Here is a 115,343-nt window from a genome sequence, read left to right as displayed (position 1 = left end):
AAGCCTATCTCAGCATCTTCGGACCGGAGGAAGACGGAGGCGACCGGGCAGCCGGATTGAATGATCGGCAGCAGCACACCATCATGCAGAGAGGGACGCTTCAGGGTGAGGAGCTGACCATGGGGAATGGGACGATTCTGGAGTGGGATGCCGTACCCATTATGGATCACGAAAGGGACAAGGGCTATCTGTGGATCTATCGGGATGTCACGGAGACGAAGCGGGTGGAGCAGAGCTTACGAGATGCCAACCGGCAGCTCCAAAAGCTGTCCATGATGGACGGACTGACGGGCATCGCGAACCGCCGGTGCTTCGATGAAGCCTTGCTTGAGGAGTGGGTGCGTGAATCGGAGCGGGAGGGGAATATCTCCTTGCTGATGCTGGATATCGATCATTTCAAGACCTTCAATGATCTGTACGGGCACCAGGCCGGGGATGAATGCATGCGTCAGATCGGCCGGGTGCTGATGAGTCTGCCGTGGGGGCCCCGAGATGTGGCTGCCCGATATGGAGGAGAGGAATTCGTTGTGCTTCTGCCAGGCCGCTCTGCGGAGGATGCGTTAAGGTTAGCGTCCGCCATCAATCAATCGGTGTCCGGCCTGGGCATTCCACACAAAGGGGCATCCTGTGCAGAGTTTCTCACGGTCAGCATTGGAGTGTCGACCAAGATGGCCACCAAGCTGACCCCTGCCTCTTCCCTCGTCATGGAGGCCGATAAGGCTCTTTATGAAGCGAAGCGGACAGGCAGGAATCAATGCCGGGTGTATAAGCTGCGTTGACCGGGTCTTACTTACGCACCTGGCTCAGATCGAGCGGATTAAGAAGACGATAGGACGATAAGAAACCGCCCGTCCGGCATGGGGATGCCGAACGGGCGGTTTCTTGTGAGCAGGAACTTATTCGATGCCTTTCAACGTGAACCGGTAAGAGTAGGTGCGGTTCGCGTAGAGGGTGAAATCGGGATGGGTCTTGGCCTGCCAGCTGTCATCGCCGCCGACGCCCATCTGCCGGTCCAGGATGCGGACCACGGTCTTGCTGACGGGCGGCAGCTTATACGGATGGTCGTTCGCCTCCAGCTCCTCCGGGGTATACGGCAGCACTCCCGCTTCCACCACCGGATCGCCGGCGAAGAGCAGGCCGCGTCCTTCGGCGTCCGTCACCTTGATCCAGCGGACGTCGGTCTTGTTGCCGCACTCCTGCGGCTTCAGATACGGGGTCAGCTGGTCCGCGACGGCGCCGGCAAAGACGCCGAGCTTGGCGCCGACGGAACGGTCCCAGTAGTTCTCGTGGGGCCCGCGGCCGTACCACTCGATCCGGTCGAAGGCGGCATCCATGGCCAGCTGCGTCCCGACCACCGGCAGCTCGGGGAGTCCGGAGGCAGGAGACAGCACTAGGGATACGGATACGGTGCCGTCGGCTTGGAAGGCGTACTTCACAGTGCAGACGGAGTCGCCCGCTGACGGGAGCACATACTCCGCCGCCACCTCCAGCACGCCGCCGGCCTGGTGCTTCGACAGCTTCCGGAGCGTCCGCTCCGCATTGGCCGTGCGCCATACGGCACAGCGGTTCTGCAGCTTGTTGCCCAGATCGTTGTCCGTGACGGCCCGCCAGAAGGTGGGCGTCAGACCCTGCTGCAGCAGCTCGCGTCCGGCGAGGCGATAGGAGACCAGTGCGCCGGTGGCCGTATCGACGGCGGCTTCGTAACGGCTTCCCGCCACGCGCCATACCCCGTTCGCTTCCATAAGCGTCACGGTGCCGTCATCGGCGGATGGTACGGCCGAGCGGACGGCCGGCATCGCATACACCGGCAGCTGGGCGAAGGCCACCTCGTGGCCCTGCTCCGCCCAGAGCGCGGCTTCCTTGAGCCGCAGGCTGACCTGGAGCAGAAGCTCTGCGCCTTCGGCCGCCTTATATTCCGGCAGCGGCAGCACGATCTCCGCCGAGGTCAGCGGCTCCACCGGGAAGCTGCCGTTGGACGCTGCACCAACGGGGCGGCCATCCGCCAGAATCTGCCAGGTCCATTCGAACTCATCCAGCCGGGTGAACAGATACTTGTTGGTTACCGTAACGGCGCCGGTGGCCGGATTCCAGCCGCTGAAGCCCACATTCTGGTAGCAGGCCTTGATCTCATGCAGCTTCGGCGTGACGGTCCGGTCCGCGAAGAGCAGTCCGTTGCCGCTGAAGTTGCCGTCATGGGGAGATTCCCCGAAGTCGCCGCCGTAGGCCAAGTACTCCACGCCCTCCGGGGTCTTGGTCCGGATCGCCTGGTCCACCCAGTCCCAGATGAAGCCGCCCTGGATGACGGGGTACTTATCGAAGAGCTCCGTATACTTATACAGGTTGCCGCAGGAATTGCCCATGGCATGGCTGTATTCGCACAGGATGAAGGGCTTCTTGGGATTGGACAGGGCGTATTTCTCCACACCCTCCGGCGGTGTATACATATGGCTCTCCACATCGGACACGTCCTCGAACGGACGGTGATGGAAGATGCCCTCGTAGTGGACGATCCGGGTCGGATCGTTCTCCTTCAGGAAACGGTACATATGGCGGAAGTTCTCACCGCCGAAGGACTCGTTGCCCAGGGACCACATGATGATGGAGGGATGGTTCTTGTCGCGCTCCATCATGGAGCGGCAGCGGTCCACCACATTGTCCTTCCATTCCGGCTTACTGGCGGGGACGGTGTCCTCCTCCTCGGTCTGGCCGTAGCGCCAGGAGCCGTGGGTCTCCAGGTTCGTCTCGTCGATGACGTAAAGGCCGTATTCGTCGCACAGGTCGTACCAGGCTGGATGGTTCGGGTAGTGGGAGGTCCGGACGGCATTGATGTTGTAGGCCTTCATCAGCTGAACGTCCTTGACCATGTCCGCTTGCTTCAACGCACGCCCTGTATCGCAGGAGAACTCGTGGCGGTTGGTGCCCTTGAAGACAATTCGCTTGCCGTTGATGAGCATGACGTTGTCGCGAATCTCGAACTTGCGGAAGCCGACCCGGCTGCTCACCGTCTCCAGCACCTTGCCGGTTGCGTCCTTCAGGGTCAGCACCAGCGTGTACAGATTCGGATGCTCCGCGCTCCACTTCAGCGGATTCTTCACGCAGACGCGGAGCTCCGTATCGGTGAAGCCCCCTTCCAGGACCGCTGCGGAAGCGGTGAAAGCATCCGTCTCCACAGGTTGGCCGGCGGCATCCAGCAGCGTGCCCGACACCTGCAGGTTGCCCTCGGCAGCACCGAAATACCGGAGCAGCTTCACCTTCACCTGGAGCTCGGCGTCGGCATAGTCGGCGTCCAGCTCCGTGCGGACCCGGAAATCGTAGATGTGGACCGGATTGGGGGAGATCAGGAGCACCTCCCGGAAGATGCCGGACAGGCGCCAGAAGTCCTGGTCCTCGAGCCAGCTGGCGTCGCACCAGCGGTAGACCTCTACCGCCAGCTTGTTCGTTCCCGGCTGGAGATAGGGGGTCAGATCGAATTCCGCGGGGGTGAAGGTGTCCTCGCTATAGCCGACCAGCTCTCCGTTCAGCCATACGTAGAAAGCGGATTCCACGCCGCGGAAGTGAAGATAAACCGGGCGTCCCGTCCAGTCCTCGGGAAGCTCGAAGGTGCGGACATAGGAGCCGACCGGATTGTACTTGGTTGGAGCGAAGGGAGCCTTGATGTCCTCCTTGTCGATCCAGGGGTAGCGGATGTTCGTATAATGGGGATAATCGTAGCCATGGAACTGCCATTGGGCAGGAACCGGAATCTCGTCCCACTGGGATACGTCATAATCGCTCTTATAAAAATCTGCCGGCCGCACAGCCGGATTCTCGGCGAAATGGAACTTCCAGGCGCCATTCAACGAGAGGGTATGACGGGAGTCCTCCGAAGCATTCCGCACCGCTTCCTCGAAGGTATCGTAGGGGGTGAAGGCCGCCCGGGCGTCCATTCGGTTCAGCTGGAAGATGTCCGGATTGTTGTTCCATTCCGGATAACCATTGGCAGGTGGTTGGTAATGTAATTTTTTGAACATGGAATCGCACCGTCCTTTATAGCGTATCACTTACGTACATGAATATTGTATGGGATTCCGGCTCGGAAATAAATAAAACAATATTCTAAGAATAGTACAATATGAATACCGGGTCTGGAAATACCTCGGAGCATGGCGGGAGCCCGTCCGCTCCATGTATAATAGAATCAGAAAAAAATTGCCACCCGGAGTGAAGCCCACGTGAAAAAAACATTGCCAAGCAGCGCCTTGGCCCGCATCCGCGCCTTGTCCGGCGGCTTATCCCCCAAGCTGCAGGGCATTGCCGCCCATCTGACAGATCATCCGCAGGATGTGGTGCATCTGTCGATCAGCGAGCTGGCCGATGTCACCCACAGCTCGGAGGCGACCATTTTCCGGCTGTGCCGGCAGCTGGGCTATAAGGGGTATCAGGACCTGAAGATCGCCCTGGCCGGGGAGCTGGTGGAGGAGCCGACCCGCAACATCCATGAGGATGTGCTGCCGGAGGACGGGATGATGACTGTAGCCCACAAAATCTTCCATGCCAACATCCTGGGCATTACGGACACCCTCCAGGTGCTGGACGAGGCGGCGCTGGAGGAGGCCGTCCGGCTTCTGAACGGAGCGAAGCGGGTATGCATCTACGCCATCGGAGGCTCTGCGGTGGTGGCGGACGATGCGTACCACAAGTTCATGAGGACCGGGGTGCAGTGCGTCGCTCATTCGGACTCCCACCTGCAGGCCATGACGGCCGCCTTGCTGGACCGGGAGTGCGTAGCCTTCGGCATCTCCCATTCCGGCAGCAACAAGGATGTGCTGGAGGCGTTCAAGATCGCCAAGGCGGCGGGAGCCAAGACCATCGCCCTTACCAGCTACCGCAAATCCCCGTTGGCCCAGCAAGCCGACGTGAACCTGTACACCAGCACCCGGGAGACCTCCTTCCGGACGGAGGCCATTGCCGCAAGGATCGCCCAGCTCTGCATCGTCGACGCTTTGTACGTCGGTCTGGCGCTGGCCCGAAGGGAAGAGACGCTGCGCAATCTGCAGAAGGTTCGGGAGGTTATCTCGGCCAAGCGAATATGAACGGAAGGGACCTTCTACCACGAGCCGACTGTCGGCTCCGGGAGAAGGTCCCTTGTTTGTTCAGAGAGGTATTTTGCGGGCGATGTAGAGGTTGTGCAGGCCGGTGCCCAGGAAGTGGGGATTCCGGTTGGTCACGTATAGACACTCGAGCCACTGAGCGAATTGCTCGGCATTCAAGGCATTCACCGTGTTCTGCATCAAGGCGCTGATGCCGTCCGTTGTCGCGTGCTCCAGCTTCTCCATAGGGAAGCGGGCCATGAGCTCCTCCGCTTCCTCGGGGGTGATGCTGGCGAAGCATCCTTCCTCCCACTCGATCTTGCGGGTCAGGATCTCCGTCGGCGGCTCCAGCACCAGCGTCTTCGGATTCAACATCAGCTTGTAGAGATAATTGCCGGCCAGATTCACATAAGCGGCGGCGAGGAGACCGCCGGGCTTCAAGACCCGCAGGCACTCCCGCATACAAGCCTCCCTCTCGGCCCCATCCTTCATATGATAGAGGGGACCCATGCAGAGGACCGCGTCGAAAGTTCCGTCGGCGTAGGCGCTCAAATCCATAGCGTTGCCCGTGACGGCATCCACCAGGTGCCCGAGTCCGGTTCCGTCAGCCTTGCCGCGGATGAGCTCTACATGCTTGGGAGTCAGATCCAGCGCGGTGACCCGGTGGCCCAAAGCCGCATAATGCAAGGAATAGCGTCCCGTTCCCGCACCGGCATCCAGGATCTGCGCACCGGCAGGAAGATAAGGCTCCAACAGCTTCACCGTGATGGCGAATTCCGCCCGGTGATAGTTATCGCGCTCCAGTCTGCCGTCCTCGTCATAGCGATCGTAATACTTCAAGACTTCCAGCATCCGGTATCCCTCCTTGATCGTTGTATCCTAGAGTTTACCAGAGATGTGGAAACGCGGAAGTGGAGGTTGTGTGACAACCGGTCCTGCTGAAGCCGGCCGCAGATCAGGTTTTTTCGCCGAACCGGCGGATGTTGCGGGCCTTCGCCCGTTGAATCTCCATCTCCCGGTTGCGGGGCTCCGCTTGGGTTACCAGGTTGTCCATCAGCTTGCGCGCGGCGGCTGCAACTTCCTCAACAGCCTGCTGGAAGACTGCCTCATTGGCTTTGGAAGGGGCGTTGAAGCCCGACAGCTTCCGGACGAATTGAAGAGAGGCTGCACGGACTTCATCGTCGGTGGCGGGGGGATCGAAGTTGAACAGGGTCTTGATATTGCGGCACATGGCGGCCTAACACCTCGCGATCTTGGCTTTTACCTGCATCTTACACGAAACGCCGCACCGGTTCCAGCAGGGTCGGTCACAAAGTGTACACAGCATATTGGTGTTAGTATGAAAAAAGTTTTTATTTTATTCATTGAAAATAAAAAATAATTTTCTATACTATAAGAAAAGAGGTTAGGGCCATTAGCGGGAGGAATGAAACATGGGAAACCGGATGAATGAAGTGACACCGTTCAGCAGAGCGATTATGAAGGCTCACCTGTGCTCGTGCGGGGTGAACTATGCCAGCCTGGATAAGCCGGTCATCGCCGTAGCCAATTCATGGAATGAGATCGTACCGGGCCATGTGCATCTGCGGCAGGTGGCGGACCGCGTGAAGCGGGGAATCGAGCAGGCCGACGGGGTGGCGCTAGAATTCAATACGATAGCCGTCTGCGACGGAATCGCTCAGGGTCATAAGGGCATGAAGTACTCTCTGCCAAGCCGGGAGACCATTGCGGACAGTGTGGAGATCATGGTGGAGGCTCACGGCATCTTCGACGGTCTGGTCGTTCTGAGCTCCTGTGACAAAATCGTCCCCGGCATGCTGATGGCCGCCGCCCGGCTGAATCTGCCCGGACTGGCCGTCCTGGGCGGAGTGATGCCGAACCATATCAAGCCCAAGGAGTCCAAGGCCGCGCGGCGGGCGTTCCTCGACGGGAAGCTGGACGAGAAGGGGCTGGTGGAGATCACCAACCAATATTATCCGGGACCGGGAGCCTGTCCGTTCCTGGGCACGGCCAATACGATGCAGGGCATGACGGAGGCCTTGGGGATGGCGCTGCCCAACACCTCGTGGATGCAGGCCTTGTCCGAGGAGCAGCTGGATGCGGCGGAGGCGGCCGGACGTCAGGCGGTGGAGCTGGTGCGCCAAGGGATCAAGCCGCGGGATATTATGACGCGGGAGGCCTTCGAGAACGCCATCTCCGTCCTGCTCGCCATGGGCGGCTCCCTGAACGCCTGCCTGCACCTTCCGGCCATCGCCCATGAAGCCGGAATCGAGCTGCCGATGGAGCTGTTCGACACGATCAGCCGCCGGGTTCCGTTCCTGGCCGGGGTCACGCCCAACAATCAGGAGTATACGACGAACGATCTGCAGCGTGCAGGCGGCATGTCCGCGCTGATGCAGGAGCTGCGGCCGTTGATCCGCACCGGCGCCCTGACGGTGACCGGGCGATCCGTCGGCGAGAATATCGAGGGCGCGGAGGTTCTCGACCGGGACGTGATCCGGGAGCTGTCGAAGCCGCTGGATGCGGAGGGCGGCATCGCCGTGCTGAAGGGGAACCTGGCGGCGGACGGGGCGCTGGTCAAGCAATCCGCCGTGCCGGAGGAGCTTCGGACCTTCGCCGGGCCGGCCAAGGTGTTCCAATCCGAGGAGGAGTTCGAGGAAGCTTACGAGGCGGGCCGCATCAGTGAAGGCGATGCCGTCATCATCCGCTACGAAGGGCCGAAGGGCGGTCCCGGCATGCGGGAGCTGCACCGCTGCACGGAAATTCTGGGCAAGTTCAAGCGGGTGGCCCTGGTAACGGACGGACGGTTCTCCGGCGCCAGCGCCGGCTTGTCCATCGGCTACGCCAGCCCGGAGGCGGCGGAAGGCGGAACCCTGGCGCTGGTGGAGGACGGCGATCTCGTGGAGATCGACATCGCCGCTCGCTCGCTGAACGTCCGCGTGTCGGAAGCGGAGCTCGCCGCCCGTGCGGAACGCCTCGAGGTGCTGAAGAAGGAAGCGGCCCGCTTCCTGCGGCTGTATGCCGGTCAAACGACCTCCGCCGCATCCGGTGCCGTTCGGAGATAGATCCGGCGGCAACGTAGCGGCGCGGAGGCGGGACGGGTGCGGGGTTATCCGCATCTCGGAACCGCTGGCGCGTACAGGACGTGGCGTGCAGGTTGCCCCGTAGAAGAGAGAAGAGCGTTTCCGGCTGGGGCCGGAGGCGCTCTTCTCTCTTCTTATGTTGTAGATATCGGACATAAGCAAGTTCCTGCAAATAAAAGTGGTCCGTTCCTGATTTGGGACTATAATCAAGAGAGACGATGGAATCGGGAGGATGCTGACATGAATTTTCGTTCGCCGTACGTGCTGCTCGTGCTGGCTGCCTGCATCTGGGGTGGCAATTTCGTTGCGGGCAAGGCGCTGGTCGCCGATATGCCGCCGGTGCTCTTGGCCGCGCTGCGGTGGGGGATTGCGTTTCTTGGGCTGCTGCCGGTATACGGCCGGCAGGTGTGGTCCAACCGGATGGCGTACCTCAGGGCGTGGAAGATGACGCTGTTCCTCTCTTTGACCGGAGTGGCGGGGTTCAATACGCTGACGTATATCGCCGTCCAGCATACGGGCTCCATCAATGCATCCCTGATGAATTCGGCTACGCCCATGCTGGTGGTGCTGTTGACCTGGCTGGTGATGAGAGAGAGGATCGTGTGGGGCGCGGTGCCCGGTATTTTTGTGTCCATGGCAGGGGTAATCTGGATCATCGGCAGGGGAAGCCTGGAGGAGTTGGCGAAGCTGTCTTTCAATCAAGGGGATTTAATCATGCTGTTGGCCATTCTCTGCTGGTCGTTCTATTCGGTGGGGATGAAAAGGATGGCGGGACGGTTCCCGCCTAGTGCCTATCTGCTGGTCCAAGTGGCGTTCGCCTTGCCCGTAGTCGGGCTATTGGCGGCCGGAGAGCGGCTGGTCTCAGGGGCGTCGGTCCATTGGAGTCCGGGGCTGCTGTTCGGCCTCGCGTATGTGGGACTCTTCGCCTCCATCATCGCTTTCCTATCCTGGAACGTGGCCATCTCCCTGATCGGCCCCCAGCGGTGCGCCGGCTTCCTGAACCTGATCCCGCTGTTCAGCGCGCTGTTCGCCACGCTCTTCACCGGGGAGCGGATCCGCTTGTACCACCTGGCGGGGGCTTTGTTGATCGTGGGAGGAGTATATGCAACGAACCGGGCATCGGTCCGGAAAGCCGCGAAGGCCGCGACAGTCCGGTAATGCCGCTTCATAACGCCCGGCGCTTGCGGAAGAGGCGTTCCCAGAATGTGGGAGGCCGTTTCAAGTGGCGTTCCGATCGGGTCACGAACCGGTAGATCGGCACGTCGGCAGCCTCCGCCAGTGTCAGCTGGACGGAGGGGGAGATAGCGGAGGCGGGAGCGGCGGAACCATCGGCATTCGCTGCCACACCGGAGGCTTCAGGAAAGCCGGTTCCGACCGATTCGGCACGGTGGGTTAGGACCATTGCGGCCAGCTCCTCCACACTGGAGAGGGGCTCCGCACCGCCCTTCATCCTCAAGACCTCTTTCTCCGATTCTTCTCCGGACTGCAAACCGGAGTTGGGCCGGTTTCCATTCACAGCGGGTGCCCGTTCAGTCACAAGCCGCAGGGGCTCGGTCCTCGGGCGGGATTCCCTTACGGGCAACGGGGCATCCGACGTCTGAGCCGATTCTTCAATCGTTTGGTCCGCCGGGAACTTCTTCGCCTCTGCCTCGACTTCTTGCGCCGGTAAAGCGTGCTTCTGCGACTCTTCCCCGTCCGCACGGACCGGAAAAGCTAGCGTCACCGCTTCCTCCCCGGCCCGGATCACCAACGCCGCGGCGGCGGCCGCCGCTTCCGGCACCATCCGGTCGAGCTCGTCCAGCCTCTGCTCCAGCTCGTCCACCCGAACCTTCAGCTCCGCCAAGCGGATGGTTAATTGCTCCATCATCGTATATAGCATCTTCATAGTCAACTTCTGTGGGGCGGTGCCCAACGGGGGCTTCACCGGGGCCGACGGCAAGGGTCTCGCGGCAGCTTTCATGGACTGGTTCATGATACATGCCTCCCATCCATCCGAATCTATCGGATTGTTATGATTTCTATCATAACGCAAGAGGAATGGGCAAGCTGTCGAAGCCCGTTGTCAATCGATGCCGTCTTTGGGGCGGGGTACGCGAAGGATGCATCGGATCGGGAGCCCCAAAAGGAAGAAGGGCAGTTCCAACGGCCATTGCCGCAGGACTGCCCTTCGTTCATTCCTTGAAGTATTGGGGATAATCCCGGGCTAGCTGCGGCAGCTGGGTGTCCAGCTTGTTGAAGTGCACCTCCAGCAGACCCGGAAGGCGGGTGTCCTCCCGGGCCTCCAAGGCAGCCAACAGCGTCCGGTGCTCCTCTACCAGCGGCGCCATGTGATGGTACCGGCTCAGGGCCAGATACCGGACCCGGTTCAGATGCCCGCGCATGGCGTTGACCGTGGCGAGCAGCGTCCGGTTCCCGGTTGATGCGAGAATCACCCGGTGGAATTCCTCATCCAGATCCAGGAACCGGATGCTGTCATCCGCTTCTGCGGCTTCCTGCTGCTCCCGGAGGAGCCGGTCCAGCTCCGAGCGGACGCTTCGGAAGGCATCGGGCTCGAAGTGCCGGGCGGCGAACCGGAAGGCTCCGGTTTCCAGCTGCTCCCGGATGAAGCGGGTCTCGGCCACTTTTTGCAGGGAGATCAGGGTGACCCTGGTCCCCCTCTGGGGAAGCACCTCGAGAAGCTCTTCGCTGACCAAGAGGCGGATGGCCTCCCGGACCGGTGTCCTGCTGACCCCCAGCCCGGCTGCCAACTCGTTCTCGTAGATCATCTGGCCCGGTGCCAGTCTCAGGGAGACGATGCTCCCGCGGAGGGATTCATATACCTGCTCTCCCAGGGAGACCCGTTTGGGGTGGACCAGTGGATCCAATGGCTGCATCACGTTCGATCACTCCATTCCTAGTGCTTCCACTATAGGACGGGGGCGCCATTCCGTCAATAACCGCCGGCAAGCACCGCCTCGCCCCATCCAGCTCATCTAACGGCAGAAGCGTAAAGAAGCTCCGCTTCCGCGGAGCTTCGCTGTCATCAGATGGCGATATGATCGAGCGCATGGTCGTTGTGGCAGGGCTGGCCGGACCACATCTTCACGGTAATCCAATCGCGGGGAATGTCGGTCCAGAATTCGTCGGTATCCGGAAGACCCAAGGCCAGGAATACCGTGGAGCACAGGTACAAGCTGCCGGTGGAGATGTACATCTCCCCGACATGGAGCTGGCTGCCGGTGAAGCCGATCTTCAGCCACCCGTTCTCGTCGAAGGTGTTCGGCACGGAGAGGGTCCGGCGGATGACGGCCGTCAGGGCGCAGCGCACTTGGGACGGATAGACATCCTGGGCCAGGTTGTGCTGAAGGGCCATCTGGGAGAGGTGCTGCATGCAGCCGAAGCGGTACGCCAGGGAGCGGCCCACCGGCGGATAGGTTCCGTCCGGGGCGATGAAGCGTTCCAGCACTTCGCCGTAACGGCGGGCCCTCTTCACGATATTGGTCTTCAGCGCCTCCCATTCCGGGTAGGTGGAGCCTACGGTCTGGATGATATCCACCAGCATTGGCTGGATTACGAAGCTGTTGTAATAGTCATAATGGTATTCCGGGCCGTCCGCGTAAGCGCCGTCGCCCAAGTACCATTGCTCATGCTGGCGCAGCGCATAGTCCACCCGCATGTGGTCCCATTCCTCGCCCATGAAGGAAAGAGCCGTTTCGATCATGGCGGCGAACAGCAGCCAGTTGTTGAAATGGGGCTTGCGCGAGCGCGTGGCCTTCAAGGCGTCGGCCAGATTCTTTTTGACCCGGTCATCAAGCTTGTGCCACAGCTCGTTCGGCGCCCTCAGAATGGCATGAGAGAGGAAGGCGGCATCCACGATAGGCTGGAAGCTGAAGCTCCAGTTCACGTAGTCCGGCGATTCCGGGTCGGTCGAAGCATCGATGCTTCTGCGGGACAGCTCGGCGAATTCAGCCCGCAGCTTCTCCTCCTCCGGATCGGAGGTCTTGGTCTCCAGCCAGGGGGCCACACCTACCAGAGTGCGTGCGATCGCCTCCAGGTGGGAGAAGTATTTGCGGTCATACCGCTCATCTCCGATTCCTTCCACCGGCATGGTGGCCTTCAGCTTCCGTTCGGCCATGTTTCTCAGTACGGGTCCGGCAATGGTCACCAATTGCTCCACCCAATATTTGCGGTCCTGCAGCCCTTCGCTCATCTCGTTCATCCTCCCGAATCGTTTCTGTCCCCATCATATATGTATACTTGTATACAAGTCAACGGATTTTTTGCAAAGAGTCGTTTCAACCAAATTCTGGGATCTATCGTCTATTCTATGCTGCTGACAAAAAGGAGGAGCCGCACTGCGCAATCGCAGATGGGCTGTTCCTGCAGCGCTGCTGGCGGTCAGACGGGAGTTATTGTTTACCTTGCCGGCCCATCTTTATGCAGAGGTTGCGGAGACAGCCGAATCGCAGGTCTTTAGGAACGAATTTATGATTTTATGGTAAAATAATGTATCCACACTTGGTTTGGAGGGCTGCCCATGACGGCGGAATCCAGTGAAGACATTGAGGGCTTGAAGGAAATCGGAAAAATTGTCGCGGTAACGATCCGAGAAATGAAGCGTCACGCCCGTTCGGGAATGACCACGAAGGAGCTGGACGAGTACGGGGGCCAGCTACTGGCTTCGTTCGGAGCGGTATCCGCACCGAAGGTCACGTACCAATTTCCGGGCTATACCTGCATCAGCGTGAACCGCGAGGTGGCCCACGGCATACCGGGAGAGCGGGTACTGAAGCCGGGGGATCTGGTGAACATCGATGTTTCCGCCATGAAGGGGGGTTACTACGCCGATTCCGGCCACTCTTATGTGCTGGAGTCCTCCAACCCGGCCCTGAAGCGCTTGTGCGACCATACCCATTACACCATGATGAAGGTGATCCGGTCCCTGCGCCCCGGCATGAAGCTTAACGAGATCGGACGGATTATCCAGGCCGAAGCCCGGAGGGGCGGCTACATGGTGATCCAGAACCTATGCAGCCATGGCATCGGCAAAGCCCTGCATGAGCCGCCGGAGGAGATCCTGCCGGTCTATGACAAGAGCGAGAAGCGTGTGCTGAAGGAAGGCCAGGTGATCACCATCGAGCCGTTTCTGTCCACGGGGGCGGAATATGTCGTTGGCATGCCGGACGGCTGGACGCTGAAGACGCCGGACCGCAGCTATGCGGCCCAGCATGAGCATACGGTCATCGTCACGAAGGAACGCCCCATCATCGTGACGGTGGCGTAAGAATGACGCTGTAAACCCAAAGACGCTTTCGTTCCACCGGTTCGGTGGAGAGAAAGCGTCTTTTTCTTGTGGGTTACTTTATAGAGAAGCCAGATTCCGGTCAATGAGCTCGATGCGCTGCTGCACGCAAGCATAGGAGCGGAGCGGATCCTCCGGCGTATTCGTGACGTAATCCACCAGCTGAGCCACCGTGGTGGTCACCACATGGCAGCGGGTGTCGGAGGAGGCGTAGTACAGATAAACTTCACCGTTATCTCTGGCAATGACACCGTTGGTGAACACCACGTTGGACACGTCGCCCACCCGTTCTTCGCCTTCGGGGGCGATCAGGTGGCCGGCCGGCGCGTGGGTCAGCTTGGAGGGCTCCTTCAGGTCCGTCATGAAGGCATAGATGACATAACGCAGGCCCGCGGCGGTATTCCGCACCCCATGGGCGATATGGAGCCAGCCCTTGCCGGTCTTGATCGGGGCGGGGCCCTGGCCGTTCTTCACTTCCTTGATGGTGTGGTAGTACCGGCGGTCGATGATGGTCTCATCTTCGATGACGGCCGGATTCATGCTCTCGGATAAGCCCCAGCCGATGCCTCCGCCGGATCCGGCGTCGATGAAGCCGTCCTGCGGCCTGGTATAGAAGGCGTACTTGCCGCCGACGAACTCGGGGTGAAGGACCACATTCCGCTGCTGGGCGGAGCGGGTCTTCAGGTCCGGCAGCCGCTCCCAGGTCTTCAGATCCTTCGTCCGGGCCAGACCGGCCTGTGCGACGGCGCTGGACAGATCGCCGGGCGCTGCGTCCGGATCCTTGCGCTCCGTGCAGAAGATGCCGTAGATCCAGCCGTCCTCATGCTTCACGAGGCGCATATCATAGACGTTGGTGTCCGGTTCCTCGGTCTCGGGCATAACCACGGGGTGGTCCCAGAAACAGAAGCCGTCCACACCGCTCGTGCTCTCCGCCACCGCGAAGAAGGACTTGCGGTCGTTGCCCTCCACTCGCACTACCAGATAGAACTTGCCGTCCAGCTCGATGGCACCGGGGTTGAAGGCGGCGTTGACACCGATCCGCTCCATGAGGAACGGATTCGTCTCGGGATTATAGTCGTACCGCCACAGAAGTGGGGCATGGGCTGCGGTGATCACCGGGTTGGCATAGCGAGTATAGATGCCGTTTTCGGAAAACAGAGGCTCATTCCTGCGGGTGATGAGCGCTTCGTGCCGCTGCTCGAGGATGGCCTTGCGCTGTTCGAATAAGGTAGACATGAGGACACGTCCTTTCGTAGGAAGAGAATGGGATGAGCAGTTATAAGCGTTCGATGATCTCGAAGCAAGCCCGTGCGTTGTGGTAAGGGCACTTCCACATGTTGACGAGTCCCTCCGCGTGGGAGGGACGGCCGCTGCGGTCCGTCTTCCAATACCACTCGCCGCTCGGGGTGATCAGATGGCTCCGGATGAACCGCCAGCAGCCGATGGCGGCATCCCAAAACCGGGCTTCCCCGGACATCTGCCAAGCATTGACGAAGCCTACCACCGCCTCGGCCTGGACCCACCAGTGCTTGTCGGAGTCCAGGATGCCCTCCATGTTGCCGTCCCACATCATGGCGCCGTCGGAGTCCACTCCCCGGACCAGGGAAGCGTCTGCCATCCGGAGAGCCGCCTGGGCCGCCCGGTCCTTCAGCTCCGCGTCGCCCAATACATGAGCAGCTTCCATCAGAAGCCAGCTGCCTTCGATGTCATGGCCGTAGGAAATCAGATTCGACTTCACGTGCCAATCCTCATCGAAGAATAGAGAGAAGTGTCCGGTGGCGGGATCGATGATGCGCTCCAGCATATCTGTCAGAATGCGGCGGAGCCTCTCCGCAAGCACCGGGGTCGGACGGACCCGATAGTATTGGGTGTAGGCCTCCAGGACGTGGAGATGGGTGTTCATCGATTTCTTGTCGTTCGGGTCTTGGTCGCCCAGCCGCAGATCCCCTTCCTCCGTCCAATTGCGGGCGAAGGCCTCCACGTATCCGCTGCGGATCGGATCGAAGCTCCGCTCCACCAGAGCGAACAGCTCCTCGGTCAGCGGCAGCAGCTCCGTCCGGCCCGAGGCCAGGATGTATTCGGCGGCGCCGTAGAGATAAAAAGCGTGCCCGTAGGTCATCTTCTTCGACTGGATGGGGCTTCCGTCAGGAGCAACGAGCCAATAGTAGCCGCCGTATTCCGGATCGCGGAATACCCGCTCGATATACGCCAGAGCACGCTCCGCCATCTCCAAGTAGCGGGGCTGGGGGTCGTTCCGGTAGGCACGGGAGAAGGTCCACAGGATCCGGGCGTTCAGCACCAGACCCTTGGGTGCCGAAGGATCGGTCGTCAGGTCGCACTCCACTCTGCCGTGGAAGCCGCCATGGACGGGATCCACCGTATGGTTCATCCAGAAGTGGAGGATACGGTCAAGCTCCGCGGACATCTCCTGCTTCAGTTCAGCAGGTTTCATAAGCTCACCTCGCTATTTGTTAGCTAACAACACCCATTCTATGCTAACAAAACTAAGGTGTCAATCCTGATTTCAGGCTAACAAACGCTTGTAAACCTAACGGAATTCCGATAGTATACCATTCATAGACCGTGAAGGAGCCCCAGTCGATGACGAACAAAAAAGTAAGCATGCAGCAGATCGCAGATGCCGTCGGCGTTTCGAAATATGCGGTGTCCAAGGCTCTGGCGGGCAAAGAGGGAGTCAGCCCCCAGACTCGGGAGAAAATCATCGAGATGGCCACCCGCTTCGGGTACTTCAAGCAGCTGAAGGCGGTTAAGCCCCGGAGTTCGCAACCATCGGGGCAGCCGGTCCGATTCACGGCAGAGGAGGACGAGATCCCTGCTCATGACAAGCAGGCGGTTGCCGTTCTCATGCCGAATGTCAGGCTGCAGACGCTGGATTCGGCCTTCTGGAGCATGGTTGTCCAGGGCATCGGCATGGCGCTGTCCCGCCGGGGATTAGGGATGCTGATCTTTACGGAGATCAATCCGGAGCAGTTCGCCAAGGTGATGAGACCCGACAGTTTGCTCGGGCTGATCGGGGTCGGGGAGGTCTCCACCTCCATGCTCCTGGAGGTCCGGCGGCTGGGACTTCCGTTCGTGCTGACGGACCATGAAGATCCGCTGGTTCCCTCGGACAGCATCTTCGCCGCCAACATCGACAGCATGTCGCTGATGACGGGCCATCTGCTGGCGCTGGGCCACCGCCGCTTCTGGTTCCTGGGCGATACGAGCTTCTCCCGCAGCTTCACGGACCGCTTCACCGGCTTCCGGCTGGCCTTGGAGAAGCATGGGATTCCGGTGGACCCGGACCATATGCTGCTCCCGTTATCCGGCTCGGACCGGGAGGGGAATCTCCGGCTGCTGGAGAATCGGCTGGACCGGGCCAGGGAGTCGGGGGAAACGCTGCCGGGCGCATGGGTTTGCGCCAATGACGAGATTGCTCTGGCGGCTCTGGAGCTGCTGGGCGGGCGGGACATTCAAGTGCCGTCGGCCGTCTCGGTAACCGGCTTCGACAATATCGAAGAGAGCCAGCGCGCGGCTGTTCCGCTGACCACCGTCCACGTGATGAAGGAGAAGCTGGGCGAGCGGGCCGTGGCCGCGCTGCTCGACCGGATCCGGGAGCCGGACCGGCCCGTGGAGAAGATCAGCCAATCCTGCAGCCTGGTGCAGCGGGCATCCAGCGGGGCTCCGGCAGTATGGTAGCCCGTGTTCGGTAAGCATACAGAGCGCCCCGGTCCCATGCGGACCGGGGCGCTCTGTATTGTTCCTTAGAGGAGCTTGGTCATGATCCAATCGGTTTGTTCTTCATCCCCCAGAAAGAACGAGTGTGAACCTGTCCGGACAAACCCCAGCTTGTTGTAAAAAGCAATCGCACGCTCGTTATGTTCCCACACACCCAGCCAGACTCTCCTCTTATTCTGCTCCTTCGCCATGTCGATCGCTTGATCGATCAGACGTTTTCCCAACCCTTGCTGATGATGCTTTTGCTTAATATAGATCCTCTCGATTTCCAACGCATCGTGGCCCATCTGTTCGGACTGGGCGTCAAGGACGTTCACCTTAAGATACCCGGCTGCTTCCTCACCGGAGTAAATCAAGTGAAATTGCGAGGACGGATTGCCATGTTCCTTCTCCAATTGTTCGAGGTTGAATGCTTGTTCCAGGTAGGCGGCCATGGACTCCGGCGAATTCTGGCTCTGGAACGTCTCCTTGAAGGTGTCCACACTCAGGTCTTGAAGCAATCGGAGATCTTGAAGGGTACATGTTCTGATGCGGATGTTCATGGAATAAGTCCTCCTCTTAATCGGTCAATAGATCCTCTTGTTCCCTTTTTTGACGAACTCCCAGTCTTTCTCCACATTTTTTCGGACTCGCTGCAGCAGGTTCAGGAGGGTTTGCGCTTCCTGCTCCGTGAATCCGGTCATAGCGACCTGATTGGAATAATCGTGCTCTCTTCGGATGAAGGGGTATAGGGCTGTTCCTTTTCCGGTTGGGAAAAGCCTCTTGATTTTCCGGTTGTCCGGATCGTCCTGCTTATCAATCAACCCTTGTTTCTCGAGCTTCTGTATCGCACGGGCAGCCGTTGTGCGGTCCACCTTGATCATCTCGGACAGCTTCTCTTGGATGATGCCCGGATTCTCGCATATTCGAACGAGATAGAGATATTGCCCCTTGGTAAGCTCAGCTTGCTTGAACTCGATATTGCTGATCGAATCCAGCGCCCTCGCAATCATCCCAACCTCTCGCAAAATGTCCTCCATGATCAGCACCTCCATGCAGAAAGTGTAAACCATTTTTATTGCATTTGCAACAAAAATGGCGAGCCCAAATGCAACCTGCGGCAGTTTCACTTGAATGACACGGTTTGTTCGCTTGACGGACAAAGCCGGATTTTAGTATAGTAGAAAATCATTTAGTACTAAAACATTAACTAGTAAAGGGGGTGTCCGGATGCAATTGAACGAACGCTTGCTGGAACTGACCACTCTGTTCAAAAGCGTGATCAAGCGGTTCCGGCAGGAGTGGGCGGAGCGGATGGAATCGGACATCTCGATCACCCAATTCCGCATGCTGCGCCAGCTGGGACTGAATGGGGAGCAGCGGGTAGTGGATCTGGCCGACTTCCTGTCCGTTACGCCGGGTGCGGTGACGGGCATGGCGGACCGGCTCATCGAGAAGGGGCTTATCGTCCGAACGCGCAGCGAGGAAGACCGCCGGGTCGTGCGGCTCGGCATCACCCCGGCCGGAGAGAAGGCTGTGGAATCCATGCTGGCCATCCAGATTGAAACGGTGGCCTCCATGTTCGGGAATCTCCCCGAAGAGGATCTGGAGCAAATGCAGCGGATCTTTCGCCAGCTGATGGCGAATCTTGACAAGAAGGAGCAATAGCAATGGAGCATCTGTCTCATAAACGCAAAGTGACGATCATGATCGCCATCGTCGCCGCCATGTTTTTCGCGGCCATCAACCAAACCATCGTCAGCACCGCCATGCCCCGCATCATCGCCACACTGGGCGGCATGGATCTGTATACCTGGGTCATCACCATCTACATGCTGACCTCCACCATCGCCACCGCCCTGGTCGGCAAGCTGTCCGACATATACGGGCGGAAGCCTTTTATGCTGGCGGGAATTGTGCTGTTCATCATCGGGGCTGCTCTCTGCGGCTTCTCGCAGGATATTCGGCATCTGATCACCTACCGCGGCATCCAAGGCGTCGGAGCAGGTGTCATCATGTCCTCCTCCTTCGCGGCGGTAGGCGACCTCTTCGCTCCCCGGGAGCGGGGGAAGTGGACCGGCGTCATGATGGCCGCCTTCGGCTTCTCCAGCGTGCTCGGTCCGACCTTGGGCGGCTGGATCGTCGACCATATGAGCTGGAAGTGGGTCTTCTGGATCTTCCTCCCCATCGGGGTGGTGGCCTTCGGCATGATCCTGTCCATGTTCCCCAAGGTGGAGCGCCGTCCGGCCGAGAGCATCGACTATTCAGGCTCACTGTTCCTCGCTTTGACTATCGTCCCGCTGCTGATCGGCTTCACTTGGGCCGGCACCAAGTATGCCTGGGGTTCGGAGCGGATCATCGGCTTGTTCAGCGCGGCGGTGGTGATGGCGGCGGTCTTCGTCTGGGTGGAGCTGCGGGCCAAGAGTCCGGTGCTTCCCATGTATCTGTTCAAGAATCCGATCGTCACCCTCTCGAATCTCATCGGCTTCCTGATGAACGCGGGGATGATGGGGGCTTTGATCTATCTGCCGTTCTACATTCAAGGGGTCGAGGGAGTGGCTCCGACCTATTCCGGTTACATTACCATGCCCATGTCCCTGAGCATGGTGGTGGTCAGCTCGCTGACGGGCCGGATGATTACCAAGACAGGCAAATATAAACGGTATGCTCTGGCGGGACTGGCGGTCATGGTTGCCGGCATGCTGGTTATGGCGTATATGAATACCATCTGGATCGCCGTGGCGGCCATGATCATATTCGGCGTCGGTCTCGGACTCGGGATGCCGGTCTTCTCCCTGACGGTGCAGAATGCCGTGAAGCCGGCGGATCTGGGTGTGGCGACCGCCTCCTCCCAGCTGTTCCGGAACATGGGCGGCACGATCGGCATCGCGGTAATGGGCACCATTATGGCCACCAGTCTGAAGGATCAGCTGAAGCAGCTCATCGCTTCGGGACACGGGGCGGACTTGAGCAAGGTGGACCCGGCTGTAGCCAAGCAGCTGGCGGCCTTCCAGAATCCGCAGATTCTGCTGGACCAGCCGAAGCTGGAGCAGCTTCACAAATCGCTGCCGGATGCGGTACAGCCCCTGTTCGCCAAGCTGGTCGAGATGCTGCGCGACGCCTTGGCCGCCTCCTTGACCACCGTATTCCTCTGGGGCACGGGACTCTTGCTGGTGGCGCTGCTCTTGACCTTCTTCCTGAAGGAGATTCCGCTTCGGACCTCCAACCGCGCACAGACGCCCGCAGGGCCGGAAGCGTCCAAGGAGCAGCAGGTGGCGGCTCTGCAGGAATAGGACGCGCCTCTTGGATGCGGAAACGGATCGGTTCATGGTAAACTGGGGGTGGTTTACACAAGATTCCTTCCGATACGAAAGGGGCGATGATCATGCCGCTGATTCGCAATTCCTTCGTCCTGGTGTCGCCGGATTGCCCGGTTGAGCACAGCGTGGAGCCGGTCGTGAAGAAGGACGCCAAGCCTTCCGTCCATGCGCTCCAGTATGAGCTCCTGTCCTCCAAACCGTACCGGTACACGCTGGATGACCTGATCTACGAGGTGCATATCCGGCACAAGGAGATTCCCGCCGAGCTTGTGGAAGCGGAAGGGGAGCGCATCCGGGAGGAGCTTCTGAGCAAGAGCCATCCCTGCATGCGGGCCTCGATGCTTCCCAAGAAGTACGGGTGGGGAGTTCACTACGACGAAGAAGGCAAGCTGGCGCTGGTCGCCATGGAGTCGCCTGAATACCAGACCTTCGCCGAAGGAAAAGACGGAGGCGGGGTCAAGGTAGAGCCGGCCATGCGCAATAAGCGAAAATAAAGAAGAGGCTTCCGGGTTATATCCGGAGGCCTCTTCTTTATTTTTCTTCTATTGAAGCGTTTTCCGTTGTCTGACAATTTGACGGAATTATAGGCGGGCGATTTGACGATCTGTCTAATGCATCGGCCGGACCTAGGGTGTAACATGTCATTAAACATAACACAACAGAGGCCAAACGGACGAAAATCAGTTTAGAAGTGATGAAACATTACATTAACATAACAAAAGTGAGGTGGCCACGATGACCCTCCCTGCACAGACGGCCGATCCGAAGGTGCCCGAGATTGAGCTGGACCGGGTCAGCATGTGTTATGCGACCGATACCTCCGACGTCCTGGCCTTGGAGCAGGTCAGCCTCCGGATCGGCAAGGGGGAGTTCGTCTCCCTTCTGGGTCCCTCCGGCTGCGGCAAGACGACGCTGCTCCGGATCATGGCCGACCTGATCCAACCCTCCGGCGGCTCGCTGAAGGTGGCGGGCAAGAGTGCCAAGGAGGCCCGTCTGGCCCGGAAGTATGGCATCGTGTTCCAGCATCCCGGCCTGTTCGACTGGCGCAAGGTGAAGGACAACATCACGTTGCCGCTGGAGCTCATGAAGGTGAAGAAGCGGGAACGGGACGAGAAGGCGGCGGAGCTTCTGGAGCTGGTCGGTCTGCAGGGCTTTGGGGACAAATACCCGTGGCAGCTGTCCGGAGGCATGCAGCAGCGTGTGGCCATCGCCCGGGCGCTGTCCATGGAGCCGGAAATCCTGCTCATGGATGAGCCGTTCTCCGCCCTGGACGAATTCTCCCGGGAGCGACTCAACGAGGAGCTTCTGTCCATCTGGAGCAAGGTAGGCAATACCGTGGTCTTCGTGACCCACAGTATCCCCGAGGCCGTGTTCCTCTCCGACCGCGTCTTCGTCCTATCGCCCCACCCCGGCCGGTTGTCTGCCGTCGTGCCGATTCCTCTCGGGCGGCCCCGTACGAAGGAGATGCGCAACAGCCGGCCCTTCTTCCAGCTGATCGCAGACATCCGCGACAGCTTCGAGGGGGTGTAACGGGATGGACGGACAACTGATCCGAAGCCGTCTCTTGCCCATCCTGGTCTGGGTGTCGGCCGCCCTCCTGCTCTGGGAAGGATTGTCCTGGTACTTGACCCGCGTGGCGGAGACGCCGCTGGCCCAATCGAAGCTGCCTTACCTGCATGAGATCGCCCGAACCTTCGCGGATTATGGCGCCACGCTGTGGAAGGAGGGGGCCGTCACCTTCGGGAACGCCGCCATGGGCTTCGTCATCGGCGGAGCCGCAGGCGCCTTGCTGGCCGTTCTGATGAGCTTCTCCCGCAGGGTGGAGCAGCTGACCTTTCCCTACGCCGTTGCCTCGCAGATGATCCCCATCCTGGGGCTGGCCCCCATCGTCTACGGCATCGTCCGTGATGAGGATGCGGCCCGGGTTCTGATCTCCGGCTACATCACCTTCTTCCCGGTCGCGTTGAATATGCTCCACGGACTGCGCAGCGTCCAGCCCGCAACGCTTGAGCTGATGTACTCTTATGCGGCGAAGCCTTGGGAGATCTACTGGAAGCTCCGGCTTCCCGCATCGCTGCCCGGTCTCTTCAGCGGGCTGAAGATCGCCGCCCCCATGGCGGTGACCGGAGCCATCCTGGTGGAGCTCATGGGAGCCCGCCATGGCATCGGCGTCATCATGCTGAAGAATCTGTACTACGGTCCTTCCCATGTCTATATGTTCTGGTCCACCGTAATCGTAGGCGCGCTGCTTGGGATGGCCGGCTACCTACTGATGGGGCTGGCGGAGAGAGGACTCTCGCCCTGGCAGCCGGAATTCCGGATCAAAGGGGGCGGGAGGTGATGGAAATGGCGGAACGTACAACAGCGCCGGAACGAGCTGAACCGGCTGAACCCGGCTCCAGAGCCGGAACGGCAGCCTTGATCGCAGCTGTGACGCCTGTTGGAGCCGTGGTCCGGGTCACGAGGCGTAAGAAGAACGGAAGCGGGTGGCTCCTGCCCTTGGCGGCCGGCCTGCTGGTGCTGATCCTGTGGCAGCTGAAGGTGTTTCACAGCCTGCTCCAGCTGAAGACCTTCCAGCTTCCTCTCCCTTCAGCCATCGCCCAAGCGATTGCGGATAACGGGACGCTTCTGTTCTCGTATACCCGCTATACGGTGACGGAGGCGCTGGCCGGCATGCTGGCCGGTTCGGTTCTGGGCTTCCTGCTGGCCCTTCTGGCCACGGCCTGGCCCCGGTGGGGCGCCGGCGGCGTATGGCTGGCAGCCTCGCTGAACGCAGTGCCCATCGTAGCCTTGGCGCCGATCATGAACCTATGGTTCGGCGACGGCATTGGCTCCCGGGCCGCCATCGTCACGGTTGCCGCCATGGCGGCCATGGCCATTAATGCCCATAAGGGCATGAGCATGATCGAGCCTCTGGCGCTGGACCTGATGCACTCCTATGCCGCCGGCAAGGGTCAGGTGTTCCGGTACGTCCGGATGGCCAACAGCCTGCCGTTCGTCTTCACTGCCCTGAAGATCAACACCACGTCGGGGATGATCGGAGCCATCGTGGGGGAGTTTTTTTACTCGTCCAGGGGCTTGGGGTACCTGTTGTCCAACTCCATCAAGGTGGCGAAGATGCCTCTTGGCTGGGCGTGCATTACCGTAGCCGCGTTGGCGGGGGTGCTCCTGTACCTGATCGTCGAGCGTCTGGAGAAGCTCTTCATCCGGTGGCACCCGTCCGAACGGACGTGATGATCCGGTCTTCCGAACCGCAACCCTAACGGGGGATAAAAGTTTACGCGTCAAACCAAAGAGAGAAGCAAGGCGATTCCAATTCAAGAGGGAGTGCGATGGGATGAGAAGTGGAAAGCGGAAAGTTCGCGGGGTGTTGGCGTTGGCGGCCGTTACGGCGCTGACGGCGGTGTTGGCCGCTTGCGGCGGGGATAAGGAGACCTCTTCCTCCAAAGGGGACGCTGCCGTCAAGCTGCAGCTCAAGTGGGTGCCGCAGGCCCAGTTTGCGGGCTACTATGTGGCCTTGGAGAAAGGATACTACAAGGATGAGGGGCTGGCGGTGGAGATCGTCCCGGGCGGTCCCGACATCGTGCCGGAGCAGCAGGTGGCCAACGGGGCGGCGGACATCGGCGTGGACTGGGTGGCGAGCCTGCTGGCGCATCAGGAGCAGGGGCTTCCGCTGGTGGAGATCGCCCAGATCTACCAGAACAGCGGTCTGGTGCTGGTGTCGAAGAAGAGTGCGGGCATCAACGGTCCGGCGGACATGAAGGGCAAGAAGATCGGCAACTGGATGGGCGGCAACGAGTTCGAGCTGCTGGCTCTCTTCGACAAATACAAGCTGGATCCCAACAAGGATCTGCAATTCGTCAAACAGGGCTTCACCATGGACCAGTTCCTGAAGGGGGAGATCGATGCCGCTTCGGCCATGACCTACAATGAGTACCAGGTGGTGCTGGAGCAGGGGATTCCCGCCTCCGGCCTGAACGTGATCGACATGAACAAGGAAGGCACCGCCATGCTGGAGGATAACCTGTTCGCCAACAAGGACTGGCTGGCCAAGAACAAGGAGACGGCCGCCAAGTTCGTCAAGGCTTCGCTTAAGGGGTGGAAGGAAGCGGTGGAGAAGCCGGACGCCGCTGTGGACATCGTCATGAAGCAGGTGGAAAAAGGAAGCACCTCCAAGGACCATCAAATGAAGATGATGACGGAGGTGGCGAAGCTGGTGGCCCCGCAGGGCTTTGACCTGGCAAAGCTGGGCTATGTGGATGACGCCAAGTTCAAGCAGACCGCAGACATCGCCCTTCAATTCGGCGTCATCAAGAAGGCGGCGGACCTGAAGAAGGCTTATACCAATGAGATTGTCGAGATGGCGAACAAGTAAGGAGGAGGCGTACCATCCATGGATACGGTCAAAATCGGTCTCATACAAGCGTCCCATGATCTCGACGGCGGCGAGCCGGTGGAAAAGCACAAGGAGGCGGCAGTGGAAAAGCATGTCCGGCTGGTCCGGGAAGCAGCCGCCCAAGGGGCTCAGATCATCGGGCTGCAGGAAATTTTCTTCGGACCGTACTTCTGCGCCGAGCAGACGGCGAAATGGTACGCCGCCGCCGAGGAGGTGCCGGGCGGGCCCACGGTCCGATTGTTTCAAGAGCTGGCCAAGGAGCTGGCCGTGGTGATCATTCTCCCGGTGTATGAGCGGGAGGGAATCGCCACTTACTACAACACGGCCGCCGTCATCGACGCGGACGGCTCCTACCTGGGCAAGTACCGGAAGCACCACATCCCCCACGTGGGGGCCGGCGGCAACGGGTGCGGGTTCTGGGAGAAGTATTACTTCAAGCCGGGGAACCTGGGCTATCGGGTATTCGATACCGCCTATGCCAAGGTCGGCGTGTACATCTGCTATGACCGCCACTTTCCCGAAGGGGCGCGGATGCTGGGGCTTGGCGGGGCGGAGATCGTCTTCAACCCGTCGGCTACCGTGGCCGGCACCTCGGAGTATCTGTGGAAGCTGGAGCAGCCGGCTCATGCGGTGGCCAACGGCTACTATATGGCGGCCATCAACCGGGTGGGCGTCGAAGCGCCCTGGAACATGGGCGAGTTCTACGGCCAGTCGTACCTGGCGGACCCGAGGGGCACCATCGTGGCCATCGGCAGCCGGAACCAAGATGAGGTGGTGGTGGGCGAGATGAACAAGCGGCTGATCCGGGAGGTCCGGGAGAGCTGGCAGTTCTACCGGGACCGCCGCCCCGAAACCTACGGGGAGCTGGCCGGCTTGTAAGGGAAGGGCTCCGGACATCATCGAAAGGATGTGGAAGCGTGGCTGATCAAGATCCGAAGCCGATACCGAAGCTTCGCAACTATATCGGGGGAGGCTGGACGGAATCCGTCGGAGGACGATTCGAACCGGTTCCCGATCCGGCCACGGGCGAGATCATCGCCTACGTGCCTCTCTCCTCGCGGAACGATCTGGACCGGGCGGTGTCAACGGCCCGGGAGGCGTTCCGGGAGTGGAGCAGGGTGCCGGTTCCCCGGCGGGCCCGGCTGTTCTTCCGCTACCAGCAGCTCCTGACGGAGCGCTGGGAGGAGCTGGCCGCCTTGATCACCCGGGAGAACGGCAAGAGCTACGAGGAAGCTTACGGTGAGGTTCAGCGGGGAATCGAATGTGTGGAATTTGCGGCTGGCGCTCCGACCCTCATGATGGGGACCCAACTGCCCGATATCGCCACAGGGATGGAATCCGGCATGTACCGGTACCCGATCGGGGTGGTGGGCGGCATCGCCCCCTTCAACTTCCCCATGATGGTGCCCTGCTGGATGTTCCCGCTGGCCATCGCCTGCGGCAATACCTTCGTGCTGAAGCCCTCGGAGCGGACGCCGCTCCTGGTGAACCGCCTGGCGGAGCTCTTCTCGGAGGCGGGCTTCCCGCCCGGGGTGCTGAACGTGGTCCATGGTGCCCGAGAGGTGGTGAACGGGATGCTGGAGCATCCGGACATCGCCGCCGTCTCCTTCGTGGGCTCCCAGCCGGTGGCGGAGCACGTCTACAGGACGGCCGCCGCCCACGGCAAGCGGGTCCAGGCGCTGGCAGGCGCCAAGAACCATTCCATTGTTCTGCCGGACGCGGACTTGGAGCTGGCCGTGAAGAACATCGTCTCGGCCGCCTTCGGCTCTGCCGGCGAGCGGTGTATGGCCTGCGCGGTCGTAGTGGCGGTAGGTGCGGTTGGCGATGAGCTGGTGTCCCGTCTTCGGGAGGAGGCGGACCGTCTGCGCATCGGCAGCGGCATGGAGGAGGGCGTGTTCCTGGGGCCCGTCATCCGGGCCTCCCACAAGGAGCGCACCCTGGGCTACATCGAATCCGGCGTGGCCGAAGGGGCGGAGCTGGTTCGGGACGGTAGACGGGATGAAGCGGTATCGGGCTGCGGCTACTTCGTGGGCCCGACCATCTTCGACCGGGTGGAGCCCGGCATGAAGCTGTGGACCGACGAGCTGTTCGCCCCGGTGCTCTCCGTGGTCCGGGTGAACGATCTGTCCGAGGCCATCGCGGTGGCCAACCGGTCGGAGTTCGCCAACGGCGCCTGCCTCTATACGGACAGCGCCTCCGCCATCCGGCAGTTCCGCGACGAGATCGATGCAGGCATGCTCGGCATCAATGTGGGAGTTCCGGCTCCGATGGCCTTCTTCCCGTTCTCCGGCTATAAGAAGTCGTTCTACGGGGATCTGCATGCCAACGGGCGGGACGGAGTGGAGTTCTATACCCGCAAAAAAATGCTCACGGCCCGCTATGCCGGCCGAACGGGAGGTTGACGCCCATGGCGATGCAAGTGGACAGCGACCGGAACGATCCGGTGGCGAAGGACCGGAAGTACTTATGGCACAACATCACGCCCTACAACGAACACGAACCGCCCATGGTGGTCACGAGCGCACAGGGGTCATGGATTACGGATCACCAGGGCAGGCGGTACCTGGACGGCATGTCCGGCCTGTGGTGCGTGAACGTAGGCTACGGGAGGCAGGAGCTGGCGGAGGCCGCCTACAAGCAGCTGCTGGAGCTGCCCTACTATCCGCTGACCCAGAGCCATCTGCCGGCGATCCGGCTGGCGGAGAAGCTGAACGAGTGGCTGGAGGGAGAGTATGTGGTGTTCTTCTCCAACAGCGGCTCCGAAGCCAATGAAGCGGCCTTCAAAATCGTACGCCAATACCACCAGCAGCTTGGCCATCCCAACCGGTATAAGTTCATCTCCCGCTACCGGGCCTACCACGGCAGCTCGCTGGGCGCCTTGTCCGCCACGGGCCAGGCCCAGCGCAAGTATAAGTATGAGCCGCTGTCCGCAGGCTTCCTGCACGTGGCGCCTCCGGACAGCTACAGGCGGCCTTCCGGGATGTCCGAGGAGGCGTTCAATCTTCAATGCGCCCAGGCCATCGAGAACACCATCGTCTGGGAGGGCGTGGAGAGCGTAGCCGGGGTCATCATGGAGCCGGTTATCACGGGCGGCGGGGTCATCGTCCCACATCCCGTTTATCTGGAGAAGGTCCAGGAGATCTGCCGCAGGCACGGCGTGCTCTTGATCATCGACGAGGTGATCTGCGGGTTCGGCCGTTCGGGCCGCAGGTTCGGCCACCAGAATTTCGGCTTGAAGCCGGATATCGTCACCATGGCCAAGGGGCTGACCAGCGCCTATCTGCCGCTGTCCTCCACAGCGGTCCGCCGGGACATCTACGAAGCCTTCATGGGGCAGGAGGCGTACAGCCACTTCCGGCACGTGAACACCTTCGGGGGCAACCCCGCCGCCTGCGCCCTGGCCTTGAAGAATCTGGAGCTGATGGAGCGGGAGGGGCTGGTGAAGCGGGCGGAGCTCCTGGGCCGGAGGCTGCGGGAAGGGATGGAGGAGCTGCGGGATCATCCGCTGGTAGGAGACATTCGGAGCTTCGGCCTGATCCTCGGTATGGAGCTGGTGGCCGACAAGGCGACCAAGGAGCCGGCTTCGCCGGAAGCCGTCAAGCGGATCCTCTCCGGCTGCAAGGCCAAGGGCTTGATCATCGGCAAGAACGGGGATACGGTGGCGGGCTTCAACAACGTGCTGACCTTCGCTCCTCCGCTGGCCTCGACGGACGAGGATCTGGCCTTTATCCTGAGCGTCTTCAAGGAGGTCATGGAACAGCAGCTGCCGTGACGAGGTGGAGCCATCAGGCGCCGCCTTTGGAGCCGGAAGGGCCGGTGCCCGGAGCCGGCGGCTGCACAGTGCCATTGGTTCCGGCGACGCCGAGGCATTCCCGGTACCGGTCCGGATGAAGCAGCCGGAACGCCCGGAGCGCCACCTGGATGGAGATCCGGTGTTCGGGAGACAGGACGTCCACACCCAGCAGCTCCTTGATTTTCTCCAGGCGGTAATAGAGGGACTGCCGGACGATGAACAGCTTCTGGGCGGCGATCTGCTTGGAGCCGTCATGGTCCAGGTACACCTTGAGCGTGGCGAGAAGCTCGCTGCCCTTGGTCCGGTCGTGCTCCAAAAGAGGGCCAAGGCAATCCTGGATGAACGGGTCCAGGGTGGAGCCGCCGCCCAGCTGCAGCAGGAGACGGTAGATGCCCAGCTCCTCGTAGAGCACGGCGGGCGTGCCCATAATTTCCTGCATGGAGAGGGCCTGCATGGCCTCCCGGTAGGAAACGGGCGCATCCCGGAGATGGGTGCAGGCGTTGCCGCAGCCGACAGTTAACCGGTAGCCCTGCAAGGGCTTTTGGTCCGAGGTCTCAGCGGTTAAAGCGTCCAGGATCCGGCGGAAGCGGTCCTTGGCTTTGATCCGGGATTTCTGGTCTACGGCAATGACGGTGAGCCGTTCGTTGCGGACGGTGATGAAGGGGCGGTAGCCATGCTTTTCGAAGACGGAGCGAAGGTGGAGGGACAGGTGGTAGCGGATGGATTCCCGTTCATGCTCCTGGGAGGGCTGGTCCGCATCGGGGGATTGGCCGATCTCGATCAGGCATACCCGGAGATGGAGGTCTTGGATTCTCCCCAGATGGGGGCCGGCCAAAGCCAGCAGTTGTTTGTCGTCCTCCAGTTGACCGTTCAGAAGCTCCTCCACCCACCGGTTCTCCGCGAACAGCTTGCGCTCCTCCATATACCGGGTCCGGAGAAGCTCCTGCGCAATGGATAGGGAAGCGGAGTCCAACAGCAGGTAGTCCGTCTCCCGGGGCTGGCGTTCACAGATCATGGCCAGATACGCCCAAGTCTGACTCTGGGCCCCGATGGGCTTGACGATGGCGGTCTTGTCTTGGAAGGGGCGGATGTAAGGGGCCGCGTTGGGCTTGGATTCGTCCAGCTCCTGCCGGCAGTCGGCCAAAAACTGCAGAAGCTTTTCCTGATCGCCGGGCGGCGGTGCGGGGTGGAAGGTTGGGCTGCCGGGAAGCGGGAGGTAGACGAGTCGGGTCCGGGTGCTGCGGTGGAGAAGCTTCAGCACGTTGCCCGTCCCCTGGGAGGTTAGGGTCAGGCGATGGAACTCCCGGGAGACCACCTCCAGCTCCCGCAGCGTGTTGTGGTGACGGCTTAGAATCAGGGTGTGAAGATCTTGGGTGATGTCTACGAACCGCACGGTACGGTGGAACAGAATCAATGGGAAACGGTGCTCCTCCGCCAATCGGATCCAGCTGTCCGGCACGGAGGGGAAATAGGGCCCCAGCTCGACGCATAAGCAGGAGGCGCCTTGGTCGATGAGCTTCTCCATGAACGTGACGGAGCGGTCCGGGTCGGGGTGGAAGCCGACTCCAGTAGCCAGGATCATCTCTTCTCCATAGAGAAGCTTCTCGAAGGAGGAGATCTCCAGGACGTGAACCCAGCGCACCGGGCGGTCCAAGCCGGCAGAGCCCGCCGTCACCTGGGCGTCGGCGAATACCGGTCTTGCGATGGCTTCCTGTACGGTCAACGGCTGCTCCCAATCCAAGATGAACACCACCTTTACCGAGAGAATGTTAATGAATATAACATAACATAGTGAAAAGGGTTAGGGAATGCGAAGTAATGGATCGAAGAAGAGCTCTTTTATGGGGCGTTACGAGCTTTTGTGTTATAAAATCTAACGTGCGGGAGAGGGGGGTGCCGGATGTCCCAATTCACGATCCGGGCGGACCGTGTGGAGCGGCGGATCAGCCGGCTGGCGGAGATCGGGAGGATCAGCGACACCGGGGTATGCCGTCTGGCGCTGTCGCCGGAGGACCGGCAGGCGGCCGAGGTGGTTAAGGGTTGGATGGAGGAGGCGGGGCTTACGGCCCGCATCGATGCCTTCGGCAATCTGATCGGAAGGCTGGAGGGCCGCGATCCGGATGCGCCTGCGTTGATGATGGGCTCCCATATCGACACCCAGCCCTATGCGGGACGCTTCGACGGCATCATCGGCGTCATCGGCGCCATCGAGGCGGTCCAGACGCTGAGGGAGCAGGGGATCGTGCCGCAAATGCCGCTGGAGGTAGCCGCGTTCTGCGATGAGGAGGGCTGCCGTTTCAACAAAGGGCTGTTCGGTGTTCGGGGTCTGCTGGGCCGCTTGGAGGAGGGCGAGCTGGAGCGGACGGACAAGAACGGGGTGACCCGGAGGCAGGCGCTGCTGGAGTTCGGCGGAGACCCGGACCGGTTCGGGGCGGATCAGTATCCGCCGGGCCGCGTGGGTGCTTATCTGGAGCTCCACATCGAGCAGGGCCCTGTATTGGAAGCGATGGACCGGGCCGTAGGCCTGGTCACCGGCATCTCGGGCCCCATCTGGTGGACCGTGGATCTGTTCGGCTTCGCCGGTCATGCAGGCTCGGTTCCGATGCATATGCGCAAGGACGCCCTCGTGGGGGCGGCGCAGATCATCGCGGGACTCCGGGAGCTGGCCTCTCGGGAGCCCGGAGCCCCTACCGTGGGCACGGTCGGTTCCTTAAGGGTGTTCCCGGACTCGCGGAACATCATCCCGGAGCACGTGCAGTTCACAGTGGATCTCCGCGACATCGATCTGGAACGGCGCAACCGGCTGGAGGCGGAGCTGCGGGAGATGGTTGCCCGGACCGCCGCCGCCCATGGACTGCGCTATGAGATCCGGGAGGATACGGTCAGCGATCCCCGATACTGCGCGGACCATCTGAAGGATCGGATCCGGGAGGCGGCGGGGGAGATGGGAATCCCTCTGCCGGAGCTGATGAGCGGCCCGTTCCACGATGCTTTGGCCATGTCCTATTCCTGCGACTATGGGATGATTTTCGTCCGGTGCAAGGATGGGGTGAGCCACAATCCGAAGGAATATTCGTCGATGGAGGACATCGCCCTGGGTACGGAGCTCCTGTACCGGACGGCGCTCAAGCTATGTACAGCCGGGCAGTCCGTCCAGGCAGGCGTGGACTGAGCAAGACCATATATCACGACGGGGAGGCTGGCGGATGGAGAAGAGAGGTTTGCCGGGCATGCTGCCGATGGAGCAGTATGCCGCCAATTTTGCGGAGGCGGAGGCGGGACTTACGCCTAAAGCGGCGGCGGAGGAATCCAACCGCTGCTTGTATTGCTACGATGCCCCCTGCATCCAAGCCTGCCCGACGGGCATCAATATCCCTTCGTTCATTAAGCGGATCGCCACGGGCAATCCCGAGGGGGCTGCAGTTGCCATCATGGACGCCAATCCGGTAGGAGCCAGCTGCTCCCGGGTTTGTCCGACGGAGGTGCTGTGCGAGGGCGCGTGCGTCCTGAATGGGCCGTCCCAGCCGATCCGCATCGGACTGCTTCAGCGTTATGCCACGGACTGGGCCATGCGGGCCGGGAAGCCGCTGTTCCGTGCGGGAGCTCCGAACGGACTGAAGGTGGCCGTCATCGGCGGAGGGCCCGCCGGGCTGTCCGCTGCGCGGGAGCTGGCCCGGGAGGGCTTCGAGACCGTGGTGTACGAGGCGAAGCCGCTGGCCGGCGGGCTGAACACCCACGGCATCGTCTCCTTCCGCCTCCCGCAGGAGGTGGCGCTGTGGGAGGTGGAGCAGGTGCGGCAGCTGGGCGTGGACATCCGGACCGGAGTCCGGATCGGTACGGACGTGCCGGCCGCGAAGCTGCTGGAGGAGTACGACGCGGTGGTGCTGGCCGCCGGTATGGGAGAGGTCCCCCCTCTGGGGATTGAAGGGGAGGAGCTGGAGGGCGTCTACGACGCCATCCGTCTGGTCGAGGAGACGAAGAAGCCGGGCTATCCGCCCGTCCCCTTGTTGGGAGCCCGGGTGGCCGTCATCGGCGCCGGCAATACGGCCATCGATGCCGCCACCTGCTCGGTCCGGCTGGGCGCGGAGAAGGTGAAGATCGTCTACCGCCGCACCCGCAAGGAGATGACGGCCTACGACTTCGAATTCGAGTTCGCCAAGCAGGAGGGGGTGGAATTCAGCTGGCTCACCGCACCTAAGCGGATCGTTGGCGATGAGTACGGCCGGGTGACCCATCTGGAATGCCTCCGGTTGCGCCTCTTGGATCTGCCGGGCAAGGACGGGCGGCCCGTGCCGGAGCCGGTGGAGGGCAGTGAGTTCCTCCTGCCCGTGGACGCCGTCATCCTAGCGGTGGGCCAAACCCGCCACACCGGCCTGATCGCCCAGCTGGGGCTGAAACACGAGAAGGGGGTCGTCACCGTGGATGCGGACACCCACCGAACCTCGCACCCGAAGGTATACGCCGCCGGCGATGTCGTGTTCGGCTCAGGGGGCGGAGAGGCCATGGTGGTATCCGCCGCTGAGCAGGGCAAGCGGACCGCCCGCGCCATTATCCGCCACTTCGCCGGCCAGCCGAAGAGTGTGGCGATGTAAAGGGCCGGACGGAACCGGCCATCAATTAGAAGGAGGCGACCACCACTATGGCAGATCTGCGCATCAATCTGGCGGGTATCGATTCACCCAATCCGTTCTGGCTTGCATCAGCGCCCCCGACGAACACCGGCTACCAGGTCCAGCGGGCCTTCGAAGCGGGCTGGGGCGGGGCGGTGTGGAAGACGCTGGGGGAGCCCATCATCAACACCTCCTCCCGGTTCGCCGCCGTGAACTTCAATGGCCAGCGTGTGGCAGGCTTCAATAACATCGAGCTGATCACGGACCGCCCGCTGGAGGTCAATCTCCGGGAGATTGCGGAGACGAAGAAGCGTTTCCCGAAGAACGTCCTGATCGCCTCTCTCATGGTGGAGCCGAAGCAGGAGAAGTGGCATGAGATCGTCAAGCGGGTAGAGGCCGTCGGGGTTGACGGACTGGAGCTTAACTTCGGCTGTCCCCACGGCATGGCGGAGCGGGGCATGGGCTCGGCTTCCGGCCAGCAGCCGGACCTGGTGGAGCGCCAGACCTACTGGGTGAAGGAGGTGGCCGCCACTCCGGTCATCGTCAAGCTGACGCCCAACATCACCGACATCACCATGACCGCCAAGCATGCGGTGATGGGCGGAGCGGATGCGGTCAGCATGATCAACACCATCAACTCCTTGGCCGGAGTGGACCTGGATACCTGGAACACCATTCCCCATGTTGGGGGCAAAGGCGCCCACGGCGGCTACTGCGGCCCGGCCGTCAAGCCCATCGCGCTCAGCATGGTGGCCGAATGCGCCCGGCACCCGCAGATTCAAGCGCCCATCTCCGGCATCGGCGGCATCTCCACCTGGCAGGATGCGGTGGAGTTCCTCTTGATGGGCGCAACGGGCGTCCAAGTGTGTACGGCGGTTATGCATCACGGCTTCCGGATCGTAGAGGAGATGATCGACGGCCTGAACCGCTACCTCGACGCCAAGGGGCTGGCCTCCGTGACGGAGCTCATCGGGCGTGCCGTGCCCAAGTATTCCAACTGGGGCGATCTGGATCTGAACTACAAGGTCGTGGCCCGCATCGACACCGACACCTGCATCTCCTGCAACAAGTGCCACATCAGCTGCGAGGACACCTCCCACCAGTGCATCGAGCGCCATACGGACGTTCACGGCAAGCCGTTCCTGAAGGTGCGGGAGGAGGACTGCGTCGGCTGCAACCTGTGCTCCATCGTCTGCCCGGTGGACGGCGCCATTGAGATGGTGGAGGTCCCTTCGGCGCTGCCCCCCATGAGCTGGAACGACCGCCAGAAGGCCGTCGCCCGTCTGAACGCCCAATCCCCCGAAATGGAGGCGGTGTAACCATGAAGAAAATCATCAAAAACGGCACCATCGTCACGGCGTCCGACCAATACTTCGGCGACATCCTGATCGAGGATGGGATCATCGTTATGATCGGCGTGGACCTGGACGTCCCCGGAGCGGTTGTGGTGGATGCTTCGGGCTGCTACGTGTTCCCGGGCGGCATCGATCCCCACACCCACCTCGACATGCCCTTCGGCGGCACCGTCACGGCGGACGACTTCGAAACGGGCACCATAGCCGCCGCGTTCGGAGGGACGACGACGGTCATCGATTTTTGCCTGACGACGAAGAATGAGCCGCTGTCCAAGGCCGTCAAAACCTGGCACGACAAATCCAAAGGCAAGGCCGTTATCGATTACGGCTTCCACCTGATGATCGGGCAGATGAATGATGAGGTGCTGGAGGAGCTGCCCATCATCATCGAGGAGCAGGGAATCACTTCGCTGAAGGTGTTCATGGCTTACAAGAACGTCTTCCAGGCCGATGACGGGACCCTCTATAAGACCCTTCTCGCCGCCAAGGAGCACGGTGCCCTCGTCATGGTCCACGCGGAGAACGGCGACGTCATCGCCCACCTGATCGAGCAGGCGCTGGCCGCCGGTCATACAGAGCCCGTCTATCATGCGCTGACCCGGCCTGCGGTACTGGAGGGAGAGGCAACGGGCCGGGCCGCCAAACTGACGGAATTCGCCGATTCCCAGCTGTACGTGGTCCACGTGACCTGCGCGGAGGCAGTCCGCCAGATCGAGGAGGCGCGCCGCAAGGGCGTGCGGGTATACGGCGAGACCTGCCCGCAATATCTGATGCTGGACCAGACGGATCTGGAGAAGCCCAACTTCGAAGGGGCCAAGTACGTGTGGTCGCCTCCCCTGCGGGAGAAGTGGAACCAGGAGGTACTCTGGGACGCTCTGTGGAGCGGCTCGCTTCAGACGGTGGGCTCCGACCAATGCTCCTTCAATTTCAACGGGCAGAAGGATCTGGGCCTGAACGACTTCTCCAAGATTCCCAACGGGGGGCCCACCATCGAGGACCGCTTCAGCATCCTATACTCGGAGGGCGTCCGCAAGGGAAGGATCTCCATCCACCAGTTCGTGGACGTCATCTCCACCCAAGCTGCCAAGCTCTTCGGTCTTTTCCCCCAAAAAGGCACCATCGCCATCGGCAGCGATGCGGATCTGGTGATCTTCGATCCCAACGCGGAGCGGACGATCTCGGCCGCAACCCACCACATGAACGTGGACTACAATGCCTTCGAGGGGCTGCAGATCACCGGCGAGCCGGTATCCGTCCTGGTCCGGGGCGATTTCATCATCCGCAACAAGCAGTTCGTCGGTACGCCCGGCTATGGGCAATACCTGCGCCGCAAACGGTTCAACCCTCCGGCGCCTGCGCTGCGGACCGCCGGTGCGGAGCCGGTGAAGGGGGGCGTATCCTGATGTCATCCTACGAGGAATTTCTCAGCGAGAAGGAGGATATCGACGCCTACATCGCCCAAGGCTACAGCATCACTGCGCTGAAGGAGGATCTGGATGGTACGGAGGTCCGGTTCGTCCGAGGCGGCACGGAGCCGGGCCAGATGGTGCTGCTGCTGCTGAATCCCGATGCACGCAAATATGTGACCGCCCTCATACGGGGCGAGGCTTCCTGACGAAGCGTAAGCCCGATGATACAGGCCAACCGGACGGCATCCGGCTGGCCTGTTCTTGTCTCCGGCCGAATGAGCGGGATCCGGATTCCGATTCTTCCCATGCTCCCGAAACTCGTTTAGAATGGGAGAAAATAGGGCGAGAGAAAGGCGGAGATGGCGGTGTGGACGGAAGAGGTGGTCCGGTTTCAGCAGCGGGAGGTGCCAGTCTTTATCCATGTGGCGGCCGTAAAGGAAGATCAGACTCCCTTCACCTGCAGAGGCTACGGGTACCGGTCCGACCGGGAGGAGGGGGTCATACGGACGTATGTCTTGAAGAGCCAATGGCTTCGGCTGAACGAATATGCGGAGCTTCTCCGGGAGCTGGCCGTGCTGCTGACCTCCGGAGTGGATAACGAATCGTACCAATTCAAGGGACGCTTCCGGAATGCAGGTCCTCTGGATGCGGAGGATGCCGTCGCGTTGGCGGAGCAGCTGAGGCGGGTGTCCAAGTATGCTCCGGGCTTGCTGCCGCTGATCCGGGTCATGCCGTCGGACTGCTATGCCTTGGAGATCGGCATTCATTCGGTTTATACCCAGACTCCGGGCCCGGACGCAGGGCGCCCCGTAATGGAAGGAGGGAAGGGCCATGATCCTGCCCGCTGAACTGATGCCCCTCTTCGATGGGGCTTATCCCTCCTGCATCGTGACCGGTTCACCGGAGGGGATTCCGAATATATGCAATCTGACCCGGGTGTGGCATGCCGAGGACGGCACTGTAGCCATTGCAAATCAGCTGCTGAACAAGACCCGGGCCAATCTGCACCGGCGGCCCCTGGCGCTCTTGAAGCTGGTTCATCCGGGGGATTTCCGCCATTGGGAGCTGTCCGTACGTTATCTTCGCGAGGAGGACAAGGGACCGCTGTTCGACCGCATCCGAACCGAGCTGGAGGCCATCTCCTGGATGGCAGGCGTTGAGCTCGCGGCTCCTTTGAAGTCGGTACTGCTGCTCCAAGTGACGGCGGTCCGCGTCTGTACGGAGGAAGCCGTCCACCTCCAGCCTTCCCCGGAACGATATGGGGAATTGCTGTCTGCCTTGGCGGACGCCCACGGGTGGAAGCGCCTGTCCTATTGGGTGCCGGGCGACCGGGATGGCGAGGTGAAGCTGAAGGCGTCGAGAGGGGTGCCGGGTGCAGGCGTGGAGGCTTCCGCCTTGTCCGCCATGGAGCGGCTCGCATGCTGGGTACGAAGCGAGAACCGGGTCATCCGGTTTCACCAGATCCGTTCGCAGCTGCGGTATCTGCACTCCATCCGGCCCGGTCGGGAAGAACCGGGTGAACGGATGGCGGAGATGCCCATCACGGAGGATTCGCCTGCCGGCTATCTGGCCTTCCCGGTGCCGTCGCACCAATCGGTGGCGGGCATGGTCATCTGCGAGGATCCCGGTGAGCCCTTAGGAACCCTTGCGTCCATCGAGGACGGCTATATCCGGATCTTGTCCGGCATGCTGGGAGAGGCCTTATCTGCGCTTTCCGCCGATTCCGGGGAGAACCGGGAGGCGCTGTTCAAGCAGGCGGTGGAGCGGGCCAAGCTGAAGTGGGACAAGGAAACCGACCCGTTCTATACGGCGCTTAGCGCCAGGGAGCGTCAAGTCGCCATTCACGTGGCCAAGGGCTCCCCCAATGCGGAGATCGCCCGGGCGCTGTTCATCAGTCCAAGGACGGTCACAACGCATCTGGAGCGGATCTACCAGAAGCTCGAGGTGGCTTCCCGCAGCGCTTTGACCCGCTATGTGATGGAAAAGGGGCTGCAGAACGGCGAGTAATCCCCTCCGCGGAGCAAAATACGTAATTCAACCGATACCATAAAGCCGGCCGGAGCCGCTATGATGAGAGCAGTTCTTCATTCCTCATGAAAGCGGTGTTGGTCAATGATAGGGTTGGTTGTTCTACATGTATTGTCTGCCGTGCTCGGCATGGGACCCGCCTTCGCGTTCCCCTGGATGCTTAAGCGAACCTCTTCGATTCGGGAGCTCCAGAGCCAGGCCGGGATGGTGGCCCGTCTGGAGGTCTTTCCCAAGATATTCGGCACTCTGGCCGTCCTCTCGGGTCTGGCTTTGTTCTTCGCCGGCTCCTACGGACCTTTCCGGCAGCTGTGGACACTGTGCTCTCTGGTCCTATTCGTTCTTATCGAAGTGCTGGTGATCGGATACCTGAACCCCGCAGCCGTCCGGCTGCTCCGGCTGGCCGATGAGCTGTTGGAGCGGCAGGTGTCCGAAGTGACCCCGGAGCTGGCGGCTGTAAGCACCCGGGTGCGTAATCTTCATCTCTGGTCCGGTATTCTGGGTCTGGCGATCTTCATCTTGATGATCGTCAAGCCGCACTAGGAGGGGATGGCATGGATACGCAGCTTCAGCGACGGTATTTGGGATGTCTGCAGACGGAGCGGCAGGCTCCCGGCTTGGATTATTTGCGGATGCTGACCCGCCGGCACCTCCACCGGTTCCCTTTCGAGAATATGAGCAAGTTCCATTATTACTTGACCTTGGGTAAGACGGGCTGGAGCTGGATGCCGACTCTGGAGACGTTCCTGGACCGCTTCGAACAGGAAGGCTTGGGCGGGAATTGCTACATTCTGAACCTTCATTTCGGACGCCTGCTGGAATCGTTGGGCTTCGCGGTGGAGACGGTCCGGGCGACGGGCGGGAATGTCCACTTGGCCAACAAGGTGACGGTGGGGGGACGGTCCTATTACGTGGACGTCGGCTATGGAGCCCCGTTATTTGACCCGATCGATCTTCTGGAGGAGCCCCGGTTTACCCGCCTGGGGGAAGAGGTGGAGATCTCCAGAGTGGAGGAGGGCCGGTATATGATCGACCGGAGAACGGACGGACGCAGCTTCGTCTCCAAGTGTATCGAATGGGGAGCGGTGGACCCGGAGAGCTTCGGGCCCCATATCACCCATTCCCTGCGGGACGAGGACGACAATCCGTTCATGAGACGGATCGTCTGCACCTTGTTCAAGCCGGATGCAGCTTACTCCGTCGTGAACAACAGGCTCTTCATCAAGTCGGACCGCGGCGTGACCGTCCATGATTTTCCGGAGAAGCGGGATTGGATGCAGATGATGGCGGCAAATTTCGGCTTGCGGGAGGAACGACTGATCGAGGCACTCCGATTCGTGGCGGAACGGGGGAACCCGCTGTTCTAAGCCCTTTCCCCGCTGAAGAAGCGGGTAGCCCGCAGGAGCTCCGCCGTAATAAAACGGACCCTTGCGGGCCGGATTCCGTTATTTACTTTCTCGTGAAAGCAAGCTATACTGAAGTCGGTGATCCCATGAATAAAACGTATACATTGAAGGAAATCGCACAGGAGCTTGGCGTGTCCCGGGCGACCATCGACCGCGTCATCCACAAGAGGGGAGACATCGGCGAAGAGACCACCAAGCGGGTGCTGGAGTTCCTGGACCAGGTCGGGTATGTGCCCAACAAGGTCGGCCGCAACCTGGCCAAGCGGACGGAGAAGCATATCCGCGTGCTGTTTCACGACGAGGACAATCCGTTCTATCAGGACGTGCGGGCCGGAGCGGAAGCCGCCGGCGAGGACGTGCGGGACTTCGGCTACTTCGTACATCTCCATAGCGTAAGAAGGAATCCGAAGGAGCAGCTGGAGCTGTTCCGGCGTCTGGTGGCGGAGGGAGGAGCGGATGCCGTGGCCTTGTCGCCCTTCGACCCGGAATCCTTCCGACATGCGGTGGCGGAAGCGGCGGACCGGAGGGTGCCTCTCGTGCTGTTCAACAACGACATCCCGGACAGCGGCCGTCTTCTCTACGTCGGCGCCAACTACCGTCAGAGCGGCCGTCTAGCGGGGGAAGTGCTGGCCAAGCATGTCCAGGAAGGCGAAGTGGCGGTGCTGAGCCGCTATTCCGATTACTGGCATAACCGGGACCGGATCGCCGGCTTTCGGGAGACGCTGGAAGGATACAGCGGGATCCGCATCGCGGAGGAGCGTCCCGAGTGCAAGGACCGGGAGTCCGCTTACGCCTGCCTGAAGCAGCTGCTCGAAGCCAGACCGGAGCTCAGGGGATGCTTCGCCGCCGATAACGACGAGGGCATCATCGACGGACTGTGCCGTGCCGTACGGGAGTCCGGCAGGAAGGACTTCTGCCTCATCACCCTCGATCTGAACGAGGAGTGCCGCCGCGGGCTGAAGGAAGGCGTGATCACGGCGACGATCGGCCAGGATCCTTTTGCCCAAGGGTATTACGCGGTGAAGCTCTTGTACCGTCTCCTGTCGGACAACAAGCTGCCGAAGCGGCGGGAGTGCTACACGAAGCTGGAGGTCATTTACCGGGAGAATCTGGACAATGCGGCGAATAATGCGATTCTGATACAGGCGGATTAAGAGAGGCCGGAAACGGGGGAATCCCGGTTCCGTCTCTTTTTACACCATAACTTTCACGTGAAAGTAACTCTATCGACAGGAGGATGCTGCATGAGCTGGTACCAACGAAGCTACCGACGCAACCTGGTGGATATGCACATTGAGGAGTGGGATAAGGAGTTCCTGTCCCGGTTCGACCCGGAGGACTACTTCCGGAATCTGAAGAAGGGCCATGTGGAATCGCCTATGATCTACATTCAGTCCCATGTGGGCTACTGTTACTGGCCGACAGAGAGCGGGCATATGCACGATGCGCTCCGCGGGCGGGAGACGATGATCCGGGATCTGTTCGATCTGTGCCACAAGGACGGGATGAACGTCATCGCCTACTACAGCCTGAACTATAACAACTGGGCGTACGAGGCTCATCCGGAATGGCGCATGCGCACGCTGGCCGGGTACGGCACGCGGGACAATATGGATACCTGGGAGGGGGAGCTGCCCTTCTGGATGATCCGCAACCGCAACGGCAGAATGGACCGTGGAAGCCGCTTCGGCATGTGCTGTCCCAACAGCGCGGGCTACCGGGAGTTCGTCTTCGAGCAGATCAAGGAGTTCACCGCCTACTTCGAGTTCGAGGGAATCTTCTTCGACATGATGTGGTGGCCGATGGTCTGTTATTGCGACTCCTGCCGGGACCGATGGAACCGCGAGGTGGGCGGCCCCATGCCGACGGTGGTGGACTGGAGCGACGAGCGGTGGAACCTGTTCCAGGCCAAGCGCACCGAGTGGCTGACGGAGTATGCCCGCACCATGACCGACGAGCTGAAGAAGCATAAGCCGGACTGCTCCGTAACCCACAACTATCAAGCGCTGAACCCCTGGTTCTACGGCGTCACCGAAAATGTCACCCTGGCCAGCGACTACGCGGCCGGCGATCTGTACGGCGGAACGGCGGACCATTCCTTCGCCTGCAAGCTGTACTACAGCCTGACGCAGAACCAGCCCTTCGAATTCATGACCTCCCGCTGTTACCCGGGGCTGGAGGAGCATACGACCATGCGGAGCAAGGACCAGCTCCGGCTCAGCGTCATGACGGCGCTGATGCACCACGGCGCCTGCGTCATGATCGACGCCATCGATCCCCGGGGCACGCTGGACACGCGCGTCTATGACCGGATCGGAGAGGTGTTCCGGGAGGTGGAGCGGCTGGAGCCGTACCTGGAGGGACGACTGGTCACCGATGTCGGCGTCCTCTGGAACATGAACGGCAAGCTGGACCCGGATCAGAGCGGTCTGCCCGTAGGCAGCACGAAGCTGGACTTCTTCAAGATGCCTCAATTCGACGCCGCTCTGAACGCCTCCAATGCCCTCCGGGCCCACCACGTTCCGTTCGGCGTGCTGCACAACGTGAAGCTCCTCGAGACGGAGCTGGAGCAGATCAAGGTGCTGGTGCTGCCGGATGTTCATATGCTGGGCGCCGCAGAGGTGTCCGCAGTGAAAGCCTTCGTGGAGCGCGGAGGCAGTCTCTACTTCAGCGGGCATTCCGCGCCGGAGCTGGCGGAGGAGCTGTTCGGGCTCCGGTTCGACGGCTTCACGGAGGAGAGCGTCACCTATATGGCGCCAACCCACGCCGGATGCGCTCTGATGCCGGATTACAATCCGGACTATCCGCTGGCGCTGTTCATGAAGCAGGCCCGGCTTACGGGAACGCCGAAGCCCGGGGTGGAGGTGCTGGCTACGATGACGCTGCCGTATACCGGACGTTTCGTCTCTATCCATTCCAATCCGCCGGGCAAGGCAACGGAGCTGCCGTCGATGCTGCGCACGGCTTACGGCAAGGGAATGGTGGTGTGGGCGGCGGCGCCCATTGAAGCGGCGGTCCGGGAGCAGCACAGCACGATTTTTGCGGGGATCGTGAGGAGCCTGGGCGGGGAGCTGTCCTTCTCGGCGGAAGCGCCGGAGCAGGTGGAGCTGGTCTTGTTCGACGTGCCGGAGAAGGGGAGGAAGTATGTGAACCTGCTGAACATCCAGGATTCTTTCCGGGTGATTCCGCTGCATGACTTCATCGTATCGGTCCTGTCGCCGGAGAAGCCGAAGCGGGTCGTATCTCTGCCGGAGGGCCGGGAGCTGCCGTACTTCCACGAGGAAGGCCGGGTCCGCATTCCGGTATCGAAGCTGGAGCTTTACGCCAAATGGGCGATTGAATATTAAGAGACGATGGAGAGGAGATCGGATACGATGAAGCGTTCAACGCGCGAGTTGGCTCAACAAGCACTGGATCAAGGGGAGGGCATCCTCCGGCTGGCGCCGGCCTGGGTCCCGCGCTCCTTCTGCCGTCCCGGCAAGCGGATCAAGCTGCATCCGGACGACTACTATAAGCTGGGGCTGGAGCGGGGCGGCATTGATGAGCGCTGGCTGGCCTCCACCACCCATGCGGAGAATGGGCCGCTGACCCCGGAGGACGAAGGCCTGAGCTATATTGTGGTGGACGAAGCGGCGGGCGGCAAGGTGCTGCTGCGAGATGCGGTGGAGGCGCTCGGAGGCGCCATCATCGGCGAGGGGCTGTGGAAGAAGTACGGCGCTTGGCCGGTGTATTCCAAATTCTTCGACAATATGGGCCCGCTACCCCACCATGTCCATCACCGCGACGAGCATGCCGCCCGGGTGAACCAGAAGGGAAAGCCGGAGATGTATTTCTTCCCGGCCCAGATGAACAACCACGGCGGTGAGTTCCCCTTCACCTTCTTCGGCTTCAATCCGGAGACGACGAAGGAGGAGGTCCGCGCAGCGCTGGAGCGCTTCGACAAGGGGGACAACGGGATCCTGGACCTGTCCCGCGCCCATAAGCTGACGCTGGACACCGGCTGGGATGTGCCTCCCGGCGTGCTGCACGCGCCGGGCAGCCTCTGCACCTATGAGCCGCAGTTCGCCTCCGACGTCTATTCCATGTGGCAATCGGTGCTCTACGGCGGCCAATGCGTGCCCCCGACCCTGCTCTGGAAGGACACGCCGGAGGAGGAATTGGGCCGCTTCGATTACCTGATGGACGTGATGGATTGGGAGCGGAACGTGGACCCGGACTTCCACCGCAGGAACTTCATGGCGCCGATCCCCGCGGGGAATGCGGAGGAGATGAAGCGGGCCGGCTACCTGGAGGAATGGATCTGCTACAAGTGCGCCCTTGTCAGTGCCAAGCGCCTGACCGTGTATCCGGGGCAGACCGTGACGGTGACGGACAGTGCCGCCTACGGCTTCATCCTGATTCAGGGTTACGGCACATGCGGCGTCTGGGACATGGAGACACCCACGCTGATCCGCTACGGCGAGCTGACCCGCGACGAGTTCTTCGTCACCGAGGCCGCCGCACGGAATGGTGTGACCATCACGAACCGCTCGGCCTCCGAGCCGCTGGTGATGCTGAAGCATTTTGCCGAGAACCCGGACTTGAAGCTGGGGTAAAGGGAAGGGACCGCAACAGCGGCCGGGAAATCGGCCTGTGCGGTCCCTTTTTTCGCGCGCAGCTGCTGGGCCGTCAGCCCAGCTTGGGCTTGGAGAAGAACGTCTTCAGCGCCTTGTAGACGTCGGCTTTTTCCCGGATCACGTGGTACAGGAACTTCTTGTGCTGAATGTGCTTGAAGGCGGACATCAGGGTGCTGCTCCGGTTGTACTGGTTCACCTCGCCGTAGCCGAAGAGGTTGGTGCGCTTCATCAGCTCACCGATGAGCTGGACGCACTTCTCATTGTCGGAGGTCAGGTTGTCGCCGTCGGAGAAGTGGAACGGGTAGATGTTCCAGTTGGCGGGGGGATACCGCTTCTCGATGATCTCGAGCGCCTTCGAGTAGGCGGAGGAGCAGATGGTGCCGCCGCTTTCGCCACGGGTGAAGAAGTCCTCCTCCGTCACCTCCTTCGCCTCCGTATGGTGAGCCACGAAGACGATCTCCACGTGCTCGTACTTGCGGCGCAGGAAGCGGGTCATCCAGAAGAAGAAGGAGCGGGCGATATACTTCTCAAAAGACCCCATGGACCCGGACGTATCCATGAGCGCCAGCACCACGGCGTTGGAGTGGGGCTTCTCCACTTCGTCCCAGGTCTTGAACCGGAGATCGTCGGGGGAGATGCCGTGAATACCGGGCTTGCCGGAGTTGGCATTGCGCTTCAGGTTCTCCATGATGGTCCGCTTCTTGTCGATGTTGGACATTATGCCCTTCTTGCGGATGTCGTGGAAGACCACATCCTTGGCCTGCAGCTTCTCCTTCTGCTTCTCCTCCAGATTCGGAAGCTCCAGCTCCTCGAAGAGAATCTCCTCCAGCTCCGCCATGCTGATCTCGGCCTCGTAATAGTCCTCACCGGGCTGGTCCCCGGCTCCCTCGCCCTTGCCCGGGCCCTTCTGGGCTTGGGGATCGACACCCAGCACGTCGCCGACCTGGCTGTCGCCGTCGCCTTGGCCCACATGCTTCTGCTTGTTGTAATTATATCGGAACCGGTACTCGTCGATGCTCTTGATCGGAACCCGGACGACCTGTCTGCCGTCGGACAGGATGATGCTTTCATCCGTAACGAGGTCCGGCAGGTTCTGGCGGATCGCTTCCTTCACCTTTTCCTGATGCCGGGTCTGGTCCTGATAGCCTTTGCGGTGCAGCGACCAATCCTCCCGGGACACGACGAACAGCGGGCTTGTCATGCTTGGAGCACCTCCTAGGGTTAATGGGGTTATACGGCAAAGTCCACGCGATAGGGCGATGTGCGGCATGGGGTTGTTACTAAATATATTCCGATTCCCCGGGGGTATGTGATGCGGGGAAGGATTTTGACGCAAGGTCTTGGCGGTTGGAGGATAATGGAAAAGGGGTGTCGAAGTGTACTTCCATTACATCTGTCGAGGAGGAATGAGAATGGCAAGCATCTTTAATCCGAAGCATCTGACGTACAAGCTGAGGCAGTCTCCGATTCCGGAGTTCGCGTGGCATACCAGTGAGAGATTGTCGGATACCGCTTCGTCGGAGCACCTTGTATTCGACATCCGGTCCCTGGATCCGGGCAAATATTCGTTCCCGTACCATTTCCACCGAAATGCCGAAGAGATGTTCGTGGTTCTGTCGGGGCGTGCCATGCTCCGGACACCCGAGGGCTTCCGGGAGCTGGAGGAGGGGGATGTGGCCTTCTTCGGCATCGGGCCGGAGGGAGCCCATCAGCTGTATAACCACACGGAAGAGCCCTTCCGGTACTTGGACATCCGTACGGACCAGGGGCTGGACGTGGTGGAGTACCCGGATTCCGGGAAGATCAATCTGCTGCCCGAGCAGGAGATCTACCTCCGGGAGGACCGGGTGGACTACTACCTGGGGGAGGACCAACCAGCCGAACATTGGAAGGGCTGTCCCGGACATCCGTCCGCTGGGGAGCCCGACCGTTCGGACCTGAAGGAATAAGGGACGGTGAAGAGGCTGCCCCATCTGTCGAACAGGCGGGGGTGATCCCGTCCGCCGCCCGTCTTTTTCCAATAATGGACCATAGAGCGTAGGCCCAAAGTCTGGTATGATGGTGGCAGCGCCTTCATTTATAGGGAATAGAGGGGAATCTATGAGAAGCAAGGGTTGGCTCGCCGTATCGATGGCCATGGCAGTAGGGTGGTTCGGAGTCGTTGCGCCGGTATCGGCGGAGCCTTCAGTGGAGGTCCGGACGGAGCAGATCCGGGCCGGCGGCAAGACCTGGACCGTCAAGACGGTGCGTGTGGATCTGACGGATCCGATGCTCCGGATCGAGCCGGTGACGGCGGAAGCGGGGATCGGCTACGACGAGCCCTTCGATTCGATGCTTGCAAGGACGGGAGCGGTGGCCGGCGTGAACGGCACGTTCTTCAATGCGTATGAGAAGGAGGCGGATATCCGCTATCCCAACGGGCTGATGATGGCAGGCGGGGAAACGCTGCATTCGGGCGAGAACCAGTCGCTCCTCCTTCAGGCGGACAAGACCGCGGCCATCCGGCAAATCGCCTTGGGTGTCCGGGTGACCTTCATCCGGGGCAAAGTAACCTCTACCTACTTCCCCTGGGGAATCAACAAGTATTACGGCGATCAGGAAACGGACCAGGTGGTGTGGTATACGCCTGCCATGGGCCGGGAAATTGCCTGGACGGGGACGAAGGTCGTGATCCGGGAGAACAAGGTGACCGAGATCACGGAGCGGACGGTGACGGTGCCGACGGACGGGTATGTATGCTTCGTGGGCAACAGCGCCAACAACCGGCAAAATCTTCTCCCCCGCATTAAAGTCGGCGATGAAGTGGAAGCGGTCACCGTGGCCAAGAATCCGGTAACCGACGAAGATCTGGATCCGGGACAATGGATCGCCGCCATCGGGGTCGGGCCCAAGCTGGTGACAGGCGGCGCAGTGGATGTGGATTACAAGCGGGACGGCTTCGAGGATCCGAAGATCACCACCCAGGCCAACCGGAGAAGCTTCGCAGGACTGGACCGGGAAGGACGGCTGGTGCTGGGCACGATGGACGGCGCCACGGTCCGGGAGGAGGCGGAAGCGGCGTTGGCGCTGGGTCTTACGGAAGCGATGAACCTGGATGGCGGCGCCAGCTCGGCCCTCTATGGGGACGGGAGGATGCTGACCGCGCCGGGCCGGCCGCTCAGCAATGCGCTGGTGGTCCGGCGGATGGAGGAGGCGCAGGTGCAGATCGCCGTGAACGGCAAGTTCGTCCCGAATTTCCAGGGCTTCATCCGGAATGAGACGACCATGGTTCCGATCCGGCCCCTGCTGCAGGCGATGGGAGCGTCGTTCGTATGGGACGGACAAGCTTTCCAGCTGACGGTTAAGAAGGACGGGCAGACGCTGGTGCTGAAGGCGGGTGACCGGACGGCCTTATGGAACGGAGAAGCGCGTCCTCTGAAGGAGCCCGCCGTGCTGGTGGACGGGCATCTGGTGCTCCCCCTCCGGTTTATGGTGGAGACGTGGGGCGGCAAGGTGGACTGGGACGGCAGCTTGTTCCGGGCCAAGGTAGAGATCGGCGGGTCTTAAGGGAAGAGGGTGTCCCCAAGGTAATCTGGGGGCACCCTCTATTTGCATTAGGAATCCCGGTGTCCGACGGAGATCCTTCCGGCTTCGGTGGCCTCGTTCCGTGTGCCGTCCAGCGCAGGGGGAAGCCATCCGGAGGCGGAACGTACCGGCTTGTAGATCCCTTCCGGAGCGGGAATGTCCTTCCAGGTCCGGTCCTCGCCGTTGAACTGGGGGAGCCAGGGCGAGAGCGCCTCGAACATCTCGTCGCACATGGCCCATACCTCCTCCGGCGTGCAGACCGCCGAGGTCAGAGGATCGTGCAGCGCCGCCAGCTTCACCAGCTCCCGGTTCCCCGTCAACGCCGCTTCTACGGCCATCTCCTGCACGCTGATGCTGGTTCGGCAGGTGGCGGCGCATGCCAGGGGAAGCGCTCCGACCCAGGAGGCTTGGATGCCGTTGCGGTCCGCGTAGCAGGGGAGCTCAACGGTGCAGCCATCAGGCAGGTTCGTGATGAGCCCCCGGTTGCCGACGTTGAAGTGGCCTCTGTAGGTCCGGCCCGTCTCCAGCGCTTCAATGATGTAGGAGCCATGCTCCTCTGACCGCTCTCCCAGCTTGATGTACTCGGCCTCGCCGCTCATCCACTTGGGGTACATCCGCTTGTACTCATCGGTTTTGTCCCGGCAGTGGTTCAGGTAGCCGGCGGTCTCCCCGCCGATCCATTCGCCCGTATAGATCCAGCGGGAGACTTCCTCCTTGCGCTTGCGGTACCAGGGCAAATATTCGCTCAGGTGCCCGTTGGATTCGGTGGAGTAATAGCCGAAGCGGCGCAGCACGTCGATCCGGCAGGGCTCCCTCCGGGACAGCTCCGGATGCTTCTCGAAGGCCTCGAGCAGGTACGGCGTCATATCCCGCCCCTGATGGGACACTTGAATGTACCAGGTCTGGTGATTGATGCCGGCGCAGATGAAGTCCACCTCCTGCTTCGGCAGGCCCAGGGCCGTCGCGATCTGATAATGGCCGCCCTGCACACCGTGGCACAGACCGACCACAGGCACGCCTCCCGCCCGGCGCAGCGCCCAGGTGTTCATGGCCATCGGATTGGAGTAGTTCAGCAGCAGGGCGTGAGGAGCAGTCTCCCGCATATCCTTCGCCAGATCCAGAAGGACCGGAATCGTCCTTAAGGCGAAGAACACGCCGCCCGGTCCCAGCGTATCCCCGACACATTGGTCCACCCCATACCGGAGCGGAATCTCCACATCGTATGCGAAGGCCTCCAGCCCGCCGACCCGTGCCGTACAGAAGACATAATCGGCTCCGGCTACCGCTTCCCGGCGGTCGGTCGTGGCCCGGATGATTGCCGGCAGACCGTTGCTCTCGATCATCTTGCGGCACAGGTCCGTGACCAGCTTCAGGTTCTCTTCGTGAATGTCCATGAAGCGGAACTCCGTGTCCCGGAATTCCTCCACGGCCAGCAGGTCCATCATGAGCCTGCGGGTGAAGCCGATGGAGCCGGCTCCGATCATCGCTATTTTCAACACCCGGATCTCTCCCTTGTTATAAAATGTTGCTCTGCCCATTTCTCGCATTCATGATACAATACCAGGATAAGAGAAGCATTCAAGCGGTACAATGGTAAAGAAGTGCGAATGGAGGGTAATATATTGCTGGATGCCATGGATGATTCCTACTCCTTCCGTTACCCGGGATTCCCCGATTACGGGTGCGGCTATGTCAGGGCGGTGGGGCGGGAACGGGTGAACACGGCGGATTATGATTGGGATGGGATGGCGCGGCAGGACCGGAATATCTGCATCTTCCAGATCACCCTGTCCGGCAGGGGGGAGATTCGGTTGGACGGCGAGATGCACAAGCTGGAGCCGGGGATGGCGTTTTTTGTGCCCGTTCCCGGGGGGCACCGGTATTATTTTCCGGAGGGGGCCGATCATTGGGAGTTCCTCTATCTGATTCTCCCTCTGACCGAAATGCCTATCGATTATATGGCGAAATACGGCTCCATCGGGGTCTACGACGAGGACGGAGAGGCAGTCCGCCTGCTGCGGCGGATCCACAGCCTGGCGGTTAACCGGCAGATCCGGGACGGGTACCAATCCTCTGCCTTAGCTTACCAATTCATGATGGAGCTGTTCCGGAGCCGGACGGCGCCTTCCGCTGACGAATCCGGGCTGCCGGAGGCGGTGAGCCGGGCCCTTCGGTATATGGAGCGGCATTACGGCCGCATCGGGGGTTTGGACGATCTGGCGGCGGTATCGGGACTGTCCCGCTACCATTTTCTCCGCCTCTTCCGGAGCGCAACCGGGACCACTCCCGTGGAGCATCTCAACAAGCTGAGGATGGAAAAGGCGGCGGTCCTGCTGCGGACCACGGACCGTACGCTTGATGAGATTGCGGCGCAGGTGGGATTCGCCAACGGCAACTATTTCTCCAAGGTGTTCCGGCATTGGGTCGGCACCTCGCCGGGGCGATACCGTTCCGGCAAGGACATGGACACGGCCGGCAATCTGACCATCCGCTGACAGCTGCAGGATACTCCGGCGAACGAAAAAAAGCACCCGTGAAGGGTGCTTCGGACACTGCCGCGCCTGCTTGTTCGCAAGCAGTTACACGGCGGAGGCCAGGATCAGGCCGATGATGAACATCAAGGCTAGAAAACCGATGACGAGACCGTTGAACACGGTGCCCAGCACCGCGAAGACCTTCTTCCGCTCCCGCTGCACGCAGCCGACGATGCCCAGCACCAGCCCGATCAGATTGCCGGCGAAGGTGCCGAGCATCAGGAAGAGGATGACGGCCAGCTCCGGCATATCCTGAATCCGCTGGGTCACCTCTTCGGATTGGACCGCGTCCGGATCGCTGAAGTCGATGACGCTGGCCAGCTGGGTGATGAATGCGACCAGCAGGGCTACGAAGGCGACGGCCATCACGCCGAACAGGATGAAGGAAGCAATGCCGAGCCCGGAATGCTTGCGGACGGGAGGAACATCGTCCTGCACGGGCGTGAAGCCTCCGGCGTGGGGGATGGGGGAGGACTGCACAGGCGTGAAGCTGAAGGGATCCTGCTCCTGGGGGCGCGTCCGTTCATTCTCTTGTGCATTCTCCTGCCCCTGGGGATCTTGCGATGAATCGTTCTTCCATGGATTGTCCAAATCGGGGTCACCTCGTAAGCTGTTTTGCTCATCGTATCATGGGAAATCGTGGTAGCGCAATGGGAGGTAATTACAGAAATTTAGGCAATTTCCGCCAAAATGTGGTATGATTTGTCGTAGGTGCGCTGTATACTAATCGGGTACAAAAGGGAGGAATCGATATGAAATATACGTTATGCCAAACGGTCCGAATTGTGGATATGAACGATGAGATCTTGACGGAAGTCCTCTTTGAGCACGGAGTCGTGGAAACGCCGCAGCCGGTGATCGGGGCGACCGTGATCACGTACCAGCTGGGTCTGAAGCAATTCGAGGTGGTGTACGATAAGCGGGAGGGCAAGACCAGCCGTTCCAAGATCATGGATATGGAGATCGACCTCCTGGGCGATACCAACAAGACCCGCGTCTTCCTGGAGCCGGTCAAGCTGATCGTAGGCCAGCATGACGTCGGCATCGTCTGATAAGCTATGAAGCGGATTCTGGCATGGGGTGCGGTATTCGGTTTCTTGTCTGTGGCGATTGGAGCGTTCGGCGCCCACATCCTGAAGGAACGTCTGGATGAAGACGCCATGGCGGTGTTCCAGACCGGGGTGCAGTATCATATGGCCCACGCGCTGGCTATGGTTCTTGCGGCGCTGCTGGCCGACAGGCTGGCAGGGAAGGCGTCCGAGCGACTCGCTGTGCGGGCGGGCTGGTGCTTCGCGGCGGGCATTCTGCTTTTTTCGGGGAGCCTCTATGCTTTGGCGGTCAGCGGGGTGAAGGTGCTGGGAGCGATTACGCCGCTGGGCGGCGTGAGCTTTCTGGCGGGCTGGGCGATGCTTGCGGCGGCCGGATGGCGGCGGTAATCATAGAAGCCGGGCTCCGGCTTATGAATAGTGAACGGGAGGAGGCCGGGAGGCCTCTTTTCTTTTGCTGTCTAATCTTGGTATGATAGAGAAAATATGTTCGCACCGGAGGACCGCCATGGAATCGATCGTACCGTTTCACCCTGTTCTGGAAGCATGGTTCACGGAGGTCTTCGGCGCCCCGACGGATGTGCAAAGCCAAGCCTGGCGCCGCATCTCCGCCATGGAGCATACGCTGATCGCGGCTCCTACCGGATCGGGGAAGACGCTGGCCGCCCTGCTTCCTTGCCTCGACCGGGTGGTCCGGTCCGAAGGCGGTCCCGGAGTCAAGATCCTGTATATTACCCCGCTGAAGGCGCTGAATAATGACATTCACCACCATCTGTTCCGCTTTACGGCGGAGATGTCGGCCCTGGCGCGGGAGCGGGGACTGGATTGGCCGGGTTTGACCATCGGTGTAAGGACCGGGGACACCTCGCAGAGCACCCGGGCGTCCATGCTCCGGCATCCGCCGGATCTGTTGGTCACGACTCCCGAATCGTTCTACCTGATGCTGACCTCCCTGAAGGGGAGGGAGATTCTACGGACGGTCCGGCAGGTCATTGTGGATGAAATTCATGATCTGGCGGCGGACAAGCGGGGCGTCCATCTCTCTCTGTCGCTGGAGCGGCTGAACCGGCTGTGCGGACAACCCGTCCAGCGGATCGGCGTGTCCGCCACTCAGAAGCCGATCTGGAGGGTCGCCCGGTATTTGGGCGGCTGGGAGGAGCGGCCGGAACAGGCGGAGACCCTGCTGCCTCCGGCGGGATTGGAAGCCCGGCAGGAGAAGGCAGGGGCCGTTGCGGCTGCGGCGTCCCGGGCGGAGGCCCCGATGGAGCCCCGCCCTGTCACAGTGGTCGAGAGCGCGATGGACAAGCGCTTCGAGGTCCGGGTGACGCTCCCCGTGCGGGGCGTCCGTGCCTTGGACAAGGATGCGGTCTGGACTCCCTTGGTGGAGCGGCTTATGGAGCGGATGGAAGGCTGCCGGTCCGTGCTGATCTTCGTGAACAACCGGAGGCTCTGCGAGCGGCTGACGCTTCGGCTGAACGATTATGCGGGCCATGAGATGGCCCGTTCCCATCACGGGAGCGTGTCCCGGGAGAAGCGGCTGGAGGTGGAGTCGCTCTTGAAGTCCGGGGCGCTTCGCTGCCTGGTGGCCACGTCCACCCTGGAGCTGGGCATCGATGTGGGCCATGTGGATCTGGTGATCCAGGTGGACTCGCCCAAGCTGGCGGCAGCCGGCATTCAGCGCATCGGCCGGGCGGGCCACTCCGTGGGAGATGCCAGCCGGGGCGTCATTGCGGTGCGCTCCCGGGGGGATCTGGCCGAAGCGGCCGTGCTGGCCAAGGCCATCATGGAGCGGGATATCGAGGAGATCCGCATCCCGCAGGGGCCGCTGGACGTGCTGGCTCAGCAGACCGTATCGGCGGTTGCGGCGGACGATTGGTCGCCGGAGGAGCTGTACCGTCTCTTCACGCGCAGCGATTGCTACCGGGAGTTAAGCCGGGAACGCTTCCTCTCCGTGCTGGACGTGTTGAGCGGACTCTACCCTTATGCCAAGCCTCTCATCGGCTGGAACCGACCGGAGAACCGGCTCCACAAGCTGCCCGCCACCCCCATGGCGGCTTCCATGGGGGCCGGAACCATACCCCAGAGCTCCGCCTTTCCGGTCCACCATGTGGAGTCGCGGGTTCATCTGGGCGAGCTGGACGAGGAGTTCGTCCATGAGAGCCGGGTGGGCGACGTGTTCCAGCTGGGGACCAGCTCCTGGATCATCCGGTCCATCAAGCAGGACCGGATCTATGTGGCGGAATCGGGCAACGCGCTGTCCGAGATTCCTTTTTGGCGGGCGGAAGCGGGCGGGCGCAGTCCGGAGATCGGCATCCGGATCGGCAGGCTGCTGAACGAGATCCGCAGCACGCCCCAGCCGGAGGCAGGCGGGGATGCGATGCTCTTCCGGCTTACGGACGAGTACCGAATGGAGGAGGAGGCAGCCCGGGAGCTTCTGGCCTACGTCCGGGGACAGGCCGCCGTATGCGCCGTGCCAACGGACACGCTGATCGTGGCGGAGCACTATAAGGACGATGCTGCCCGGCACCATCTGGTCCTCCACAGCCTGTACGGGAGGCGCATCAACCGGACCTGGGAGATGGCGCTGCGGGCCCGGTTCGACGCCGTCTGCCGGCTTCCCGTGTATTCGGCGGCCAAGGACGACGGCATCGAGTTCGTCTTCCCCGAATGGGACCCCGCCTGGCTGTCGGAGATTACACGCCTTGCTCCCGAACAGGTGGAGCGGCTGCTCTGGGAGCTGCTTCCCGGCACCTCCATGCTGGGCAAGGCGTTCCGCGAGGTGGCCGAGACGGCGCTCCTGCTGACCAAGGGCTTCGTCCGGCAGTCCTCCTGGAAGAAACGGTACCGGAGCGAGGAGCTCTTGAAGGAATCGCTGCCCTATGCGGACCGGTTCCCATTCCTGCGCGAGGCATACCGGGTCTGCCTGGACGAGCAGCTGGACGTACCCGGGCTCCTGGGGCTGCTCTACGGCATCCGCGAGGGGCGCATTCTGCTGCAAACCGCAGAATCGCTGGCGCCCTCCCCCTTCGCCATGAGGTTTACGGGCGACTATATTATGACGGCCCTCTATGAGTCGGATGCGCTGGGCCGGGACGTCCAGATGAAGCTCCTGAACGTGAACCGGAGCTTGGCGTCCGCCTGGTTCGGCGGTGAAGGGCTCCGGGGACTGATCTCCCCGGCGGCGCTAGGCGCAGTCCGGGAACGTCTCGAGTCCCTTTCCCTGGCCGGAGACCGCGAGCTGGACGGGCACGCCGTGCTGCGGCTCTTGAAGGAACGGGGGGATCTGACCGGGACCGAGGTGGCCGAAGCGGCGGGGGAAGAGGCTGGCTCATTTCTCACCGAGCTGGAGCGGACGGGCTCCGCGTGCAGACTCCTTCTGGCGGGAGAGGAGCGCTGGATCTGCCGGGACGAAGAGGGGTTCTATGCGGCGTTCCCGGAGGAAGAGAACGCTGCGCGGTTCATCCTGAAGCGCTATGTCGAACACCGGCTGATCTTCACGGAGGAGGAGCTGTCCCGCAGGTACGCGCTGGACGGCAGCCGCACAGAGTACTGGATCCGCCGCTGGCTTCAGGATGGGGTCATCGAGAGGTCCCCCTTCGGCGAGGACAGCTCTCAGGAGTTGTACACCGCCTCCAAGGTGGCGGAGCGGGTCGTGCGGACCTCCGTGCAGCAGTTCCGCGAGAGCCACCGGGCGGTGGAGCCGAACCGGTACGCCCGATGGCTGCTGGAACGCCACCGTCTGACGCCCCGCCTCCGCTTGGACGGAGACGAGGGGCTGCTGGAGGCGCTGCGCATGCTCCAGGGGCTCTTCCTGCCCTTGTCTTATTGGGAGGCCCATATCCTGCCGGCCCGGGTGTCCGGCTACCGCAAGGAAATGCTCGACCGGCTGTGCGCCTCGGGCGAGGTCTTCTGGATCGGCCGGAAGGATTCCGGCGAGAAGGAGGGGAGGCTGGCCTTCTTCCTGACGGACTCCAAGGAGCTGGCTGCGCCTTACCTGGAGCAGGCGGCGCAGGAGCCTGAGGCCGGCTCTGCCCAGCCGGAGCTGTACGCGGTGCTGCTGCGCCGGGGAGCCAGCTTCCTCTCGGCGCTTGCCCGGGAGACCGGACAGCTGCCCTCGGAGCTGATGGGCCGCTTGATGGAGCTGGTCTGGGAAGGCCGGGTAGCCAACGATCAGTTCGCCCCGCTCAGGACGGCCGCAGCCGTCAAGGGGAAGCCGGATAAGGCGGGCGGCTTCCAGTCCGGGCTCGGACGATGGTATGCTCTTGTCCCCGACGCTCCCGACACCCCGACTTCCCCGAGGTCCCCGGACAGCGCGCCCGGGGGAGAAGGTCGAGAAGCGCCGGCTCTGGCCTATTGCAGGCATTGGATGGCTCAATACGGTCTTCTGACCCGGGCCGGAACCGCTTACGGAGCCCTGCCCTATTCCTGGGAGATGCTCTCGGCGATGCTCAAGCGCCTGGAGGACTGGGGCATGGTCACGCGGGGCTTCTTCGTCCGGACGATTGCAGCGATGCAGTTCTCCACCCGGGAGCAGGTGGAGAACCTGCAGGGATTGCCCGCCCCCGGAGAAGAGATCGTGGCCGTCGCGGCTGTGGACCCCGCCAATCCTTACGGAGCCTGGATCGATTGGCCGGACGCGGCGGAGATTGCCTTCTCCCGGAAGCCGGGGAATTTCCTGGTCTATGCCGGTGACCGGCCCGTCTTATGGCTGGAGGGCTTCGGCAAGAGCGTTGCGGCGATCCCTTCGGAGGAGGAAGACCGTCTTGAGCCGGGTGAACGCTTGGCGGCCATGCTGGCGGACACCTTCCGGCTGTTGCTGGCCCGGTATCATCTGCGCAAGATCCAGGTGGAGCGCTGGAACGGGACCAAGGCCGCCCAATCAGAGGCGGCGGGGATGCTGCTGTCCCTCGGAGGGGAGAGGGACCGGGACGGTTTTGTCTTTTGGCCCAGTGCCTTGAAGGGGATATGACCGGGGACAGGTTTTTTGGCGGATTGGCAGGAATATGCAAGAGGAATGTAGAACTTCCATAGCAAAACATGCCACATCATTCCCTATTGCATCCTGCCGCCGCCCGGCCACGCCTGAAAATGTAAGCGCAATCTTTCGCGGCCGCGGCGTATGGCGAAGAGGAGTCGAATGTCCGTTGATGTCCTATGCAGAAGCCTTCCGCACCAGCAAGAAAACCGTCCTGGCTCTAGCCGCAGCCGGCCTTACCATCGGAACCGCCGGAACGGTATGGGCCGTTCAATCCCAACAGTCCGCGCTTCTGGCCGCCTTCTTCGGGTGTTTGGCGGGTCTTACCCCCGCCGTGTATTATGGACGCATCCACGGGCTGGACCAAAGGATGAGGGAGCTGGAGGTAGCTTTGGTATATAAGGAGCTGCTGGACCAAGTGAACGATGCCATCCTGGTGATGGAATGCCGGGAGCCCAACCGCATCGTGGAGGCCAACCGGACGGCTTGCGAACGGCTTGGCTACACGCGGGAGGAGCTTCTCGGGCTGGGCGCAGGAGACATTGCGGATGTGGCATCCGCAGCAGAATGGACTCCGTACCTGCTCAGCGCCGGCAGACTGGCCAAGGGAATCAGCCGGGAGCTGGAATACCGGACCAAGGACGGCAGGCTGGTGCCGGTGGAACTGCATCTCCGGCTGATTCGCCTGAACGGCCGGCGGGCATTCCTGGCTATGGCCCGTGATCTGTCCGAGCGCAAGGAAATGGAGAGCCGGATCCGGCATATGGCCTACCATGACGATTTGACCGGACTGCCGAACCGTAGGCTGTTCCGGGAGCGGCTGGAGCAGGCTATGAGAGCGACCCGGGGGGGTGGCGCCGGATTGGCCGTTCTGTATCTCGACATCGACCGGTTCAAGCTGGTTAATGACAGCTTCGGACACGAATACGGCGACTTGCTGCTCGTCCAAGTGGCCGAACGCTTCACCCGCTGCATCCGGGAGGAGGATTACCTGGCCCGTACGGAGGGGGATGAGTTCGCCCTGTTCCACCGGAACGTGGATTCCGACGATGAGATGGCCAAGAAGGCCGAACAGGTGGCGGAGGCTCTTCTGGAGCCCTTCACCATCGGGGAGTACCAGATCCATATTACCGCCTCCATCGGCATGGCCCGCTTCACGGGATGTGAGGAGGACGTGGATGCGGATGCCTTGATGAAGCATGCGGATATCGCATTGTCCCGCTCCAAAGAGTCGGGCAAGAATAATTTCCAAGCCTTCCATAACGGGATGCACGCCGTTTCCCTGAAGCGGCTGACGCTGGAGAATGAGATGCGCCGGGCGATCCAGAGGAACGAATTCCAGCTCTATTATCAGCCCCAACTGGATACCGAAAGCGGCACGATCGTCGGAATGGAGGCGCTGATCCGCTGGAATCACCCGGAGCGGGGCATGATCTCTCCCGAGGATTTCATCCCGATCGCCGAGGAGACCGGTCTGATCGTTCCCATCGGCGATTGGGTCATCCGGGAGGCCTGCAAGCAGAACCGCGCCTGGCAGCTGTCCGGCATTCCTCCGGTGCCCGTTTCGGTCAACCTGTCCATGCGCCAGTTTCTCCAGATGCATCTGAAGGAGCGCATTCGTTCGATCCTGGAGGAAACCGGATTGCCGCCGCGTTATCTGGAGCTGGAGATTACGGAGAGCATGACCATGGATGTGGAGGTTGCGACCGCCGTGCTGCGGGAGCTGAAGGAGCTGGGGGTGAAGATCAGCATCGATGACTTCGGAACCGGCTACAGCTCCTTGTATCTCTTGAAGAGGTTCCCCATCGACAAGCTGAAGATCGACCGCTCCTTCGTCCGGGACATCATGGTGGATCCCAATGATGCGGCCATCGTGGCCACGATCATCAGCATGACGCGCCATCTGAATCTGAAAGTAATCGCCGAGGGGGTGGAAACCGAGGAGCAGCTGGATTTCCTCCACCGCAACCAGTGCAACGAGGTCCAGGGCTACTGGTTCAGCCCGCCTGTTACGGCGGGGCGGTTCCAAGAGATGATGCGCTTGCACCAGGGGCGGCTTCCTGGCGGAGGGTCTGAGTCCGTACTTCACCCCATGCAGAAGCCGACCTGCTGACCGGTCCAGTGGCGCCCCATTGGCCGCCTCCTATGATTTTACTATTGACGGGAATACGGTTGAGGTCTACCATGGGGGGTAAGTATGGAGCATCCATGCGCACTCTTACATAAGAAGGGATCATATGAAATTCACGTTAACTGGGCGTTATGCGGGGTACAGCGTCGATACGCTGCGCAAAGATCTGGTTTCCGGGGTCATCGTAGGGATTATCGCCATTCCGCTGGGAATGGCTTTTGCCATTGCCTCGGGCGTCAAGCCGGAGTATGGCATCTACACGACCATTGTTGCAGGCATTCTGATCTCCCTGCTCGGGGGATCACGGTTCCAGATCGGGGGACCGACAGGGGCGTTCATCCCCATCCTCTTCGCCATTGTCATGGATTACGGGTACGAGAATCTGTTGATCGCCGGATTTATGGCCGGGGTCATGCTCTTCCTGATGGGACTGTTCAAGATGGGGGCGCTGATGAAGTTCATTCCCCGTCCCGTCACCATCGGCTTCACCACCGGGATCGCCGTCACCATCTTCTCCGGCCAGATCGCGGGCTTCCTGGGCCTGTCCGGCGTGGAGAAGCATGAATACTTCATCGATAACATGAAGGAGCTCGGGCTCCGCATGAACACCTTGAACGGGTATGCGCTCTTAACGGCCGGGATCAGCCTGGCCTGCATTCTGCTCACTCCCCGCTTCGTCAAGAAGGTCCCGGGGCCGCTGGTCGGTCTCCTGGTCTCCACCGTGCTGGCCGCCTTGTTCTTCGACGGCCAGGTAGCCACCATCGGCTCCACCTACGGGGACATTCCGAGCAGCCTGCCGGCCCTTCATATGCCGAATGTGAGCCTCGACAATCTCCTGCATCTGTGGAAGCCTGCTGCGATCATCGCCATGCTGGGCGGGATCGAATCTCTTCTGTCGGCCGTGGTGGCCGACGGCATGAGCGGCGACCGGCATAACAGCAACCGGGAGCTGATGGGGCAGGGGATCGCCAACATGGTGACTCCGCTGTTCGGAGGCATTCCAGCCACCGGGGCCATCGCGCGGACGGCGACCAACATCCGCAACGGGGCATTCTCTCCGCTGTCGGGGATCTTCCACGGGGTCGTGGTGCTGCTGGTGCTGCTGCTGTTCGCACCCTACGCTTCTCTGATCCCTCTGGCGAGCATGGCTCCCGTGCTGATGGTCGTCGCGTGGAATATGAGTGAGCGCAAGGAATTCGCCCACGTCCTGAAGACCCGCTCGGGGGACTCCCTGGTGCTGGTCATCACCTTCCTGCTGACGGTGTTCACGGATTTGACGACTGCCGTGGAGGCCGGGCTGGTGCTGGCCGTCGTGCTGTTCGTCAAGCGGATGAGCGATACGCTGACGGTGTCCAAGGTGCTGCCGGATCCCGCCGACAAGCATGCCAAGGCCATGCCGCATATGGTGTATGAGGGTCATGACTGCCCGCAGATCAGCATGTTCACCGTAGAGGGGGCGCTGTTCTTCGGAGCGGCCCGGTATTTTGAGAATACGATTATGGAGACGATTCACGACAAGCCGAAGGTGCTGCTGCTCCTAATGAACAAAGTCACGTTCATGGACACCACCGGGGAGCGCAACATGGCGGAATTGGTCAAGCACTTCCAAGCACACGGCGGCAAGCTCTTGGTGGCCGGCATCCAAAAGCAGCCTCTGGAGGTTCTGCAGACCACCGGCTTGTACGCAAGGCTCGGGGAGTCCTCCTTCTTCGAGCATACGGGCGAAGCCATCGACTATGCTATGAAGCATGTCGACACCCACAAGTGCCAAGGCTGCAAGCACCTGGCCTTCCGTGAATGCGCAGAGCTGGCCGGAGCCGCTTCGGCAGGCCGCGTGTACGACGGGAAGCCGCATGGCGCGGCCCAAAAGAAAGTGCCGCTCGGCGTGTAAGCATGGCGGAACCGCCGTAACAAGCGGCCGCGTATAAGGAAGCTGGACCATTCATAACGGATGGTTCGGCTTCTTTTGGTACATATACCGGGGAGGTATGACGTTGAGGAGAACAGTGATTGCCCTATCCGTGCTGGTTCTGACATCCATCGGGCTATGCGGCGCGAGTGCCGGCTCTTCCCCTTCAAGCCTGAAGGCGCGGTTGGCGCAGCTCGACGCGCAGGTCGCCGCAGAACAGATGAAGATGTCCGCGATGCCTGCTGCAACCGAAGAGGAAACGGAAGCCGTGGTTCTGCAGGGGAAGCTGGTTAAGCAGCTGGATATGGAGAGGGGAAGGATCCGCCGTGAGCTGGATCCGGATAACGAAGCAGGATTCCTGAACCAGCTGGACACCTCGATCGGAACCCTGTATGACTGCGCGAGGGAGCTCAAGGAGCGGTCGGAGCGGGAGAACGATCCGGTCTATCTGCGGCAAGCGGACAAGGCGAAGCTTCGGATCACCCTGCTGGAGAAGGGCAAAGATACATACCTGAGCGGGGAGAAAACGGTCCGCCAGCTCCGCAAGGAGCTGAATCTTCCGGCTTATTGATTAGGATGATGACAGGAGGGAAACGATGCCGAACGTATTTATGATATCGGATCATCATTTTGGGCACAGGAACATCATCGATTTTGAGTCTCGTCCTTTCGCCGATACGGAGGAGATGAACGAGCGGATGATCGAGTGCTGGAACGAATCGGTTGGACCGGAGGACCGCGTTTACCATCTGGGGGACTTCTCGTTCCTGAACAAGGAGAAGACCCGCGCTATCCTAGACCGCTTGAATGGGTATAAGATTCTGATTATGGGCAATCATGACCGCGGCCGTTCCCGGAGATGGTGGCTGGAGGCCGGCTTCGACGAAGTAAGCGAGCATCCGATCGTATACGGCGGCTTCTTCTTCCTGAGCCATGAGCCCATGTATATGAATAAGCATATGCCTTACGTCAATATCCATGGCCATATCCATGGCCAGAAGTACGAGGGGCTCCAATACGTCAATGTCAGCGTGGAGCAGTGGAATTACCGTCCCGTCTCCTACGAGGAGATCCGGGCGATGGTGGTGCCGAGTGAGGAACAGTAGCCGGTCGAGGGAATCCGGTGAAACGGTCCACACCTTTGGCCGTCCTCCCGCATATAATGGCCAAAACCATGATGCTGGGGGTGTTGGCATTGATGCGGATGATTCCGGTACCCGTAGAGGACCGGGTGGCCTTGGGAGTGGAGGTCAAGCTGCCCAAGACCACACTGCTGGCGGTCTCGACGGACATCGGCTACATTATGTGCGGAGCGCTGGATGTGGGTCTTCTGAATGACAAGCTTGGCGACCGCAAAATCATCGCAGGCCGTGCCGTAGGCGTGCGGACCCTGGAGGAGCTGATCGCGGCGCCGCTGGAATCCGTGACTCACGAAGCCGCGGCGAGGGGCATCGTTCCGGGCATGACCGGTCTCGAAGCGTTGAAGCGCATGTGGGATTGACGAAGAGAAGGGCTGTGCGGCCATCGATGGATGGCGAGCACAGCCCTTCTTGGTTTAGCTTATTTCAAGGTCGGGAACTGGAAGTAATTCTTGGCGTTGTTGAAGCAGATGTCCTGAACCACTTGGCCGAGAACTTCCATGTCGTTCGGATACTCGCCGTTCTCCACCCACTCGCCGAGCAGGTTGCAGAGAATGCGGCGGAAGTATTCGTGGCGGGTGTAGGAGAGGAAGCTTCTGGAGTCGGTCAGCATGCCGACGAAGCGGCTCAGAAGGCCCAGGTCAGACAAGGTCTTCATCTGGGTGATCATGCCTTCCTTGGTATCCAGGAACCACCAAGCGGAGCCGAACTGGATCTTGCCTGCTACGCCACCGCCTTGGAAAGCGCCGATGATGGTGCCGATGACATGGTTGTCCTTCGGGTGCAGGGAGTACAGGATGGTCTTCGGCAGTCTCTCCGGCTCCTGGTCGATGGCGTCCAGCAGACGGCCCAGCGGATAGGAGATGGTGCTGTCGTTGATGGAGTCATAGCCGGTGTCCGGACCGAGCTTGTTGAACATCACGGTGTTGTTGTTGCGTCCGGCGTTGATGTGGTACTGCATGGCCCAGCCGTGCTTGGCGTATTGCTTGCCCAGGAAGATCAAGGTGAAGGTCTTGTACTTCACTTCCTCCTCGAGGCTGACGCCTTGGCCTTGAAGGCCCTTGGCGAAGATGGCAGCTGCTTCTTCACGGGTTGTTGCGGCATATGGCACATAATCCAGCGCGTGGTCGGATACCAGACAGCCGACTTCGTGGAAGAAGTTGACGCGGCCTTCCAGGGCAGCCAAGAGATCGTCGTAGGTCTTGATGGCGCGGCCGCTTACTTCGGCGAGCTTGGCGATCCAAGGCAGGAAGGTGGCACGGTTGATCTCGAGCGCCTTATCCGGACGGAAGGAAGGCAGCACGGCACACTCGAAGGACTTGTCTTCGCGCAGCTTGATATGCCATTCCAGGGAATCCACAGGATCGTCAGTGGTGCAGACCACTTTGACGTTGGAGTTGGTGATCAGATCACGGGCGCCGAAGCCCGGTGCGGTCAGCTTGGCATTGGCCTTCTCCCAGATGGCCGGAGCGTTCTTCTCGTTCAGGATGTCATAGATGCCGAAGAAGCGCTGAAGCTCCAGGTGAGACCAGTGGTGGAGCGGGTTGCCGATGGCGACGGAGCAGGTCTTGGCATAGGCCAGGAACTTCTCGTAGTCGGGGGCATCACCTGTGACGAAGCGCTCCTCCACGCCGTTGGAACGCATGGCTCTCCACTTGTAGTGGTCGCCGCCCAGCCATACCTCGGTAATATTCTTGTAGGATTTGTTCTCGTAGATTTCCTGCGGGTTCAAATGGCAGTGGTAATCGATGATCGGCATGCTCTTGGCAAAGTCGTGGTACAAGCGCACGGCAGTTTCATTGGAAAGCAGGAAGTTCTCGTCCATAAACGGTTTCATTCTCTCTTACGCCACCTTCGTTTTAGTGTTTGGATCGAATGATGATCTCTCTCCTACAGTCTACCGTAAATTGTTAACGTGAACAATAGGAAGATGTGAAAGAAAATCGAGGATCTGAAGCTCCATGTTCCTCCCCGGCCGACTTTGGGTTAAAATGAAAGCAACCGTTAACAGAGAGGACAACTAAGAGCATGCTGCTGATTGAAATTTTCATCTATCTGGGTATCGTGGCCGCGGGTGTATCCGGCGCCGTGGTCGGCATCCGCAAGGAGCTGGACTTGTTCGGGGTCGTCAGCCTATGCGTCGCCACATCCCTGGGCGGGGGGATCGCCCGGGATATCATGATCGGCGTTCTGCCGCCCGTCGCCTTCATCGATCCCCGCTATTTCATCGCCAGCCTGGGAGCAGGATTGGCGACATGGGTATTTTATCCCTATGTGAGCCGTTTTAACAGTCTTCTCATGGTTTCCGATGCCGTAGGCTTGGGGGTGTTCACGGCCGTAGGGGCCCGCGCCGCCATCACCAACGGATTCGACGGAGCCTTCCTCGTCATGTCCATGGCGCTGATCACGGGTATTGGCGGAGGCGTAATCCGGGATGTGTTCGCCAAGGAGATCCCTTACGTGTTCCGCAAGGAGGTCTATGCGGTGGCTTCGATCCTGGGCGCCGTCAGCATGCTGGCTTCCCAGCCTTATATGCCGATGACTTTTTCCATGTATATCTGCCTGTTCGTCACCTTTACGGTGCGCGTGCTGGCTGTCGTCTATTCCATCGATTTTCCCGTATACCGGATCCAATCCGGTTCTCCCGAGGAACCGAACCGTTCATCCGACTCCGATTGAGAGACGAAACGATTAAAGGGACTCTGTTATGTCGTCGTAACTTAGCGACACTTAACAGAGTCCCTCTATCGTTATCACTCCATAGCATTCACGACAAGACGACCCAATCCCGCCGAGCAGGAAACCTTCACACCATCGATATAGACGGCTAAGCCTGCCCCCTTATTGTACTGTCGGCCGAATTGATCATAGAGAATGGTGATGTTCTTGCCGCGATAATACAAACGGTCCAAGCAGAAATATTCCCACAGCCCATCCGGGACAAGCGGGTTTACCTCAAAGCCGCCGTCATCTCTTGCACGGAAGCCGATCAATCCGGTAATGACTAGATCGTTGAATGTGGAATGGTTGTAATCCTTGCCTCGTTCGCGGCCTCCCTTGCTTTCACGCCAGTTCCACGCCTCTAATATCCGTCTGGACAGCCATTCGCCTGTATATGGCTCCAAGTTTTCGTCCAGCCAGGATACCCGTGTCCCGTCCGCTATCGTGCGATAATGGCTATGGGCGTAGATACTCAAAATGTTCCAGTAATCTTCGTTCCGGATCACTTGCTGGTCGTAATCGTTTAGTACGTTGGCCAAAGCCGTCAATGTCTGGGATGTGGCGAATGGCCAAGATGGACCATTCCACAAGCATTCGTGCTCATAGGAGAACATAAATCGGGCATGACGCTGCTCCGCAGTAGTTGGCCCGAACGGCGCATAGAATCCGGCAGGATCCATGAGCTGCGCCCATGCTTGCTCATAACCTGCGTCGGGAAGGTGGAAGGCCCAAGGGATATATCCAAGCTGCTCGCGCACATTGTGAGCGGGGTCCATGTTGTGAAATTCCCATTGTTCCACTTGGTCTGCAGCGGTCTTCAGAGGGATGACTTTGAAAAACTGTGCCTGGTCGTCCCATAAATATTCTTGGACCAGTTGTTTTATCCGATTCGCTTTATCCCGAAACCGCCCTTCCGACTCGATGTCCCCAGCCAGGCGTGCGATGTTGGCAATCGCTATTGCATCGGCGTACATATAAGAATTCAGAGTGGGTCGGAGTCCTGAACCGCTGATGGATATCTCCATCGCGTCGCGGTCGTCATGGGACCAGAATAGACCGCTTGGGTTCTGGTGGCTTTTTTCCCATTCCGTATAGTTGGCGATCATATCCGGCAGTAAATCTATGGCAAGCTGGAAGTCACCGTCTACTTTGCAGTAATTCCATACGGCATCTGCGATCCAACAGCTATAAGAGCGGAGGCTTCCGTTTCGTCTGAACCAAAACAGAATATAATCCTTGAGATAATCCTGACGGTTTCTCAACCAGCGGCCTTCATTTAAATGATGCCCAACAGCGCAGTTGATCGTGTTATGCTTGCCCGCCCAAGGGACGGATGGATGAAACTCCGTGACCACGAATCCGTCAGGAGTCTGTTTCAGATGTTTGCGGTACAACCACCAGCGGAAATAATACGTTTCCTCCAGACAGCTGTCAGGACAATGGAATAGAGGAATCTGATCGCGCATCCAATCCCAGGCTGTGGCATTATCAATATGCTGGATTACGGTTTCTTCGTCATGCTTGTTAAAAGTATCGAAGTGTCTTCTAAACTCTTCTGGGTGTAAGATCATAGAACGATCAACCTTTCTGATTTTCACTAGGCCAACAAGACACTAAAACCGGAGCCTTCAAAATGGTATTATACTTTTAAAAATGACGATATAATGCGAGGATTTAAACCGAAATCTTATACGATTTCACACACTCGATAAAAACTGATTCGGTTTGGGACTCCGTATCGGATATTCACATCTTATCTACAGAAACAAAAATAAACGGGTGATATAATAAAGGCAAACAAAGATTTGGAGGTGAAAAAAAGCACAAACTCCCGTTATTTTTTGGGAAAATAAAATTATTCAAACGTAAAAATAATTATTCAAAAGAAAACAAAACCATGCTACAATGATCTCGTGAAATCATTTCCCCGTGGGGGTACGATTAAGGGAGGCATTATAGTATGGTTGCGAATCGTTGGAGCAAGGAATCGGCATCCGAGTTGAAGAAGGGCTTGGAGGAATTGGTTTACCGCTCGAATTTGTTGGGCTCCGACCGGAGCGTAGCCAACTGGGGCGGCGGCAATACGTCCATGAAGACGACCGTTCAGGATTTTCGCGGACGGCCGGTGGAAGTCATGTATGTAAAAGGAAGCGGTTCCGATCTGGCGACCATGAAGGCCCAGCACTTCACCGGGCTTCGTCTGGACGACATCGGACCGTTGTTCGAGCGGGAAGAGATGAGCGACGAAGAGATGGTGGCCTATCTGGCCAACTGTATGATCGATCCGAAGCATCCCCGCGCATCCATCGAGACGCTGCTGCATGCCTTCCTGCCGTTCAAGCATGTGGACCATACCCATCCGGACGCCATCATCGGTCTCTGCTGCGCCGATAACGGCAAGGAGCTGGCGAAGGAGATCTATGGCGACCGCTTCGTGTGGGTGCCCTACATCCGTCCCGGGTTCACCTTGTCCCGTATGATCGCCCAAGGGGTGCTTGCGAATCCGAAGGCTGAGCTGGTCCTGATGGAGAAGCACGGTCTCGTCACATGGGGCGAAACCTCCGAGGAGAGCTACCATAAGACGCTGGCCATCATCCAAGAGGCGGAGAGCTTCATCGAAGCGCGGGTGCAGCAGACCAAGCTGTTCGGCGGTGCGGTAACCGAAGCCCTGTCTGCGGATAAGCGCAAGGAAGTGGCCGCACAGGTCATGCCCGTCATCCGGGGCGCCGTAACCGACTCCAAGAAAATGATTCTGACCTTCGATGACGCAGAGGACATCCTGCAGTTCGTAAACAGTGCGGACGCGCTGGACCTGTCTCAGGTCGGCGCCGCCTGTCCGGACCATCTGGTGCATACTAAGATGAAGCCGCTGTTCGTCAAGTGGGATCCTTCCACCGGCGATATGGATGCGCTGAAGGCAGCCCTGAAGGAAGGAATCGCCCAATATAAGGAAGAATACAAAGCATACTTCGAGCGCAACAAGCACGAAGGCGACAAGATGTTCGAGCCGGCTCCCCGGGTCATCCTCATTCCTGGCGTGGGCATGGTCAACACCGGCAAGAGCTGGTCCATGGCTCAAGTCAGCGGCGCCTTGTACCACCGGGCCATCTCCGTGATGCGGGGGGCAACGGCCTTGGGACGCTTCGTATCGCTGTCCGAGAACGAATCCTACAACGTGGAGTACTGGCCGCTGGAGCTGTATAAGCTGACGCTGGCTCCGGCCGAAGCCGAATTCTCCCGTCAAGTGGCGTTCATCACCGGCGGCGCAGGCGGCATCGGCAGCGAGACGGCACGCCGTCTGATCAAGGAAGGGGCCCACGTGGTGCTGGCCGACCTGAACCTGGAGGGGGCGCAGAAGGTAGCCGACGAGCTTAACGCCCAAGCCGGTGAAGGCCGCGCCGTCGCCGTGAAGATGGACGTGACCAAGGAAGAGGATGTGCTGGCAGCCTACGCTGCAACGGCATTGGCATACGGCGGCGTGGATATCGTCGTGAACAACGCGGGTCTCGCCACCTCCAGCCCCTTCGATGAGACGTCCTTGAGCGAGTGGAACCTGAACATGAACGTGCTGTCCACCGGCTACTTCCTGGTGGCCCGCGAGGCCTTCAAGCTGATGAAGCAGCAGGCGACGGGCGGCAGCATGGTGTTCGTAGGCTCCAAGAACTCCGTCTACGCCGGCAAAAACGCTTCCGCCTACAGCACGGCGAAGGCGGCCGAGGTTCACCTGGCCCGCTGCATCGCCGCAGAAGGCGGCGAGTACGGCATCCGCGTCAACTCCGTGCTGCCGGACGCCATCCTGCAGGGCTCGGCCATCTGGAACTCCCGCTGGCGCGAAGAGCGGGCGGCGGCTTACGGCATTGCTCCCGACCAGCTCGAAGAATATTACAGAAAGCGTACGACGCTGCTCGTGAACATTTATCCGAGCGATATCGCAGAATCCGTCGCCTTCCTGGCCTCGTCCAAGGCAGCCAAGACCACCGGCTGCATGATTACGGTCGACGGCGGCGTACCTGCGGCATTTACCCGGTAATTGACCTTGCAGCGGAACCACTCATAATAGAGGCATGGGCTGGCGGGACGTCCTTCGGACGTACGTCAGCCCTTTGCCGCAAAAAGGCGGTGCGAGCTGAAGATGTCAACGAAACCGATTATTCACGTATTAGCATTTGATTTGGGCGCCAGCAGCGGAAGAGCCATGGTGGGAACCCTGGACCGTACGGCTCCGGAAGGACCCGTTCTCCGGATTGAGGAGGTTCACCGGTTCCCCAATGAGCCGGTTCAAGCGGGCGGGCACCTGTACTGGGACATTCTTCGTCTCCTGCACGAGATGAAGACCGGCTTCCGCAAGGCGTCGGAGGGGCGGGACATCGAGAGCTTCGGTATCGACACCTGGGGCGTCGACTACGGTCTTCTGGGAGAGGACGGGGAGCTTCTGGGCAACCCGTACCATTACCGTGACGGCCGGACTCATGACACAGTGGCGAAGGTCCATGGTATAATAGGGCAAGACAGACTGTTCACGGAAACCGGACTTCAGCCGCTGGTCTTCAATACCGTCATGCAGCTGCACGCTGCGGCGGAGAGCGGATCCGTGTCCTTGAAGCATGCGAAGGAGCTTCTGTTCATCCCCGATCTCCTGCTCTATCTCCTGACCGGGGTCAAGCAGAGCGAGTACACCATCGCTTCCACGTCCCAACTGCTGCATGCCGGCAAGCAGGAGTGGCATGAGGAGCTGCTGTCGGAGCTGGGCATTCCGGCGGACATTCTGAAGCCGGTCGTCATGCCGGGCACCGTCGTAGGCGCCCTCTCGGACGAGGTATGCGCCGAGCTGAAGCTGCCTCCGATCCGTGCGGTTGCCGTGCCGGAGCACGACACGGGCGCCGCCGTCGTATCCGTGCCTTCCACGGACGGCAAACCCTTGGCGTATCTCATCTGCGGCACCTGGTCGCTGCTCGGTACGGAGCTGGCGGATCCGGTGCTGGATCCGGCCGCTCTGGCTCTGGGCTTCTCCAATGAAGGCGGCATGGGTGGAACGGCCCGTACGCTTAAGAACATCATGGGCCTGTGGCTCATTCAAGAATGTAAGCGGGAATGGGATCAATCCGTTACGCCCCGCTCCTTCGCCGAGCTGGTGAAGCTGGCGGAGGAGGCACCGGCCTTCCGTTCCTTCATCGATCCGGACGATCTCCTGTTCCTGCCGCCGGGCGGCATGCCGGACCGGATCCGCCGCTACTGCCGGGAGACCGGTCAGCCGGTTCCGGAGACGGAAGGCGAGATTACCCGCTGCATCTATGAGAGCTTGGCCATGCAGTACCGCTTGGTGCTGGCACGTCTGGAGGCACTGACCGGCAACACTTACGGCGGCCTCCATATGATGGGCGGCGGTATTCAGAACAAGTTCCTCTGCCGGATGACCGCTTCCGCCATCGGACGTCCCGTATGGGCGGGGCCGGTGGAGGCCAGCTCCTTGGGCAACATGGCGGCTCAGCTTATCGCCTTGGGCGAGGTGGCCGACATGACGGAGGCCCGCGGTTTGATCAAGCGAAGCTATCCCCTGGATATCTACGAGCCGGAGCAGCCAGAGGTGTGGGATGAAGCGTTCGAACGGTACTTGAGCATCACGAAGATGAGCATCATGCCCGGTAAGTAAGCGACGGACCCGACGAATCCGGGTCCCCGGAGCGGATGACTCGGAACCATAAGGGAGGCAAGGAAGTATGCTGGTGGCCGAACGACTGCAAAAAATCGTACAGCTCGTCAACGAACGGGGCAGTATACGGGTAACGGAGCTCAGCGATTTGTGCGGAGTGACGGAGGAGACGATCCGCAAGGACCTCGACAAGCTGGAGTCTGAGGGCAAGCTCATGCGGAGCCATGGCGGTGCGGTCAGCGTGCAGGACACCCAGCAGGAGGTTCCTTATTCCGAGAGAGAGATCACCAACGTGGAGGAGAAGAAGCAGATCGCCATGGCCGCTGTCGGACTTATTGAGCCCGGCGACCGGGTGATGCTGGATGCCAGCACCTCGGCCTGGTGGATGGCCCGGCTCATGCCGGACCAGCCCCTGACCGTGCTGACGAACTCTATGAAGGTTTCCTTGGAGCTGGCCTCCAAGGAGAAGATCCAGGTGATCTCCACCGGAGGGATCCTCGTTCCGAACTCCATGTCTTTCGTCGGCCCGCTGACGGAGCGTTCTCTGGAAACCTATCATGTGGACAAATTGTTCCTCTCCTGCAAGGGGCTGCATCTGGAACGGGGCGTGACGGAGCCTAACGAGCTGCAGGCATTGGTCAAGCGGAGGATGATCCGGCAATCCGACCGGGTGTACCTCTTGGCCGACTACAGCAAATTCGGCGTCCGGTCCTTCACCCATGTGGCCGATTGGAAGGAGATCCATCATCTGGTCACGGACGCCCGAAGCGACAAGGAAATGATCCGCCAGCTGCGGGACCGGAAGATCGAAGTGACTCAGCTGAACGGCTGATCCCCCAAACCCCAAAAAAGGAGCAGGCATCCGGATTATTCCGGAGCCTGCTCCTTTTTTGGGGTTATTCGTCATGTTCCGGATGCCGGAAGCCGGCTCTCTCCAGTTGGATGGTGGCGTCATCCAGGTCGAATTTGTGCTCCAGCATATTCACAGCGGTCTGAAGCACCTGCTGATCGTCAGCGCCCTCCGCCAGGACCAGGTGGCAGGTAAATTGATGGTGTCCCGAGGTGACGGTCCACAGATGAAGCTCGTGGACTTCTTCTACACCGTTCAGCTTCAAGAGCTCCTCCTGCACCGCGGCGCCGTTGATCTCGTGTGGAGCCCCCTCCATCAGGATGTGCAGGGAATGGGACATAACGCTCCAGGCGCCCTTCAGGATCAGGGCCGCCACCAGCACGCTGATGATCGGATCGGCCACGTACCAGCCGAAGCGCAGCATCAGCCCGCCGGCGGCCAAGGCGCCAAGAGAGCCCAGCGCATCGCCCAAGATGTGGAGGTAGGCGCTGCGCACATTGATGTTTCCGTTGATGTCGCTGTTCCGGTGCAGCGCCCAGGCGCTGGCAGCGTTGGCCAGGAAGCCGATGGCGGCAATGCCCATCATGGGGCCGCTGGCCACCTCCGGCGGATGACGGAAGCGCTCGACTGCCTCCCAGAGGATCCAGCCGCAGATCAGGAAGAGGGTGAGTCCGTTCAGGAGCGCGGCGATGACCTCGAACCGCTGGTAGCCGAAGGTCTTGGATCGGCTGGCCGGACGCTGGGAGATCTTCAAGGCCACCAGGCTCAGCACCAGTGCAGCCGTATCGCTGAGCATGTGCCCGGAGTCGGACAGCAGGGCCAGACTGTTGGTCCACAGCCCGCCGATGAACTCCAGCAGCATGATGCCTGCGGTAATCGTCAAGGCGATGGCGAGGCCGTTCTTGTTGCCGTGATGATGATGATGGTGGTGCCCATGGTGGTGCTTGTGACCATGCTCATGGTCGTGATCGTGGTCATGGTCATGGTCATGGTCATGGTCATGGTCGTGCCGGCTGCCGGTTTCCGCGGCATGACCGCTGTGGGAATGGGTTCCGCTCATAGTTCCTCCGTATGCAAGGGTTTTATTCTATTCCGTAACATCATATGTCCCTAAGTGTAGAGTTCCATTAACGGCTGTGTCAATGTCCGTTTGATGACAAATGAGAATGGATTTCATCCAGCACTTTGCCGGTATCTTGCAAAAGCTCCCATTTTTCGTCACAATGGGGAAAACAAGCCCAATAAGGAGAGGATCCATCTTGTACGGTGCCCCATTATCCCCCCATGCTCGTAAAATCATGCTGCTCGGCTCAGGCGAGCTCGGCAAGGAAGTGGTGCTGGAAGCGCAGCGGCTGGGGATCGAAACCGTTGCGGTGGACCGCTATTCGGATGCCCCCGCCATGCAGGTGGCCCACCGGAGCTACTGCATCGACATGCTGGACGGTCGAGCTCTGCGGGAGCTGATCGAGCGGGAGAAGCCGGAGCTGATCGTTCCGGAGATCGAAGCCATTGCTACCGATGAACTGGTGAAGCTGGAGCAGGAAGGGTACCGGGTGATCCCGACGGCTGGGGCCTCCCGGCTGACTATGGACCGGGAAGGGATCCGCCGCCTCGCTTCCGAGACGTTGGGGCTTCCAACGGCCCGCTACGCTTTTGCGGACAGTCTGGACGAGCTGAAGGAGGCCGTGAAGACCGTAGGCACTCCCTGTGTGATCAAGCCGATCATGAGCTCCTCGGGGAAAGGGCAGACGGTGTGCCGCACCCCCGAAGGGGTGGAAATCAGTTGGAATGCTGCCATGGAGGGCGGACGGGCCAAGAAGACGCGCGTCATCGTGGAAGAGTTCATCTCCTTCGAATCGGAGATTACCCTTCTGACCGTCCGCTCCGTCTCCGGTACGGCCTTCTGTGCGCCGGTCGGCCATATCCAGAAGGAAGGGGACTACATTGAATCCTGGCAGCCCCATCCGATGACGACGGAGCAGATCCGGGAAGCGCAGGAGATCGCCCGCAAGGTTACGGACGCGTTGGGCGGCTACGGGCTGTACGGAGTGGAGCTCTTCCTCGGGAAGGACAAGGTCATCTTCAGCGAGGTATCCCCCCGTCCCCACGACACCGGCATGGTGACCATGGCGACGCAGGATTTGTCCGAATTTGCCCTACATGTCCGGGCCATTCTGGGCTTCCCGATTCCCGCCGTCCGGCTCCTGACTCCCGGTGCCTCCCATACACTGAAGGCATGGGAAGCAAGGAAGGATTACCGGATCGAAGGTGTGGCGGCGGCTCTCGAGGTTCCCCACACCCAGGTCCGGGTATTCGGCAAACCGGAGACCAAGATCGGCCGGAGGATGGCAGTGGCGCTCAGCAGCGCCGAGACGGTGGAGCAGGCGCGGAAGCAGGCGAAGGAAGCGGCGGAGCGGCTGTCTATCGTGTACGGAGATGAGGAATAGAAGAAGAGCGGCCCAGCGGGCCGCTCTTCTTTTGCGTTAAGCCAATAAGGCGGCGGGAAGCCGAAAAGTTGCGATGTCGCGGAATCCGCAGGAATAAGGCTTCAGTCCGCCTTATTTCCGCTGCAGCGGCGGGAAGCCTCCCCTAAGACCGCGGAAGCTCCCGGTTGGCTACCCGGTACTCCGTCGGACTGACCCCCGTCTTCCGAAGGAAGTTTCTGCTGAAGCTGGAGAAGGACTCATAGCCGACCTCATAGGCGATATCCACCACCTTCATATCCGTGGAGGCCAGCAGGCTGCAGGCATGACGGATCCGGACCTCCTGAAGCAGCGAGAGGAAGGACACGCCGAAGTGACGGGTCAGGATCTGGGTGATCCGGGTAGGATGGCACTGGAACCGGGCTCCGAGATGGGCCAGAGTCAGCGGCTCCCGGTAATGAATGTGGATATACCTCATCAGGTCCCAGGCCGGAGTCGGGGGCTGAAGGGAGCCGGATTCCGGAGGCGCATCCGGACGAGGCTGCCTATGGCTCCGTTCCAGATGGGCTACCAGCTCCGTCAGCATGCCCTTCAGCATGGCCTGCTGCCAGAAGTCGGGGGTGGCGTACTCTTTTTCCATCCGTTCCAGCAGTCTTCGAATCTCCTGTTCAGACTCGCCTGCCAGATCATAGTGGGTGCGGATCGGGTTGTGTTCTGACAGCAGCAGCTTCTCGGTCGCTTCTCCCAGCAGCTCCAGACCGAACATACAGTTCATGAGGATCAGCGGCTTGCCGGGCATAGCGAAAATTTCGTGCACCTGATAAGGGAGAATAAAGGTGAAGGTTCCCGGCTTCAGAGGATGCTTCTCTCCGTTTACCGCTTCCGAGCCTTCGCCCTCCAGGATATAGCTGAATTCGAAGAAATCATGCCGGTGCTGGGGAAAGTGCTGCTCCACCCGGTTGCGTGAGAGATGAAAGGGGAACTTGCCGATAAAAGGGTAATCCGACAGGTGCTTATGAATGGGAAAAGTCAAACGGATCATCCCTCCGTTCAAAAAATGAGAGGTTTGTTCAAGAATCGGCATGTATGCGGATACGTAATATTCTAACCTATAACCATACGAAGTTGAAGGAGGAGACCCATAATGACTCAAATGATAGGTGAACTGCGTTCCAGCTCCGTCATCAAGCGCCATCCGGCCAATCCCATTCTGACCGCCTCCCAGGTGCCTTATCCCACCGCGCTGACCTTTAATGCCGGCGTAACGAAGTACCAGGGGCAGTACGTCATGGTTTTCCGCAACGACCACGGCTCTGTAGAAAATCAGACTCTGGAGCCCTCCCATACCACCGATTTGGGACTGGCCTACAGCAAGGACGGCATCCATTGGAAGGTGCAAGATAAGCCCTGCTGGAAGCTGCTCACCGATGAGATCGTCCGCGTATACGATCCCCGATTGACGGTCATGGACGGACGTATCTATATGTGCTTTGCGGTGGACACGCGCCATGGCGTGCGCGGCGGCATCGCCGTGACCGACGATTTCGAGAAGTTCGACGTCCTCTCCATGTCCGCTCCCGACAACCGCAACATGGTGCTGTTCCCGGAGAAGATCGGCGGCAAGTACGTCCGCCTGGAGCGTCCGTTCCCCGTATATGGCCGCGGGGGTGTCGACCGCTTCGACATGTGGATCTCCAACTCCCCGGATCTGAAGTATTGGGGCGAGACGGAGCTGGTGATGGGCGTGGAGCATGTGCCCTTCGCCAACGACAAGATCGGTCCGGCTGCGCCTCCCATCAAGACGGAGAAGGGCTGGCTGACCACCTTCCATGCCGTCGACATCGACCCGAACCGCGGAAAGAACGGCTGGGAAGCCACCTGGAAAAAACGCTATACCGCCGGCATCGCGCTGCTGGACCTGGAGAATCCTCAGAAGGTCATCGGCATGTCCAGGGAGCCGCTGATCGCACCGGAAACGGTCTATGAGAGAGAGGGCTTTCGCAACGACGTCATCTTCCCCGGCGGCATGATTCTGGAGGACGACGGAGAAGTGAAAATCTATTACGGCGGAGCCGACACCGTTGAGTGTCTCGCAACCGCTCATGTGGACGATCTCCTGAAGCTTTGCTTGGAAGGGAAATAAGTACAGAACCCGCTTCAAGAGCCTTATGGCTCTAAAGCGGGTTCTTTCTTTTACACATGATAGCTCCCGGTCGGCTCGTGAAGCACCCACTCCAGCATCGTGACCATGGCGTCGAGCTGCTCCAGCTGAGACTGAAGGGATGCATCGTTCTGTCCGCCCAGAGATATCAACCTGTCCGCCAGCTGCTTGCGCTGGACCGCCAGCTCGTTCAGCTTGCGTTTCACCTGTTGTTCCGTTCTCATGGATCCACCGCCTTCCAATAGAAGTGCCATCTTCCAAGTATCATGGCGGATTCCGGCGGAAGCGTCAAGCGGTGAAGGGAGATTGCTCGTTTCACTTGAAAATTAATTGAAATAATTATAAATTAATATTAAATCCATATGTAACGGAGAGTCCCGGACATTCCGGGCTCCCGATGCATGCCTGCTTGACGGTTATAAGGGCGATACGGTTATCTGAACCAAGGCTGGTTCCGATGCTCGACCAGGTCAATGGCACCAAGCACCACATGAGCCAGACCAAAGCCCATGACCGCTGTGGAGGCCATCGGATATTTGCCGCGGAACGCAGCGCCAGTTGCCGTTACAGCAGTACCGAGTACAGTAGGAATCAAACCTTCGCGCATGAATGATCTCTCCTTTGAAGTGATGGGGTATGGAACAATCATTAGGGTTGTATTTTAGGGTGAACCTTATACGGCTGGAACGTTTGCTTTCAATTCCGCTTCTTTTATATAATGGCTAAAAATAACGCTTCAGGACGAGATCTGATCCATGGATAAATCAAAGGGAGTGAATCAAAATGGCTGCAAACGGGAAACCGATCGCGCTTAAGGAATGGGCCGTGGCGGTGAATGCGCTGCGGGAAGGAAAGCAGATTCTCATCATGCGCAAGGGCGGCATTGTGGAGGAAACCCGGGATTTTCAGGTGGAGAGCCATCATTTCTACCTGTATCCGACCTATGAGCATCAGAAGAAGGATCTGATGAAGGACGGTTATAAAGAGGAGATCCACCGGACCATGGTCGGTTGGACGCCCGAGGACACGACTGTCGTTCTCACCACCTATGCAGAAGTGGCGGAGGATATCGAAGTGTTCGACCAGGAGGAGCTGAACAAGCTGGGGGAGCTCCACATCTGGACCGACCAGTTTGCCGAAGAACGCCTGAAATGGAAGAAGAAGAATCCGCTGCATGTGCTGCTGCTGAGAGTGTACGAGCTGGAGAAGCCTGTGGAGATCAAGATCGAGCCGGAATACCTGGGCTGCAAGTCTTGGGTCGAGATCGCCGCGCCGCTTCCGGAGGTCGGCCGCAAGCCGGTGCTTAGCGATGAGGCGTTCGCCGAGAAGGTTCAAGCTGTGAAGGAAGCCTTAGGCAAAATCAAAGCTGGATGAACCGGATTCCCGGGAGGGTGCGGCTGGCATAAGCCGTAGCCCGGCCGGGATTTTTTCCGCGGTTGAAGGCGAATGCCAGACGGTTGAAGGTGGATTTCCAGCATCAATCGCTGCATGAAATTGGAGAATGTGTCTAAATTGTGATGATAATTCGTTTCATTACATTGTAATAAACTTTACAAACGAAAAAGTATAAAAAATTTGCCGCTTGCCCTTTCTTGATTTGATTTTGTAAGTTATAATAAAATTATTCCATTGAGAATCACTGATAATCAACAAGATTAATTCCAAATAAGAAAAATAACCATAAACCCGGAGGGAAATGAACCATGTCGAATTCGCCTGTATTCACGATAAACGGCTTGAGAGCCAATGTCGAAGGCAAGGAAATCTTGAAAGGCTTGAACCTGGAAATCAAAGGCGGCGAAGTCCATGCTATCATGGGACCCAATGGTACAGGCAAGAGCACCCTGGCTTCCGCACTGATGGGCCATCCTAAATATGAAGTCACGGCAGGTACCGTAACCCTTAACGGACAAGACGTGCTGGAGATGGGCGTAGACGAGCGCGCTCTGGCCGGTCTGTTCCTGGCTATGCAGTATCCGAGCGAGATCACCGGCGTCACCAACGCCGACTTCTTGCGGAGCGCCATCAATGCCCGCCGCGGCGAAGGCAATGAGATCTCCCTGATCAAGTTCATCCGCCAGATGGAAGGCAAGATGAAGGAGCTCGAGATGAATACCGAGTTCGCCCACCGCTACTTGAACGAAGGCTTCTCCGGCGGCGAGAAGAAGCGGAACGAGATTCTGCAGATGATGCTGCTGGAGCCGAAGATCGTCATCCTTGACGAGATCGACTCCGGTCTGGACATCGATGCCCTGCGCATCGTAGCCAACGGCTGTAATGCCATGAGAAGCCCGGACCGCGGCTTCCTGGTCATCACCCACTATCAGCGTCTCTTGAATTACATCCAGCCTGACTTCGTCCACGTCATGATGCAAGGCCGCATCGTGAAGTCCGGCGGCACCGAGCTTGCAGAGCGTCTGGAAGCCGAGGGCTACGATTGGGTCAAGGAAGAGCTGGGCATTGTTGACGAAACCGTCGGGGCAGAGGTCTAAACCGTTCACGAGGAGGAGAAGGAAATGAGTGCACAAACCGTTCTTCCCGTTGACCGGGGGTCCGTTGCCGACTTATCCAAGCGCAACCAAGAACCCGAATGGATGGCGGAGCTGAGATTGAAGGGCTTGGAGCTGGCGGAATCGCTGGAGCTCCCGGCCTTGGAGAAGACCAAGCTCGACCGTTGGAATCTGAGCCATTACGGCTCTTATCATAAATCGGCGGCCATTGCGGCCGTAACGGATTTGCCGGAGGAGGCCAAAGGGCTGTTCGGTGAGAACTTCAGCAACAGCCTCCTGATCCAGCGCAATTCCGGTGCCATCTACAGCAGCCTGTCCGAAGCGGCCTCTGCCCAGGGCGTAATCTTCATGGAGCTGGAGCGCGCTGTACGCGAACACGCGGACCTGGTGAAGCCTTACTTCATGAAAGCCGTGGAGCAGGGGGAGAACCGTCTGACCGCTCTGCACAGTGCCGTTTGGAACGGCGGCGTATTCCTCTATGTGCCGAAGAACGTTCAAGTGGAGCTTCCTGTGCAAGCCTTGTTCCTGACCGAAGGCGCCGACGCCTCCTGCGCTCCCCATGTGCTTATCGTGGCCGAAGCGAACAGCTCCGTAACCTACGTGGAGAACGTATTGTCCCTAGGCGAGACCGGAGAACGGGTCGTAAGCGGCGTTGTGGAGGTCTTCGCGAAGCAAGGCTCCAAGGTCCAGATCGCCTCTGTTCATAACCTGAACACCCAGATGACCGACATCGCCTACCGCCGCGCGATCATCGAGAACGATGCCCGCGTCGAATGGACCGTCGGTGAGATGAATTATGGCAACGCCGTATCCGACACGACCTCTCTACTGAAGGGGAACGGTTCCTCTTCCGATTCGAAGGTCATCTGCGTCGGCACCGGAGAGCAGAAGCTGAACCTGACTACCCGTGCCGTACACTTCGGCAAGATGTCCTCCAGCGACATGATTACCCGGGCTGTTATGAGAGACGGCTCCACCGCCATCATCAACGGCATTACCAAGATCGAGAAGGGCGCAACCGGCGCCAACGGCCAGCAGACCGAGAAGGTCCTCATGCTGTCGCCGAAGTCCCGGGGCGATGCCAACCCGATTCTTTTGATCGACGAAGACGACGTCAAAGCCGGCCATGCCGCCAGCGTCGGCCAAGTGAACCCGGAGCAGGTCTATTACCTGATGTCCCGCGGCATCTCGAAGGAAATCGCCCAACGGCTCATCATCTACGGATTCCTGGCACCGGTGGTATCCGAAATTCCGATTGCCAAAATCGAGGACCAGCTGCAAGCGCTGGTTGAAAGGAAGCTGGAGCAATGAACGCCTTGGAGATCCGCAAGCTTTTTCCCATCTTACATCAGGAAGTGAACGGGCATCCCCTCGTGTACCTGGACAGCGCGGCCACTTCACAGAAGCCCGTACAGGTTATTGAAGCCATAAAGCAATATTATGAGCGGGATAATGCAAATGTTCACCGCGGTGTGCATACCTTAGGTTCCAGAGCCACCGACGCCTACGAAGGCGCCCGGGAAAAAGTGCAGCGGTTTCTCCATGCGAGACATACCGAAGAGATCATCTTCACCAGAGGAACGACGACCGCTCTGAACCTGGTTGCATCAAGCTACGCGCGCAGCGTTTGCCGGGAGGGCGATGAGATCGTCATTACCCCCATGGAGCATCACAGCAACCTGATCCCGTGGCAGCAGGCCGCCAAAGCCACCGGCGCCACCCTGAAGTATATTCCGCTTCAACCGGACGGCAGCATAAGCCTGACGGACGTGGAGAATACCATTACCGACAAGACGAAGATCGTGTCAGTGGTGTATGTCTCCAATGTCTTGGGAGTTGTGAACCCGGTGAAGGAAATCGCAGCCACCGCCCACCGTCATGGAGCCAAGATGGTGGTGGACGGGGCCCAGAGTACGCCACATATGAAGGTGGATGTACAGGATCTGGATTGCGACTTCTATGCGTTGTCCGGTCACAAGATGTGTGCCCCTACGGGCATTGGTGCACTGTACGGCAAGAAAGAGCTGCTGGAGAATATGGAGCCTATCGAATACGGCGGGGAAATGATCGACTTCGTGGATCTGTACGAATCCACCTGGAAAGATTTGCCCTGGCGATTCGAGGGTGGGACGCCCATTATCGCCGGTGCGGTAGGACTGGGCGCCGCCATTGATTTTCTGCAGGACATCGGCTTGGAGAACATCCATCACCACGAAGAGAAGCTTGCAGCCTACGCCATGGACCGTCTGTCCGAGATCCCGGATCTCGTCATCTACGGCCCGAAGGGCAAGCGTCCCGGACTCATTACCTTTAATCTGGGTGACGTTCATCCCCACGATGTCGCGACCGTATTGGATGCCGAAGGGGTTGCAGTGCGGGCCGGCCATCATTGCTGCCAGCCTCTCATGCGTTGGCTGAAGGCATCGGCCACGGCAAGAGCCAGCTTCTACCTCTACAACACGGAGCAAGACATCGACCGCCTGACGGATGCGCTCAAGCGGACAAAGGAGTATTTCAGCCATGCAATTGGATGACCTATACCGCAGAGTGATTATGGATCACTATAAGAACCCCCGGAATAAAGGCCGATTCGAAGATGGCGGCGTGACCGTGGATCTGCACAATCCGACCTGCGGGGACCGCATCTCTCTTCAGATGAAGGTGGAGAACGGCATCGTGCAGGAATCCCGCTTCGTGGGAGAAGGCTGCTCCATCAGCATGTCCTCCGCATCCATGATGACGGAGGCCGTAAAGGGCAAAACACTAGATGACGCCTTGAAGATGGCGGAGAATTTCTCCTCCATGATGAAGGGCGAGGATGTTGAATTCGAATACGAAGATATCGAGGCCCTGACCGGCGTGAAGAAGTTCCCGGCCCGTATCAAATGCGCCACCCTGGCCTGGAACGCGCTGCGCAAGGGGATCGAACAAACCCGATAGGAGGGAATCATAGTGGCCAAGCAAATGCCTGAAATGGAAGAGTATAAATATGGCTTTCGGGACGAGCACAAGGCAGTGTTCCAGTCCGGCAAAGGCCTGACCAAGGAAATCGTCACAGAGATCTCCCGTATGAAAAATGAACCGGAGTGGATGCTGGAATTCCGCTTGAAATCCCTCGAGCTCTTCAATAAGATGCCGCTTCCCCGTTGGGGCGGCGATCTGGACGACCTGGACTTCAACGATATCCAATATTACGTGAAGCCGACCGAGAACCAGGGCAAAACCTGGGAAGAGGTACCGTCCGAGATCAAGGAAACCTTCGACAAGCTGGGGATTCCGGAGGCTGAGCAGAAGTTCCTGGCCGGCGTATCCGCCCAGTATGAATCCGAGGTTGTCTATCACAGCATGCAGAAGGATCTGGAGGAGCAGGGGGTCATCTTCACCGATACCGATACGGCACTCCGTGAGCATCCCGAGATCTTCAAGAAGTTCTTCGGCACCGTCATTCCGGCGGCCGACAACAAGTTCGCCGCGCTGAACAGTGCCGTATGGTCCGGCGGCAGCTTCATCTACGTGCCTCCGGGCGTCAAGTGTGAAATTCCGCTGCAGGCTTACTTCCGGATCAACTCCGAGAATATGGGCCAATTCGAGCGTACGCTGATTATCGCCGACGAAGGCAGCTTCGTGCACTACGTTGAGGGCTGTACCGCACCAGTTTACAGCACCAACTCCCTGCACAGCGCCGTCGTGGAGATCATCTGCCTGAAGGACTCCCGCGTCCGTTATACCACCATCCAGAACTGGGCACCAAACATCTACAATCTGGTTACCAAGCGTGCCGTTGCCGAAGAGAATGCCACCATGGAATGGGTGGACGGCAACATCGGCTCCAAGCTGACCATGAAATACCCGGCTGTTGTGCTGAAGGGCCGCGGCGCGAAAGGCAGCGTCTTGTCCATCGCCGTCGCAGGCAAAGGACAGCATCAGGATGCAGGTGCGAAGATGATTCACCTGGCTCCTGAGACGACCTCCACCATCGTATCCAAGTCCATCTCCAAGCATGGCGGCAAGGTGACCTACCGCGGTCTTGCCTCCTTCGGACGCAATTCCCAAGGCTCTAAGGCTAACATCAAGTGCGACACCTTGATCATGGATAAGCAATCCACCTCGGATACGATTCCGTACAATGAGATTCTGAACGACAACATCACCTTGGAGCACGAAGCCACCGTATCCAAGGTATCCGAAGACCAGCTCTTCTATCTGATGAGCCGCGGCCTCTCCGAAGCCGAGGCCACCCAGATGATCGTCATGGGCTTCATTGAGCCCTTCACGAAGGAGCTGCCGATGGAATATGCCGTCGAGATGAACCGTCTCATCAAGTTCGAGATGGAAGGCAGTATCGGATAATAGCCTCGTCTCATAAAAAAGTAACCTCTCCTTGGTAAAATGGGGGTGCAACAACCCAACCATTTTCAAAGGGGAGGTTTTTTTTGCCTAAAAATGGACAAGTTCCCTGATTATTGAACAATCGTATCTGTTTTTTGGAGTGCATCCTTTTTGCATTTACCTATACTAGGGTTATACACCAAGAAAAGCCATATATTCCCATTATTCCATAGAAAGGAGGTCAAGTAGGCCAAGATTCGAACAGCAATTTATGTAATCGCTTACTTCTCAAATCAAAGGAGGAATAATGATGATGTTGCGCCAATGGTTGAAGCCCCAAAAAGCAGCCTGTTTTCTGCTTGCCGCCGCCCTGCTGATCCCCCTGGGACTAAGTCCCGCCCCCCAGCCGGTATCGGCCGCGAGCGCCCGACAGATGGAAAAGCTGAACCGGGGACTGGTTGCCGTTAAAACAAGCAACGGTGTTTTTCTCAGCTGGCGTCTCCTGGGAACGGAGTCCTTGAGCACAAGCTTTAACGTATACCGTAACGGAACCAAGCTGAACTCCACGCCCATCACCAACAGCACCAATTACCAGGATTCTGGCGGCGCCGCTTCCTCCACCTATTATGTGAAGGCAGTGGTCAACGGCACCGAGCAGGTCGCTTCACCTACCGCTACGGTCTGGGCCAACAATTATCTGGATATCCCGCTTCAGAAGCCGGCAGGCGGCACCACCCCGGACGGTGTGGCCTACACCTACAACGCCAATGACGCCAGCGTAGGCGACCTGGATGGAGACGGAGATTATGAAATCATCCTCAAGTGGGACCCCTCCAACTCCAAGGACAATTCCCAGTCCGGTTATACGGGCAATGTCTATCTGGACGCGTACGAAATGGACGGCACCCGCCTGTGGCGTATCGACCTGGGCAGGAATATCCGGGCAGGAGCCCACTACACTCAGTTCCTGGTTTATGATTTTGACGGGGACGGCAAGGCTGAAGTTGTCTGCAAAACGGCGGACGGCACCAAGGACGGTACGGGTGTGGTCATTGGTAACGCCTCCGCGGATTACCGCAATTCCAGTGGTTATGTTCTGAGCGGGCCGGAATTCCTGACGGTGTTCTCCGGCACCAACGGCAAAGCGCTCACCACCGTGGACTACCTCCCCGCCCGGGGCAATGTTTCCGACTGGGGTGATAATTACGGCAACCGGGTGGACCGCTTCTTGGCCTGCGTCGCCTATCTGGACGGTGTCCGTCCCAGCATTGTTATGGCCCGGGGCTATTATACCCGCTCTGTAGTGGTGTCGTATGACTGGCGGAACAATACTCTGACCCGCAAGTGGACCTTCGATAGCAACAGTTCTACCAACTCCGGCACCGCCGGTCAAGGCAACCACAATCTCAGCGTAGGCGACGTGGACGGGGACAGCAAGGACGAGATTGTTTACGGCGCCTTGACGATCGATGACAACGGGGCCAAGCTGTACAACACGGCCATGGGTCACGGAGATGCCATGCACATGGGGGACCTGAACCCGGACCGAGCAGGCCTCGAGGTGTTCAAGGTCAATGAAAACACCTCCGCCGCTTATGGTGCGTATATGTTCGATGCTAAGACCGGAACGGTTCTGTGGGGCGTCAAAACCAGTGCAGATACGGGACGCGGCATGTCCGCCGATATCGATCCCACTTACAAGGGAGAGGAGGTCTGGGCCTCCAACGGGGTAGGCCTGCGCTCGGCTACAGGCACGCTGATCAGTTCGACGATTCCTTCCTCCATTAACTTCGGGATATGGTGGGACGGTGATCTGCTCCGCGAGCTGCTGGATCACAGCTCCAATGTGGGTAAAATCGACAAGTGGAACTACACCTCCAAAACCACCGGCAACCTGCTGACGGCCACCGGCACCAGCTCCAATAACGGTACCAAGGGCAACCCCTCCCTGCAGGCTGACCTCCTAGGGGACTGGAGAGAGGAAGCTATCTGGCGGACTGCCGACAGCAGCGCTTTGCGGGTTTACACCACAACGGCGGTGACCACCCAAAAAATATATACGCTGATGCATGATCCCATCTACCGTTTGGGTGTGGCTTGGCAAAATGTTGCCTATAACCAGCCGCCGCATACCGGCTTCTACCTGGGAGACGGCATGGGCGCCGTAACCCAGCCGAATATTTACACCGTGCCCTAAAGACCGCGGCAACTTTAATTAAAACGGAAGTCGCCTCTGTTCTTCTCTCTTTTGTCATACTATGCTTATCGGGCAAGGGAAAGGAGAATGCGCATGACTGGAAACGAAGCGCTCCGCAACGACAGTATCGTGATTAAGCAATATATCACCCACACACAATATGCTGAGATTAACCGGCTGGAGGCCATTTGCCACGCCCACGACGGCACCAACCTGAAGCTGGAGACGGATTACCGGCTTCACCGCCCCAAATCGGCCGTGCCCGGTATCACAGAGCTGAACGAATTTCTGTATTATGCGGATGGAGAATTGGTATCCTATCTGGGCATTGCCAGCTTCGGAGGCGGCAATGCGGCGGAGCTCAACGGTATGACCCATCCGGATTACCGGAGGAAGGGGATTTTCACCAGGCTCTGTGGATTGGCTGTGGAGGAATGCAGAAGACGGAGCTTCGATAAAATCCTGCTTTTGTCCGACGGAAAATCCGAATCTGGTCAAGGCTTTATCCGTTCGGTAAGCGGAACATATGATTTTTCGGAATACCGCATGCGGCTGCGTGAGCATAGTACGGAGGAGCGTTCAGAGCTGGTAGCCCTGAGGAAGGCCAGCAACGAGGATATATCGAGTCTGGAACGGCTGGATGTGGCTATTTTCGGCGGAAATGGGGAGGTGGATGTTCTTCCGGAGGAGGAGGAAAAACGCAATAGGGTCACCTATCTGGTAGAGCGGGACGGGATGGACGTCGGCCGGATCAAGATCACTTATGCCGATTCAACCGCCTTTATCAGCGGTTTTGGCATTGTTCCGGATCAGAGGGGACAGGGCTTGGGCAAGGCGGCACTGAAGGAAGCACTGCTCTTGATCCGGGAGCGGAATATTCCCGAGGCCGAGCTGGATGTGGAATGCAAAAACGCCAACGCCCTCCATCTTTACACCGCCTGCGGCTTTCAGGAAATGTCCGTGATGAATTATTATCAGGCCCCGAAGATTTGAGAACATGGCTCTCTGAAATAGATACAAAGCCTCCGCGGAAGGCGGTGGCTAAGGCTCCCTATTCTTAGGGGGCCTTTTGTGTTGAGATCATGAAAATATATTTTCTCTGCAAAGAAATGATATGAAAAGCGATAAAATATATTTTCTTGATATCGTCATCGACAAAATGTTACAATTCTCTCGTAATGACGACCAATTTCTACATAACCTTGAGGTGACATCGATGTCAAAAACAAATTGGTTTCAGAAGCTAGGCAGCACAAGAGAGTGGGGCTTTTCCCTATGGAAAGACAGACCGGTCGGCGCCAAAATTGCCGTACTGGTCTTGTTATCGCTGGTGATTATCGGAATAGCCATGACCCTGCACTATCAAGATCTGGTCCAAGCCGACGAACGTTGGGATTCAGCCTTCTCGAAGGAGATAGAGCCGCTGACCCGGATGACAGAAGTGGAACGGAATCTAGTGAAAACAAATAGTCTGCTCTTGGAATATATCACGCTTGCCAATGACAACCGGCGCAAAGAAATTGTGACGGAAGCCCAGAAGATCATCGCGAGCAATGATGAGATGGTGAAACGGTACGAAGAAGCAGCCAATCATGAGGAAACGAACAAGCGGCTGCTGGATGAATTCAAAGAGAACTACCAGAAGCAGCGGGCCATCTTCGCTTCCGTATCCGAGGCAGGGACCAGCGCCGCTTCCCCTGCACTAGGAGCCGGAAAAATCGTGGAGGTCTATAAAAGTCAGGTGCTGCCCCTTCAGGCCAAGCTGGAGGAAATCTCCCAGGCTATCAAGCAGAATCATCTGAATAGTATAGAACAGACGGATCAGATAAATGATGAAGAAGTGGACCATGAACGGGCGGTGCTCATCCTGGTTGCGGTCGCCTCCGTTCTCCTGCTGGCCGTAACGGGCTATGGCTTGTACCGTTCGGTATGCAGCCCCCTCCGGGATATGGAACGGTTGATGGCCCAGGCCGAGCGGGGAGACCTGACGGTTCAAGGAAGCTATGGGTCAAAGGATGAGATCGGACGACTGACCCGCTCCTTCAATGGCATGATTGATGGAATACGGAATATGATTGCGCTGATTCAGGAGAGTGCGCTGACCTTATCAGCCAGCTCGGAGCAGCTCATGGCTAATGCGGAGCAGTCTAAGATGGCCGGCGAACAGATCTCCCAATCTACCCAGAGTCTGGCCGAAGGACTGGAGCTGCAGATGTCCGGGGTTCAAGAAACCAATGCCTCCATCCTGAATATGGACCGAAGCATTACGAGCATCGTGAATCAGAGCGCGAAGGCAGCCAAGCTGGCCTCCCGGACCAATGAAATGACGGAGAACGGCCAGACACAGCTGATGCTGGCCCGAAGGGCGCTGGGGATGATGGGGGAAACTACACAGCAGACCAGCGCGCAGATGGAGAAATTGGCGGCCCGTTCGGAACAGATTCAGAGTATCATCCAGATGATCTCGGATATTGCCACCCAGACCAATCTGCTCTCGCTGAATGCCTCCATCGAAGCGGCCCGTGCCGGGGAAGCCGGACGGGGATTCGGCGTCGTGGCAGGCGAAGTGAAGAAGCTGGCCGAGCAATCCCGCCACCAGACCGCGGAAATCGCTTCACTCATCGAGACCATTCAGGAGGATGTCCGAAATGCCGTTGTGTTCAGCCGGGAGGGGCGGAGCCTTCTCGAGAAGGTCGTCGGAGACAACAAGCTGGACCAATCCTTTGAATCCATCCACGCCTTGGCCGAGGAGCTCTCTACGGATATGGAGGAGGTTGCTTCTTCCATTCTGGTGATCGCTCAGGAGAGCGGAACGGTGACCCGTTCCATGAAGCTGGTTACGGATTCCGCGCAGAATGGGGTTGCCTTAAGCCAGGAATCCGCGGCAGCCAATGAGGAGCAGCATGCCACATTGGACGAGATGAGCGGGAATGCGCGCTCCATGGCACAGCTGGCGGAGGATCTTCAGCACGCTGTGGGACAATTCCGTATCGGGTAACCGGATCGTACCGATATACAAGCTTATTTTTCGCTTCCGAGGCAATCGGGAGCTTTTTTTTTCCATTCATAAAGGAGCCTTCGTTATCTGATTCTAAAGACAGTGTCTAATTCAGATGAATAGAGGAGATCCGACCATGAAGCCAAAAGCGTTACGTCCGACTATGGCGGCCGTTATGGCCATGACCTTGACCCTGTCCGCCGCGTGCACCGACCAAGGGAACAAATCCGGTCAAGGTCAAGGAGCGTCCCCCAGCCCGGGGGCATCGGCTCAAGCACAGTCCCAGTCTCAGCCCCAAGGGGGTACGACGTCCATCGCCGGAGGAGGTGCCGTTCCCCTGCAAGTGGAATCGGACGGGAGCGTACCGATCCGCCATATCAGCGGCACGGACTACGTCCAGGCGACCAAGCTGTTGGAGATCATCGGGTTCCGCAACGTATGGGATGCCAATCAGAGCCTGCTGAAATTCGGGAACCATGATGCCGCTTATGAGATTAAGATGAACACGACTGAAGCCCGGAAGGAAGAGGAGAAGTTCAACTTGTCTCATGCCGCCATTCCGGTGGATGGCATTCCGTATTTGCCGGTGAGCGCCATATCCGATCTGCTGTCGGAAGAGGTCAGCTTCACCCGGCAGGGGGATCAGCTGGTCTTTCACGCACAGCCCAACCCGGTTCACTTAAAGGTGGACGAGGATGGCCCCTTAAGCCAGGGAGATGCGTTGAATTTCGGCGAGGATCCGGATGATCCTTTCAAGGACGCTACTACCAACGAAGCACCTTCCTCCATGGCCATCGACGCGGACGGAGCCGTAACGGCAGCAGCTCTCAAGAACATCAACATTCCGTCTCTTATTGCACGGGCCAAAACCTATCTGGGTGTCAAATATGATTTCGGCGCATCCCCTTATCCGCAATCCGGCAAATTTGACTGCTCCTCCTACACCCAATATCTGTTCGGCAAATACGGCGTCACCCTGCCGCGTACCGCCCGGGCTCAAGCGAAGCTGGGCAATACGGTCAGCCGGACCAGCCTGCGGCGGGGCGATCTGGTCTACTTCTATGTGCCGGGCCGGTTCAAGTCCAATAAGACCGTCGGCCACGTGGGGATCTATATCGGGGACATGAAGATGATCAATGCTTCTCCGCTCCCGAAGGACGGCGTCCAGATCATCAGTCTGAACAAAGCGTACTGGAAGGAAACCTTCCTGTTTGCCAAGCGGATCGTATATTAATCCTTCGTTCACAACAACAAAACCTTCAAGAGGAGCTCTAAGCTCACTCTTGAAGGTTTTGGCATTAGTTCACGATCTTATGAATATGCAGATCCGGCCGTTTGGACAGGTCCACGAAATGGTTCTCCACCTGTATGAGGGGGTTGAAGAAATCCGTCGGGTTCGTCAATAGGATGACGCCTTGCTCCCCGGTATTCAGGATGACGCTCTTGCCTTCGAAATTGGGAACCATATGCCGGATGAATACCTGCGTGATATGAGGATCGATCTCGCCGAAGCTGATTCGGTGCAGCTCGCGAAGAACGAAAAGCATGTCCTTCTCCTTCTGATAGATTCGGGAGCTGATCATCGCGCTGTAGATATCGGCTACGGCCAGGATCTTCGACACGGGATGGATCTTGTCGGAACGCACGTTGTGAGGGTATCCGCTGCCGTCATACCGTTCATGATGCTCGAGCGCGCCCAACACGATAGGAGATTGGGAATCATACGTCTGCTCGAGAATTTCCTTGCCGTAGACGGTGTGCTGCTTGATGATCTCGAATTCCTGCTCCGTAAGCTTGGCCGGCTTCTGCAGAATCTCCGGATCGATCTTGCTCTTGCCGATGTCGTGCAGGAAACCGGCCTTACCGGCGAGCAGGGCGGATTCCTCCGAATGGCCCAGCCACTTGGAGATATAATAAGCGAACATGCCGACCTGCAGGCTGTGCTGGTACGTATATTCATCTCCGTTGTCCAGCGAGAGCATCAGGGACACCAGGTTGTTCTCCTTGCGGAAGTTGTCCGCCAGCGGCTCGAAGCTGGTGTCTACGATCTTGGGGTCGATCTTGCCCTCCGAGAAGGCTTGGCTAAAGATAGCGTTGACCCCCGCTAAGCCGGCTTCGTAGGACATGGCGACCAAGGAATGGGTCCTCTTGGATTCTTCCCTTGCAGTGCTCTTATCAGGCCTTATGATGTCTACATAATCAATATTATGGCAGAACAGCTTGGAGATGGACTCCCCATCAAGGACTGTCTCGGATGAAAGCACGTGCAGTCCGTATGCGTTGAATATATCCTTGGTTAGCTGATCTCCGGGCTGTAAATCCATCACGTGTACTCTCATGGGGAAATCCTCCTAGGGAACGAAGCCTGTATAAACCTTACAGATCAGGTAATTCCATAGTACCAGCGAATATGAGGATTGGCAATAACGAAACCGGTTACACCCCCTATAAATCGTCACATTCCGACATATTTGCTGTACAGCGTTTTGGCGGCGGTAAGGTCCGAGGTCCCTTGGATCATGGCCCGTCCATCGGGAAACAGCACCAAGGTCAGGTCGGGCGACGGCTGGAACTTGAGCAGGAATGGATTGCGTTCGGTAGGGCCCAGCTTCCGGAAGGTGGTCTCCCACTCCGTCAGATCCAGCTTGCGGGAACGGACCGGGACGATCTGGACCGAATTGCGTCCGCATAGAGACTGGATGGACTCCCCCTCCAGCTCGGAGGTCAGGAACTCGTAGCGGCCACTGCTGCAGCAGGGGCAATCCGCTTGTCTTCCGCCGGATATGTCGACGGAGCCGTAATGATTGTTCCAGAGATCCATGTGCTGCATGCTGCGGTTTACCTTGTCCAGGCTGCCGGTCAAAAGCTTCAGGGCTTCGGTGGCTTGATAAGAAGCTACGATATGGATGATGGGGCCGATAACTCCGGCCGTATCGCACGTTTCGGCGGTACCCTGCTCGGGCACATTGCCGAACATGCAGCGGAGACAGGGAGTCTCGCCGGGCAGGATGGGCATGACGACGCCCCGGGAGCTTACGGCGCCTCCGTAGATCCAAGGGATTCGATGCTTCACGCAGACATCGTTCACAAGGAAGCGGACGGAGAAATTATCGCTGCCGTCCAGGACCAGATCCACACCGGTGAGCAGCTCCTCCGCGTTGGACGGATTCAGATCCGCCACATGAGCCTCGATCCGCACCAGCGAGTTGATCCGTCCGAGACGCTCCGCTGCGGCTGCGGCTTTGGGCTTGGACTCCGCCGCATCGGCCTCCACATACAGCATCTGGCGCTGGAGATTGCTCTCTTCGACGAAGTCCCGGTCGATGATCCGGACGTAACCCACCCCGGCGCGGACCATGTGGTTGGCGAGCACGGTCCCCAGAGCGCCCATTCCGACAATGGCCACTCGGGCATTCATCAGCCTCCGCTGGCCTTCTTCCCCGATGGGAGCGAACAGAAGCTGACGGGAATAGCGGGAAGGGACGGGGGGAAACATGGATTCCGTCATCCGGGGATGCCTCCCTCGGCAGCAGGTGCGGTGGGGTCCCAGGGACCAAGCTGGTGTCCCTTCCATTCGGACCCGTCCTCCCACAGCTCCTTCTTCCAGATAGGAACCACCTGCTTGAGACGCTCGATGGCATACCGGCTGGCTTCGTAGCATTCCGCCCGGTGCGGCGAGGAAACGGCGATGACGACGCTGGTCTCACCGACGGCGACCCGTCCCAGTCGGTGGGTGATGGCGCAACGGGTGCCGGGCCACTTCAGGCCGATCTCATCCCCGATCTGAGCCATCGTAGCCAGAGCCATAGGCTCATAGGCGTCATAATCCAGCGTCAGCGTCCGCTGTCCCTGGGTGAATTCCCTAGTGGTGCCGATAAAAGCAAGCGCCGCACCGTGGTTCGGATCGGCGACCTTGGCGGATACGGCACCCGCGTCGATCACGTCACGCGTAAGCTCGTACAATATGGGGGCATCCGGCATGCGGTCCGTCTGCTCCTGGGAAGTGAGGCCGCTGCCTCCGGATACGGGGGGGATGAGCGCCAGCTCATCACCTTCCCGGATAAGCTCTTCCGGCTTGGCGTAGGCCTGGTTCTTGGCCACGAATGAGATGCGGATGGTCCCCGCCGCTTCGGGGTAACGCTCGGAGAGCAGCATCTTCAATTCGCCTGCCGTGAGGGTCTCTGCGTCTGTGTCCAACTCTACGGCGGAGCCGCCCAGCTTATCGGCAAGCCCTGCGAATACACGTATGGTTACCTTCATGTCCATCCTCCTAACGTTTGCATGATCCGGTACTTTAACTATAAACTATATCATGATTGTAGCCAATACGCGCACGTGGGAACGTGAGGGGAGGGGAAGCCATGTCCGGCGCATCCCGCAAGGTCGTCTTGATCCATACCAGTGATATTCACAGCGCCTTCCGTGAAATGCCCCATGTTGCGGGTGCTATGGACCGGATCCGGGCCGAATGGAGGGGAACCCCTATACTCACCGCAGATTGCGGCGATCATCTGGACCGCATGAGCCTCCTGACCGAAGGAACGGGCGGGGAAGCCCATATCCGCGTCCTGGAAGCCGCCGGCTACGATGTGGTGACGCTAGGGAACAACGAAGGGCTCACCCTGCCCAAGCATCGGGTGGATGAGCTCTACGGACGTCCGCTGCCCTTCGGCGTCGTCTGCGCCAACCTGAAGGATGCCTCGACCGGCCGTCCGCCTGCATGGATGGAACCCCACCGGATCGTGGAGCGGGAAGGAATCCGGATCGGCTTTATCGGCGCTACGGCCCGATACCCCATCTTTTACCGGCTGTTGGGCTGGATGGTGGAGGAGCCGATGGAGGCCGTCCGCTGTCAGGTGGAGGCGATCCGGGAACAGTCGGATATCGTCGTGCTGCTCTCGCACTTGGGATTATCGGCGGACCAGCGGATTGCCGGGGAAATCGCGGGAATCGACGTGATTCTCGGAGGTCATACCCACCACGTGCTGGAGGCTCCGTTAAGAGTGGGAAACACGTACTTGTTCGGCTGCGGCTTGCTGGGCAAGTATGTGGGGGAAGCCGTGCTCAGTGTGGATCCCGTTACCAAGCGGTTCTCCCACGCGGAGGGGCGTCTGCATCGGACGGATGAAGCGCCTGCTTCGGAAGCCCTTCGGCACTTGATCGGGAGTATCACCGGGGAGAGTCAAGAAGCGATGAACCGTCCGGCTGCGGTGCTGACCTCGGAGCTGCCTGTCGATTGGGAGCGGGATTCTCCCTTCGGCAATCTGCTTGCGGCTGGTCTCCGGAAGTGGACGGGTGCTCAGATCGGCCTGATCAACTCGGGGCAGCTGCTCCAGAGCCTGCGTGCGGGCACCGTGACCAAGGGAACCCTGCTGGAGCTGTGTCCTTCACCCATCAACCCCTGCTTGATCCGGCTGCCGGGCTATGCTCTTCTAAGCGCCTTGGAGCAGTCCCTGCAGGACGACTTCGTGAAGATGACGGTCTATGGCAACGGGTTTCGGGGCAAGTATCTGGGGGGGCTATGCGTGGACGGAATGGAGATCCGCTGGGACCCCAGCCTTCCGGCAGGGGCCAGAATCACATCGGCATCCGCTGGAGGCGTACCGGTCGATCCGCAACAGGAATACTTGGTAGGGACGGCGGATATGTTCACCTTCGGGACCGGGTATCTGAGCTTGAAGGAGGGACGGGATCCCCGCTACTGGCTGCCTGAATTCCTAAGGGATATCCTGGAACGGGAGTTAAACGACAGGCAAGCGCTGGAAGAGTGCCAGGTCCCAAGATTCTCCACGTAGGCGGTTGTATCATGCTGCCCGGCATTATAGAATAGGATAGATAGAAAGGATGGACGGCCTGCCGTTCTCCATAATAATGGGAGGAACCACATGAGTCTATGGATTGCGATTATTATCGGAATTATTGAAGGCTTAACGGAGTTTTTGCCGGTTTCCTCGACCGGACACATGATTATCGCAGGCCATGCCATGGATTTCACCGGTGCCAAAGCGGACAGCTTCGAGGTGATCATCCAGCTGGGAGCCATTCTTGCGGTCGTCGTGCTTTATTGGAAGAGAGTGCTCCGGCTGTTCGGAATCCAGAGCCGGGAGGCCAAGCTGGCGGGCGGACCCCGGTTGAATCTGATCCATATCGCCATCGGCATCGTTCCCGCACTGGGGTTGGGCTATATCTTCAAAGATTACGTCAAGATGCTCTTTATGCCCGAGACGGTCATCATCAGCCTGATCGTAGGCGGCATTCTCATGATGGTAGCCGAGAGATGGCAGCCGAAGGTAACGGCTGAGACCATGGACGAGATCACTTACGGCCAAGCCTTCTACATCGGGTTGACCCAGATTCTGTCCTTGTGGCCAGGCTTCTCGCGTTCGGGCTCCACCATCGCCGGAGGGATGCTTGCTGGCACCAGCCGTGCCGCTGCCGCCGATTTCACTTTCCTCATGGCCATCCCGATCATGACGGTCGTCACCGGTTATGAGCTGCTGAAGATGGACGCTATGTCCTCCGACGATATCCTGTTCTTCGCCGTAGGCTTCGTGGTATCCTTCATTGTGGCACTTGCGGCCGTAGCCACCTTCATCAAGCTGGTGGGCCGGCTGAAGCTGACGGTATTCTCCTACTACAGGTTCGTGCTTGCAGCCGTCGTCTTTGTCTACTTCGTCGTCCTGCAATAGTCCCGGGAAGACCTATGACTCTACGGGAATAAGGAAGAACCGCGTCGGAAGATGCGGTTTTTTATTTGCTCTTTTGCTGGTCTTGGTTTACATTATTGAGTATTGGGAGAATGAATCTAAAGTAGAAAGACGCGGGGAATCCTTATGAGACTGATGCCGATCAGCATGTGCAAGCCCGGAATGCGGCTGGGAAAAAAACTCTATAATGAAGAAGGGCTGGTTCTCCTTTCGGAACATGTGGAACTGACGGGCATGATGCTCCGGCGGCTGCAGCATCACGGTATCGATTTCCTCTACATAGATGACCCCAGAACAGATGACATCGTCATTCCGGAGCTCTTGAGCGACGAGACCCGCTTGGCGGCCACCAAGGTGATCCGATCCCACTTCAGCAAGATGATGGACGATTCGGGCAAGAAGATGGCGGTCAACGCAGGGAACATCAGCAAGGACTTCAAGAATATTCTGAATCTGATGATCGACGATCTGAGCCGGAACAAGGACGCCATGATCATGCTGACCTCCATGCAGATCACCGACCATTACCTGTTCCAGCATTCCATGAACGTCTGCATCTATTCGACGCTGCTCGGCATCTCCGAGGGCTATAACCGGGAGGAGCTGACGACCATCGGGCTCGGAGCGCTTCTCCATGATATCGGCAAGACCAAAGTGGACCTGCAGGCGCTCAAGAAGCCCGGTAGGCTGACGGATGAGGAATTCACCGAGATCAAGAGACACGCCATGCTGGGCTTCCAGCTTCTGAAGGATGAGCCCAACATTCCGCTGCTGTCGGCCCATTGTGCCCTGCAGCATCACGAACGGCTGGACGGAAGCGGTTATCCCCGCGGCATCAAGGGGGAGGAAATTCACGAATACGCACGCTGGATCGGGCTGGTAGATGCGTATGACGCCATGACGACGCATCGGGTATACCGGACAGCTATGCTGCCACATCAGGTGATGGAGATCCTGTATACTGAGGCCGGCACCAAGTTCGAGACCCGCAAGGTGGAGCGGTTCCGGGACAAGATCGCCATTTATCCCCTTGGGATAACGGTTACCCTGGATTCCGGCGAATCCGGCGTCATTGTAGACCTGAATGCCAATGTGCCGCACCGTCCGGTGGTCCGGATCCTGACCGACGAGACCGGCAATGACCTGGAGGTTCCCTACGAGGTGGACCTGTCCAAGAAGCTCCATGTCATGATTCATTCCGTCAATCAGTTCAAGCACGAATCGGCGTGAGCCGGTTCGTTTTTTGTTTGATTCGTATCCAAGGTTGGAATCATTCCATTTTGCCGCGGGATTCGATACAATGAAACACAGAGAACCGTCCGGGATCCCCGGACCCTACAGAGAAACTTAGAGAACGGGAGAGAAAGCATGAACGAAATGATTCGCAACCGGCCGTTGACGCCGCTGAGCCCCCGGCACGATCCATGGGATCCGATCCGGTCTCTAACCCAGTACGGCAAGCACGTTCTGACCAGTGTGGAGATGACCGTCACCCACCTGTGCAATATGCGGTGTGAGCACTGCGCCGTCGGAGATGCCCTTGCGATGTCCGAAGGGGAGCTGATGCCCTTGGCGCCTATGCTCCGTAGGCTCGATGAGGTGGAGCATCTGGAAACCATCAGCATTACGGGCGGGGAGCCGACCTTCCGCTTGGATACGGTGCGCCGGACCATCCTTCCCCTCTTGCGGTATGCCAAGGAACGGGGCGTCCGCACTCAGCTTAATTCCAATATTACACTGGATCTGGAACGCTACGAGGAGCTGGCTCCCTATCTCGATGTCCTTCATATCTCCTACAATTACCGGGATGCCGGCGATTTCCATCAAGTAGGCTTCGCCAAAGCCGCTCGTCCGGTCGGTGCGGAAGCCTCCGCCAAGCTCTTCGAACGGATGGTGGAAAATGCGCGTGCGCTTGCGGACGGGGGTCTCTTCGTCTCGGCGGAATCCATGATCAATTACAGGACGTGGGAGCATCTCCCGGAGATCCACCGGATGATCGTTGAGATGGGCTGCAAGCGGCACGAGGTCCACCCCATGTATCCCAGCGCATTCGCGAAGGATCTGCCCCTGATCACGCTGGATCAGCTGCGGTCGGCCATCCACGGTCTTCTGGACACCCGGGATCCTGGGGTCTGGATGCTGTTCGGGACACTGCCCTTCTTCGCATGCAGCATGACGGAGGAGGACCGGAGACTGGTGGAACGTCTGCGCAGGGAGCCTAACGTGACGGTGCGCAACGATCCGGACGGCAGGAACCGGCTGAATGTGAATCTGTTTAACGGAGATATCTATGTGACGGACTTCGCCGATTTCCCGGCTTTGGGCAATATCGGAACCGATCGGCTGGACGAGGTGTTCGGGCGGTGGCTGGAGCATCCGTTGGCCCAAAGCGTCGGCTGCCATTGCCCCCAGGCGGCGTGCTGCGGCCCGAATCTGCTGGTGGCCCATACGTACTACCGGGACGTCGATTTTACAAAGCGCTCGGCTATTGTATAATGGACAGGAATGGTTTTCATCCAAAAAAGGAGTAGAGCAGCCGGTGAACATACATTTGGAATGGGGCTCGATTTTTTGGAACTTGATCTTGGTCCTGTTTTTGGTGCTGCTGAACGGCTTCTTCGTGGCTGCGGAGTTCGCTCTCGTCCGTGTCCGGGCTACGCGGCTTCAGGAGCTGGCGGAGCAAGGAAACAAGCAGGCCAGGCATGCTCTTCGGGTCACCCGGAAGCTGGATGCCTATCTGTCCGCCACGCAGCTCGGCATTACCCTGGCGTCGCTCGGTCTGGGCTGGGTCGGAGAGCCGGCGATCTCCAAGCTGATCATCGAGCCTCTGCTCGAAGCGTTCGGCATGGAGCCGGGAGCTGCCGTCACCCATACGATTAGCTTCGCCCTGGCATTCGCCGTCATCACCTTCCTGCACATCGTACTTGGGGAGCTGGCGCCCAAATCCTTGGCCATCATGAAGTCGGAGGCGACCTCTATCTGGCTCTCCCTGCCCCTTATGATGTTCTACAAGCTGTTCATGCCGGCGATCTGGCTTCTGAACGGGGCGGCCAACCGTTTGCTGCGTCTCTTCGGCATCCGGTCGGTAGCGGAGCAGGAGGCGCATACGGAGGAAGAGATCCGCATATTGATGAACCAAAGCGTGGAGAGCGGTCATATCGATAAGGACGAGATGGTCCTGTTCGATAATATCTTCGAATTCTCGGACCGGGTGGCCCGGGAGATCATGCTGCCGCGGACGGACATGGACGTGTTGTTCGCAGACCTGCCCTTCCAGGACAACATGAAGCTGGTCTTCGAAACGAAGCACACCCGCTACCCGGTAGCCGTGGAGGACAAGGACCGGATCATCGGCTTCGTCCATATTACGGACCTTCTGACCGCAGACCCGGAGGAGGTTCATGTGCTGGAGGACTTCATGCGGCCGATCTTGACGGTGCCGGAGTCCATGGAGCTGTCCCGCGTGCTGAAGCTGATGCAGAAGCGGCATTCCCAGATTGCCGTCGTGATCGACGAGTACGGCGGAACGGCCGGCCTGTTGACTGCGGAGGACATCCTGGAGGAGATCGTAGGCGAAATCCATGATGAGTTCGACGTGGACGAGCGTCCCATGATCGAGAGCATTGACCGGGGAATCTCGGTGGACGGCAGGGTGCTGCTCGAAGAGCTCAGCGATATGCTGTCCGTTGATCTGGAGGACGAGGAAGTGGACTCCATCGGAGGATGGCTCTTGAAGAAGACGGAAGGCATGCCGGCGGTCGGGCAGCGCATCCATTGGAATGGACTGGTGTTTGAAGTGACGGAGGCGGAGCGGTACCGGATTCTCCGCGTCCAGATTTACAGGGAGCAACCCGAATAAAGGTCGGAGGTAACGGATGAATTTCAGAACCATTGTGGGAATTGCCCTGGGGCTGTTCCTGTTGTACGGCGTGTTTACGGTCGGGTCGCCTTTTCTGTTGGCGATGGTGTTCGCCATCTTCCTCGAACCGCTGGTCAAGCTGATCATGCGGCTGCCTCTCAAGCTGAACCGGGTAGCGGCCTCGGTCACCGTGTGCACCGTGTTTACGCTGCTGCTGCTGTTCTTCTTCTATCTCTTGGGAGCCAAGGTGTTCTCGGAGGTGGTGGACTTCACCAAGAAGGCGCCTGGCTATCTGCAAGAGGTCAACGGCTACGTGAAGGATATGGCCGAGGGCCGGACGAACGGGTTCTATGACGATATGCCCGCGGATCTGGCGGATCAGCTGAAGGAGTGGACGACCAACGGTGTATCGTCCTTGACGGATTCCTTGAGCGGCATCTTGGGGGCTGTTTCCAGCAATCTGCTCGGAGTGGCACGGGCCCTTCCGAATATGTTCATCTGGTTTATCGTTTTCTTGGTTGCACTGTTCTTGCTGTCCATGGGGATGCCGAATTTGCGGGACAATTTCCTGGCGTTCTTCGAGGAGAAGTCCAGGACCAAAGTATCTTCCGTCCTGGATGATCTGCGCCAAGCCATCTTCGGCTTCATCCAGAGCCAATTCATCCTCTGCGTGATCGTCTACGTCATGTCGCTGATCGGATTTCTTATCCTGGGGGTTAATTATCCGTTGGCCGTGGCGCTCCTGGTCGTCATCGTCGACCTGCTGCCCATCGTAGGGGTCGGGTCGGCTCTCATGCCATGGGCGGTGTTCAGTCTCGTAACCGGCAATACGTATTTGGGGATCGGACTCATCGTCATGTTCATCGTCATCACCGTGGTGCGCAGAACCGTGGAGCCCAAGGTGCTGGGGGATGCGGTAGGCATCGGAGCCCTTCCCGCCTTGATCAGCCTGTATGTCGGCTTTAAGCTGGTCGGTGTGGTGGGATTGATGCTGGGACCTATTGTCGTGATCATCTATACCGCCATGCGGAAAGTCGGTTTGTTCCATATCAAGATCAAGCTGGAATAGATCCTCTAGGGTTACTGCCGGCCGTTTGCGTAATGCAGACGGCCGGTTTTTTCATGCTGTGGTGCGGTTCGGTAGTGAAGGAAAGCGCTAATGTGATAGAAAATATAACATTATTTTAATTTTTTATCGATAATCTAAACATTTTAGTAGGAATTGTACAGAAATTAATGTATTCTTAACAAAAAACAAGCGAAAATTCGAGTATTTTCGACTATAATGGTATAAATAGAATCATAAGTTATAGTCGCATAGTCCTACAATACAATTTCCTTGGAGGGAATACTAACATGGGCTTCGCAGCCAAAATGACATCCGCTATCGTCGCCGTATTGCTCTTGGTCGGGGCTGCCATTGCCGCGATCGGTTATCAGGTTACCTACAAACAAGTGGACGAAGCGGTGGGAATCGAGCTTGTAGGCTGCGCCAATATTACGACAGGATTGGTCAATCCGGGCGATATTGAGAAGCTGGCCAAAGGGGACACTTCCGTACTTGCCAAGATCGAAGAACAATTGAACTGGACGGTCGATCATAAAGATATATTCAAGGAAGCCTTCATCTTGACGCTGGATGGCAAGGTGCTCGCCGCCGACAAGCGGCTGAAGGGACATGGCATCAAGGCCGGAGATGCCTATTACCTGGACCCCCAGGATCGGGCGATGATCCGGGATCACAAGCATTCCCTCTATTCGGATGTCTATGAATTCGGAGGAGAGAAGCTCAAGACCGGCTACGGCCTGATCTACAAGGATCATGACCCGAACAAGGAGGTCATCGCCTTAATGGCGATCAACTTCGATGCGAAGATCATCGACAGCCGGACGATGGATACCATCAAGGTGCCGATGTATACCGGCGGTGCTGCGATGCTCGTCGGCATGATCCTGATCTTCTTCGTCATCCGCCAGATGGTGAAGCCTATCGTCAAGCTCTCGGGGCAGGTTAACCGGATTGCCGGAGGAGACCTGACGATGGAGCCGCTGGTGTTCAAGAGCAAGGACGAGGTAGGCAAGCTGGCCAGTGACGTGAACCAGATGACGGGGAACCTCCGGAAGCTGATCCGGGAGGTGAACCAGACCTCCATGCAGGTGGCGGCTTCCTCGGAGGAGCTGACCGCCAGCGCGGAGCAGACGGGCAAAGCAAGCGAGTCCATAGCTTTGGTCTCGCAGGATCTGGCGGCGGGAGCAGAGAAGCAGCTGCGCAGTCTGGAGGAGACCTCCGGGATTATCAGCCGGATGTCGGACGCGGTAGGCCAGATCGCCCACAATGCCGAAGGGGTTACGCGCACAGCCGTCGAGACATCCGACAAGGCAGAGGCGGGGCTTGACTCGGCCCGCAGCGCCGTGGAGCAGATGAAGGCCATCAATGGGACTATGTCGGAGCTGTCCGGTACGGTACGGGCCTTGGGCGAGCATTCGAAGGAGATCGGCTCCATCGTGGAAGTGATCACGGAGATCGCCAACCAGACCAATCTGCTGGCCTTGAATGCGGCCATTGAAGCTGCCCGTGCCGGCGAGCACGGCAGAGGCTTCGCGGTGGTGGCCGATTCCATCCGGAAGCTGGCGGAGCAGTCCGGACGTTCCGCCCAGCAGATTACGGAGCTGATCCGCCTCATTCTGGGTCAGATGGAGAAGGTGTCGTACACGGTGGAATCCGCCTCGTATGAAGTGGGCGAAGGCGCGCAGCTGGTGCAATCCGCAGGAGACGCCTTCGTGGATATCCGAACGTCTGCATCGGATACGGCCGGGCGAATCGAGGAGGTCTCTCAAGCCGTTAACCACCTGTCCGAAGGAGCAAGTCATGTGGTCCAGTCGATCCAGGTTCTGTTATCCCTGGCGGATACAACGGCGGAGGGCACCCACAACGCTTCTGCCGCCTCGCAGGAGCAGCTGGCTACGATGGAGGAGATCACCGCTTCGGCAACCTATCTCTCCAGTCTTGCAGAGGAGCTCCAGCAGCTCATTGAGAAATTTAAGGTCTAACAGCAGCGCCCCCGTTTCCAAATGGAACGGGGGTTTTTGGTTGCTCTTGAGCGCAGACTGGGAGATAATGGGCCTATCAGGGACAAGGAGGAGCATGCATGCAGAAACTGAAGTGGGGTATTCTGGGCTGTGCGAGCATCGCCATCGGCAAGGTCATCCCAGGAATGCTGAAGTCGGAAACGGCGGAGATCGCCGCCATCGCCAGCCGGGGACCGGAGAAGGCCCGGGAGGCGGCAGCACAGTTCGGCATTCCGAAGGCGTATGGCAGCTACGAGGAGCTGCTGTCGGACCCCGAGGTGGAGGCGGTCTATATTCCGCTGCCGAATCATCTGCATAAGGAATGGACCATCCGGGCGGCGGAGGCCGGCAAGCACGTGCTGTGCGAGAAGCCCCTAGCCTTGAGCGCTACCGAGGCGGAGGAAATGGCCGATGCCTGCCGCCAAGCGGGTGTGGTGCTGGCCGAAGCCTTCATGTACCGGTACCACCCGCAGATCAGCCTGTCGAAGAAGCTGATCGAGGAGGGCTCGGTGGGGACGGTCCGATTGATTCGGGGGTCCTTCACCTTCCACAATGCCGCAGATACCGGCAATGTGCGCTATGTGAAGGAGTGGGGAGGCGGGTCCTTGTTCGACGTTGGCTGCTACCCGATCCATGCGGCGCGTTATCTCCTTGGGCAGGAGCCGGAAGCGGTTACGGCTCACGGCTTCTTCTCCGAAGCCCATGGCGGAGTCGATATGGTCGCCTCCGGGACCCTGGAATTCGCCGGCGGCGTCTCCCTCTTGTTCGATTGCGGGATGTGGGCCGCCAATCGTCAAAGTCTCGAGATTGTAGGAACGGAAGGGACGATTAACCTGCCCGCTCCGTTCCTGCCATCCTTCGATGCACCGGCAGTGGTCGTGCTGCGTACCCGCGGCGAAGAACGAGTGGTGGAGGCGGGGCCGGCCAACAGCTATTCGCTGCAGGCGGATGAATTCGCCGCAGTGGTCCGAGGAGAGCGGCAGGCCCGGTTTCCGGCCTCCGACGCGGTGGCCAACATGCGGGTGGTGGAGGCCTGCCTGCGGTCAGCGGAAAGGCGGGAGCGGATTACGCTGGCATAACCGACAACAAGAAGAGCTGGAATCGGGGGCTGCACCCCTGGTTCCAGCTCTTTCTTCATTCCCACGGACGCTTTGTGCCGAAGGCCTCCGCCAGCTTTCGACTCTCCAGCCGCCGCTCCTTGCGGGCCTGAGCCCGGGCCGGCGCCGTCTCGTGCAGGTGCTTCTCCTCCGGTGTTCCGGGAATGACACCCGGCACTTCCGTAGGCTTGCCGTCCTCGCCAATGGCGACGAAGGTCAGGAACGAGGTGGCGCATACCATCCGTTCCCCGGTCAGGAGATTCTCGCTGATGATCTTCACGAAGACCTCCATGGACGTCTTATGCGTCCAAGTGACGAAGGCTTCGAGACATACCTCCTGGCCGACCTTGATCGGATAGAGGAAGTCGATGGAGTCCGTGGAGGCGGTCACCACCTGCTGACGGGCGTGCCGCATGGCGGCGCGGGCGGCCACATTGTCAATGTAGGACATGAGCTTCCCGCCGTACAACGTCTGATGGTTATTCGTATCCGGAGGCATGACATAGGTCGACTGGACGGAGCGGGATACGTTGCTTGCTTTCGGAGCTAAACTCATTGCCGGATCACCCGATTTTTTACATATTTTTCTTGCCAGTGTCATAACTTTGTTCTGAAGCCCAAACCAATCGTAGGCGGATGTCATAAAGTAAAGCATGGTTATATGCCCATCCCAAGCGTTGCCATCCCTAAGGAGGTTAGGAGCCGTGCAATCCCAATTCAAGATGTATCAGCCCTATGTCAGCCCCTTTGACCCATGTCCACCGATCTGTGTGAAGACGTACAACACGCCCCCGCAGCTGTATATGAATTACCAGCCGATGAATTTGCCCCAGTTCTCTCCCTGCGAAGCCTTGAAGCTGGGCACCCTGTGGCCGGCACTCTATGCGCCGTATCCGGGACCCGCGGTGAAGTAAGATGCCATCTTGGCGAAAGGAGCAGACTATGCAAAAACAAATGCCCGACGATTATTACTGCGAGCTGAAGGAGCTGCAGGAAATCGACTTCGTGCTGGTGGAGCTGACGCTTTACCTGGACACCCATCCGATGGACACTCCGGCTATTCAACAGTTTAACCAATTGGCGCAGAAGCGGCAACAGATGGCGCATCATTTCGAGATGAAATATGGCCCGTTGCTTCAATATGGACACAGTTTTTCCCGGAGTCCCTGGCAGTGGATTGATACGCCGTGGCCGTGGCAGGTCTAAGACAGGAGGAGCTGTGAACCATGTGGATTTATGAGAAGAAGCTGCAATACCCGGTAAGGGTCAGCAAATGCGACCCCCGGATGGCCAAATTCCTGATCGAGCAATACGGCGGTGCCGACGGAGAGCTGGCCGCTGCCCTCCGTTATCTGAACCAGCGGTATACGATTCCGGACAAAGTTGTGGGGCTGTTAAACGATATCGGTACGGAGGAATTCGCACATCTGGAGATGATCGCGACCATGGTCTACAAGCTGACCAAGGACGCTACTCCGGAGCAGCTGAAGGCGGCGGGGCTGGGCGACCACTACGCCAACCATGACAAAGCGCTGTTCTACCATAATGCAGCGGGGGTACCGTGGACGGCAGCCTATATCGCGGCCAAAGGCGATCCCATCGCGGACTTGTATGAGGACATCGCCGCCGAGGAGAAGGCCCGCGCCACCTACCAGTGGCTCATCGACATGACCGACGATGTGGATCTGCAGGACGGTCTGAAGTTCCTCCGCGAGCGGGAGATTATACACAGCTTGCGGTTCCGCGAAGCCGTGGAAATCCTGAAGGCGGAACGGGACGCGCAGAAGATATTTTAAGCATTAGGAAACCTTCGTCCGGGTGGGCGAAGGTTTCTTGGTCTTTTGTTGCGCTTCATATGGGTCGGTTAGGTTTCATAATAAATGTAGGTAATAATCGAGCTTTCTGTAACGGCAAGTTTTCAGTTCCATCAATCCTAAACGTTCATATCTGTAAAAAAAGTTTTGTCAGTTCGTTAATGTTTCCCGCATGCTCTATTGTTAGAGAATGGCTTGCACCGGGGATCACTCGTGCCTCAAGATGAGGAATTACGGTTTTCGCGTTTGCAACCGCCTTATGTGCAGGATAGATTACCTCTTTATCTCCTACTATAAGCATGGTAGGCGTATGGAAATTCTGAAATTCCTCCTTAGGAAATACGGAAGGCATCACTTGTAAAAGCGGTTTCGCATAACGGTAACCAGCGATGACTTGAGAGCGAAATACGGGCTCTAAAGGTTCGCCTTTACCTGAAAACCATCGAAAAGCTCGATCTATCGTTTTTTCCGTATGAAATAATAAAGCCGGATAGATCTTTGTAAAGAACTTTGCGCTCATCTTATGGAAAGTCCCAGCAGGGGCATATAGAATGAGTTTCGATACACGCTCCGGGTAAGCAAGGGCAAAATTTAACGATAAAAATCCCCCCATCGAGTGACCTGCCAAATCGATCTTATTCAACTGCAAGGCATCTAACACCTCAAGCAACCACAGTTGACCCTCCTTCCTGAGTTTTATGGGAACGGTCGGTTTGCTTTTCCCAAAGTCACCGATAATATCAATAGCATATACACAGCGTTCCTGAACGAACTGTTTCATATTTGGATACCACATCGTACTGCTCATGGTCATGCCATGTAGAAGAACAAGTGGTTTCTTCCCTGGATCACCGAAACGCAGTACATGCGTTTCACCGAAGGTTGTCGACACGTAATCGGACTTGAAATCCATTTCAAAGTTCTCTAAACTTTTCTCGTAGCAGAGATAGTATTCTTTTTCGAATGTTTCGTTTTTAAACACCGATCTCATACTAAACCTCCCGTTAGCACTTTCCACCTATTATATCAAGAAAACTTTGCCGTTAGTTATGTTCCGGTTCACCGCCAATAATCTTCAACTCTCCTGCCCGTTAAGCTAATGGAGTAAACTTTTGCCGTCAGAATGTTAAAAGGACTTAGATAAATCAAGGTTTTTCATCACCTACAACTATAGTGTACTTAGGAATCCGCACACCTCGAGATGATCGCCACCATGATCAACAAGCTGACCAAGGGGCGATCCCATCGCGGACTTGTATGAGGACCGCAACCTTGGAGGAGGGCGGTCTATTTCTTTGTGTGGAAGTCAGGCTGCGTTCCAAACCAGATTGATCTGTAGTCTACCCAGCCGTATGCATCAAAAGCGACATTGCGCACATGGGGCGGATAGTGCGCGGTTTGGCGCCAGCGGTAGAGGGGAAAAACAGCCTGTTCTTGAAGAAGCCGATCCTCCATGCTCTGGAGGTGAGCCCTGCGCTTAACCTTGTCCGGTTCCCGGATATACTTCTCTTGATACAACTGATGCCAATAGGCCTCTGTTTCCTTACAATAGCAGCGTCGCAGCATACTGGAGGGACTATGAAAGATCAGCGCCAGTGAAGCTTCTTCATCATTGCCGATCGGCTGCTCCAGCAGGATCAGATCTGCTTCCGGACAGGCGGTAGACTGATACAGCGTGCCGTGAGAAAGGTAGTGTACGGTGACGGAGATCCCTGCCGACAGGGCCTCTGACCGGATCCACTCCGCATCGCGCTCGTTGCCTGCCCCATGACCCGCAGCCAAGGTGAGCGATGCCCGGTTCATGATGCCTTGCCATGCTGAATCGTTGTCATGTGTAAGACGAGAATTTACGATGCCGGTGGAAGTAAGCGAATCAGCGGCCGTATATCGGTTGCCCCCAAGCTCATTGACCATACGTTTCCGATCCAATATGGAAAATAGGCGGCTGATAAGAGCAGTTCGACGGCGTACGATATTCGAATCCGAATCGCGCAGATTAGCCACCAAGAGCTTACATCCCCGATCCGTGCATTCCTGTCCGATCCATTCCTTGGGTGCTTCTGAATAAAGGTACTGCTGAAGGTTCACCGCCATCCGGTCGGCCTCCGTGCTGGATGTGGCATGGCCGGATTCGTATATGGCGGGAAGAATCCACATGTCCACCCGGTCTACAAATGGCCTTCCACCAAAGTAGGCTGCATGTGCGGCCAGCTCCACCTTATGATCATCCTTATGTATCAGTCGAAAAGGTCCCGTTCCCACCGGCCGGTCTCCGTCCGTAAAGCCTCTAGGCACGATGGAAGCTCCGGGAAGCGTTAAAAAATCAAGGAGCGCATGAAGCGGTTCATTCAAGTGGATCGCGAGCGTATGGGAAGTTACCGCTTCGATCCGGACAATCGTCTCCAATAGAGCGGTCATCCATGCTCCGGCTTGTCCTCCGGCAAGTCTTCTCATGGTGTAGGCAACATCCTCCGAAGTGAACTCCCGGCCATCATGAAATCGGACTCCTTTACGCAGGTAGAACAGGTAGGTCTTTCCCCCGTCCTTGCAATCCCAGCCATGCGCCAGATGTGGTTTGATGCAGCCAGCTTTTGTATCATAGATCAGCAGCGTGTCAAACAGCTGGGATACCAAGTGCTGCTCCGTCCGGCGTGCGGCCTCCCCCGGATCCAGCGACAAAATCGGGCGGTACAGCACGAAACGAAGAACATCCTTCTCCTCACCCGGAGCGGTTGTCCCCACGCTTCCGGAGGCAAGGAACCGGGCAAAGTCCTCACGGATCGACTCACCGACCTGCTCATTCTGCAGAAGTCGCCATGCAAGTCCCCATTGTCCAGCCGCGGCCAGCTTATGGGCTTCAGACCGGATCATCTCCTCATAGGACTGCAGAAAGATTAGGCTGGAGAAGCGGCCTCGGCCGGAACCGGGCTGCCAGGCTATCCAGCCTTCCTCGCCCATCCGCTTTAACATCAGTTGAGCGGCCCTTCTTGTGCAGCCAAGCACCTGAGTCAACTCCTCTAAAGAGGTTACCACGCGTCTTCCCACACGAATGGGGCTAAAATGTTCCATCAGCTTGCGGAGAGCTTCATGTCTTACACTCATGGGGACCTCCTAACAGTCACACGAAAAGGTGAAGCTTCGATAGGACCATTATTGCACTTTTTATTCACCTATTAAACCCCTACAATGAGCACATAAGAAAGAAGGACCAGAAGGAGATCCCCGGATGAGTAACCATACTGAACGTCCCATCGTTATCGTTGCCTTAGTAACGGCCTTGTGTCTGTTGGGAGACTCCATGCTGTACATCGTGCTGCCTGTTTACTGGAAGGAGTTCGGTTTATCCGAAGTATGGCAGATCGGTGTACTGCTGTCCGCTAACCGTCTGGTCCGGCTGCCCTTGGGTCCAGTCGTCGGCTGGTGCTATAACCGGATAAGTCGGCGCTCCGGTATTCTATTGTCCGTCTGTATCACAGCGGTCGTTACTGGAATCTACGCGCTGGTTCATCAGTTCTGGTGGCTGTTGCTGGCGAGATGCTTATGGGGGCTTGCCTGGTCTTTTTTGAGACTTGGAGGATACCTGGTCGTTATGGAGCATTCGAACGATGCTAACCGAGGACAGAGGATGGGGCTATACAATGGTCTATGGGGGTTGGGTTCCCTAGTTGGCATGTTGGCTGGCGGATTATGGGCCGAACAGATCGGGATTGTCCCGATTGGGATAGCTTTTTCCATAGTCACGCTCCTAGGCATCCCTTTGACATGGATGGTGCTTCCCGCAGAATCTCATCAGACTGCTAAGGAATCTTCAAGGAAATTGGAGATGAAACCGTCTTTTACCCGCCAAAAAATGCAGGCGATCCGAACGTTAGGAATCACCGTAATTGTCTCGGTCGTTTACTTTGGCCTGATGCCATCCACGTTCAGTCTATATATAGCCGAGCACCATCCAGACCCCATCCTTGTTGCTGGCTGGGCTTTGGGGGCCGTCTCCCTGAGCGGAATGCTCCAAGCCTTGCGATGGCTCTGGAACCCGCTGCTGTCCCCATGGATCGGCCGGTTGTCGGACCGGCGGTTCAGTCGCAGCTCCATACTCCTAGCTTCCCTCATCTATGCGTTGTGCACCTTCGCCCTAGCACCAGTCCGCCTGCCGCTGCCTCTGTTTTTCTTACTGCTGGTGGGCCTGCTGATCGGCAATACGCTGATCACCACTTTGCTGGACGCCATAGCGGGGGATACGGCGTCTCAGGTCGGAACGGTATACTTCATGACGGCATACACCTTGGTGATTGACCTAGGAGCGGCCGTTGGACCGATTCTTGCCTATACACTAGTGGAGTTGTACGACGTCGATGCGGTATACAGCTTGTCGGCCGGATTATTGGGACTAGCAGTCATTGTCTGGCTCGCAACGTACAGACTTAAGACGGCCTGATCGCATAATGAACAGCTGGGTCCCCATAATAGCAGCCCGGCTATACTGCGTCTTAGACAAAACCGCCCCACCCAGGCGCTGCAAGGCGTACCCATTCATGGAATGGATATGGTATGATGGGGAGCGAGAAAGCCAGACAGCAGGAGGGAGAGTTCGATGCGGGTTACGTTATTTTCGATATTCGGATATTCGGTTCATTCCTACGGGCTTATCGTGGCGATCGCGATTCTGCTGGGTACCGGAGTGGCCTATTATTTGGCCAAAGGAACGCCTTACCAGAAGCATATTCTGGACATGGTGGTGCTGGTGGTAGCCGGGGCCATCGCCGGGGCACGGGCTTGGGAGGTTTTTTTCTTCCAATGGAGCTATTATTCCCATCATCTGCTGGAAATCGTTGCAATATGGAACGGAGGGCTATCCATCCAAGGAGGCCTGATCGGCGGGTTCGCGGCCGGTGCGCTGTACACGCGGAAGCACCGGATTCCGTTCTGGGAGCTGGCGGATATCATGGCGCCGGCCATCATTTTCGGACAGGGAGTGGGAAGGATTGCCTGTTTCTTGAACGGGGATGCCTTCGGATCCCCCACCGGCTTGGGTTATGGCGTCGTATATCCGCCGGGTACCATTGCATTTGACACTTACGGCTCCGAGCCGCTGTTCCCCGCAGAGGTGTGGGAGGGGCAGTGGGATTTCGTCGTATTCGGCCTGCTGCTGATCTTGAAGAACCGGGTCTGGTTCCGGGGCTTCCTGTTCTTGGCCTATAATATTCTGTACTCCCTCGGCCGCTTCTTGCTGGAGCTCCTGCGGGGAGATACGCCCCGATACCTGTTCGATTGGACGGCCGCTCAGTGGACGAGCATGACCATAATCGCGGCAAGTCTCATTATGATGATCATTCTGGCGAGGAAATCACCGCCGGCCCCGCCGGAAGGAGTGAACGCCTCCGTCGTATGACGACCGGAGGTGTATTTTTTGTGACAAGGGCTTGCCATTGGTGAAATATGGTGCTATATTATTACTTGTCTTCTTCAAGCAGGTCCGTAGCTCAATGGCAGAGCAACCGGCTCTTAACCGGTAGGTTGTGGGTTCGACCCCCACCGGGCCTATAGCGAATCGAAGCCCCCGCCTTCATCGGCAGGGGCTTTTTGCTGTTCGGAATCCGGGCATTTCTGAGCTTAGGCACGGGCCAGAGCCAGCTTCTTCTCATAGCACAAGCTGCTGGGACAGCCAACATATTCTCCATATAGCGGGATGGGAACATACCCATGCTTCTGATAGAAGGCATTCGCTTCCGGCTGCTCCGTACCCGTCTCCAACCGCAGAATCTCATACCCGAGCTCCCGGGCCATATCCTCCAGGAAGGCCAGCATCCGGGCGGCAACCCCTCGCCGGCGGACCTCAGGCTCTACGTAGAACCGCTTCAGCTCCACCGCCTCATCGTCGAGAGGACGGATTGCTCCGCAGCCCACAGGCCGTTCTCCGTCGTATGCCACGATGAAGCGCACCTCCGCAATGTCCGGATCGTTGAAATCCAGCACAAACACTTCATCAGCCGGATAACGGCGGTACAGATCCTCGTCCAGCTTGGCGATCAGTCCATGAAGGTCCCGATCCTTCGTGTCAACCCTGCGAATATCCAGCATTGCGGCATACCTCTCCCCTGAAGCCGGTCTTGTCCCGGCCTGTTTTGGGGATTATCATACCATACCGTATGGCAAATATTCACTCCCCTTTTCGGATCCATGCCCATAAGAAAACGCCCCCGCCGCCGGGAAGGAGCCGGTCAGCAGAAGCGTTTGGCTTACGTCGTTCCTGTATTGGTGCCTGCAGCTGGATCAATCCATGTTCCAATCTTCGTCCGGGGCATCGGCCGGATCATCCGCATCATCATCCAGATCCGCATCGTCATCCAACCGATCATCGTTCACGCTGTCCAGATCCCAAGCATCTCCGTCCATCGCAAGTGCCATGCAGCGCCTCCTTTCCCAGAAGATTCATCTACAGGTTGTCCGGCGGGGGAGTATCCCATGTACCGGAAAATCGACGATATCGTGACATTCGCCCGAATGTCCATTTTGAGGCCTATCCACTCCTGTCCAAGCTCCAAATGCCCCCTCCGAATAGGATATAGGGAAGATCGGAACCATTAGGTTTTCACTAAGAATCCGGGAGGAGCTGGCGGGATGAAGCATGTACGCGTGGAAGAGGCGAAAAAGTTAATCGGCAAAGAGGTATATTGCCTGAAGAAGGACGGCACCGTGGCATCCGGCAAGCTGGTCAAGATTAGCGGAACCCGCCTGTTCTTGGCCCAACCCAAAGGAAAGAAGGTCCGTACTCAAGCAGTCATTCCCCTGGTATTGTTCGACCTGCTGGCCATCGGTACCGCTCCTTACGCATACGGAGGATACGGTGGATATGGTGGATACGGCGGCCTGGGCGGATACGGGTATCCCGGTGCGTACGGAGGCTATCCGGGCATTTTCTGGTAATGGGCAGGCTGCTCCTTATAAGGAGCGGCCTTTTTTTGTGGGGGAGGGAAAGGTGGAGCGGATGGTTGACATCGGAGGCAAAGCGTGCTTACATAGTGGCATGCAAAAATCAGGCCATCTCGCAGCGTGGAGGAGGAAGAACAATGTTGAAACGTCCGGAGGCCATGATCTTCGATATGGACGGAACGCTGTTTCAGACGGAAACCTTGCTGGTCCCGGCGTACCATGCCACCTTCGACAGGATGAAGGAGGAAGGCTCGTACACCGGTGAAACTCCGCCGGAGCGGATCATCATGGGCTGTCTGGGTATGCTGCTGGACCAGATCTGGCGCAAGGTGCTCCCCGAGGCGGACGATCGCGTCCGCAACCGGGCGGACGAGCTGTTCATGCATTATGAGCTGGAATATCTGGACCGGGGCTTCGGCGACCTGTATCCGGGGGTGGAAGCCACTCTCACGACGCTGAAGGAACGGGGAGTCCGGCTCTTCGTGGCTAGCAACGGTCTGGAAGGGTATGTCAAGGGCGTAGCGGAACGCAAGGGCATCCTTCGTCTCTTCGAGGACCTGTACAGCGCGGGGGAATATGCCACGTCCACCAAGGTGGACCTGGTGCGGATGCTGCTGTCCCGATACGGCATCGGCTCCGCCTGGATGGTAGGGGACCGCTCGTCCGACGTGGAGGCCGGGCATCGGAACGGACTGACGGTGATCGGCTGCGATTACGCCGGCTTCGGCGCCGGCGAAGAGCTGGCTCAGGCGGACGTGAGAATCACCCGGTTCCAGGAGCTGTTGGAGCTGTGGGATGCCGGGAAATAGCAGAAGGAACAAGGAAGGAGCCAAGCGGCTATGAATGGCGCTTAGCTCCTTCCTTTTTTTGGCTATTCCTTCAGAAGATACAGCGCATATTCGAGGGGGCGCTGGACCGCCTTCCGGTAGGTCTCCTTCTCGCCGATCCGCGAGAAGACCTCGCGGGCTGGCTTCGGATTGATCTCGATCAGCCAGACCCGCCCTTTGCCGTCCACGGCAATGTCCAGCGCCAGCTCGCACATGGAGCCGAACTGACGCTCAATATGATTGGCAATGAGATGGGCCAGCTGCGACATATCCTCTTGGATGCCGCGGATGGTCTCCTCGGAGCTGAAGCGCATGGCGAGCAGCTTGCGGGTCGGAACGGCGGATCCGCCTCCGTGCAGGTTGGAGGTAATGCTCCGCCGGGCGCCGATTCGCCCTGCGCTGCCCGTAACCTCCCATTGGCCGCTGCCGTTCTTCTGGATCAGAAGCCGGTAATCATGGACCCTACCATCCTCCAGCTTGATCTGGATGCCCTGCTGAACCATGAACCGGCCGACCTTCATGAACCGGGCAATGCGGGCTCCGAGCTGGCGGTCGGAGACGGTGAAGGGGGCGATGATTCTCCGGCTCCGGTCCCTGCCTTGAATGCGGTACGTTCCGTCTCCGGCCCGCTCGATCCGAAGGATGCCGCGGCCTCCGGTGCCGTCGATGGGCTTCACGTAGACCAGACCGAAGCGCTCCAGCATCTTCAAGAGGGCGGACGGAGTCGAATAGGGAACGGTTTCCGGCAGGTACGGACGGATCCGTTTGTTCTTATACAACACCTGGTGGATGCCCCACTTATGCAGGAGCGGCCGGCTCATCTGCCGAAGCTCCGGATAGTCCGTCCTGAACTTCCGGAGAAGCTGGAAGCGGTGGTTGCGCTGGAAGCGGCAGCGGTCATAGATGATATCCGGAAACCGGACCCGCTCCCGGATCCACCTGCCTTCCGTGTCACGCCAGATCCAAGACCGGATGGTCCGGGTTGCTCCGTCCACATCCTCCGGGGTAAAGACAACCACGCGGATCCCCAATCGGGTACCCGCCTGGCTGAGCTTGCGAAAGTACGACATTTCCTCAATCTTGCCGCCGTTCAGATAGAGAGCCATGATGCCAAGAGTCGGGCTCGGCAAGGGGATCACCTGCTCTTTTTCCGTTTTTTGGATAGATATATGCTGTATTCGATGATACGGTCCAACGATTTCTTGCGGATGTCCGGCTCATCGAATTTCATCGGCCTGGAGTTGGCCTCGAAGAACCAGATCTGCCCCGAGGTGTCCACACCCAGGTCCATGGACATTTCGCCCAGCGTATGCCCGGAGGCTTTCTCAATCTGTCTGGCGATGGAGAGGGAGGCGCGCTTGATCCGCTGGAGCGTACGCTTGGCGGCCTCGGAGCCGAAGGCGGCGGTCAGAACCTTCTCCGGCTCGTTGATGGAACCGCCTCGGGGGACATGGGTTGTGATCGACAGCTTCCCGGCCACCCGGGCCCCGACTCCCGTCAGATCCCATTCGCCCTTGCTGTTCTTCTGCACCAGCACCCGCAGGTCGTAGGGTCGGTTCTCGAAGCTGGCCAGGGTGATCCCCTGCTGGACAATGTATTCCTCGGAACCGATCAGTGGCTTGATGGAGCTCCACAGCTTGGCGACGGTGGCGTGATGGGTGACGCGGCTTTTCTTCTGGGCCTGCACGCGGAGAATATACGGGGCTCCCTTGCTCTTGGGTCGCTCCACCCGCATGATGCCGGATCCCGCCTTGCCCTTGACCGGCTTCAGGTAGACGGAAGGGTACTGGGCCAGCATCTGCTCCAGCTCCTCGGCATGGGCCAGCTTCTTGGTGGCGGGCACGTATTTTTTGGTCACCTTGGACTTATTGAGCCACTCGAACAATGTCCACTTATAGAAGAAGCTCGGATTGAACATCTTCAGCTTCGAATGCTTCATGCAGGCCTTGATGACCTGCTGCACCTCGGGGCTCTGTTCATCCTTGCGGTTCGGTATCCGGTTGTAGACCACCTGGGGGAAAGGAACCATGGTCTGGGACCAGGTCCGGGTCTCCGTCTGGTACAGGAAGCCGTTAATCTTCTTCTGACCCAGCTTCAAGTCCTTCACCCGGGTGACGTAAACGGTGGCGCCCTGCTCCCGTCCGGCATGGATCAGATCGATGAAGTTGCGGTGGTTGCCTCTAAAGGGTCGCTCGTCGTCATCCATGGTCAGAATCGCAATGAAGGACTGCGGTACGGGGGGAATCTCATGAAGGAAGATGTCCACTTACCCCTCCCTCCTCGTACGGAACCTGGCCAAGTACAGGCAGTGCTCGAACAGGTTGGTCAGCGTAGCCCTCCCCTGTGCCTTCAGCGAAGGATGCTTGAAAATGGAGCGGCCCGGCTTCGCATTGGCCTCGAACATCCACACCCGGTCGTTCTGGTCGATGCCCAGATCGAAGCCCAGCTCGCCCAGCGGGTGGGAATAGCGCTTCTCGATGGCCTCCGCCAGACGAATGGCGGCCTGCTTGGCGGTGGTGAGGATCTCCTCGGCCTTGGAGGAGCCGTAGACCCGGGTCAGCGCATGCTCGGGAGTCATGAGCTCGCCGCCGTTGCGGATATGGGTGGTGACGCTGCCCCGTCCGGCCCTTTTGGCGCCGATGCCGGCGGCCACCCATTGGTTGTTGCCGTTCTTGACCATGTGGAAGCGGAAATCCAGCGGGCAGCCGTCCAGCTCGATCAGGCGGATGCCCTGTTGGATGACGTAATGTCGCAGTTGGATGTTATGGCGGCGGAGCAGCTTCATCAGTCCGTCGAATTTGCCGAAACGGATCAGCACGTTGCTGCCGTTGCGCCGGAATCGGGCGAAGTAGCCCCGCCCCGGGCTGTAGGTCAGCCGGTAGATGCCGATGCCGAGACTGCCTCCCGTGGGCTTCAGGTAGACGAAGCGGTGCTTCTCCATCATCCGGCGGATGTCGTCGGGACTCGGATCGATCAGCGATTCGGGGACGTGTTTTTCCGCCTCCGACTCGCCGTCCAGCAGCTTATATACATCCCACTTGTCGAAGAAGCTCCAGTTAAACAGAGGGATCCGGCGGCGGACGAAGCGTTCCTTGAAGGCTTCCATGGAAGCGGATTTCTCCGCCTTGCGGCTCGGAAGCCTGTTATAGACCACATCCGGCATGGGGAACGTTTTGCGGACCCACTTGCCCGACCGGTCCAGCGTATAGCCGTACACGGTTCCATCCTCCCAGTTCACTGAGCTGGGAGAGAAGGCCACGTGGAAGGCTTTGCCTTCGCCGGTGGCGAAAATTTCACGGAAGAAGCTGGTCCGGGAGCCGAAGAGGGCGCCGCCCTCGGGGGTGGCATGGGTCAGGATGCCGATGACGGGGCCGAGCTGCAGCTCCTTGCCGGATTGGCTGCGGATATAGCATTTGCCCGTCCTCGGCAGACGGAGCTGCGCCGTGAGATTGGCGGGGAGCACCAGCTCATTATCCTTGCGGGTGGCCGAGGTGCGGACGGTTACGTCCGTTTCCTTGGATCCAAGCCGAAGCGTAACCGTGCGGCCGGATGACACCTGAAGGGCTTTGGCCAGCGTGCGGCTCATGATCACGGTTTTGCCCGGCTGACGGTTGACCAGGATCGTGCACGTTGTCAAACTCATGGTGGGGTACCTCCTAAGAGTTTTGCGGACGAGGGAAGCGTGATCTCGTCACGCGGTGGAGCAAAACTGGCATCGAAAGCATCAACGGAGTTTTGCGGACGAGGGAAGCGTGACCTCGTCACGCGGTGGAGCAAAACTGGCATCGAAAGCATCAACGGAGTTTTGCGGACGAGGGAAGCG

General features: G+C 59.0%; 101 protein-coding genes and 1 tRNA gene (1 of these 102 running past the window's edge). 71 read left to right on the top strand and 31 right to left on the bottom strand.

Annotated elements, in window-relative coordinates:
• Positions 1-779: the end of a sensor domain-containing diguanylate cyclase gene (locus ACSEXW_RS18385; protein ID WP_438447627.1), read on the top strand. The gene continues 862 nt to the left of window position 1, outside the view; only the last 779 of its 1,641 coding nucleotides appear in the window; the start codon falls outside the window, past its left edge; its stop codon occupies positions 777-779.
• Positions 780-896: 117 nt separating this feature from the next.
• Here the strand turns inward: ACSEXW_RS18385 and lacZ are convergent, their stop codons facing one another.
• Positions 897-4,010, bottom strand: coding sequence for a beta-galactosidase, LacZ type (lacZ, locus tag ACSEXW_RS18380; RefSeq protein ID WP_438447626.1), 3,114 nt, complete (start codon positions 4,008-4,010; stop codon positions 897-899).
• A 213-nt stretch (positions 4,011-4,223) separates the two neighbouring features.
• Between lacZ and ACSEXW_RS18375 the strand changes: the two genes are divergently transcribed.
• A complete protein-coding gene (locus tag ACSEXW_RS18375) occupies positions 4,224-5,072 on the top strand; it encodes a MurR/RpiR family transcriptional regulator (RefSeq protein ID WP_438447697.1) in 849 nt (282 codons plus the stop codon).
• Positions 5,073-5,132: 60 nt separating this feature from the next.
• Here ACSEXW_RS18375 and ACSEXW_RS18370 read toward each other — a convergent pair whose 3' ends face one another.
• Together ACSEXW_RS18370 and ACSEXW_RS18365 are read right to left on the bottom strand one after the other, a co-directional pair.
• The gene (locus tag ACSEXW_RS18370) at positions 5,133-5,921 is read right to left on the bottom strand and encodes a class I SAM-dependent methyltransferase (RefSeq protein WP_438447625.1); all 789 of its coding nucleotides are present in this window, start codon (positions 5,919-5,921) and stop codon (positions 5,133-5,135) included.
• A 103-nt stretch (positions 5,922-6,024) separates the two neighbouring features.
• Complete coding sequence (locus ACSEXW_RS18365) at positions 6,025-6,300, bottom strand: DUF2277 domain-containing protein (protein WP_438447624.1); 276 nt, start codon at positions 6,298-6,300, stop codon at positions 6,025-6,027.
• Between the two features lie 202 nt (positions 6,301-6,502).
• Here ACSEXW_RS18365 and ilvD point away from each other — a divergent pair, with 202 nt between their 5' ends.
• Positions 6,503-8,134 carry a dihydroxy-acid dehydratase gene (ilvD, locus tag ACSEXW_RS18360; protein ID WP_438447623.1) on the top strand — a complete coding sequence of 544 codons (1,632 nt, stop codon included), beginning with the start codon at positions 6,503-6,505 and terminating at the stop codon, positions 8,132-8,134.
• A 258-nt stretch (positions 8,135-8,392) separates the two neighbouring features.
• On the top strand, positions 8,393-9,310 hold the full coding sequence (locus tag ACSEXW_RS18355; protein WP_438447622.1) for a DMT family transporter: 918 nt from the start codon (positions 8,393-8,395) through the stop codon (positions 9,308-9,310).
• Between the two features lie 7 nt (positions 9,311-9,317).
• Here ACSEXW_RS18355 and ACSEXW_RS18350 read toward each other — a convergent pair whose 3' ends face one another.
• The 3 genes from ACSEXW_RS18350 to ACSEXW_RS18340 form a co-directional block, all read right to left on the bottom strand.
• Positions 9,318-10,124, bottom strand: a complete 807-nt coding sequence (locus ACSEXW_RS18350) for a hypothetical protein (protein ID WP_438447621.1) — start codon at positions 10,122-10,124, stop codon at positions 9,318-9,320.
• A gap of 199 nt (positions 10,125-10,323) precedes the next feature.
• Complete coding sequence (locus ACSEXW_RS18345) at positions 10,324-11,025, bottom strand: GntR family transcriptional regulator (protein ID WP_438447696.1); 702 nt, start codon at positions 11,023-11,025, stop codon at positions 10,324-10,326.
• 149 nt (positions 11,026-11,174) lie between these two features.
• Positions 11,175-12,341: a DUF2264 domain-containing protein gene (locus tag ACSEXW_RS18340; RefSeq protein WP_438447620.1), complete on the bottom strand. Its 1,167-nt coding sequence runs from the start codon at positions 12,339-12,341 to the stop codon at positions 11,175-11,177.
• A gap of 327 nt (positions 12,342-12,668) precedes the next feature.
• Here ACSEXW_RS18340 and map point away from each other — a divergent pair, with 327 nt between their 5' ends.
• Positions 12,669-13,415, top strand: a complete 747-nt coding sequence (map, locus tag ACSEXW_RS18335; RefSeq protein WP_438447619.1) for a type I methionyl aminopeptidase — start codon at positions 12,669-12,671, stop codon at positions 13,413-13,415.
• 78 nt (positions 13,416-13,493) lie between these two features.
• Here map and ACSEXW_RS18330 read toward each other — a convergent pair whose 3' ends face one another.
• Complete coding sequence (locus ACSEXW_RS18330; RefSeq protein WP_438447618.1) at positions 13,494-14,669, bottom strand: glycoside hydrolase family 130 protein; 1,176 nt, start codon at positions 14,667-14,669, stop codon at positions 13,494-13,496.
• 40 nt (positions 14,670-14,709) lie between these two features.
• Positions 14,710-15,885 carry an AGE family epimerase/isomerase gene (locus ACSEXW_RS18325; protein ID WP_438447617.1) on the bottom strand — a complete coding sequence of 392 codons (1,176 nt, stop codon included), beginning with the start codon at positions 15,883-15,885 and terminating at the stop codon, positions 14,710-14,712.
• Between the two features lie 149 nt (positions 15,886-16,034).
• Here ACSEXW_RS18325 and ACSEXW_RS18320 point away from each other — a divergent pair, with 149 nt between their 5' ends.
• Entirely contained in the window at positions 16,035-17,132 is a 1,098-nt protein-coding gene (locus ACSEXW_RS18320) for a LacI family DNA-binding transcriptional regulator (RefSeq protein WP_438447616.1), read from the top strand.
• A gap of 65 nt (positions 17,133-17,197) precedes the next feature.
• Here the strand turns inward: ACSEXW_RS18320 and paiA are convergent, their stop codons facing one another.
• Positions 17,198-17,713 (bottom strand): spermidine/spermine N(1)-acetyltransferase, encoded by a 516-nt coding sequence (paiA, locus tag ACSEXW_RS18315; RefSeq protein ID WP_438447615.1) that lies wholly within the window; start codon positions 17,711-17,713, stop codon positions 17,198-17,200.
• A 24-nt stretch (positions 17,714-17,737) separates the two neighbouring features.
• Positions 17,738-18,190: a MarR family winged helix-turn-helix transcriptional regulator gene (locus ACSEXW_RS18310; protein ID WP_438447614.1), complete on the bottom strand. Its 453-nt coding sequence runs from the start codon at positions 18,188-18,190 to the stop codon at positions 17,738-17,740.
• Between the two features lie 190 nt (positions 18,191-18,380).
• Here ACSEXW_RS18310 and ACSEXW_RS18305 point away from each other — a divergent pair, with 190 nt between their 5' ends.
• The 10 genes from ACSEXW_RS18305 (at position 18,381) to ACSEXW_RS18260 (ending at position 28,638) form a co-directional block, all read left to right on the top strand.
• Entirely contained in the window at positions 18,381-18,818 is a 438-nt protein-coding gene (locus tag ACSEXW_RS18305) for a MarR family winged helix-turn-helix transcriptional regulator (protein ID WP_438447613.1), read from the top strand.
• Positions 18,819-18,820: 2 nt separating this feature from the next.
• The gene (locus ACSEXW_RS18300; protein WP_438447612.1) at positions 18,821-20,443 is read left to right on the top strand and encodes an MDR family MFS transporter; all 1,623 of its coding nucleotides are present in this window, start codon (positions 18,821-18,823) and stop codon (positions 20,441-20,443) included.
• Between the two features lie 92 nt (positions 20,444-20,535).
• Positions 20,536-20,964, top strand: a complete 429-nt coding sequence (locus ACSEXW_RS18295; protein WP_438447611.1) for a DUF6157 family protein — start codon at positions 20,536-20,538, stop codon at positions 20,962-20,964.
• A gap of 241 nt (positions 20,965-21,205) precedes the next feature.
• Positions 21,206-22,000: an ABC transporter ATP-binding protein gene (locus ACSEXW_RS18290; protein ID WP_438447610.1), complete on the top strand. Its 795-nt coding sequence runs from the start codon at positions 21,206-21,208 to the stop codon at positions 21,998-22,000.
• Positions 22,001-22,004: 4 nt separating this feature from the next.
• The gene (locus ACSEXW_RS18285) at positions 22,005-22,811 is read left to right on the top strand and encodes an ABC transporter permease (RefSeq protein WP_438447609.1); all 807 of its coding nucleotides are present in this window, start codon (positions 22,005-22,007) and stop codon (positions 22,809-22,811) included.
• A gap of 5 nt (positions 22,812-22,816) precedes the next feature.
• Positions 22,817-23,704 (top strand): ABC transporter permease, encoded by an 888-nt coding sequence (locus ACSEXW_RS18280; protein ID WP_438447608.1) that lies wholly within the window; start codon positions 22,817-22,819, stop codon positions 23,702-23,704.
• Between the two features lie 103 nt (positions 23,705-23,807).
• Entirely contained in the window at positions 23,808-24,845 is a 1,038-nt protein-coding gene (locus tag ACSEXW_RS18275) for an ABC transporter substrate-binding protein (RefSeq protein ID WP_438447607.1), read from the top strand.
• 18 nt (positions 24,846-24,863) lie between these two features.
• Positions 24,864-25,745, top strand: a complete 882-nt coding sequence (locus ACSEXW_RS18270) for a nitrilase-related carbon-nitrogen hydrolase (protein WP_438447606.1) — start codon at positions 24,864-24,866, stop codon at positions 25,743-25,745.
• Between the two features lie 38 nt (positions 25,746-25,783).
• Positions 25,784-27,268: a CoA-acylating methylmalonate-semialdehyde dehydrogenase gene (locus tag ACSEXW_RS18265; RefSeq protein ID WP_438447605.1), complete on the top strand. Its 1,485-nt coding sequence runs from the start codon at positions 25,784-25,786 to the stop codon at positions 27,266-27,268.
• An 11-nt stretch (positions 27,269-27,279) separates the two neighbouring features.
• Positions 27,280-28,638 (top strand): aspartate aminotransferase family protein, encoded by a 1,359-nt coding sequence (locus tag ACSEXW_RS18260; protein WP_438447695.1) that lies wholly within the window; start codon positions 27,280-27,282, stop codon positions 28,636-28,638.
• Between the two features lie 13 nt (positions 28,639-28,651).
• On the opposite strand, the gene ACSEXW_RS18255 is transcribed toward ACSEXW_RS18260, so the two are convergent.
• Positions 28,652-30,400, bottom strand: a complete 1,749-nt coding sequence (locus ACSEXW_RS18255; RefSeq protein WP_438447604.1) for a PucR family transcriptional regulator — start codon at positions 30,398-30,400, stop codon at positions 28,652-28,654.
• A 159-nt stretch (positions 30,401-30,559) separates the two neighbouring features.
• Here ACSEXW_RS18255 and ACSEXW_RS18250 point away from each other — a divergent pair, with 159 nt between their 5' ends.
• The 12 genes from ACSEXW_RS18250 to ACSEXW_RS18195 all read left to right on the top strand — a co-directional run bounded on the left by ACSEXW_RS18250 (position 30,560) and on the right by ACSEXW_RS18195 (position 44,059).
• Complete coding sequence (locus tag ACSEXW_RS18250) at positions 30,560-31,831, top strand: Zn-dependent hydrolase (protein ID WP_438447603.1); 1,272 nt, start codon at positions 30,560-30,562, stop codon at positions 31,829-31,831.
• A gap of 34 nt (positions 31,832-31,865) precedes the next feature.
• A complete protein-coding gene (locus ACSEXW_RS18245) occupies positions 31,866-33,251 on the top strand; it encodes an NAD(P)-dependent oxidoreductase (RefSeq protein WP_438447602.1) in 1,386 nt (461 codons plus the stop codon).
• A 47-nt stretch (positions 33,252-33,298) separates the two neighbouring features.
• Complete coding sequence (gene preA, locus ACSEXW_RS18240) at positions 33,299-34,588, top strand: NAD-dependent dihydropyrimidine dehydrogenase subunit PreA (RefSeq protein WP_438447601.1); 1,290 nt, start codon at positions 33,299-33,301, stop codon at positions 34,586-34,588.
• A 2-nt stretch (positions 34,589-34,590) separates the two neighbouring features.
• Complete coding sequence (gene hydA / locus ACSEXW_RS18235) at positions 34,591-36,027, top strand: dihydropyrimidinase (RefSeq protein ID WP_438447600.1); 1,437 nt, start codon at positions 34,591-34,593, stop codon at positions 36,025-36,027.
• A complete protein-coding gene (locus ACSEXW_RS18230) occupies positions 36,027-36,239 on the top strand; it encodes a hypothetical protein (RefSeq protein ID WP_438447599.1) in 213 nt (70 codons plus the stop codon). Before hydA ends, ACSEXW_RS18230 begins: the two co-directional genes overlap by 1 nt.
• 153 nt (positions 36,240-36,392) lie before the next feature.
• A complete protein-coding gene (locus ACSEXW_RS18225) occupies positions 36,393-36,881 on the top strand; it encodes a hypothetical protein (protein ID WP_438447598.1) in 489 nt (162 codons plus the stop codon).
• Entirely contained in the window at positions 36,865-38,040 is a 1,176-nt protein-coding gene (locus ACSEXW_RS18220; protein ID WP_438447597.1) for a response regulator transcription factor, read from the top strand. The genes ACSEXW_RS18225 and ACSEXW_RS18220 overlap by 17 nt, the downstream gene beginning before the upstream one ends.
• Before the next feature lie 105 nt (positions 38,041-38,145).
• Complete coding sequence (locus ACSEXW_RS18215; protein WP_438447596.1) at positions 38,146-38,601, top strand: DUF2269 family protein; 456 nt, start codon at positions 38,146-38,148, stop codon at positions 38,599-38,601.
• An 11-nt stretch (positions 38,602-38,612) separates the two neighbouring features.
• Entirely contained in the window at positions 38,613-39,425 is an 813-nt protein-coding gene (locus tag ACSEXW_RS18210) for an arylamine N-acetyltransferase (protein ID WP_438447595.1), read from the top strand.
• A gap of 125 nt (positions 39,426-39,550) precedes the next feature.
• Positions 39,551-40,618, top strand: a complete 1,068-nt coding sequence (locus tag ACSEXW_RS18205) for a substrate-binding domain-containing protein (protein WP_438447594.1) — start codon at positions 39,551-39,553, stop codon at positions 40,616-40,618.
• A gap of 90 nt (positions 40,619-40,708) precedes the next feature.
• Positions 40,709-42,811 (top strand): alpha-L-fucosidase, encoded by a 2,103-nt coding sequence (locus tag ACSEXW_RS18200; protein ID WP_438447593.1) that lies wholly within the window; start codon positions 40,709-40,711, stop codon positions 42,809-42,811.
• A 27-nt stretch (positions 42,812-42,838) separates the two neighbouring features.
• Entirely contained in the window at positions 42,839-44,059 is a 1,221-nt protein-coding gene (locus tag ACSEXW_RS18195; RefSeq protein WP_438447592.1) for a hypothetical protein, read from the top strand.
• 73 nt (positions 44,060-44,132) lie between these two features.
• On the opposite strand, the gene yhbH is transcribed toward ACSEXW_RS18195, so the two are convergent.
• Positions 44,133-45,281, bottom strand: a complete 1,149-nt coding sequence (gene yhbH / locus ACSEXW_RS18190; RefSeq protein WP_438447591.1) for a sporulation protein YhbH — start codon at positions 45,279-45,281, stop codon at positions 44,133-44,135.
• Between the two features lie 211 nt (positions 45,282-45,492).
• On the opposite strand from yhbH, the gene ACSEXW_RS18185 reads away from it, so the two are divergent.
• Positions 45,493-46,029 (top strand): cupin domain-containing protein, encoded by a 537-nt coding sequence (locus tag ACSEXW_RS18185; RefSeq protein WP_438447590.1) that lies wholly within the window; start codon positions 45,493-45,495, stop codon positions 46,027-46,029.
• Between the two features lie 151 nt (positions 46,030-46,180).
• On the top strand, positions 46,181-47,626 hold the full coding sequence (locus ACSEXW_RS18180; RefSeq protein ID WP_438447589.1) for a phosphodiester glycosidase family protein: 1,446 nt from the start codon (positions 46,181-46,183) through the stop codon (positions 47,624-47,626).
• Between the two features lie 47 nt (positions 47,627-47,673).
• On the opposite strand, the gene ACSEXW_RS18175 is transcribed toward ACSEXW_RS18180, so the two are convergent.
• Positions 47,674-49,128, bottom strand: a complete 1,455-nt coding sequence (locus ACSEXW_RS18175; protein ID WP_500797272.1) for an alpha-glucosidase/alpha-galactosidase — start codon at positions 49,126-49,128, stop codon at positions 47,674-47,676.
• Positions 49,129-49,266: 138 nt separating this feature from the next.
• Here ACSEXW_RS18175 and ACSEXW_RS18170 point away from each other — a divergent pair, with 138 nt between their 5' ends.
• Positions 49,267-50,139, top strand: coding sequence for a helix-turn-helix domain-containing protein (locus tag ACSEXW_RS18170; protein ID WP_438447587.1), 873 nt, complete (start codon positions 49,267-49,269; stop codon positions 50,137-50,139).
• 84 nt (positions 50,140-50,223) lie between these two features.
• On the opposite strand, the gene ACSEXW_RS18165 is transcribed toward ACSEXW_RS18170, so the two are convergent.
• Positions 50,224-50,769 (bottom strand): stage II sporulation protein M, encoded by a 546-nt coding sequence (locus ACSEXW_RS18165; protein ID WP_438447586.1) that lies wholly within the window; start codon positions 50,767-50,769, stop codon positions 50,224-50,226.
• 161 nt (positions 50,770-50,930) lie between these two features.
• Here ACSEXW_RS18165 and ACSEXW_RS18160 point away from each other — a divergent pair, with 161 nt between their 5' ends.
• The 8 genes from ACSEXW_RS18160 to ACSEXW_RS18125 all read left to right on the top strand — a co-directional run bounded on the left by ACSEXW_RS18160 (position 50,931) and on the right by ACSEXW_RS18125 (position 61,740).
• Positions 50,931-51,230: a hypothetical protein gene (locus tag ACSEXW_RS18160; protein ID WP_438447585.1), complete on the top strand. Its 300-nt coding sequence runs from the start codon at positions 50,931-50,933 to the stop codon at positions 51,228-51,230.
• Between the two features lie 6 nt (positions 51,231-51,236).
• Positions 51,237-51,614 carry a DUF423 domain-containing protein gene (locus tag ACSEXW_RS18155; protein ID WP_438447584.1) on the top strand — a complete coding sequence of 126 codons (378 nt, stop codon included), beginning with the start codon at positions 51,237-51,239 and terminating at the stop codon, positions 51,612-51,614.
• A gap of 118 nt (positions 51,615-51,732) precedes the next feature.
• On the top strand, positions 51,733-56,193 hold the full coding sequence (locus ACSEXW_RS18150) for a DEAD/DEAH box helicase (protein WP_438447583.1): 4,461 nt from the start codon (positions 51,733-51,735) through the stop codon (positions 56,191-56,193).
• Between the two features lie 178 nt (positions 56,194-56,371).
• Positions 56,372-58,312, top strand: coding sequence for a putative bifunctional diguanylate cyclase/phosphodiesterase (locus tag ACSEXW_RS18145; RefSeq protein WP_438447694.1), 1,941 nt, complete (start codon positions 56,372-56,374; stop codon positions 58,310-58,312).
• Positions 58,313-58,436: 124 nt separating this feature from the next.
• Positions 58,437-60,221, top strand: a complete 1,785-nt coding sequence (locus ACSEXW_RS18140) for a SulP family inorganic anion transporter (protein WP_438447582.1) — start codon at positions 58,437-58,439, stop codon at positions 60,219-60,221.
• Between the two features lie 103 nt (positions 60,222-60,324).
• Positions 60,325-60,810 carry a hypothetical protein gene (locus tag ACSEXW_RS18135; protein ID WP_438447581.1) on the top strand — a complete coding sequence of 162 codons (486 nt, stop codon included), beginning with the start codon at positions 60,325-60,327 and terminating at the stop codon, positions 60,808-60,810.
• Positions 60,811-60,835: 25 nt separating this feature from the next.
• Complete coding sequence (locus ACSEXW_RS18130; protein WP_438447580.1) at positions 60,836-61,345, top strand: metallophosphoesterase; 510 nt, start codon at positions 60,836-60,838, stop codon at positions 61,343-61,345.
• A gap of 92 nt (positions 61,346-61,437) precedes the next feature.
• Complete coding sequence (locus tag ACSEXW_RS18125) at positions 61,438-61,740, top strand: YunC family protein (protein WP_438447693.1); 303 nt, start codon at positions 61,438-61,440, stop codon at positions 61,738-61,740.
• A 59-nt stretch (positions 61,741-61,799) separates the two neighbouring features.
• On the opposite strand, the gene uxaC is transcribed toward ACSEXW_RS18125, so the two are convergent.
• On the bottom strand, positions 61,800-63,215 hold the full coding sequence (uxaC, locus tag ACSEXW_RS18120) for a glucuronate isomerase (protein ID WP_438447579.1): 1,416 nt from the start codon (positions 63,213-63,215) through the stop codon (positions 61,800-61,802).
• A 191-nt stretch (positions 63,216-63,406) separates the two neighbouring features.
• On the opposite strand from uxaC, the gene ACSEXW_RS18115 reads away from it, so the two are divergent.
• Positions 63,407-64,057: a trimeric intracellular cation channel family protein gene (locus tag ACSEXW_RS18115; protein ID WP_438447578.1), complete on the top strand. Its 651-nt coding sequence runs from the start codon at positions 63,407-63,409 to the stop codon at positions 64,055-64,057.
• Between the two features lie 74 nt (positions 64,058-64,131).
• Here the strand turns inward: ACSEXW_RS18115 and ACSEXW_RS18110 are convergent, their stop codons facing one another.
• Positions 64,132-65,670, bottom strand: coding sequence for an MGH1-like glycoside hydrolase domain-containing protein (locus tag ACSEXW_RS18110; RefSeq protein WP_438447577.1), 1,539 nt, complete (start codon positions 65,668-65,670; stop codon positions 64,132-64,134).
• A gap of 389 nt (positions 65,671-66,059) precedes the next feature.
• Here ACSEXW_RS18110 and ACSEXW_RS18105 point away from each other — a divergent pair, with 389 nt between their 5' ends.
• From ACSEXW_RS18105 to ACSEXW_RS18095, 3 genes are all read left to right on the top strand, one after another.
• Entirely contained in the window at positions 66,060-68,129 is a 2,070-nt protein-coding gene (locus ACSEXW_RS18105) for a bifunctional aldolase/short-chain dehydrogenase (protein WP_438447576.1), read from the top strand.
• Between the two features lie 102 nt (positions 68,130-68,231).
• Positions 68,232-69,749, top strand: coding sequence for a rhamnulokinase (locus ACSEXW_RS18100; protein WP_438447575.1), 1,518 nt, complete (start codon positions 68,232-68,234; stop codon positions 69,747-69,749).
• Positions 69,750-69,816: 67 nt separating this feature from the next.
• Complete coding sequence (locus ACSEXW_RS18095) at positions 69,817-70,581, top strand: DeoR/GlpR family DNA-binding transcription regulator (RefSeq protein ID WP_438447574.1); 765 nt, start codon at positions 69,817-69,819, stop codon at positions 70,579-70,581.
• A 64-nt stretch (positions 70,582-70,645) separates the two neighbouring features.
• On the opposite strand, the gene ACSEXW_RS18090 is transcribed toward ACSEXW_RS18095, so the two are convergent.
• Positions 70,646-71,659, bottom strand: coding sequence for a cation diffusion facilitator family transporter (locus ACSEXW_RS18090; RefSeq protein WP_438447573.1), 1,014 nt, complete (start codon positions 71,657-71,659; stop codon positions 70,646-70,648).
• 199 nt (positions 71,660-71,858) lie between these two features.
• Between ACSEXW_RS18090 and purT the strand changes: the two genes are divergently transcribed.
• Entirely contained in the window at positions 71,859-73,046 is a 1,188-nt protein-coding gene (gene purT / locus ACSEXW_RS18085; protein ID WP_438447572.1) for a formate-dependent phosphoribosylglycinamide formyltransferase, read from the top strand.
• Positions 73,047-73,188: 142 nt separating this feature from the next.
• Here the strand turns inward: purT and ACSEXW_RS18080 are convergent, their stop codons facing one another.
• The gene (locus ACSEXW_RS18080; protein WP_438447571.1) at positions 73,189-74,055 is read right to left on the bottom strand and encodes an AraC family transcriptional regulator; all 867 of its coding nucleotides are present in this window, start codon (positions 74,053-74,055) and stop codon (positions 73,189-73,191) included.
• Positions 74,056-74,166: 111 nt separating this feature from the next.
• On the opposite strand from ACSEXW_RS18080, the gene ACSEXW_RS18075 reads away from it, so the two are divergent.
• Positions 74,167-75,165 carry a glycoside hydrolase family 130 protein gene (locus ACSEXW_RS18075; RefSeq protein ID WP_438447570.1) on the top strand — a complete coding sequence of 333 codons (999 nt, stop codon included), beginning with the start codon at positions 74,167-74,169 and terminating at the stop codon, positions 75,163-75,165.
• 50 nt (positions 75,166-75,215) lie between these two features.
• Here the strand turns inward: ACSEXW_RS18075 and ACSEXW_RS18070 are convergent, their stop codons facing one another.
• A complete protein-coding gene (locus ACSEXW_RS18070) occupies positions 75,216-75,407 on the bottom strand; it encodes a hypothetical protein (protein ID WP_438447569.1) in 192 nt (63 codons plus the stop codon).
• A gap of 209 nt (positions 75,408-75,616) precedes the next feature.
• Positions 75,617-75,790: an asparagine synthase gene (locus ACSEXW_RS18065; protein ID WP_438447568.1), complete on the bottom strand. Its 174-nt coding sequence runs from the start codon at positions 75,788-75,790 to the stop codon at positions 75,617-75,619.
• Between the two features lie 176 nt (positions 75,791-75,966).
• Here ACSEXW_RS18065 and ACSEXW_RS18060 point away from each other — a divergent pair, with 176 nt between their 5' ends.
• The 10 genes from ACSEXW_RS18060 to ACSEXW_RS18015 all read left to right on the top strand — a co-directional run bounded on the left by ACSEXW_RS18060 (position 75,967) and on the right by ACSEXW_RS18015 (position 88,451).
• A complete protein-coding gene (locus tag ACSEXW_RS18060) occupies positions 75,967-76,557 on the top strand; it encodes a DUF1802 family protein (protein WP_438447567.1) in 591 nt (196 codons plus the stop codon).
• Between the two features lie 329 nt (positions 76,558-76,886).
• Positions 76,887-77,675 carry a Fe-S cluster assembly ATPase SufC gene (gene sufC / locus ACSEXW_RS18055; RefSeq protein WP_438447566.1) on the top strand — a complete coding sequence of 263 codons (789 nt, stop codon included), beginning with the start codon at positions 76,887-76,889 and terminating at the stop codon, positions 77,673-77,675.
• A gap of 24 nt (positions 77,676-77,699) precedes the next feature.
• Positions 77,700-79,004: a Fe-S cluster assembly protein SufD gene (sufD, locus tag ACSEXW_RS18050; protein WP_438447565.1), complete on the top strand. Its 1,305-nt coding sequence runs from the start codon at positions 77,700-77,702 to the stop codon at positions 79,002-79,004.
• Positions 79,001-80,227, top strand: a complete 1,227-nt coding sequence (locus ACSEXW_RS18045; protein WP_438447564.1) for a cysteine desulfurase — start codon at positions 79,001-79,003, stop codon at positions 80,225-80,227. Before sufD ends, ACSEXW_RS18045 begins: the two co-directional genes overlap by 4 nt.
• Entirely contained in the window at positions 80,214-80,633 is a 420-nt protein-coding gene (sufU, locus tag ACSEXW_RS18040; RefSeq protein WP_438447563.1) for a Fe-S cluster assembly sulfur transfer protein SufU, read from the top strand. Before ACSEXW_RS18045 ends, sufU begins: the two co-directional genes overlap by 14 nt.
• 24 nt (positions 80,634-80,657) lie before the next feature.
• Complete coding sequence (sufB, locus tag ACSEXW_RS18035; RefSeq protein ID WP_438447692.1) at positions 80,658-82,043, top strand: Fe-S cluster assembly protein SufB; 1,386 nt, start codon at positions 80,658-80,660, stop codon at positions 82,041-82,043.
• A gap of 292 nt (positions 82,044-82,335) precedes the next feature.
• Positions 82,336-84,219 carry a rhamnogalacturonan lyase gene (locus ACSEXW_RS18030; protein WP_438447562.1) on the top strand — a complete coding sequence of 628 codons (1,884 nt, stop codon included), beginning with the start codon at positions 82,336-82,338 and terminating at the stop codon, positions 84,217-84,219.
• 93 nt (positions 84,220-84,312) lie between these two features.
• A complete protein-coding gene (locus ACSEXW_RS18025; RefSeq protein ID WP_438447561.1) occupies positions 84,313-85,212 on the top strand; it encodes a GNAT family N-acetyltransferase in 900 nt (299 codons plus the stop codon).
• 223 nt (positions 85,213-85,435) lie between these two features.
• Positions 85,436-87,217 (top strand): methyl-accepting chemotaxis protein, encoded by a 1,782-nt coding sequence (locus ACSEXW_RS18020; protein WP_438447560.1) that lies wholly within the window; start codon positions 85,436-85,438, stop codon positions 87,215-87,217.
• 136 nt (positions 87,218-87,353) lie between these two features.
• The gene (locus ACSEXW_RS18015; RefSeq protein WP_438447559.1) at positions 87,354-88,451 is read left to right on the top strand and encodes a C40 family peptidase; all 1,098 of its coding nucleotides are present in this window, start codon (positions 87,354-87,356) and stop codon (positions 88,449-88,451) included.
• Between the two features lie 64 nt (positions 88,452-88,515).
• Here ACSEXW_RS18015 and ACSEXW_RS18010 read toward each other — a convergent pair whose 3' ends face one another.
• The 3 genes from ACSEXW_RS18010 to ACSEXW_RS18000 all read right to left on the bottom strand — a co-directional run bounded on the left by ACSEXW_RS18010 (position 88,516) and on the right by ACSEXW_RS18000 (position 91,477).
• Positions 88,516-89,556: an HD-GYP domain-containing protein gene (locus tag ACSEXW_RS18010; RefSeq protein ID WP_438447558.1), complete on the bottom strand. Its 1,041-nt coding sequence runs from the start codon at positions 89,554-89,556 to the stop codon at positions 88,516-88,518.
• Between the two features lie 116 nt (positions 89,557-89,672).
• Positions 89,673-90,725, bottom strand: a complete 1,053-nt coding sequence (locus ACSEXW_RS18005) for a ThiF family adenylyltransferase (RefSeq protein ID WP_438447557.1) — start codon at positions 90,723-90,725, stop codon at positions 89,673-89,675.
• The gene (locus ACSEXW_RS18000) at positions 90,722-91,477 is read right to left on the bottom strand and encodes a molybdenum cofactor biosynthesis protein (protein WP_438447556.1); all 756 of its coding nucleotides are present in this window, start codon (positions 91,475-91,477) and stop codon (positions 90,722-90,724) included. Before ACSEXW_RS18000 ends, ACSEXW_RS18005 begins: the two co-directional genes overlap by 4 nt.
• A 101-nt stretch (positions 91,478-91,578) precedes the next feature.
• Between ACSEXW_RS18000 and ACSEXW_RS17995 the strand changes: the two genes are divergently transcribed.
• The 8 genes from ACSEXW_RS17995 to ACSEXW_RS17960 all read left to right on the top strand — a co-directional run bounded on the left by ACSEXW_RS17995 (position 91,579) and on the right by ACSEXW_RS17960 (position 101,931).
• The gene (locus ACSEXW_RS17995; protein ID WP_438447555.1) at positions 91,579-93,012 is read left to right on the top strand and encodes a bifunctional metallophosphatase/5'-nucleotidase; all 1,434 of its coding nucleotides are present in this window, start codon (positions 91,579-91,581) and stop codon (positions 93,010-93,012) included.
• Between the two features lie 90 nt (positions 93,013-93,102).
• Positions 93,103-93,906, top strand: a complete 804-nt coding sequence (locus tag ACSEXW_RS17990) for an undecaprenyl-diphosphate phosphatase (protein ID WP_438447554.1) — start codon at positions 93,103-93,105, stop codon at positions 93,904-93,906.
• A gap of 144 nt (positions 93,907-94,050) precedes the next feature.
• A complete protein-coding gene (locus tag ACSEXW_RS17985; protein ID WP_438447553.1) occupies positions 94,051-95,154 on the top strand; it encodes an HD-GYP domain-containing protein in 1,104 nt (367 codons plus the stop codon).
• Positions 95,155-95,292: 138 nt separating this feature from the next.
• Positions 95,293-96,420, top strand: a complete 1,128-nt coding sequence (gene yfkAB / locus ACSEXW_RS17980) for a radical SAM/CxCxxxxC motif protein YfkAB (protein WP_438447552.1) — start codon at positions 95,293-95,295, stop codon at positions 96,418-96,420.
• Between the two features lie 43 nt (positions 96,421-96,463).
• Positions 96,464-97,783, top strand: a complete 1,320-nt coding sequence (locus tag ACSEXW_RS17975; RefSeq protein ID WP_438447551.1) for a hemolysin family protein — start codon at positions 96,464-96,466, stop codon at positions 97,781-97,783.
• Between the two features lie 16 nt (positions 97,784-97,799).
• Complete coding sequence (ytvI, locus tag ACSEXW_RS17970) at positions 97,800-98,852, top strand: sporulation integral membrane protein YtvI (RefSeq protein WP_438447550.1); 1,053 nt, start codon at positions 97,800-97,802, stop codon at positions 98,850-98,852.
• 287 nt (positions 98,853-99,139) lie between these two features.
• Complete coding sequence (locus ACSEXW_RS17965) at positions 99,140-100,834, top strand: methyl-accepting chemotaxis protein (protein WP_438447549.1); 1,695 nt, start codon at positions 99,140-99,142, stop codon at positions 100,832-100,834.
• Positions 100,835-100,932: 98 nt separating this feature from the next.
• Positions 100,933-101,931, top strand: a complete 999-nt coding sequence (locus ACSEXW_RS17960; protein WP_438447548.1) for a Gfo/Idh/MocA family protein — start codon at positions 100,933-100,935, stop codon at positions 101,929-101,931.
• A gap of 55 nt (positions 101,932-101,986) precedes the next feature.
• Here ACSEXW_RS17960 and ACSEXW_RS17955 read toward each other — a convergent pair whose 3' ends face one another.
• Complete coding sequence (locus ACSEXW_RS17955; protein WP_438447547.1) at positions 101,987-102,505, bottom strand: acyl-CoA thioesterase; 519 nt, start codon at positions 102,503-102,505, stop codon at positions 101,987-101,989.
• 166 nt (positions 102,506-102,671) lie between these two features.
• On the opposite strand from ACSEXW_RS17955, the gene ACSEXW_RS17950 reads away from it, so the two are divergent.
• The 3 genes from ACSEXW_RS17950 to ACSEXW_RS17940 are packed head-to-tail and all read left to right on the top strand — an operon-like array spanning position 102,672 to position 103,745.
• Positions 102,672-102,863 carry a spore coat associated protein CotJA gene (locus tag ACSEXW_RS17950; protein WP_438447691.1) on the top strand — a complete coding sequence of 64 codons (192 nt, stop codon included), beginning with the start codon at positions 102,672-102,674 and terminating at the stop codon, positions 102,861-102,863.
• Positions 102,864-102,891: 28 nt separating this feature from the next.
• Positions 102,892-103,155, top strand: a complete 264-nt coding sequence (locus tag ACSEXW_RS17945; protein ID WP_438447546.1) for a spore coat protein CotJB — start codon at positions 102,892-102,894, stop codon at positions 103,153-103,155.
• 20 nt (positions 103,156-103,175) lie between these two features.
• A complete protein-coding gene (locus ACSEXW_RS17940) occupies positions 103,176-103,745 on the top strand; it encodes a manganese catalase family protein (RefSeq protein WP_438447545.1) in 570 nt (189 codons plus the stop codon).
• 145 nt (positions 103,746-103,890) lie between these two features.
• Here ACSEXW_RS17940 and ACSEXW_RS17935 read toward each other — a convergent pair whose 3' ends face one another.
• Together ACSEXW_RS17935 and ACSEXW_RS17930 are read right to left on the bottom strand one after the other, a co-directional pair.
• Positions 103,891-104,754: an alpha/beta fold hydrolase gene (locus ACSEXW_RS17935; RefSeq protein ID WP_438447544.1), complete on the bottom strand. Its 864-nt coding sequence runs from the start codon at positions 104,752-104,754 to the stop codon at positions 103,891-103,893.
• 296 nt (positions 104,755-105,050) lie between these two features.
• The gene (locus ACSEXW_RS17930) at positions 105,051-106,865 is read right to left on the bottom strand and encodes an ABC transporter substrate-binding protein (RefSeq protein WP_438447543.1); all 1,815 of its coding nucleotides are present in this window, start codon (positions 106,863-106,865) and stop codon (positions 105,051-105,053) included.
• 124 nt (positions 106,866-106,989) lie between these two features.
• On the opposite strand from ACSEXW_RS17930, the gene ACSEXW_RS17925 reads away from it, so the two are divergent.
• The 3 genes from ACSEXW_RS17925 (at position 106,990) to ACSEXW_RS17915 (ending at position 109,304) form a co-directional block, all read left to right on the top strand.
• The gene (locus ACSEXW_RS17925; RefSeq protein ID WP_438447542.1) at positions 106,990-108,198 is read left to right on the top strand and encodes an MFS transporter; all 1,209 of its coding nucleotides are present in this window, start codon (positions 106,990-106,992) and stop codon (positions 108,196-108,198) included.
• A gap of 156 nt (positions 108,199-108,354) precedes the next feature.
• A complete protein-coding gene (gene lgt / locus ACSEXW_RS17920; protein ID WP_438447541.1) occupies positions 108,355-109,152 on the top strand; it encodes a prolipoprotein diacylglyceryl transferase in 798 nt (265 codons plus the stop codon).
• Between the two features lie 80 nt (positions 109,153-109,232).
• Positions 109,233-109,304 (top strand) — tRNA-Lys (locus tag ACSEXW_RS17915).
• Between the two features lie 69 nt (positions 109,305-109,373).
• Here ACSEXW_RS17915 and ACSEXW_RS17910 read toward each other — a convergent pair.
• Both ACSEXW_RS17910 and ACSEXW_RS17905 read right to left on the bottom strand, forming a co-directional pair.
• Entirely contained in the window at positions 109,374-109,841 is a 468-nt protein-coding gene (locus ACSEXW_RS17910; protein WP_438447540.1) for a GNAT family N-acetyltransferase, read from the bottom strand.
• 192 nt (positions 109,842-110,033) lie between these two features.
• Positions 110,034-110,168: a hypothetical protein gene (locus tag ACSEXW_RS17905; protein WP_438447539.1), complete on the bottom strand. Its 135-nt coding sequence runs from the start codon at positions 110,166-110,168 to the stop codon at positions 110,034-110,036.
• A 213-nt stretch (positions 110,169-110,381) separates the two neighbouring features.
• On the opposite strand from ACSEXW_RS17905, the gene ACSEXW_RS17900 reads away from it, so the two are divergent.
• Together ACSEXW_RS17900 and ACSEXW_RS17895 are read left to right on the top strand one after the other, a co-directional pair.
• Positions 110,382-110,687, top strand: a complete 306-nt coding sequence (locus ACSEXW_RS17900) for a hypothetical protein (RefSeq protein WP_438447538.1) — start codon at positions 110,382-110,384, stop codon at positions 110,685-110,687.
• 143 nt (positions 110,688-110,830) lie between these two features.
• On the top strand, positions 110,831-111,502 hold the full coding sequence (locus tag ACSEXW_RS17895; RefSeq protein ID WP_438447537.1) for an HAD family hydrolase: 672 nt from the start codon (positions 110,831-110,833) through the stop codon (positions 111,500-111,502).
• A 62-nt stretch (positions 111,503-111,564) separates the two neighbouring features.
• On the opposite strand, the gene ACSEXW_RS17890 is transcribed toward ACSEXW_RS17895, so the two are convergent.
• From ACSEXW_RS17890 to ACSEXW_RS17880, 3 genes are read right to left on the bottom strand one after another with little or no spacing between them, the layout of a single operon-like run.
• A complete protein-coding gene (locus ACSEXW_RS17890) occupies positions 111,565-112,650 on the bottom strand; it encodes a YheC/YheD family endospore coat-associated protein (protein WP_438447536.1) in 1,086 nt (361 codons plus the stop codon).
• Between the two features lie 5 nt (positions 112,651-112,655).
• Positions 112,656-113,786: a YheC/YheD family endospore coat-associated protein gene (locus tag ACSEXW_RS17885; protein WP_438447535.1), complete on the bottom strand. Its 1,131-nt coding sequence runs from the start codon at positions 113,784-113,786 to the stop codon at positions 112,656-112,658.
• Positions 113,787-115,163, bottom strand: coding sequence for a YheC/YheD family endospore coat-associated protein (locus ACSEXW_RS17880; RefSeq protein WP_438447534.1), 1,377 nt, complete (start codon positions 115,161-115,163; stop codon positions 113,787-113,789).
• Between the last annotated feature and the right edge of the window lie 180 nt (positions 115,164-115,343).

Origin of the sequence: Oryzibacillus soli (assembly GCF_051594765.1) — a bacterium.
In the GTDB taxonomy this organism is placed as follows: domain Bacteria; phylum Bacillota; class Bacilli; order Paenibacillales; family NBRC-103111; genus Paenibacillus_AR.
This window is presented reverse-complemented; position numbering and strand designations above follow the sequence as displayed.

Bases quoted from the DNA above. Each gene is read 5' to 3' on its own strand.
- lacZ (WP_438447626.1), bottom strand. From the start codon at position 4,010: ATGTTCAAAAAATTACATTACCAACCACCTGCCAATGGTTATCCGGAA.
- ACSEXW_RS18370 (WP_438447625.1), bottom strand. From the start codon at position 5,921: ATGCTGGAAGTCTTGAAGTATTACGATCGCTATGACGAGGACGGCAGA.
- ACSEXW_RS18365 (WP_438447624.1), bottom strand. From the start codon at position 6,300: ATGTGCCGCAATATCAAGACCCTGTTCAACTTCGATCCCCCCGCCACC.
- ilvD (WP_438447623.1), top strand. From the start codon at position 6,503: ATGGGAAACCGGATGAATGAAGTGACACCGTTCAGCAGAGCGATTATG.
- ACSEXW_RS18355 (WP_438447622.1), top strand. From the start codon at position 8,393: ATGAATTTTCGTTCGCCGTACGTGCTGCTCGTGCTGGCTGCCTGCATC.
- ACSEXW_RS18350 (WP_438447621.1), bottom strand. From the start codon at position 10,124: ATGAACCAGTCCATGAAAGCTGCCGCGAGACCCTTGCCGTCGGCCCCG.
- ACSEXW_RS18345 (WP_438447696.1), bottom strand. From the start codon at position 11,025: ATGCAGCCATTGGATCCACTGGTCCACCCCAAACGGGTCTCCCTGGGA.
- ACSEXW_RS18340 (WP_438447620.1), bottom strand. From the start codon at position 12,341: ATGAGCGAAGGGCTGCAGGACCGCAAATATTGGGTGGAGCAATTGGTG.
- map (WP_438447619.1), top strand. From the start codon at position 12,669: ATGACGGCGGAATCCAGTGAAGACATTGAGGGCTTGAAGGAAATCGGA.
- ACSEXW_RS18330 (WP_438447618.1), bottom strand. From the start codon at position 14,669: ATGTCTACCTTATTCGAACAGCGCAAGGCCATCCTCGAGCAGCGGCAC.
- ACSEXW_RS18325 (WP_438447617.1), bottom strand. From the start codon at position 15,885: ATGAAACCTGCTGAACTGAAGCAGGAGATGTCCGCGGAGCTTGACCGT.
- ACSEXW_RS18320 (WP_438447616.1), top strand. From the start codon at position 16,035: ATGACGAACAAAAAAGTAAGCATGCAGCAGATCGCAGATGCCGTCGGC.
- paiA (WP_438447615.1), bottom strand. From the start codon at position 17,713: ATGAACATCCGCATCAGAACATGTACCCTTCAAGATCTCCGATTGCTT.
- ACSEXW_RS18310 (WP_438447614.1), bottom strand. From the start codon at position 18,190: ATGGAGGACATTTTGCGAGAGGTTGGGATGATTGCGAGGGCGCTGGAT.
- ACSEXW_RS18305 (WP_438447613.1), top strand. From the start codon at position 18,381: ATGCAATTGAACGAACGCTTGCTGGAACTGACCACTCTGTTCAAAAGC.
- ACSEXW_RS18300 (WP_438447612.1), top strand. From the start codon at position 18,821: ATGGAGCATCTGTCTCATAAACGCAAAGTGACGATCATGATCGCCATC.
- ACSEXW_RS18295 (WP_438447611.1), top strand. From the start codon at position 20,536: ATGCCGCTGATTCGCAATTCCTTCGTCCTGGTGTCGCCGGATTGCCCG.
- ACSEXW_RS18290 (WP_438447610.1), top strand. From the start codon at position 21,206: ATGACCCTCCCTGCACAGACGGCCGATCCGAAGGTGCCCGAGATTGAG.
- ACSEXW_RS18285 (WP_438447609.1), top strand. From the start codon at position 22,005: ATGGACGGACAACTGATCCGAAGCCGTCTCTTGCCCATCCTGGTCTGG.
- ACSEXW_RS18280 (WP_438447608.1), top strand. From the start codon at position 22,817: ATGGCGGAACGTACAACAGCGCCGGAACGAGCTGAACCGGCTGAACCC.
- ACSEXW_RS18275 (WP_438447607.1), top strand. From the start codon at position 23,808: ATGAGAAGTGGAAAGCGGAAAGTTCGCGGGGTGTTGGCGTTGGCGGCC.
- ACSEXW_RS18270 (WP_438447606.1), top strand. From the start codon at position 24,864: ATGGATACGGTCAAAATCGGTCTCATACAAGCGTCCCATGATCTCGAC.
- ACSEXW_RS18260 (WP_438447695.1), top strand. From the start codon at position 27,280: ATGCAAGTGGACAGCGACCGGAACGATCCGGTGGCGAAGGACCGGAAG.
- ACSEXW_RS18250 (WP_438447603.1), top strand. From the start codon at position 30,560: ATGTCCCAATTCACGATCCGGGCGGACCGTGTGGAGCGGCGGATCAGC.
- ACSEXW_RS18245 (WP_438447602.1), top strand. From the start codon at position 31,866: ATGGAGAAGAGAGGTTTGCCGGGCATGCTGCCGATGGAGCAGTATGCC.
- preA (WP_438447601.1), top strand. From the start codon at position 33,299: ATGGCAGATCTGCGCATCAATCTGGCGGGTATCGATTCACCCAATCCG.
- hydA (WP_438447600.1), top strand. From the start codon at position 34,591: ATGAAGAAAATCATCAAAAACGGCACCATCGTCACGGCGTCCGACCAA.
- ACSEXW_RS18230 (WP_438447599.1), top strand. From the start codon at position 36,027: ATGTCATCCTACGAGGAATTTCTCAGCGAGAAGGAGGATATCGACGCC.
- ACSEXW_RS18225 (WP_438447598.1), top strand. From the start codon at position 36,393: ATGGCGGTGTGGACGGAAGAGGTGGTCCGGTTTCAGCAGCGGGAGGTG.
- ACSEXW_RS18220 (WP_438447597.1), top strand. From the start codon at position 36,865: ATGATCCTGCCCGCTGAACTGATGCCCCTCTTCGATGGGGCTTATCCC.
- ACSEXW_RS18215 (WP_438447596.1), top strand. From the start codon at position 38,146: ATGATAGGGTTGGTTGTTCTACATGTATTGTCTGCCGTGCTCGGCATG.
- ACSEXW_RS18210 (WP_438447595.1), top strand. From the start codon at position 38,613: ATGGATACGCAGCTTCAGCGACGGTATTTGGGATGTCTGCAGACGGAG.
- ACSEXW_RS18205 (WP_438447594.1), top strand. From the start codon at position 39,551: ATGAATAAAACGTATACATTGAAGGAAATCGCACAGGAGCTTGGCGTG.
- ACSEXW_RS18200 (WP_438447593.1), top strand. From the start codon at position 40,709: ATGAGCTGGTACCAACGAAGCTACCGACGCAACCTGGTGGATATGCAC.
- ACSEXW_RS18195 (WP_438447592.1), top strand. From the start codon at position 42,839: ATGAAGCGTTCAACGCGCGAGTTGGCTCAACAAGCACTGGATCAAGGG.
- yhbH (WP_438447591.1), bottom strand. From the start codon at position 45,281: ATGACAAGCCCGCTGTTCGTCGTGTCCCGGGAGGATTGGTCGCTGCAC.
- ACSEXW_RS18185 (WP_438447590.1), top strand. From the start codon at position 45,493: ATGGCAAGCATCTTTAATCCGAAGCATCTGACGTACAAGCTGAGGCAG.
- ACSEXW_RS18180 (WP_438447589.1), top strand. From the start codon at position 46,181: ATGAGAAGCAAGGGTTGGCTCGCCGTATCGATGGCCATGGCAGTAGGG.
- ACSEXW_RS18175 (WP_500797272.1), bottom strand. From the start codon at position 49,128: ATGATCGGAGCCGGCTCCATCGGCTTCACCCGCAGGCTCATGATGGAC.
- ACSEXW_RS18160 (WP_438447585.1), top strand. From the start codon at position 50,931: ATGAAATATACGTTATGCCAAACGGTCCGAATTGTGGATATGAACGAT.
- ACSEXW_RS18155 (WP_438447584.1), top strand. From the start codon at position 51,237: ATGAAGCGGATTCTGGCATGGGGTGCGGTATTCGGTTTCTTGTCTGTG.
- ACSEXW_RS18150 (WP_438447583.1), top strand. From the start codon at position 51,733: ATGGAATCGATCGTACCGTTTCACCCTGTTCTGGAAGCATGGTTCACG.
- ACSEXW_RS18145 (WP_438447694.1), top strand. From the start codon at position 56,372: ATGTCCTATGCAGAAGCCTTCCGCACCAGCAAGAAAACCGTCCTGGCT.
- ACSEXW_RS18140 (WP_438447582.1), top strand. From the start codon at position 58,437: ATGAAATTCACGTTAACTGGGCGTTATGCGGGGTACAGCGTCGATACG.
- ACSEXW_RS18130 (WP_438447580.1), top strand. From the start codon at position 60,836: ATGCCGAACGTATTTATGATATCGGATCATCATTTTGGGCACAGGAAC.
- ACSEXW_RS18125 (WP_438447693.1), top strand. From the start codon at position 61,438: ATGCGGATGATTCCGGTACCCGTAGAGGACCGGGTGGCCTTGGGAGTG.
- uxaC (WP_438447579.1), bottom strand. From the start codon at position 63,215: ATGAAACCGTTTATGGACGAGAACTTCCTGCTTTCCAATGAAACTGCC.
- ACSEXW_RS18115 (WP_438447578.1), top strand. From the start codon at position 63,407: ATGCTGCTGATTGAAATTTTCATCTATCTGGGTATCGTGGCCGCGGGT.
- ACSEXW_RS18110 (WP_438447577.1), bottom strand. From the start codon at position 65,670: ATGATCTTACACCCAGAAGAGTTTAGAAGACACTTCGATACTTTTAAC.
- ACSEXW_RS18105 (WP_438447576.1), top strand. From the start codon at position 66,060: ATGGTTGCGAATCGTTGGAGCAAGGAATCGGCATCCGAGTTGAAGAAG.
- ACSEXW_RS18100 (WP_438447575.1), top strand. From the start codon at position 68,232: ATGTCAACGAAACCGATTATTCACGTATTAGCATTTGATTTGGGCGCC.
- ACSEXW_RS18095 (WP_438447574.1), top strand. From the start codon at position 69,817: ATGCTGGTGGCCGAACGACTGCAAAAAATCGTACAGCTCGTCAACGAA.
- ACSEXW_RS18090 (WP_438447573.1), bottom strand. From the start codon at position 71,659: ATGAGCGGAACCCATTCCCACAGCGGTCATGCCGCGGAAACCGGCAGC.
- ACSEXW_RS18075 (WP_438447570.1), top strand. From the start codon at position 74,167: ATGACTCAAATGATAGGTGAACTGCGTTCCAGCTCCGTCATCAAGCGC.
- ACSEXW_RS18070 (WP_438447569.1), bottom strand. From the start codon at position 75,407: ATGAGAACGGAACAACAGGTGAAACGCAAGCTGAACGAGCTGGCGGTC.
- ACSEXW_RS18065 (WP_438447568.1), bottom strand. From the start codon at position 75,790: ATGCGCGAAGGTTTGATTCCTACTGTACTCGGTACTGCTGTAACGGCA.
- ACSEXW_RS18060 (WP_438447567.1), top strand. From the start codon at position 75,967: ATGGCTGCAAACGGGAAACCGATCGCGCTTAAGGAATGGGCCGTGGCG.
- sufC (WP_438447566.1), top strand. From the start codon at position 76,887: ATGTCGAATTCGCCTGTATTCACGATAAACGGCTTGAGAGCCAATGTC.
- sufD (WP_438447565.1), top strand. From the start codon at position 77,700: ATGAGTGCACAAACCGTTCTTCCCGTTGACCGGGGGTCCGTTGCCGAC.
- ACSEXW_RS18045 (WP_438447564.1), top strand. From the start codon at position 79,001: ATGAACGCCTTGGAGATCCGCAAGCTTTTTCCCATCTTACATCAGGAA.
- sufU (WP_438447563.1), top strand. From the start codon at position 80,214: ATGCAATTGGATGACCTATACCGCAGAGTGATTATGGATCACTATAAG.
- sufB (WP_438447692.1), top strand. From the start codon at position 80,658: ATGCCTGAAATGGAAGAGTATAAATATGGCTTTCGGGACGAGCACAAG.
- ACSEXW_RS18030 (WP_438447562.1), top strand. From the start codon at position 82,336: ATGTTGCGCCAATGGTTGAAGCCCCAAAAAGCAGCCTGTTTTCTGCTT.
- ACSEXW_RS18025 (WP_438447561.1), top strand. From the start codon at position 84,313: ATGACTGGAAACGAAGCGCTCCGCAACGACAGTATCGTGATTAAGCAA.
- ACSEXW_RS18020 (WP_438447560.1), top strand. From the start codon at position 85,436: ATGTCAAAAACAAATTGGTTTCAGAAGCTAGGCAGCACAAGAGAGTGG.
- ACSEXW_RS18015 (WP_438447559.1), top strand. From the start codon at position 87,354: ATGAAGCCAAAAGCGTTACGTCCGACTATGGCGGCCGTTATGGCCATG.
- ACSEXW_RS18010 (WP_438447558.1), bottom strand. From the start codon at position 89,556: ATGAGAGTACACGTGATGGATTTACAGCCCGGAGATCAGCTAACCAAG.
- ACSEXW_RS18005 (WP_438447557.1), bottom strand. From the start codon at position 90,725: ATGACGGAATCCATGTTTCCCCCCGTCCCTTCCCGCTATTCCCGTCAG.
- ACSEXW_RS18000 (WP_438447556.1), bottom strand. From the start codon at position 91,477: ATGAAGGTAACCATACGTGTATTCGCAGGGCTTGCCGATAAGCTGGGC.
- ACSEXW_RS17995 (WP_438447555.1), top strand. From the start codon at position 91,579: ATGTCCGGCGCATCCCGCAAGGTCGTCTTGATCCATACCAGTGATATT.
- ACSEXW_RS17990 (WP_438447554.1), top strand. From the start codon at position 93,103: ATGAGTCTATGGATTGCGATTATTATCGGAATTATTGAAGGCTTAACG.
- ACSEXW_RS17985 (WP_438447553.1), top strand. From the start codon at position 94,051: ATGAGACTGATGCCGATCAGCATGTGCAAGCCCGGAATGCGGCTGGGA.
- yfkAB (WP_438447552.1), top strand. From the start codon at position 95,293: ATGAACGAAATGATTCGCAACCGGCCGTTGACGCCGCTGAGCCCCCGG.
- ytvI (WP_438447550.1), top strand. From the start codon at position 97,800: ATGAATTTCAGAACCATTGTGGGAATTGCCCTGGGGCTGTTCCTGTTG.
- ACSEXW_RS17965 (WP_438447549.1), top strand. From the start codon at position 99,140: ATGGGCTTCGCAGCCAAAATGACATCCGCTATCGTCGCCGTATTGCTC.
- ACSEXW_RS17960 (WP_438447548.1), top strand. From the start codon at position 100,933: ATGCAGAAACTGAAGTGGGGTATTCTGGGCTGTGCGAGCATCGCCATC.
- ACSEXW_RS17955 (WP_438447547.1), bottom strand. From the start codon at position 102,505: ATGAGTTTAGCTCCGAAAGCAAGCAACGTATCCCGCTCCGTCCAGTCG.
- ACSEXW_RS17950 (WP_438447691.1), top strand. From the start codon at position 102,672: ATGTATCAGCCCTATGTCAGCCCCTTTGACCCATGTCCACCGATCTGT.
- ACSEXW_RS17945 (WP_438447546.1), top strand. From the start codon at position 102,892: ATGCAAAAACAAATGCCCGACGATTATTACTGCGAGCTGAAGGAGCTG.
- ACSEXW_RS17940 (WP_438447545.1), top strand. From the start codon at position 103,176: ATGTGGATTTATGAGAAGAAGCTGCAATACCCGGTAAGGGTCAGCAAA.
- ACSEXW_RS17935 (WP_438447544.1), bottom strand. From the start codon at position 104,754: ATGAGATCGGTGTTTAAAAACGAAACATTCGAAAAAGAATACTATCTC.
- ACSEXW_RS17930 (WP_438447543.1), bottom strand. From the start codon at position 106,865: ATGAGTGTAAGACATGAAGCTCTCCGCAAGCTGATGGAACATTTTAGC.
- ACSEXW_RS17925 (WP_438447542.1), top strand. From the start codon at position 106,990: ATGAGTAACCATACTGAACGTCCCATCGTTATCGTTGCCTTAGTAACG.
- lgt (WP_438447541.1), top strand. From the start codon at position 108,355: ATGCGGGTTACGTTATTTTCGATATTCGGATATTCGGTTCATTCCTAC.
- ACSEXW_RS17910 (WP_438447540.1), bottom strand. From the start codon at position 109,841: ATGCTGGATATTCGCAGGGTTGACACGAAGGATCGGGACCTTCATGGA.
- ACSEXW_RS17905 (WP_438447539.1), bottom strand. From the start codon at position 110,168: ATGGCACTTGCGATGGACGGAGATGCTTGGGATCTGGACAGCGTGAAC.
- ACSEXW_RS17900 (WP_438447538.1), top strand. From the start codon at position 110,382: ATGAAGCATGTACGCGTGGAAGAGGCGAAAAAGTTAATCGGCAAAGAG.
- ACSEXW_RS17895 (WP_438447537.1), top strand. From the start codon at position 110,831: ATGTTGAAACGTCCGGAGGCCATGATCTTCGATATGGACGGAACGCTG.
- ACSEXW_RS17880 (WP_438447534.1), bottom strand. From the start codon at position 115,163: ATGAGTTTGACAACGTGCACGATCCTGGTCAACCGTCAGCCGGGCAAA.